This is a genomic window from Tersicoccus solisilvae (assembly GCF_014643255.1).
Classification (GTDB): Bacteria; Actinomycetota; Actinomycetes; order Actinomycetales; family Micrococcaceae; genus Tersicoccus; species Tersicoccus solisilvae.
In genome coordinates this window covers 112781-226568 of record NZ_BMJI01000001.1, presented here as the reverse complement: position 1 = coordinate 226568, position 113788 = coordinate 112781, and the positions used below count along the sequence as shown (strand labels likewise).

Genomic DNA, 113788 nt, shown 5'->3' with positions numbered 1-113788 from the left:
GTTGATGGTCGCCGAGAGGATCACGGCCGGCGCCACCGCGACCATCGCCGCGTCCCAGGGCCGCCGGTGACTCATCCGCACGGTCGCCACGACGGTGACGATCCAGGTCGCGGCGGTCAGCACGGCATTGATGTCGAAGTAGGCGGTGCTGCGCGCCACCGACGCCCCGCTGCCGGGGACGAGGAGGGCGGTGAGCCCCGCCAGGGCACCCAGCAGCACGGGGTACTCGAAGCGCTCGCCGGGGGTGATGAACGGGATCACGCCGACGTCGAGCCCGCGCTGGTGGAAGAGCTCGCCCCAGTCGGAGTAGCAGGCGGCATAGAAGTGTTCCGGGGTGTGCCAGCCGTTGACCCGGCAGTACTGCTTGACGACGACGGAGAGGACCGCGGCGACCACCGTGAGCACGATGAGCACCCGCTCGACCGTGAAGAAGCCGGGGGCGACGACGCCGGGCTCGCTGTGCCGACCGAGCGGACCACCGACCACCTCGGTGAGGCGGCGCAGGACCGGATCGGAGCGGGTCGGCGCGACGATCCGCATCACCCGCGCCCGGCCCGGGCGGAGGGGACGGCGGCGATCCGGCGGTCCGGGCGGCTCCTGCTCCGACATCGCATCCTCTCCGGCCGGTCCCGGCCCGTCACGCGAACACCGTCCGGTGGGTGGGGAGGCGTCTCCCCGCCCACCGGACGGACTGGTGCGAGCCTACGGCAGTCACCGGATCTGCATCCGATGCAGCGGGTGCAGGTGGTCCGCGACGGTCGTCGGCGACCGGCGGTCGGCCGCGGTTGCGGGCCCGGCCAGCAGCCTCAGCGCGAGCCGGAGCAGGTGCCGGGGCAGGTGGGCGAATGTGTGCATGGTGTCCTCCTCTCGGGCATGGAAGGCAGCGGGATCCGGGCAGCACGACATGGCCCGACGGCGGACGGGCACGCACGCCGGATCGGCGCAGCGAATGCGGCACGAGTGATGCCAGGAAATGGGCGGGAAAAGGCGCGGACGACGGCAGGGAACTGCCGCGGAAAAGGTCCACGGATATCGACGATGAATGCGCGGGGAAATGCGGACACCGCACGGTCGCCGTCATCGCGGGCGGACTGACCAGCGCACAGGCAGGCGCGCTCGCCAGACCGGCGCGATCAGCTCGGCGCGGTCAGACCGGCGCCTTCACCACGCCGTCGGTCCGCCCGGCACCATCAGCGCGGGCTCGGCCGTCGAGGCCGAGATCACGCGGATGCCGGGCGGTCGGCAACGCGGACATCGGCCCCTGCGAGGTGGACGGTGCGGCGGGGGTCCCGGTCAGCGCGTGCCGGGACGATCACCACGCCGGCGGTCAGCAGACCCGGTCGTTTCGCGACGGAATGGCATCATCACCTGGCTGCCTCCTTCGGACATCGACGTGGCGACAAGAGTTTCCGGACCATTGTTTCCGGAACCTCCGTGAATCCGACGGGGATTCACCGGGAACGACCTTACGGCATCGTTGCGGAAGAAAGCAATGGGTGACGCGTCATTCTTTTCCCGTTGTTTCCGGTCCGGTCGATTCGGCGCCGTTCTCGTCCCACCACGCACGCAGCAGTCGCTCCGCCTCGTCGGCGGGCAGCGGCCCCTGGTCCATCCGCACGCCCAGCAGATACTGGTAGGCGCGTCCGACCACGGGGCCCGGCGGGATGCCCAGGATCCGCATGATGTCGGTGCCGGTGAGGTCGGGACGGATCGAGGCGAGCTCCTCCTGTTCCGCCAGGACGGCGATGCGCTGTTCCAGGTCGTCGTAGGCGAAGGCGAGCCGCTCGGCCTTGCGGCGGTTGCGGGTGGTGACGTCGGAGCGCGTGAGCCGGTGCAGCCGCTCGAGGCTGTTCCCGGCGTCGGTCACGTACCGGCGCACCGCGGAGTCCGTCCAGCCGGCGTCGCCGTACCCGTAGAACCGCATGTGCAGTTCCACCAGGTGGGCGACGGCCTTGATGGTGTCGTTGTCGAAGCGCAGCGCCTTCATCCGTCGCGTGGTGAGCTTGGCGCCCACGACGTCGTGGTGCCGGAAGCTGACGGCGCCACCGGACTCGAAGCGACGGGTGGCGGGCTTGCCGACGTCGTGCATCAGCGCGGCGAACCGCAACACGAAGTCGGGTGCGGGCACGGGTCCGTCCGGCCCGGTCTCCAGCTCGATCGCCTGCTCCAGCACGGTGAGCGAGTGCTCGTACACGTCCTTGTGCCGGTGGTGCTCGTCCGTCTCGAGCCGCAGCGCGCTGACCTCGGGCAGGATCCGGTCGGCCAGCCCTGTCGAGACGAGCAGGTCGATGCCGGCCCGAGGGTCGCGACCGCAGACCAGGCGCACCAGCTCCTCCCGGACCCGCTCGGCGGAGACGATGTCGATCCGGTCCGCCATCGCCGCCATCGCGGCCTGCACGTCGTCGTCCACGGTGACCATGAGCTGGGAGGCGAACCGGGCCGCGCGCATCATCCGCAGCGGGTCATCGGTGAAGGACGACTCGGGGCTGCCGGGTGTGCGCAGGCGGCGCTCGTGCAGGTCGCGCACCCCGCCGAACGGGTCGACGAGTTCGAGGTGGGGAAGCCGCAGCGCCATGGCGTTGACGGTGAAGTCCCGGCGCGCGAGGTCCTCGGTGAGGGAGGAGCCGAAGGCGACCACGGGTTTGCGGGAGGCCGGGTCGTAGGCCTCGGCGCGGTAGGTGGTGACCTCGAGGGTGAACCCGCGGCGGCGCATCGCGATGGTGCCGAAGTCGCGACCGATCTCCCACCAGGCGTCGGCCCAGGGTTTGATCACCGCGACGATGTCGTCGGGGCGGGCGTCCGTGGTGAAGTCCAGGTCCGGGGAGGATCGGCCGAGGAACAGGTCGCGGACGGGGCCGCCCACGAGGGACAGTTCGTGCCCCGCCGCCCGGAAGAGGTCACCGAGTTCCCGGACCACCGGGTCGATCCGGTTCACGTCGATCAGCTGCGCCATAGTCCTTCTACAGTGCCAGACCGCGGCTCGGTGCGGCGCCCCCGGATCGGGTGATGCGCCCTGGCCGGGCGATTCAGGCCCGGATGCGATCAAAGTTACAGTGGAGGGCATGGCCCATCCCGTCCCCAGCGCACCGAAACGGAACTCGTTGTTCGTTTCCGCTGCGCTGCCGACGGTCGAGGAAGTGTCCGCCGGCGGCGTCGTCGTGGACCTGGAGGACGACGGCCGGCGGGTGGCCATCATCGCCCGGATCAACCGGGGCGGACGCCTCGAGTGGTGCCTGCCGAAGGGTCACCCCGAGAACGACGAGAGTGCCCAGGAGGCCGCCACGCGGGAGATCGCCGAGGAGACCGGGATCGAGGGTCAGGTGATCGCCCCGCTGGGGAGCATCGACTACTGGTTCACCGTCACCGGGCACCGCGTGCACAAGACCGTGCACCACTTCCTGCTCCGGGCGACCGGGGGGAATCTGACGATCGAGAACGATCCCGACCACGAGGCCGTCGACGTCGCCTGGGTGCCGCTGGCCGATCTTGCCGCACGGCTGTCCTTCCCCAATGAACGCCGCATCGTCGACCTGGCCCGCGGTGTCCTCGCCGACCACGCCTAGCATGTCGGTCCGGCTCGCGGCCGGTGATCTGAGACGATGACGAACGATGTCCACCGAAGAGCGCGCCTCCTCCCCGGGGGGGAACACCGCAGAGAACACGACTGAGAACCCCGCTACCCCGCCGACCGCCGCCCGCTCCAGCGCGATCATGGCGGCCGGGACCCTGGTCTCGCGCATGCTCGGGTTCCTCAAGATCATCGCGCTCGGCTATGCCCTCAGCGCCACCTCCGCGCTGTACGACACGTTCTCCGCGGCCAACAACCTCCCGAACCTCGTCTACGTGATGCTCGCGGCCGGCGTCTTCAACGCGGTGCTGGTGCCGCAGATCATCCGTGCCAGCAAGCAGCCCGACGGCGGCGCCGACTACACGAGCCGGCTGGTCACCCTGATCGTCATCATCCTGGCGGGCCTGACGCTGGTGGTCACGGTGGGAGCCGGCGTGCTGATGCACCTGACGACGCAGGGCTGGTCGACCGACCAGCTGAACCTCGGCATCGCGTTCGCCCTGTGGTGCCTGCCCCAGATCTTCTTCTACGGCCTGTACGCCACCCTCGGCCAGATCCTCAACGCGCACGGCCGGTTCGGCTGGTACATGTGGGCGCCCGCGGTGAACAACGTCGTCGCCATCGCCGGTCTCGTCGTCTTCGTGGCGACCATGGGCCGCAACGGCGAGCTCACGCCGCACACGGTGGCGACCTGGACACCGGCGCAGACGGTGCTCCTCGCGGGCAGCTCGACGCTCGGTGTCGTGTGCCAGGCACTGATGCTGCTGTGGCCGCTGCGTCGGCTGCGTCTCGGTCTGCGGCCGCGGTTCGGCTGGCGGGGCATCGGCCTGCGCGCGGCGGGGCGGGTCGCGGGCTGGACGATCCTGACCATGATCGTGAGCAACGGGGTGTTCCTGTTCGCGACCTATCCGACGGCGTCGATCGCGTCCGGCGCGAAGCGCCCCGGGGACAACATCGCCGGGCAGGGCGTGCTGGACACCGCGAGCATGATCTACACGCTGCCGCACGCCATCGTGGCGCTGTCGATCGCGACGGTGCTGTTCAACCGGATGTCCGCGGCGTCGGCATCGGGGGACGTGGTGGCCATTCGCGCCGCGTTCTCCCGGGGCATGCGGACCACCGGTGTTGCGACGGTGTTCGGTGCCGCCGCGCTCCTCGTCCTGGCCGGACCGCTCGGCATGCTGTTCGCCGGTGGCCGGCCCGCCGACGGAGCCGTGATGGGTCAGACGGTGGTGCTGCTGGCCGTCAGCGCCCCGTTCTTCAGCATCGCCTACCTGATGAACCGGGTGTTCTACGCGGAGGAGGACGCGCGCACGCCCTTCCTCATCCAGTGTGGCCTGGCGGTGTTCGGCGTGTTGGCCGCCGTGGGGATCCAGCTGGCCTACCACGCCGGGGTACTGCCGGCCGGCCGGCTCATCTTCGCGCTGGCGCTGACGTACAGCGTGCAGAACATCCTCGCCGTCGTCATCACGCGGCCCCTGGTCAAGCGGCGGCTCGGGGGGGACGATGACGGCGCGCGCATCCTGGACTCGCACCTGAGGATGGCGCTCGCGGCGCTCGGCTCGGCCGTCATCGGGGGTCTGGTACTGCGCCTGATGGGGGGATTCGCTGCCGACGGGTTCCCCTGGCACAACCTGATCAGCGCCGTCGTCACCATCGCGGTCATCGGTGTCGTCATGCTCGGGGTGTATCTGGGGCTGTCGCGGGCGCTCCGGGTCCGCGAGCTCGGCAGCTTCCTCGACCCGTTCGTGGCCCGGCTCCGTCGTCGCTGATCGCCCTCGTCCCCGGCCGGGTGGGATGGCCGGACCCATGGTCGGAGCGCCGTCCTGCCGCGCGCCGCAGCGCCTGCGGCGGGAGTGCTTCGATAGGATCGAAAGCGATCATCGACTGAAGGATCGTCGACTTGATCGGTGGGTCCGGCCGGTCCCGCCGTCCACCGAGGGGAAGCGGGTTTCTCAGTGTCGCAACCTGTCGACGTCGGCGCCATGCTCGGTGGCCGCTACAAGGTCACCGGCCAGGTCCTCGTCTCGGCCGACGCCGACTACGTGTTCGACGGTGTCGATCAGATCCTCAGCCGCAAGGTCTCGATCCTCGTGCCGGCCGCGGAGCACGCCGATGACATGGCGCACCACGCTCGCCAGGTGGCCGTCGGCGAACGCAACGACCCCCTGCAGGTGCTGGACCTCGGCCGCGCCGAGGGGCACCACTACCTCGTGACCAATCGGGCCTCCGCCGCCGAGCTGCTCGACCTGCTGCTCGTCGAGGAGGAGGTCGAGATCGACGACGCGGACGATGCGCGTCCCTTCGACGTCGAGCGCGCCGATCGCCCCGAGGGCGGAACTCCGGGCGCCCCGACGGAGAGCGGCCCGATCGCCGGCTACCGCGCCGAGGATCGCGACGAGGACGACCGTGCCCTCGAGTCCGAGATCTTCGACCGGTCGCGGGACGAACCCGAGGACGACACCGAGGACGAGTCCGACCGGGCCGGGGCCGCTCGTGGGCGGGGCCGCTGGAGCCTGGGCCGATTCGGTGCCGGCGCCGCTGCCGGTGGTGCGGCGGGTGCCCTCGCTTCCCGGGGCCGCGGTGCCGCCCCGCAGACCGAGTCCCACGACACGGCCGATGCCGTCGACACGACCTCCTTCGACACCGTCGACACGCGGGCCCGCGACGAGGACACGGATCACGACGACGACGGCGGCACCTGGGACGAGCCCGGATACGACGACGAGGGCTCCTACGGTGACGACGACACCCGGCCGCGGGAGTTCGACGACCAGGCCGACCTCGCTGATCGGGACGATCTCGACGAGGCGAGCCCGCGGGACCGGGACGACCTCGACGACCGCGGCACCGACGACCAGGACCACGACAATGGTCCGGGTCGCGACCGGCGTTCCGGCGGAGCGGGCGTGGTGACCGGCGGCGGTGTCGCGGCCGGCGCGGTGGCGGCCGACCGGCGCAACGACGACGAACTCGACGACGAGCTCGAGGAGGACGACCGGGAGAACGATCCTCGTTTCTCCCGCGCCCTGGTCGGCATTCTCGTCGTCGCCCTGATCATCGCCGGCGTCTTCTTCGTGTACACCCAGCTCGGCAATCTCGCCGGTGGCGGTGGCACTCCGGCGGCTCAGTCGTCGTCGGCGGCACCCTCGTCCGCCGCACCGAGCCCCACCGGTGCGGCGGCCGCGTCGAGCGCCCCCGCCGCACCGGCGGTGCCCCCGCGGATCGTCCAGGTGACGCGCGAGATGAAGAACAACCAGTATCCCGACATCGCGTCGCTGGATCAGCTGCTTCCCCGCCTCTTCGACGGCAACCAGGCGACCGACTGGTTCAGCTCCACCTACTCCGGTGCCAATTTCGCCGGTCTCGCCGACAATCTGGCACTCGTCATGACCCTGCAGCAGCCGACGAAGGTCTCGCGGGTCGACATCACCCAACAGGGCGGTCAGGGAGGCAGCTTCCAGATCATGGTCAACAGTGCGCCGACGATCGACGGCGCCCGACAGGTCGCGCAGGGCAGCTTCACCTCCCCCGACGTATCGGTTCCGCTGCCCGGCGGAACGCCGGCCGCCAAGTACGTGATCGTCAACTTCACGGAACTGCCTCGGATCAACAACGGCCAGTACCCGTACGGCCTGAGGATCAGCGAGATCGCTCTCAGCTGACGATCGAGAACGTGCGTGCGCGGCCACCCCGTCCGTGGCCCGGTGCTTCGACGATGCGGAATATCGCGCCGGGTCCCACGGTTGACCGGGGCAGAAGGTGATGGCACGGATCGGCTGACCGATACGGAGCGCCATCACGACGACCAGCAGCCCGAGGAGGCACCATGAGCAACGCCAGAGAAGTCACCGACAGCAGCTTCCAGACCGATGTGCTGGAGGCGGACAAGCCCGTGATCGTTGATTTCTGGGCCGAGTGGTGCGGTCCGTGTCGCATGCTCTCGCCGATCCTCGATCAGATCGCCGAGGAGCACCGGGACAAGGTCGACGTCGTCAAGGTCAACGTCGACGACAACCCCGGCGTGGCCTCGACCTACGGCATCACCTCGATCCCCGCGGTGTACGTGTTCAAGGACGGCAACGTCGCGGCCACGAGCATCGGGGCGCGACCGAAGCAGCACTTCGAGCAGGCGTTCGCCGAGTTCCTCGGCTGAACAGCTGATACGACAGCCGATTCCCGCATGACGGGGTCGCCAGGGGCGGGGCCTTCGGGCCCCGCCCCTTCTCGTCGCTCCGGATCGCGGTTGAAGCACTGTCAACCGGTTCGGCTTGATAACGAGGAGCTGCATCGAGAAACTGCATCGGCCGCGTGCTCGGTCGCCTGACCGGTGCCGGCGCATGCCCGCGTCGGCTGGGTCGGCGCGTTGACGGCCTGGTCCTTCTTGCTCGTCGGGGTGTGCGCGGATCCCGCACGGTCGTCACCATCGTCATGCTGTCGGTGTCGATGGGAGATCCGGACTATCCGCGGAATCGCTGCCGTCTCGGGTCGCGGGGGCGGCTCACCGAGCACGCGCCACACCGCCCGCAAGCGTCTTACCGCGGCGGAGCGAAACGCTTGGTCTGCGCGGCCATACCTCCAGCAGTAGTCCCGACAGCGGGAACAGCACGTTTCACGTGAAACCGCTGTTCTCCACACCGCGCCCACGCAGACACTGGATAGACCATCGCGGCTCGCTATGGGGCTACCGGTAGCGCGTGTTCACGTGTCGACCTTGCCGGGCGTCATCCGGACGGTATTCGCTCCGCGCTGCTCGCCGCAGCGGCGGACAGACCGCGCTTGCTGCGATCAGATTGAGCGTTGAGCGTTTGAGCGCACCTTGCATTCAACGGGTGGGGCGGCGATTGAAGGTACGGCGAGTCAGGTGCGCACGGAGCGATCGCGCCCCGTCGTCGATCGGTGCCTGCCGCATCGTCGATCGGTTTCACGTGAAACATCCACTCGTGGCCCATGCGTCAGCCTAAGAGCCGACGAGCACGACGGAACGCGCCCTATCGTTGCCCGGAATCCACTCGAGGCGTGGCCAGAGCATCCGTCTCCGACTTTCGCGATGTGTCGTCGGCGTTGCTCATACAGATGCGAACTCCGCGAAGAAGACCCCGCTGAACCCGAACTGCTGGCGGAGGAAGAACCCAGCAACGGTGTCGGACCTGTAGCGATGGGAACGCGGCAGTGGAGCCAATGGGTTCAGGCACTGCAGCGACTCACGTTTCACGTGAAACAACACGATTCCTCTATGGCCCCTTCACTAGCCACACACGAAGGTCCCCTTCAACGAGCCCAGTGCGTCGCTCACCGACAGCGGCCGGTGACCCGTGTCAGATGCGCTCCGGAGGCGGGGAGCTTCGTGACTTCACAACGCCGTGGCTGGACGTTTGCACCTCCGCGAGAGGGTTTCACGTGAAACGTCGGCACAGCACTCATGACGTGAAAGCCTCTGTGACGGTGTGAGCGAGGGATCGGGCATGCCAACAATCGACTGCATCCACCCGCAGTGGCACCCAACCGCTGCCTCATGGACGATGACGCGGAGAATTCGCCATCGTTCTTCCCGACGGGATCAAAGCCCGGGCTGTGTCACACGAACCATGCCGAATCCGGCGACGCCGAAGATTCGACCGTCCAGCAGACGAGGACGCGACACCATGCGACAACGTTTCACGTGAAACACCGTGCTCAGCAGCCGAATCCGACGAGCGCCACGACGGTCGTTCCGGTCCGGTCGACCGCACCTATCTGGCATCAACGGAGGAATCGATGGTCGCTCGACGAGAACGAGGCCCTGTTTCACGTGAAACAGGGCCTCGTCGTGTTCGGGAACGGCTACTGCCGGGCGTCCGGACTGATCAGATCGATGATCCGGTTCAGATCCTCAACGCTGCCGAACTCGATGCTCACCTTGCCCTTCCGCGCACCCAAACTCACCTTGACACTGGTGTCCAGGTAGTCGGAGAGCGAATTCGCCAAGTAGTCGAGACGCTCGTGACGCACGGTGTTCCGAGCAGAAGGGTTCCGCGGAGAGCGCTTCAGACCATCGGACAGCGCCACCGCCTCCTCCGTCGCGCGCACCGACATACCCTCGGACACGATCCGCTGTGCCAACTTCTCGATCTCGCCGGCGTCGGCCAGGGACAGCAGCGCACGCGCGTGCCCGGCCGAGAGCACGCCAGCGGCGACGCGGCGCTGTACGAGGGGAGGCAGCTGCAGCAGCCGGAGCGTATTCGAGATCTGAGGGCGGGATCGACCGATACTTGAGGCCAGTTCATCGTGGGTTGCGGCGAAATCATCGAGCAACTGCTGGTACGCAGCTGCCTCTTCCAGCGGATTGAGTTGACTGCGATGGAGGTTTTCGAGCAGGGCATCCCGCAGCATGTCGGTGTCGTCCGTCGACCTCACGATCGCCGGGATGGTCTCCAGACCTGCTCGTTGCGTCGCTCGCCAACGACGTTCGCCCATCACCAGTTCGTAGCCGCCACCGAGCGCACGACGCCGGACGACGATGGGCTGGAGCACACCGATGGTCCGAATGGAGTGGACCAGCTCGGCCATCTCGTCCTCATCGAACACGGACCGTGGCTGCCGGGAGTTGGGCTGGATCTCCACCACCGGGATCTCCGCGAACACGGCGCCCGGCACCTCGACCAGCGTTTCACGTGAAACCTGGTCCTCGTCGTCCCGGGTGGTTTCCCCCGACTTGTCCACAGGTGTGGACAACGGGGCATCATCGATCCGAGCATCGAGCTCCTGGGGGCCATCGCCACCGGACGCCGCGCTGTCCGACCGGGCCCCGAGCGTCCTACCGCCGCGGCTGCCGCGAGCCAGGGCATGCTCCATCGCCTCGGCCGACACCGACCGACGTCCCCCACGACCGCGACTCGTCTGCGAGCCACCTCCCGACCCTGCCGCGTTGCCACGGTCGGCGGGCCGGTCCTCGTCATCGCCGGGCGACACCGGAGCACCGTCGAAGAAGACATCCACCGGCCGCTTCGGACGAGCACCACCGCCGCGGGCAGGCCGGCCGGTCGAAGCGGCGGGGGAGGTCGTCGCCCTGGCAGCCGCGTCCCCGGAATCTGCGTCGTCCGCCGCCGGTCGTTCGCTCGTCGTGGCCGCCGGGTCCTGCGCCGGTGCGCGATCGATCGGTGCGCTGTTCACCGCACCGGTGCCGCCCGAGACGGTCTTGCTCGAGACAGCGTCGCTCGAGACGGTGATGCTAGCGACAGCGTCGGTTGGCGTGCCGTCGGTCGAGACAGCGTCGGTCGGGACCTCCGCAGCCACGGGCACCGCTGCCCTCCGCTCGGACCCGACGTCTACCCTCGAGCCCGAGCCCGTGCTCGTCCCGGACTCGCCGGACCCCGCGTGATCGGCCGCGCCCGTCTCGGCCGACGGCGGCGGGGCCGCGGGCTCCGCCGGTGTCGAGACCTCGCTCTCCTGGGGTGCCGAGGGAATGAGCGCACCCAGTCCACGTCCGAGGCCTCGTCGCCGTTCCGCCATGTGTGCCGTCCTGTCCTGCTGCCCTGAAACGTACCGACTCAGTCTAGTTCGGCGGCGTCGGTACCGGCGCGAGGCGCCGGTGCCGCGGCTCGTCGACACCGCGACGAGCGGCATCGACGCACGGCTGTCCAAGAGTCAAGCGAATCAGGTTGATTTCCCGCTGGCACGCATGGAGAACCGCGCCCCGCGCCGTCGCCGGAGCGCGTGGACCGCCGAGGTCGGGCCACTCCAGGATCGGGATTCGGCATCGCCGACCCGCGACGGTCACGCCGAGGCGCGCTCGTTGATCTCCGTGGCGGCTTCCTGGTACGAGAGGGCACCGGAGGAGGAGGGGTCGTACGTGATGACGGTCTGCTGGTAGCTCGGCGCTTCCGAGATGCGAACGGACCGCGGGATCACCGCGTCCAGCACCTGGTGCGGGAAGTGTTCCCGCACCTCCGCGGCCACCTGGGCGGCCAGGTTGGTGCGCCCGTCGTACATCGTCAGCAGGATCGTGGACACCTCGAGGCTGGAGTTGAGGTGCTTCTGGATCATGGAGATGTTGTTCAGCAGTTGGCTCAGTCCCTCGAGCGCGTAGTACTCGCACTGGATGGGGATCACCACCTCGCGCGCGGCGACGAAGGCGTTGACGGTGAGCAGCCCGAGGCTCGGCGGGCAGTCGATGATGACGTAGTCCAGGCGCTCCTGGCCGGTGTCCGCCCGGTGGGTCTCGTACTGGTCGAGCGCGCGCCGGAGCCGCTGCTCGCGGGCGACCAGGGACACCAGCTCGATCTCGGCGCCGGCCAGGTGGATGGTCGCCGGCGCGCAGAGCAGATTGTCGACGTCGGGGCACGGCACCAGCACGTCGGCAAGCGGGACGTCGTCGAGCAGGACGTCGTAGATGCTGTCGACGTCGGCGGAGTGGGGGATGCCGAGGGCGGTGGACGCGTTGCCCTGCGGGTCGATGTCGACGACGAGGACATTGAGCCCGGCCCGGGCGAGGGCCGCAGCGATGTTGACGGCGGTCGTCGTCTTCCCCACGCCACCCTTCTGGTTGCTGACCGTCAGGTATCGCGTGGCGGGGGGGCGCTTGACGTCCTTGGCCTTGAGCCGTTCCCGGCGTCGATTCTCGTTCGCCAGCTGACGCGCCAGCGGCGTGCTCTCGTCCGAGGACTGCGGGCCGGCTGCCGCGGCCACACCGGACCCCGGAACCGACCCGGCAGCGATCGCCGGCGACGACACCACGGCGGGCGGAGCCGGCGTCGGCGCCTCCGCCGGCTGCTCGTCGACAGCGGGAGCGACAGCGGAGGAAGCGGTCGCCGCGGAGCCATTCGCCGTTGCCTCGATCCCGGTCGCGACAGCGGAGCCCTCGAACCGCCCCGGCGCGGGGGCGGCTTCCGTCGCGGTGGGTTCGGGCGACGTCGTCTCCGGTGTCTGCACGCGGGTCCTCACCTCGGCTTGGCGGTCGGCTGCCGGTCGGCGGCCGGAGAGGAAGGAACTCAACGACGCGAAGGTGGGGACGCGCTGCCCCGGGTCGGTACTGCTCACGTGCTCGCTCTCCTCGTTGCGGTCGGCTCCCAGCCTAGCGGGGGCGTGACACCGGACCGGGCAGGCGGGCGGTCAGCGTCGGGTACCCGCCGGGGCGGCATCGATGGCGACCACCGTGGTGGGCACGGGCAGCAGGCCGTCGCCGGCCGTCAGCACCACCGGACGGACGCCGCCGGCCCGGCGGATCGCCTTCTCCGCCTTGACGATCTCCTCGCCGGCGCTGCGTCCCTTGATGGCGAGCATCCGGCCGGAGCCGTGCAGCAACGGCATGCTCCACGGGACGAGTGTCGTCAGCGCGGACACGGCGCGGGACGTGACGACGTCGACGTCGATCGTCGAGGCGGCGGTCTCCGCGCGGTCGCGGTGTACCCGCACGTGGTCCAGGCCGAGGTCCTCGATCACCTCGTCGAGCCACGCCACCCGGCGTTCGAGGGGTTCGATCAAGTCGATCCGCAGGTCGGGGCGGGCGATCGCCAGGGCGAGGCCGGGTAGCCCGGCGCCGCTGCCGACGTCGGCCACCCGCACGCCGGCGGGGATGAGCTCCTCGACGACGGCGCAGTTGAGGACGTGCCGGTCCCACAGCCGCGGCACCTCGCGCGGGCCGAGCAGGCCGCGCTCGATGCCGGACGTGGCCAGGTGGCCGACGTAGCGGTCCGCGAGCTCGCGTCGGTCTCCGAACACCCGGTCCGCGGCCCGTGCCTGCTCCCGCGTGGGGATCGGCGGCCGGGCCGGGCCGGCAGCGCCCGGGCCGTCGATGGAGCCCGTCACTGCCCGGGCTGGGACACCACGACGTGACGGGAGGCGCCCTCGCCCTCGGACTCGCTGATCATGCCGAGGTCGGCGATCGCGTCGTGGACGATCTTCCGCTCGTACGCGCTCATCGGCTTCAGCGCCACGGACTCGTGGGTGTCCCGCACCCGCGCGACGGCGTCGTCGGCCATCCGCTGCAGCACCGACGCGCGGTCGCCGCGGTAGCCGTTGATGTCGAGCACGAGGCGGCTGCGGGTGTCGGTGGAGGCGAGGACGGCGAGGCGGACGAGCTCCTGGAGCGCGTCGAGCACGGCGCCGTCACGTCCCACGAGCGCCTCCAGCGGAGCGTTGTCCCCGTCGCTGACGATGGACAGGTGGGTGCGACCCGCACGCACCTCGATGTCGATGTCGCCGTCGATGTCGGCGATGTCGAGCAGCTCCTCCAGGTAGTCGGCGGCGACGTCGCCCTCCTCCTCGAGGCGGCGTCGGGTCGAGGGCCCGGCCTGCTCGTCGGTGGTGTCGGTCGCCTCGGCGGCGGTCGACTCACCCTCCTCGGCGGACACGTCGGTCGTGGTGCCGGTCTCCGGCTCCGTCACGCTCTCGGCGTTCATCGCTTCCTCCTGTTCTTCCGCTGCGGCTGGCTCCGCTGGCCACGGGACTGGGTCTCCGCCTCTGCCGTCGCGACCGTCGCACCGGGGGTCTTCTTGGTGGGCTCGAGCTTGCCGCGGGCCCGCTGGCGCTCCTGCCAAGCGCGATAAGCGGGAGAACCGGGGGTCGGCATGTTCCGGATCACGATGAACTGCTGGACCATCGTCCACACGTTGGTGGCGGTCCAGTAGATCAGCACGCCGATGGGGAAGTTGATGCCGCCGACGGCGAAGACCACGGGCAGGACGTACAGCAGCATCTTCTGCTGCCGCATGAACGGGCTGGCCAGGGCCTGCTCCGACATGTTCTTCGCCATGATCTGGCGCTGGGTGATGAACTGCGATGCGGTCATGGCCAGGATCATCACGACGCTGAGAACGATGACGGTCGCGTTGCCGCCGTTGTTCAGGAACGTCGAGGAGAGCGGCGCGCCGAAGATCGAGGCGGCGTTGAACTGCTGCACCTGCTCGGGGTTGAGCGCCCCGATGTGGTTCTGGTTCGCCGCGGCGTGGCCGATGCCGTTGAGCACGGTGAAGAGGGAGAAGAAGAACGGCATCTGCACGATCAGCGGCAGGCAGGCCGAGAACGGGTTGGTGCCGTGCTTCTTGTAGAGCGCCATCTGCTCCTGGGCCATGGCCTGGCGCGAGAGCTGGTCGGTCTTGCCCTTGTACTTCTTCTGCAGCGCCAGCAGTTCCGGCTGCAGCTCCTGCATGCCACGCTGCGCCTTGATCTGCTTGACGAACAGCGGGATCAGCGCGGCGCGGATGACCATCACGAGGCCGATGATGGACAGCGTCCAGTTCCAGCCCGACGCCTCGGGGATCCCGATGAAGTTGAACGCCTCGTGGAACCCGATCAGGATGACGGACACGATCCACCGGAACGGCGACAGGATCATGTCAAAGAAGTCGAACATTCAGCTTTCTCTCCTCAAGCCGCGCGGTGGCGGTGCTCGATCGGGGACATCCCGTCCGCCCCGTCCTGATCGGCGGGGATCGGGGGATGGTTGAGCCGGATGATCCGGGGCGTGCGGCCCTCGGGCCAGACCCGGTCTCCGTGCGGGACGTGGTCCACTCCACCGGTGTGGAACGGGTTGCAGCGGACCAGCCGCCGGACGGTGAGCCAGGAACCACGCACGGCGCCGTGCACCGTCACTGCTTCCAAAGCATAGGCCGAACAACTGGGGTAGAACCGGCAGACCGGTCCGTAGAGCGGGGAGACGACGGTGCGCCAGGCGATCAGCAACCCCATCAGCGTCCATCGCGGTACGTTCACCACGGCCCGGACACCGGTTCGAAGGACGTCGCCGCAGCGTGAACGTCCGGCATCGGTGCCGCTCGGGGCGCTCATCGTCGTCCCTGGGCGGCCCGGTGCCAGGCCCGGTCCACGTCGGCGGCCAGTTCGTCCCACGTCAGCTCGGCGGACACCGGAAGAGCGCGCACAACCACGTCGGCGTCCGGATCGTCGGACCAGTGGCTGCTGATCAACGCGCGCAGCCTCCGCTTGACGCGGTTGCGGGTGACGGCGTTGCCGACGGCCCGGGAGACGATGAGCCCGGCACGGCCGGGACGGTGCTCATCGGCGCGACGCAGATGCAGCACCACGCTCCGCCGGGCAGCCTTGTGCCCACCGCGGATGACCGTGGTGAAGTCGGCCGGGGTCCGCAGCCGTCGTCCGGCCGGGAACATCAGCACACCGCCGATCGCCGGGGTCAGCGCGAGGCGCCGGGCGAGTCAGGCCGAGAGCTCCGTGCGGCCCTTGGCGCGGCGGGCGTTCAGGATCGCGCGGCCGGCACGGGTCCGCATGCGGGCACGGAAGCCGTGCTTCCGGGCCCGGCGACGGTTGTTCGGCTGGAAAGTCCGCTTGGTCACGGTGTTCACTCCAAAGCTTCATCGGCGCCGAGTCGAACGAGGGGAAAGCAGAACCGGCGCGTGTGTGCGGTGACTCCTCGTCCGTGCCCTCGTCGGTTCGACGAGGCACGATCCGGTCAGCTTCCCTCTCGGGGCGACTCGGGCCGGCTCGGGCGATCGAGAACAGCACGAACAGCGGTCACACAGGACCATCCAACGCTAGTGGACGCCCCGGCCGGCGTCAAACCGGCACGCCGCCGCGGTCCGGCCGGTGCCTGGCGGGGACGCCGCGCCGACGCGACCATCCACAGGGTGCGTGACGAACCACATCCCCGGCCCGCCGCACCCGGAGCCCGCTCGGGCCGGCGGTCGCCACAGGCTTGTCCACACGCGGTGGACAAGCCTGTGGATTACGGTGGTACCCGGACGGTGATGGACAATGGACGCCGGACCGCGGCGCTGTTCGGCAGCCCCCGCACCACCACCGGGTGGTCCCGGAACGGACCCCGCCGCCGTGTCCATCGGCACCAGCACCGCACGTCATCAGGAGGATCGGCCGCATGAGCCAGGACGAATCGGATCACCTCGGTGCATCCTGGCGACGCGTGGTCGCGGCCCTGGAGGACGACCGTCGCGTCAGCGGCCGGCACCGCGGGTACATCCCCCTCGTGCAGCCCCAGGGCCTCTTCGGCAACACCCTGATCATCGCGGTGCCCAACGAGACCACGCGGGACGTCTTCCAGAACAACCTGCACCAGCCGCTCGCCGACGCCCTGCGCGCCGAGCTCGGGCAGGAGATGCAGGCCGCCGTCGTGATCGACACCGAGATGGCCCCGCCGGAGCCACCGCCCGCCGACCCCGAACCGGCGCGCACGCCGGAACCCGCCCCCGCACCGGCGACCTCGAACCGGCCCCCGGCGCGGTCCGCCGCCCCGAGCAACGTCGACACCGGCGACATGGGCCGACTCAACCCGAAGTACATCTTCGACGCATTCGTCATCGGGCAGTCCAACCGCTTCGCCCACGCGGCGGCGGTCGCGGTCGCCGAGGCACCGGCCAAGGCCTACAACCCGCTGTTCATCTACGGGGACTCGGGCCTGGGCAAGACCCACCTGCTGCACGCCATCGGGCACTACGCGCGCCGGCTCTACAACGGGATCCGGGTGCGGTACGTGAACTCCGAGGAGTTCACCAACGACTTCATCAACTCCATCCGCGACGACGAGGGCACCAGCTTCAAACAGCTCTACCGCAGCGTGGACATCCTGCTCATCGACGACATCCAGTTCCTCGCCGGCAAGGAGCACACGCAGGAGGAGTTCTTCCACACGTTCAACGCCCTGCACAATCACGACAAGCAGGTCGTCATCACCTCGGATCTGCCGCCCAAACAGTTGACGGGGTTCGAGGAGCGGATGCGGTCCCGCTTCGAGTGGGGGCTGATCACGGACGTGACCATGCCGGAGCTGGAGACGAGGATCGCGATCCTGCGGAAGAAGGCGATCCTCGAGGGGCTGAAGGCGCCCGACGACGTGCTCGAGTACATCGCGTCCCGGATCTCCACGAACATCCGCGAATTGGAGGGGGCGCTGATCCGCGTCACCGCGTTCGCGTCGCTGAACAAGCAGCCGGTGGACCTGCAACTGGCCGAGATCGTGCTCAAGGACCTGATCACCGCCGACGGGGCCAAGGAGATCACCTCGGCGACGATCCTGGGCCAGACGGCCATGTACTTCAACCTCAGCCAGGAGGAGCTGTGCAGCAAGTCCCGCACGCGCACCCTGGTGACCGCCCGGCAGATCGCCATGTACCTGTGCCGGGAGCTGACGGACATGTCCCTGCCGAAGATCGGGCAGGAGCTCGGCGGCCGTGACCACACGACGGTCATCCACGCCGACCGGAAGATCCGCCAGCTGATGGCCGAGCGCCGGCACATCTACAACCAGGTCACCGAGCTGACCAACCTCATCAAGCAGACCCAGCGGGACGGCTGACGACGCCGCGTCGCTCACGACGGGTCGCTGCTCGCGGGCCGACATCCCTCCCGCCCCGGGTGATGCCACCCGGGGCGGCGTCGTCGCTAGAGGGATTTCCCTGTTGTCCACGCCTGTGGACAACGCTGTGCAGAACCTCGTCCGCGAGGTGGACAACCGGTCGAAGAACTCATCGGGGTGCTGTGGACGCCCGGACGGCGCCTCCGCTCCGTCCACCGCCGGTGCCGTTCCGTGCGGTGGTGGGGCCACACGTTGCCCACATCCCGATTCGCGGCGCCACCGGCTCCGACGGCGGTTCTCCACAGGATCCACAGCACTTACTCTTCCTACGAATCCTAGAAATCCATGAATCCCTTCCGAGAACATCCACCCGTGCACCGTCCTGCCGTCGACGTCGCACCCACCATCGATCGGGACCGGGTCCGTTCGTCGACCGCCCCGGTCCCGGTCGCCTCGACCCTTCGCTAAGCTGTCCCCGGATCACCGTCCCCGTCGGTCCTCTCGTCACGGGTCGGGACCGACCTGCTGCTCCGGAGCCCGACGGCTCCCGCACGACGACGCTGAAAGGCGGATGCATTCTCCGTGAAGTTCTCCGTTGACCGGGATGTCCTCGCCGAGGCCGTCTCCTGGACCGCTCGCTCGTTGTCCCCCCGCCCCCCGGTCCCGGTGCTCTCGGGACTCCTGCTCAAGGCCGAGTCCGGATCGGTGAGCCTGTCGAGCTTCGACTACGAGATCTCCGCGAACCTGCAGTTCGCCGCCGACGTCGCCGAGCCCGGCACGGTCCTGGTCTCCGGTCGCCTCCTCGCCGACATCTGCCGCAGCCTTCCCTCCGCCCCCGTGGAGATCGCGACCGACGGCGCGAAGATCACGCTCAGCTGCCGCAATTCCCGGTTCAACCTGGCGACGATGCCGGAGAACGACTACCCGGAGCTGCCGGCGCTTCCCCCGATCGGCGGCGTCGTCGACGGCAGCGCGTTCGCCCAGGCCGTTTCCCAGGTGATCATCGCCGCGAGCCGCGACGACACCCTGCCGATCCTCACCGGCGTGCGGATCGAGTTCGAGGGCGAGACCATGACGCTGCTGGCCACCGACCGGTACCGGCTGGCGATGCGGGAACTGGGCTGGCGGCCCAGCAGCGCCGGTCTCTCGACGAGCGTGCTGGTCAAGGCCCGCACGCTCAGCGAGGTCGCCAAGACGCTCGGCTCCGGCGGCGACCTGTCCATCGCCCTGTCCGACGCGAACGAGCTGATCGGTTTCGAGAGCGGAGGGCGGCGCACCACGTCGTTGCTGGTCGACGGCGACTACCCGAAGATCCGGTCGCTCTTCCCGGACGTGACCCCGATCCACGCCTCCGTCCGCACCGCCGACCTGATCGAGGCCGTCCGCCGGGTGGCGCTGGTGGCCGAGCGGAACACCCCGATCCGGATGGCGTTCTCCGAGGGCACGCTCTCGCTCGACGCCGGCACCGGCGAGGACGCCCAGGCGTCCGAGGCGATCGAGGCGAACCTCACGGGCGATCCGATCACCGTCGCGTTCAACCCGCACTACCTGAGCGAGGGCTTGAGCGCGTTCAGCACCGACTACGTGCGGTTCTCGTTCACCACCCCGCCCAAGCCGGCGGTCGTCTCCGCCCAGCAGGAGGCCGACGGGGACGAACTGGACGACTACCGGTACCTGCTGATGCCGGTGCGGCTGCCGAACCAATGACGCACCGGCCCCGCTGACCCGGCATCGCGCCGTGGGCGCAGCAGCACCAGCGGGCGCAGAGCCAGGAACGCGACGGAAGGGACGGAGACCATGCACATCGGCATGATCGGGCTCGGCAAGATGGGCTTCAACATGCGGGAGCGGCTGCGCCGCGGCGGCGTGGACGTCACCGGGTACGACCGGAACCCCGACGTCACCGACGTTCCGGACACCGACGCCCTCGTGGCGGCGCTGCCCTCCCCGCGGATCGTCTGGCTGATGCTGCCGGCCGGTGCCATCACCGCGGCCGTGGTCGAGGAACTGACCGGCAAGCTCGACGCCGGCGACATCCTCATCGACGGCGGCAACTCCCGCTTCACCGACGACCAGGCGCACGCGGACCACGCCGCCGAGCGGGGCATCGGCTTCGTCGACGTCGGGGTCTCCGGCGGGGTGTGGGGCCTGGAGAACGGCTACGGCATGATGGCCGGCGGCAGCGACGAGGACGTGGCCACCCTGATGCCCGTCTTCGACGTGCTCCGCCCGGAGGGCCCGCGCGAGGAGAGCTTCGTGCACGTGGGCGCCGTGGGTGCCGGGCACTACGCCAAGATGGTGCACAACGGCATCGAGTACGGCGTCATGCAGTCCCTGGGCGAGGGCTACGAGCTGTTGGCCAAGAAGGACATCGTCACCGACGTGGCCGGCACGTTCCACGCCTGGCAGAAGGGCACCGTGATCCGGTCCTGGCTGCTCGACCTGATGGTCCGGGCGCTGACCGACGACCCCGGGCTGGAGAAGATCTCCGGGTACGTCGAGGACTCCGGCGAGGGCCGGTGGACGGTCGAGGAGGCGATCGCCAACGAGGTCGCCGCACCCGCCATCACCGCCGCCGTCTTCGCCCGGTTCGTCTCCCGGCAGGAGGACTCCCCGGCCATGAAGGCCGTCGCCGCGCTGCGCAACCAGTTCGGCGGCCACGCCGTCCGGCCCGCCGGCCAGCGGATCGAGGGCAGCGGCACCCCGAGCCCGGGCAGCGAGAACACCGGCACCGACCCGTCGACGGCGGCCGACCCGAGCTGACGACGTGCACCTCGCCGCTCTCTCCCTCACCGACTTCCGCACCTACGCCCAGCTCGACCTCACGCTCGAACCCGGCGTCACCGTGTTCGTCGGCGCCAACGGGCTCGGCAAGACCAACATCGTCGAGGCCGTCGGCTACCTGGCGACCCTGGGCTCCCACCGGGTCAGCCAGGACGCCCCGCTGATCCGGTTCGGCGCGCAGCAGGCGCTGGTCCGCGCCCGCCTGGTGCGCCGCACGCAACAGCTGAGCCTGGAGCTGGAGATCAACGCCCGCGGCGGCAACCGGGTGCGGATCAACCGGGCCAACCCGGTGCGGGCCCGCGAGGCGCTCGGGCTCTGCCGCACCGTCCTGTTCGCCCCCGAGGACCTCGACCTGGTCAAGGGCGACCCGGGCGGCCGACGGCGCTTCCTCGACGAGTTGACCGTGACCCTCGCCCCCGCGCAGGCCGCCCTGCGCGGGGAGTACGACCGGGTGCTCAAGCAACGCAACGCCCTGCTCAAGTCCGCGCGGGCTGCCGGCCGTTACACCGACAACCACCGCGCGACCCTGCAGGTGTGGAACGAGCACCTCGCCGCGACCGGCGCCCAGCTGCTGCAGGCCCGGGTCACCCTGCTGGAGCGGCTCGCCCCGCACCTGGCCGCGGCCTATCGACGCCTGACCGACGGCAGCAAGGAGCTGACCGCGCGGTATCGCAGCACCGTGGTCGGGCACGACACCGACGACGACGACGCGCTGCCCGCCCCCGGACCGGCCGACACCGGCTCCGACCTGGCCGGCCTGGACACCGAGACGATCCGCCGCACGTTCCTCGACGCGCTGGAGGCCGGCGAGACCCGGGACCGGGACCGGGCGCTGACGCTGACCGGACCGCACCGGGACGACATCGACCTCGTGCTCGGGCAGGCACCCGCCAAGGGTTACGCCTCGCACGGGGAGTCCTGGTCGGTCGCCCTGTCGCTGCGGCTGGCCGCCTACGAACTGCTCCGGGAGGACGCCCTGACCGAGGGCGGCGAACCGATCCTGCTGCTCGACGACGTGTTCGCGGAACTGGACGCCGACCGGCGCAACCGGCTGGCGGCGATCGCCGCGGACGCGGAGCAGGTGCTCATCACCGCCGCCGTCGTCGAGGACATCCCCGCCAGTCTCATCGACCGGCAGCTGCGGGTCGGGGCCGGGGTCGTGGAGGCGGCATGAGCGCCGGCGACGACGCCCCCGCCGATCCGCCGGCCACCGCCGACGACGCGGCGAACCCGCCGGCCCACCCGGCGGCGCCCGTGGGCGCGGGGGCCGAGGAGGCGATCGACGCGCCGGCCGCGGCGTTGTTGCGGGCCCGCGCGGCCGCCGAGGCCCGGGGTGAGCGACGCGTGCGTTCCGCGGCGGCCCTGCACCGCAGTGCCGCCCGCAGCGCCCAGACCCGGACGGGCATCGCACGCCGCACCGGCCGCGACCCGCTGGAGCTGGGCTCGGTGGTGGACCGCATGGTCAAGGACCGTGGCTGGAGCACTCCCGTCTCCGTCGGGTCGGTGATCGGGCGCTGGGCGCAGATCGTCGGGCCGGACATCGCGGCGCACTGCCACCCGGACGCCTTCCGCGAGACCACGCTGCACGTCGTGTGCGACTCCACGGCCTGGGCCACCCAGGTCCGCCTGCTGGTGCCCACCCTGCTGGCCCGGTTCGACGCGGAGATCGGGCCGGGCATCCTCACCGCGATCAAGGTGTCCGGACCCACCGCGCCGAGCTGGCGGAAGGGCGTCCGGCATGTGCGCGGCCGCGGACCACGGGACACCTACGGCTGACCGGTCGACGCGGAATCCGGCGGGTCGAAATCCGGCGGGAGAGCGTCCGGGACCCCGACGGACGAGGACGGGGCCGTCCCGCGCTCCGTTGACCGGCCAGATCCGGCAAAGAATTGTGCCCACGGCATGATGAGCGCGATCCCGGCCCGGCCACCCAGTAGAATGGTGAGCGTGTGCCGGAAGGTTACCGTGCGGTAGCCCCTGTGCCCTCCTGCGGAGGCGCGCCACGGCACGTGTCATGGTGCGCGCGGCCTCCGCCGTCGTGCACGTCTCGATCACGAGGAGCCGGACGCGCCTGTGTCAGCGAACCTTCCCGACGACGGAACCACCCAGCCCCAGCACACGGATCTCCCGGCCGAGTCCCCGGTGCCGCCGTCGACGGAGGCGACCGGTGCTGACCAGTCGAGCGATGCGTCGGCCACCCGTTCCTCCGGCCGGCCGGGCGCGACGCAGGGCCAGTACGGGGCCAGCGATATCACCGTCCTCAAGGGACTCGAGGCGGTCCGCAAACGGCCCGGCATGTACATCGGGTCCACCGGTCCCCGCGGTCTGCACCACCTGGTCTACGAGGTGGTCGACAACTCCGTCGACGAGGCCCTCGCCGGGCACGCCACCCACATCGAGGTGACCCTGCTGGAGGACGGCGGGGTCCGGGTCGTCGACGACGGCCGTGGCATCCCCGTCGGCATGCATCCGACCGAGGGCAAGCCCACGGTCGAGGTGGTCATGACCATCCTGCACGCGGGCGGCAAGTTCGGTGGCTCCGGCTACGCCGTCTCGGGCGGCCTGCACGGCGTCGGCATCTCCGTCGTCAACGCCCTCTCCCGCCGGGTCGACACCGAGGTCCGGCAGCAGGGGCACGTGTGGCGCCAGTCCTTCGCCGACGGCGGCCACCCGGTCACCGAGCTGGTCAAGGGCGAGGAGACCGACGCGACGGGCACCACCCAGACGTTCTACGCGGACGACACGATCTTCGAGAGCGTGGACTACGACTTCGAGACGCTCCGCGCGCGCTTCCAGCAGATGGCGTTCCTGAACAAGGGCCTGAAGATCACGCTGACCGACGAGCGGGCCGCGGAGGAGGCCGGCGAGGAGATCGCCGCCGCCGGCGACGCCGAGGAGGAGGCCGCCGAGCCGAAGCACCGCCAGGTCGTCTACCAGTACGAGAACGGCCTGCTCGACTACGTCACGTTCCTCAACTCGTCCAAGCGCACCGAGGTCATCAACGACGAGGTGATCGCGCTGGAGGCCGAGGACAAGGACAAGCGGATCGCCCTCGAGCTGGCGATGCAGTGGACCACCGCCTACTCGGAGAGCGTGCACACGTACGCCAACACCATCAACACCCACGAGGGCGGCACCCACGAGGAGGGCTTCCGCGCCGCGCTGACCACCCTGGTCAACCGGTACGCGCGCGAGAAGAACATCCTGCGGGAGAAGGACGACAACCTCACCGGCGACGACATCCGCGAGGGGCTCACCGCCGTCATCTCCGTCAAGCTCGGCGAACCGCAGTTCGAGGGCCAGACCAAGACGAAGCTCGGCAACTCCGAGGCCAAGACGTTCGTCCAGCGCGTGGTCTCGGACCAGCTCGGCGACTGGTTCGAGCGCAATCCGGGCCCGGCCCGCGACGTGATCCGCAAGGCGGTCCAGGCGTCCCAGGCCCGCATCGCCGCGCGGAAGGCGCGCGAATCGACCCGCCGCAAGGGGTTGCTGGAGTCCGGGGGCATGCCCGGCAAGCTCAAGGACTGCGCCTCGAAGGACCCGTCGAAGAGCGAGATCTACATGGTCGAGGGTGACTCGGCCGGCGGCTCGGCGGTGCGCGGCCGGGATCCCATGACCCAGGCGGTACTGCCGCTGCGCGGCAAGATCCTCAACGTCGAGCGGGCGCGGCTGGACAAGGCGCTGAACAACGCCGAGGTCCAGTCCATGATCACCGCGTTCGGCGCCGGCATCGGCGAGGACTTCGACATCGCCAAGGCCCGGTACCACAAGATCGTGCTGATGGCCGATGCCGACGTCGACGGCCAGCACATCACCACGCTGCTGCTGACCCTGCTGTTCCGGTACATGCGGCCGCTGATCGAGCACGGCTTCGTGTACCTGGCGCAGCCGCCGCTGTACAAGATCAAGTGGTCCAACGCGGCGCACGACTACGTCTACAGCGACCGGGAGCGGGACGCCGTCGTCGCCGACGGGCTCTCCCACGGCCGCCGACTGCCCAAGGACAACGGCATCCAGCGGTACAAGGGGCTCGGCGAGATGGACTACACCGAGCTGTGGGAGACCACGATGGACCCGGATCACCGGACCCTGCTCCAGGTGACCATGGACGACGCCGCCGCGGCGGACCAGGTGTTCGCGGTGCTGATGGGCGAGGACGTCGACTCCCGGCGCGCGTTCATCCAGCAGAACGCCAAGGACGTCCGCTTCCTGGACATCTGACCGGCGTCGGATCCCCGACCCCTGCCACCGCACCCGCACGTGCCGCCCGCGTCCCCGCGTCCGGGCGATGAGAACGTGAGATGAGAGAAGGACCCCGAGCATGAGCGACGAGACCCCGGAGAACCCCGAGGGCGCCGACGAGCAGACCCCGGTCGAGGGCGAGGTGCTGACCGACCGCGTCGAGCAGGTCGACCTGCAGACCGAGATGCAGCGCTCGTACCTGGACTACGCGATGGCCGTCATCATCGGCCGCGCCCTGCCCGACGTGCGTGACGGCCTCAAGCCCGTGCACCGGCGCATCCTCTACGCCATGTACGACGGCGGGTACCGGCCGGACCGGGCGTTCAGCAAGAGCGCGCGCGTGGTCGGCGACGTGATGGGCACCTACCATCCGCACGGCGACCTCGCGATCTACGACGCCCTGGTCCGGCTGATCCAGGACTGGACGATGCGCTACCCGCTCGCGCTCGGGCAGGGCAACTTCGGCTCCCCGGGCAACGACGGCGCGGCCGCCCCCCGGTACACCGAGACGAAGATGGCCCCCCTGTCCCTGGACATGGTCCGGGACATCGAGCAGGAGACCGTCGACTTCCAGGACAACTACGACGGCCGCGACCAGGAGCCCACGGTCCTGCCGGCGCGGTTCCCGAACCTGCTGGTCAACGGGTCCTCCGGCATCGCCGTCGGCATGGCCACCAACATCCCGCCGCACAACCTGCGGGAGGTGGCCGACGGCGTCCAGTGGTACCTCGAGCACCCGGAGGCCACGAAGGACGAGCTGCTGACCGAGCTGCTCAAGCGGATCAAGGGTCCCGACTTCCCGACGCACGCCCAGATCCTCGGGCACAAGGGGATCGAGGACGCGTACCGGACCGGCCGCGGCTCCATCACCATGCGCGCCGTCGTCAACGTCGAGGAACTGCAGGGCCGCACCTGCCTCGTCGTCACCGAGCTGCCCTACCAGGCCAACCCGGACAACCTCGCGATCAAGATCGCCGAGCTGGTCAAGGACGGCCGCATCTCCGGCATCGCCGACCTGCGGGACGAGACGTCGGGCCGCACCGGCCAGCGCCTCGTCATCGTGCTCAAGCGCGACGCCGTCGCCAAGGTCGTGCTGAACAACCTGTACAAGCACACGTCGCTGCAGGAGAACTTCTCCGCCAACATGCTGGCGATCGTCGACGGGGTGCCGCGCACGCTGTCCCTCGACGCGTTCATCCGGCACTGGGTCACCCACCAGTTGGACGTCATCGTCCGCCGCACCCGGTTCCGGTTGCGCAAGGCCGAGGAGGAGGCGCACATCCTGCGCGGTCTGCTCGCCGCCCTGGACGCGCTCGACGAGGTGATCGCCCTGATCCGGCGGTCCTCCACGGTCGAGGACGCCCGCGACGGGCTGATCGAGCTGCTCTCCATCGACGAGCTGCAGGCCCGCGCCATCCTCGAGATGCAGCTGCGCCGGCTCGCGGCCCTGGAGCGGCAGAAGATCCAGGACCGGTTCGCCGAACTGGAGGCCGCGATCGCGGACTACCACGCGATCCTCGAGTCCCCGGCTCGGCAGCGGCAGATCGTCAGCGAGGAGCTCGCCGAGATCGTCGACCGGCACGGGGACGACCGGCGCACCGAGATCATGCTCGGCTACGACGGCGACATGAGCATGGAGGACCTGATCCCCGAGGAGGACATGGTCGTCACCATCACCCGCGGCGGGTACGTCAAGCGCACGCGCACCGACCAGTACCGCACGCAGCAGCGCGGCGGGAAGGGCGTGCGCGGGGCACAGCTGCGCGCGGACGACGTGGTGGACCACTTCTTCGTCACCACCACCCACAACTGGCTGCTGTTCTTCACCAACCTCGGCCGGGTGTACCGGGCCAAGGCGTACGACCTGGTGGAGGGCGGCCGAGACGCCCGCGGCCAGCACGTGGCCAACCTGCTGCCGTTCCAGCCGGACGAGACCATCGCCCAGGTGCTCGCGCTGAAGGACTACACGCAGGCGCCGTACCTCGTGCTCGCCACCCGCAGCGGGCTGGTGAAGAAGACCCGGCTCGCCGACTACGACACCAACCGGTCGGCGGGGGTCATCGCGATCAACCTGCGCGACGGCGACGAGCTGGTCTCGGCCAAGCTGGTCTCCGAGGACGACGACATCGTGCTCGTCTCCCGGAACGGGCAGTCCCTGCGGTTCGCCGCGACCGACGAGGCGCTGCGGCCGATGGGGCGCGCCACCTCCGGTGTCACCGGCATGAAGTTCCGCGACGGCGACGAGCTGCTGGCCGCGGACGTCGTCACCGAGGACTCCTTCGTCTTCGTCGTCACCGACGGCGGCTACGCCAAGCGCACCCCGGTCGACCAGTACCGGGTGCAGGGCCGCGGCGGCCTCGGCATCAAGGTGGCCAAGGTGGTCGAGGAGCGCGGTGAGCTGGTGGGCGCGGGCATCGTCCAGGAGGACGACGACGTGCTCGTCATCATGGAGAAGGGCAAGGTCGTCCGCTCGGCCGTCTCCGGGGTGCCGGCGAAGGGCCGCGACACCATGGGCGTGATCTTCGCCAAGCCCGACAAGAACGACCGGATCATCGGCGTGGCCCTGACCTCGGAGTCACGGATCGAGGAGGAGGTCGCGGCCGCCGTCGACGCTCCCGCCGGCGACGCCGGTGCGGGCACCGGCGTCGAGACGGTCGGCGCGGGAACCGATGAAGTACCGTTGGACCAGCAATCCGAGGCGGTCGCGACCGCCGATCCCGACGACGGCGACAGCGCGGACGGCTCGTCCGATGGTGCCTCGTCCGACGGAGTCGACGACGGAGGTAGGCAGTGAGCTCCAGCAAGCCCAGCGGTGACGGCCGCGGCGGGTCCGGCCAGCGGTCGGACGCTCTCGAACGGATGAAGGCCAAGGGCGCCGGCATCCGCGACGCCGCGACCGGACGGGCCCCCAGCCGGCCCGACCGCGCCCCGTCGACGTCGCCCCGTACGGGCACCGCCGCGCGGAACGCCGCGCCGTCCGCGTCCCCCCGCACCTCGGGTCCCCGTCCCGCGTCGGCCGGCCGCCCCGCCGGCCAGGGTGGCTCCGGCCAGGGTTCGGGCTCTCAGGCATCCGGTGGCCGGGAGGCCGCGACCCGGCCCGCCCCGAAGCTGGTCCGGCCGCCCCAGCGGACGAAGGTGCGTCGCGCCCGCCTGCTGGTGAGCAAGGTCGACCCGTGGTCGGTCCTGAAGATGGCGTTCCTGCTCTCCGTGGCGTTGGGCATCGTCACCGTGGTGGCGTCCATCGTGCTGTGGACGGTGCTGGACCTGACCGGCATCTTCGCCCGGATCAACCAGATGCTCGGCGAGGTGGGCGGCAGCAACAGCTTCGACCTGCGCACCTACGCCTCGCTCGGTCAGGTGGCCTCCTTCGCCACGGTCGTCGCCGTGACCAACATCTTCCTGCTGACCGCGCTGTCCGTGCTGGCGGCCGTGCTGTACAACATCACGTCGACGCTGGTCGGCGGCATCGGGGTCACCCTCACGGACGACTGACGGATCGGCCTCCCGTCGACCCCGTGACGCAATACGGAAGCCCCGTGTTGTGTAATTGACGTCCCGCGGTCTAGTCTCCTGCTCGGGTGAGGTAAGCCTCACCTGACCGAGATGAGGAGACTGCGGTGACCGGGAACTACCTGATCGGCCTGCGCGAGGGGCTCGAGGCGGCGCTGCTGCTCGTGCTGCTGCTGGCGTACCTGCGCCGGACCGGTCGGACGGCCCTCATCCCGCGCCTGTGGGCCGGTGTCGCCGTCGCCGTCCTGCTCAGCGCCGGTTTCGGGGCGCTCCTGACCTTCGGTCCCCAGGGTCTGACGTTCGAGGCCCAGGAGGCCATCGGCGGTGGCCTGTCCATCCTGGCGGTCGCGCTCGTCACCGGCATGGTGTTCTGGATGGCGCGCACCGCGCGCACCCTCGGCACCACGCTGACCAGCCGGATGGACGCCGCCACCACCGCGGGCGGCTGGGCGGTGGCCGTGGTCGCCGCCGTCACCGTCGGGCGTGAAGGCCTGGAGACCGCCCTCTTCCTGTGGGCCGCCGCCCAGGCCAGCGGCCAGACCTGGCAGCCCCTCGCCGGATCCCTGGCCGGCATCGCCACCGCCGTGCTGATCGGCTGGCTGATCGGCCGCGGCACCATCCGACTGAACCTGGCCACCTTCTTCCGCTGGACCGGCGCCCTGCTCATCGTCATCGCCGGCGGCGTGCTCGCCTACGGCATCCACGACCTGCAGGAGGCCCGGATCCTGCCGGGCCTGAACGCCCTCGCCTTCGACCTCTCCGCCGCCGTCCCCCCGGCCAGCTGGTACGGCACGCTGCTCAAGGGCGTGTTCAACTTCTCCCCGGCGAGCACCTGGCTGGAGGTCGCGGCCTGGCTGCTCTACGTCGTCCCCACCCTGGCGATCTACCTGCGGGTCGTGCGCCGGCCCGTCGCCGCCCGCACCAGCCCCTCCGCCCCGGCCGCTCGCACGAGCCTGGCCGTCACCAAGGAAGCCTGACCGATGCCGTTCGCCCACCGTCGCTCCCGCCTGCCCGGCGCCGCCGTCATCCTCGCCCTCGCCCTGGCGCTGAGCGCGTGCACGTCGAACACGCCGCAGGCCGCCTCGACCGCCGGCGGCAGCGCGTCCGGCCCCATCGGCGTCACCAGCACCGACGATGCCTGCACCCTGACCGGTACGCAGGCGCCCAGCGGCACCGTCACGTTCCGGGTCACCAACCAGGGGAACCAGGTCACCGAGTTCTACCTGTTCGCCGAGGACGGCGTCCGGATCGTCGGCGAGGTCGAGAACATCGGACCGGGCCTGAGCCGGGACCTGATCGTCCAGGCGCCCGCCGGCACGTACCGGTCCGCCTGCAAGCCGGGCATGAGCGGGGACGGGATCCGCGCGGACTTCACCGTCACCGACTCCGGCAAGCCCGTGTACGCGGACGCCTCGTCCCAGCAGCTGCTGAGCACCGCCACGACGCAGTACCAGGCGTACGTGAAGGAGCAGACCGAGCAGCTGCTCACGGGCACCACCGCGTTCGTCGCCGCCGTCAAACGTGGAGATGCCGCCGCGGCCCGCGCCGCCTACGCTCCCACGCGCACCCACTGGGAGCGGATCGAGCCCGTGGCCGAGTCGTTCGGGGATCTGGACCCGCGGATGGACGCCCGCGAGGCCGACCTGGAGAAGGGGCAGGCCTGGACCGGCTGGCACCGGCTGGAGAAGGACCTGTGGCCGCCGGCGACCGGATACACGGCGCTGACGGCCGCGCAGCGCGCCACGGTGGCGGACCGGCTGCTCGCCGACACCCAGGAGCTGGCGAAGCGGACGACGGCGGTGAAGCTGACCCCGGCCCAGCTCGGCAACGGCGCCAAGGAACTGCTCGACGAGGTGGCCACGGGCAAGATCACCGGCGAGGAGGAGGCCTTCTCGCACACCGACCTCTGGGACTTCCAGGCGAACGTCGACGGTGCCCGGATCGCCTTCACCAACCTCCGGCCGGCGCTGGAGGCGAAGAACAAGCCGCTGGCGACGACCATCAGCGCCCGGTTCGACGCCCTGCAGAAGGAACTGGACCAGTACCGCCAGGGCGACGGGTTCGTGTCCTACGAGGCCCTGACGCCGGCGCAGATCAAGACCCTCTCCACGCGCGTCGACGCCCTGAGCGAGCCACTGGCGAAGCTCACCGGCGCCGTCGTCGCGTGAGTCGCATCCCTCAGTGAGCCCGTCATGAGTCGTCTCGGCCGTCGTTCCTTCCTCACCCTCGCCGGCACCGGCGGGGTCACCGCGGCCGTCGGGGCGGCCGCCGTCGCTGCTGCGGGAGAACGGTCCCCGGTTGCCGCTCCGGTGTCGTCGGTCGTGCCCTTCCACGGAGCGCACCAGGCCGGCATCGTCACGCCCGCGCAGGACCGTCTGCACCTGGCCGCGTTCGACGTCGTCACCGACTCGCGCGACGAGCTGATCGCGCTGCTGCAGCAGTGGACCGAGGCCGCGGCCACCCTCACCGCCGGCGGCTCGCTCACCCCCGACGCCGGGTACGACTCCCCGCCCACCGACACCGGCGAGGCGCTCGGGCTGAGCGCGGCCAACCTGACCATCACCATCGGCTTCGGCGCCGGCCTGTTCCGCAAGGACGGGAAGGACCGGTTCGGGCTGGCGAAGCACCGGCCCGCCGCCCTGATCGACCTGCCGCACTTCCCCGGCGACGCGCTGGAGCCGGCCCGCACCGGGGGCGACCTCGTCGTGCAGGCGTGCGCCGACGATCCCCAGGTGGCCGTGCACGCCATCCGCAACCTCGCCCGGATCGGGTTCGGCACGGTCAGCGTGCGCTGGTCGCAGCTCGGGTTCGGCCGGACGGCGTCGACCAGCACGGCGCAGGCGACCCCGCGGAACCTGTTCGGGTTCAAGGACGGCACCGCGAACCTCAAGGCCGAGGAGAACGACGCGCTGGCCGAGCACGTGTGGGTGGGCGAGACCGGCGGCTGGATGGCCGGCGGCACGTACCTGGTGGCGCGGCGGATCCGGATGCACATCGAGACCTGGGACCGCACGTCGCTGCGGGAGCAGGAGCAGGTGGTGGGGCGGGACCGGACCGAGGGAGCGCCGCTCTCCGGCGGCAGCGAGTTCACGGAGCCGGACCTGGCGCGGGCCGGGAACGACGGCACCCCGCTGATCGCCACGACCTCGCACGTCGCCCTCGCCCATCCGTCGCGCAACGACGGGGTGCGGATGCTGCGCCGCGGCTACAACTACACGGACGGATCGGACGGGCTGGGCAGGCTCGACGCCGGGCTGATGTTCCTCGCGTTCGTCACCGACCCGCGGACCCACTACGTGCCGATGCAGACGGCGATGGCACGGAACGACGCCCTCGCGGAGTACCTGCGGCACACCGGGTCCGGGCTGTTCGCGGTGCCCGGCGGGGTGGCCCCCGGCGGGTACGTCGGACAGCGCCTGTTCGAGGCGTGAGGTGGGCCTCCTGATTTGGGCGGGGCTGGCGCGATGCGGTATCGTCGTGTCTCGGCCCAACGGGTCTGGGGGCGTATAGCTCAGGCGGTTAGAGCGCTTCGCTGATAACGAAGAGGTCCCAGGTTCAAGTCCTGGTACGCCCACTCCCACCCTCTCGTCTCGTGAGGAATCCATGAAGAAACTGCTGGCCATCGCGGCCGCGGCGGCCGCCGGAGTCGTCGCCTGGCGCCGGTACCAGGATGCCGAGGCGGAGAAGAAGAAGTGGCGCGACGCCACGGACACCATCGACTGACCCACCCACTCGGGGACTTAGCTCAGTTGGTAGAGCGGTAGCTTTGCAAGCTTCAGGTCAGGGGTTCGATTCCCCTAGTCTCCACTCGTCGAACACGAAGGCCCGGTCCTTGCGGACCGGGCCTTCGTCGCCGGTACAGAGGCTTCATAGGCTTCTTTCGGGTGGTTGCCGTGCTTACACGGACCAGGAAACGATCGGTCCGCTGAATTATCGCAACTCATTCTGAGAACAAACAGAATCAATGTCTCTGGGCATTGCGGGGCGACGAGCTTTGCGCCACAATGGTGAATATTTGAGTGAGCGACTAACGGGGGTATTCTAGTGCGACTAAAGGCGGTTCATCTCAAGAACTTCCGGCGCTTTTCCGACTTAACTATAGAAGAGGTACCGGCCTCCGCTCGACTTATCGTACTCGCGGGCCCAAATGGCGTCGGGAAATCTTCATTCTTTGACGGTCTTCAAACCTGGTACAGGTTGTCCGCCTGGAACACGGCACAGGGAACAGACGACTACCATTCTAAGTTCGGCGCTTCGGACCCTGCAGAATGGTATCGGCGCGTGACCGTCGAGTTGCACGGTGAAGAATCTGATCAAGAGTCACTGCGTCACTCTACCGTCTATTTTCGGACGGCGTACCGGCACGAAGCGGACTTCAACGTTCAGAACCTCACGCAGCAACCTTCTCCTCTCGAGGATAAGGGTTACGCGCGCCGGGCGGTCGATATCGATCAGTCGGTCTCTGAGAACTATCAACGGTTACTTTGGCAGACATTCTCGGCCGTTTATGATGAAACCACGCCGGATAACGCCACTAAAGCTGAGATTAGAGACCGGCTGACTGGGAGTCTCAGAGATTCGTTGCAAAGAGTTTTTCCAGATCTCGTTCTCACCCGAATCGGCGGCCTGTCGCGCGGCCGAGCTTTCGAATTCACTAAAGGCGAATCGCGGGGATTTCCCTACGTGAATCTGTCGGCCGGAGAGAAGGCGGTCTTTGACCTTCTCCTTGATTCAGTGATCAAGGCTGAATACTTTGAGCGGTCTATCTGGTGTATCGATGAGCCGGAAGTCCACATTGGAACGGCCGCTCAAGGCCTTGTTCTCCGGGAGTTGCTTCGGCTCATGCCGGCTGATGCTCAACTGATTCTTGCTTCACATAGTCTGGGATTCATGTCTGAGGCGGTAAAGATATCGGCTCAAGGCGGCGACGGCGTCGCTTTTCTTGACTTTGGATCCCACGACTTCGATAAGCCGGTTCGCATGACTCCCGTGCGACCAAGTAGAGAATTTTGGAAACGAAACTTGGTAGTAGCTATGGACGACATCGCGACTTTGGTAGCGCCAAGGACGGTCGTAATGTGTGAGGGGAGCGGAGACGGCTTTGACGCGCAGTGCTATCGACAGATCTTTTCGGCGGAGTACCCTGACACTGATTTCGTCTCAGTCGGAAACAGCTCAGACGCGCAGTTGGACAAGTTGGGTCTGACTTCGACACTGCAGACGATCGTCGAGGGTACAAACGTTATTCGATTGAGGGACCGCGACCTTGCTTCAGAATCGGAAGTTGCTGAATGGCGAGGCAACGGAACCCGAGTTCTGAGCCGGAGGCATATCGAAGGCTACTTATTCGATCAAGAGGTTCTCGACGCGCTGTGTGATCGCCTGGGTGTTCCCGAGGCCAAGACCGATCTGGCGTCGATTCGGTTGCGGAGGATGGACGAACTTGCTGGTCGGGGGAAGGACCCAGATGATGTTAAGTCGGCAGCAGGCCCCATGTACACCGACATCCGGAAGCGTCTTTCGCTCGGAGGCGCCGGAACTACTGCGCGAGCGTTTGCGATCCAGCACTTGGCGCCACTAATCCGTCCTCCGATGCGCGTGTATAAGGAGTTGAAGGCGGATCTCGCCATCGATTCGTAGGTGTCGGGTGGCCTGACTCCAGACTCGAGGTTGCACACGAAAGGGCCCGGTGACCGTGATGATCACCGGGCCCTCTGCGTAGAGCTACGGCGTCAGGACTGCGAGGTCCCCGTCGTGCCGGTGGTGGGGGCGATCGGCGCCTGCGCGCCCGCGGCCGGAGCCGTCGGCGCGGTGTCCGCCACGTGCTTGCCGTCGCCACCGGAGACCGTGGTGGTCACGCGCGGGGCGGTCGGCTGCGGGGTCTTCCACGGGTCCTCGACCGGCTTGGACGCGCGCCACGCGGAGACACCGGCCACGGCGGCCGCGGTGATCGCGCCGACTACCAGCCAGCCCTTGCCGGTCTTGCCGCTGGAGCGCTTGGCGTTCTTCGACGCGGTCTTCGCCGCGTCGACCAAGGCCTTCTGCGCCTTCTTGACGGCCTTCTTGTCACCGGTGATCTTGGCGACGATGAAGTCGAGCTGCTCCGGGGTCTCCACCCCGCCGAGCCGCTTCGCTACCTGGGCCGCGACGTCGCCGATCTTCAGCTGCGCCGCCGGGATGTACTGGTCGACCACCTTGTCGCGCGCGGTGTTCAGCGCCGGGGTCGCCCGGTCGAGCTGCTTCTGCAGCGCCGGGCCCGCGCTGTCCACGGCCTTCGAGATGCGCGGGCCGGCCGCGTCCAGGCTGCGCTGCAGCTTCGGCGTCAGGGTGGCGACGCCGTCGGCCAGCTCGTGACCGGCTCGGCGGGCAGCACTCTGGACGGCGGGGGACGCGGTGTCGATCCCCGCCTGCACGCGGGAGACCGCCCAGTTCAGGGCGCCCTCGGCGGACTTGTCCTTCTTGCTCACATCTACCTCCAGAAAGGGTGTGGTGGTCCGCCCCTAGCCTACGGGGTCGCGCCAGACTCGCACTATCGCCCGTCGGCGCCGTTTCACTGTGCGCTGAACCCGCCCGTCAGGGCCCGCGATCCGGCCGTCCTGTCGGTGCTGCATGGAAGAATCGGCCCCATGAGTGCACAGGCAACGCAGAAGGCGACCATCCACACCACCCTCGGCGACATCGTCGTCGACCTCTTCGGCAACCACGCCCCGAAGACCGTGGCGAACTTCGTCGAACTCGCCACCGGCAAGCGCGAGTGGACCCACCCGGCCACCGGCGAGAAGACCACCGACCCGCTGTACGACGGCGTCATCTTCCACCGCATCATCAAGGACTTCATGATCCAGGGCGGCGATCCGCTCGGGCGCGGCGTCGGGGGCCCCGGCTACGAGTTCGACGACGAGATCGCCCCCGACCTGGACTTCACCCAGCCCTACAAGCTGGCCATGGCGAACGCCGGCAAGCGCGGCGGCCGTGGCACCAACGGCTCGCAGTTCTTCATCACCACGGTGCCCACCACCTGGCTGCAGGGCAAGCACACCATCTTCGGTGAGGTCACCGACGCCGATTCGCGCGCCGTCGTCGACAAGCTCAACGGGGTGGCCACGGACCGCGGCGACAAGCCCGTCGACGACGTGAAGATCACCAGCATCGACGTCGAGGACGTCTGAGCCCAACTGAGGACCCCTCGAGCATGAGCTTCGGACAACCGGCGGTCGGCGGGACCGACACGGAGCCGCGGTGCCCCCGGCACCCGGACGCCGTGTCGTATGTGCGCTGCCAGCGCTGCGGGCGACCCGTGTGCGCCCAGTGCCAGCGACCCGCCGCCGTCGGTGTCCAGTGCGTGGATTGCGTCGCCGAACAGGCGGCCGCCACGCCCACTCCCCGCACCGCGTTCGGCGGCGTGGTGCGCGGCGGCCGGCCGATCGTCACCTGGACCCTGATCGGCCTCTGCGTCGTCGTCTTCGTCGCCCAGTACCTCGTGCCCGGCGTCACCTACGCCCTCGGCTACGCCCCCGTGCTCACGGCCACCGAGCCGTGGCGCATGATCACCAGCGGATTCCTGCACTCCCCGGGGTTCCTGCTGCACATCATGTTCAACATGTACGCCCTGTGGGCGCTCGGCCAGGCCCTCGAGCCGATGCTCGGTCGCGCCCGCTTCCTGGCTGTTTACCTGCTCGCCCTGATCGGCGGTGCGGTCGGCGTGCTGTGGCTCGGCGATCCGCTGACCCTCGTCGTCGGCGCGTCCGGGGCGATCTTCGGCCTGTTCGGCGCGCTCTTCGTGATCCAGCGCCGGCTCGGCGCGGACACGCGCGCCCTGCTGATCGTGCTCGCCATCAACGCCGCGCTCGGCTTCTTCTATACCTCCATCTCGTGGCAGGCCCACCTGGGCGGGCTTCTCACCGGCGCCCTGGCCGCCGTGCCCCTGGTGTGGGCGCCCCGCGGGCCGAAGCGGGCCCGGGTCCAGTGGCTCGGCCTGGCCGGGGTGCTCGTGGTGCTGGCCGCGCTGACCGTGCTGCGCCTGGTGACCGCCTCCGGCCTCACCTGACCCGCACAGCGGTCGACGCGCTCGGGAACGAGCGCGAACAGAACTCTTCAGTACGGCCCCGGTGCTGCGGCACCGGGGCTGCGGTGCATCCGGCGGCGACCCGGGTTGTCCACATCGATACCCACAGTGTGGACAAAGCACAGTCGTGTAACTCCGGGCCGATCGCCGTCATCGCGGCGGTGTGCGGCTGTCCACCGCTGTGCGCGACACGCCCACAGGGTTGTCCACAGGTGTGGACGACGGCGACGACGGGCTCAGGCGGGCTCGGCGGCGGGGTGGATCTGTTCGGCGGGCCGGACCTGATCCAGCTGCGCCGTGTCCGTGGGCAGGGCCGCGGTGATGACCGAGCCGTCCTCCCGGGTCCCGCCGAGCACCGGCGTGCGCGGCGCCCGCCCGTGCCGCGGTCCCTGGCCCACCAGCGGGACGACCAGCGGCTCCAGCGTCGTCACCTGCAGGTCGCGGCCTCGCACCGACAGCGACACCGGGCCCTCGCCGTCCTCGATCGTCGCGGTCAGGCGTTCCTGCTCGACCTCGATTCGCATCCGCACTCCGTGCCGGCGGATCCGGAACGTCAGCTTCGACCAGGACTCGGGCAGCCGGGGATCGAAGCCGAGCCCCACGCGCAGATCCATCATGCCGCCGAACCCGTACACCAGGGAGTTCCACACCCCGCCGGCGGAGGCGATGTGCACCCCGTCCACGGTGTTCCGGTGCAGGTCGGCGAGGTCCACGTAGAGGCCGTGCAGGAAGTAGTCGAGCGCGGACTGCTCGTAGCCGACCTCGGCGGCGATGATCGACTGCACCACCGCCGAGAGGGTGGAGTCGCCCGTGGTGATCGGGTCGTAGTAGTCGAAGTTCGCCTTCTTCTGCGCCTGCGTGAACCGGTGGCCCTGCAGGAACATGGCGAGCACGACGTCGGCCTGCTTGAGCACCTGGAACCGGTAGATCACCAGCGGGTGGTAGTGCAGCATCAGGGGCCGCCGGTCCTCCGGTGTGGCCGGCAGGTCCCACATCTCCCGGTCCAGGAAGTGCTCGTCCTGGGGATGGATGCCCAGCTCCTCGTCGTACGGGATGGTCATGTGGGCCGCACAGTCCCGCCACTTGCCCGGCTCGGCCGGGTCCAGGTCCAGGCGGTGCACCATCCGCTCGTAGGCGGCCCGGTCGGTTCGCCGCAGGGCCCGCACCGAGTCCGCCGCCCGCTCCAGGTTGTACCGGGCCATCACGTTGGTGAACAGGTTGTTGTTCACGACGGTGGTGTACTCGTCCGGCCCGGTGACGCCGTGGATGTTGAACACGCGGCGGTCGTTCTCCCGCCAGAAGCCGAGGTCCTCCCACATCCGCGCCGTCTCGACCAGGATGTCGATGCCGTTGCCGCGCATGAACTCGAGATCCCCGGTGGTGTCCACGTAGCGGCTGACCGCGAAGGCGATGTCCGCGTCGATGTGGTACTGCGCGGTCCCGGCGGCGTAGTAGGCGGAGGCCTCCTCGCCGTTGATGGTCCGCCAGGGGTAGAGGGCGCCGCGCTGGGCCAGCTCCCGGGCTCGTTCCCGGGCCTTGTCCAACTGGTTCACGCGGAACCGCAGGGCGTTCCGGGCCAGCCCGGGACACGTGTAGGAGAGGAACGGGATGACGTAGACCTCGGTGTCCCAGAAGTAGTGCCCCTCGTACCCGGAGCCGGTGACCCCCTTCGCGGGCACCCCGAGCTGATCCGCCCGGGCGGTGGCCTGCGCGATCTGGAACAGGTTCCAGCGGATGGCCTGCTGGGTGGCGGCGTTCTCGTCGCCGCTCTCGACCTCGACGTCGGCGTCGGCCCAGAACCGGTCCAGCCAGGCGCGCTGGGCGTCGCGGCTGACCTGCGGGCCGTCGGCACGGAACCGGTCCAGCGTGCGCCGGCACCGGTCGAACAGCTCGCGCACCGGCACGCCCCGCGAGGAGTGGTACGCCACCGTCTTCGTGATGGTGATCGGCCGGCCCGCGGTCGCCTGCACGCGGTAGACCTTCTTGCCCAGGTCCGCCTCGGTGCTGATCAGCTCCTCGTACTCGTTCTCCGTCTCGATCGTGTGGTCGGCGCCGACGGCGAGCGTCATCCGCGACGAGGCGCACTGGTACCCGAGGATCATCCGGCGCCCGCTGCACCAGTCCCCCCGCGGCTCGAGCACCCGGGCGGACAGCCGGGCGGACTTGCGCGGATCCACGCCCTCACCCATCGCGGCGGCGCTCACGTGATACTCGTCGACCCCGTCCTGCCGGTTGAGTATCTGGGAGGAGACGGCCACCGGGGCGTCGCCGTCGAGCATCGTCACCTTCAGCGTCATCACCGCCAGGTGCCGCTGGTCCAGCGAGATCATCCGCGAGGACTCCACCATCACGCGCTTGCCCGCCGGCGTGCGCCAGATCAGGTTCCGCCGCAGGATGCCGTCCCGGAAGTCCACGGACCGCTCGTAGTGCTCGAGGTCCGCCACGGACAGCAGCAGCGGCTCGTCATCCACGTAGAGCTTCATCAGCTTCGCGTCGGGGACGTTGACCATCGTCTGGCCGGTCTTGGCGAAGCCGAACGCCGACTCGGCGTGGCGGATCACCCACGTCTCGTGGAACCCGTTGATGTACGTGCCGTGGGTGTGCGCATCCCGGCCCTCCGGCGGGTTGTCCCGCATCCCCAGGTACCCGTTGCCGACGGCGAACAGGGTCTCGGTCAGGTGCAGGTCCGCGGTGGTCGGCCACGTCTCCGTCAGGCGCCACGGGTCGGCGGGGAACCGGTCCCGGTTCAGGGGGTCGGTGAACGACTCCGGCTCGTTCTCCACCCCGGCCGTGTGTCCGGCGATCATGGCAGCACCTCGTCCAGGTCGGTGACGACGACGTCGGCTCCCGCGTCGGTCAGGGTGTCGGCTCCGGCGCCGCGGTCCACGCCGAGGACCAGGCCGAAGCGCCCGGCCCGGCCGGCGGCGACCCCGGAGGTCGCGTCCTCGACGACCACGGCGCGGGCCGGGTCCACGCCGAGCAGGTGCGCGGCGCGCAGGAAGGTGTCGGGCGCCGGCTTGCCCGCGAGGTCCTCATCGGCGGCGGTCAGCCCGTCGACGACGCAGTCGATGTCCGCGCGGATCCCGGCGGCCTCCAGCACGGGCCGCGCGTTGCGGGACGACGAGACGACGGCCAGCGCGGTGCCTCGCTCCCGCAGCGCGTCGAGCAACCGCCGGGACCCGGGGTAGGGGGCGATGCCGTCGCGGGCGAGGACGGCGTTGAAGGCCGCGTTCTTGCGGTTGCCCAGGCCGTGCACCGTCTCGGCGTCCTCGGGGTCGTCCGGGCCGCCCTCGGGCAGTTCGATCCCGCGGGAGGCGAGGAACGCCCGGACCCCGTCGGCGCGGGGCCGCCCGTCCACGTGCGCGAAGTAGTCCGCGTCGGTGAACGGCGGCTGATCGCGCCCGGCGAGGAAGGCGTCGAACATCTCCGCCCACGCGGTCCGGTGGATCTGCGCGGTCGGGGTCAGGACGCCGTCGAGGTCGAACAGGACGGCGTCGAAGTCGCTCCAGTCCACGGCACCATGCTAAGGGCGCGCTGACACGGGAGAAAGCGTTTACGACCGGTACTGCCGCCGCCGCTCGTCCGGGGCGAGGATGAGGGCATGGAGCACACCGAGTCACCCACGCCGCACGGCAGGATCGTCAGCGTGAACGTCGGGGCGGGCACCCCGCGTCCGCGCGCCGCGTCCGGGCGCGTCACCGGGATCCACAAGCGGCCGGTGACCGGGCCGGTCGCCGTCGCCGACCCGGGGCCGCGCTCCTCGACCGCGGGCAGTGGGTTGGCCGGTGACGTCATCGGCGACACCCGGCACCACGGGGGCACGGACCAGGCCGTGTACGCGGTGGCCCTCGAGGAGCTGAAGCACTGGGGTGGGCGGCTGGGCCGGGCGCTGCCGCCGGGCGCCTTCGGCGAGAACCTGACGACCGCCGGCTACGACGTCGACGGGGCGATCCTGGGGGAGCGGTGGCGGGTCGGTGACGTGGAACTGCAGGTCACGGGCCCGCGTGTGCCCTGCGGCACGTTTCGCACGGCGATGGGCGTGACCGGCTGGTTGCGGTTGTTCACCGAGCGCGGGCGCACCGGCGCCTACTTGCGCGTGCTCAGCCCGGGCCTGTTGCGGGCGGAGCTGCCCCTGACCGTGATCCACCGGCCCGCGCACGGGGTGACCGTGCCCGTCCTGTTCCGCGCGCTGATGGGGGACGCGCAGGCCCGCGCGCGGGTGGACGCGGCCGGGGAGGACCTCTCCGACACGGCACGGCGGAGCCTGGCCCGACGTTCACGCACCGCCGACCGGTGATCGTGAGCCCGTTCTCCACAGGGGTTGTCCACAGTGTGGAGAACTTACACGGCTGTCATTCGCCCCGGAACGCGAGCGACGCCGATCGTCCCCCGAGCCGGGCAGGCGGGCGCCCTCGGGCCGTGCGGCCCGCGTCGCCGCCGTCGTCGTGCGCGCCTGACCGCCCGGGTTGTCCACATCGTGCACAACCTGTGGACGAGACGGCCTGTGGAGGCTGTGGACGGGCTCAGCCCCGGTTGGTGTGATCGGGGACCTCCAGGAACAGACAGAACGGGTGTCCGGCCGGATCGAGCAGCACACGCACGTCCTCCTGCGGCTGGAACGTCGCGAGCCGGGCACCGACGGCCACGGCATGGGCGACGGCGGGCGCGAGTTCGCGCACCGCGAGGTCGAGGTGAACCATCATCGCCGGATCGCCCGCGCCGGCCGGCCACACCGGGGGCCGGTACCGGGCCTCGTACTGGAAGGACAGGCCCGCCCCGGCCGGTGCCCGCAGCGTGACCCACTCCGGTTCCCGGGTCCCGTACGGCCACCCGAGGAGCCGGTGGTAGAAGTCCGCGAGGGCGGACGGGTCGTCGCTGTCGAGCACGACGCCGGCGAGGTCGAGGACCGGCTGGGCGGCGTCGGCGGCAGGGGGCTCCGGAGGCGTGCTCATGCGGCGAGGGTAGACGAGGCGGTGGCCGTGCGGACCGCCCCAGGGCTGGACTGCGGACGATTGCTGTCCGCGGGCCAACTGGCAGTCCGGTCCACCTCCGGCTACCCTTGACGGGTTTTGTCACCGACCCGAGAGGCAGCATGCCGCCCGAAGCCAGCAGTCCGAAGCGCGCCACCCCCACGGTCGCGACCGGTGCCGACGAGCACCGTCCGCGCCGCGAGCACCGCGGCGACGGCCGTGCCGGTCGTCGCGTCCGCCGCCGTGAGCTGACCGTCGAGGACGTCAACGTCGTCGACCGGCCCCAGCTGCGCAAGGCCGTCACCGGCACCGTCGTCGGCAACGCCATGGAGTGGTACGACTTCGGCATCTACGGCTACCTCGCGGTCACCATGGGCCAGGTGTTCTTCCCCGCCGACGACCCCGGCGCCCAGTTGTTGGCCTCCCTCGCCGCCTTCGCCGTCAGCTTCCTGATGCGCCCGCTCGGCGGCCTCGTGTTCGGGCCCCTGGGCGACAAGATCGGCCGGCAGCGCACCCTCGCGGTGACCATGCTGATGATGGCCGCGGGCACGTTCGCCATCGGCCTGCTCCCGACCTTCGAGCAGGTGGGCGTCCTCGCCCCCGTGCTGCTGGTGCTCCTGCGCATGGTCCAGGGCTTCTCCACCGGCGGTGAGTACGCCGGGGCGACGACCTTCGTCACCGAGTACGCGCCGGACCGGCGCCGTGGCTTCCTGGCGTCCCTGCTGGACGTCGGCAGCTACCTCGGCTTCGCCATCGGCGCGGCCACCGTGTCGATCTTCCAGCTCACCCTCGGCGAGGCGGCGATGCTCGACGGCGGCTGGCGCTGGCCGTTCCTCATCGCCGGTCCGATCGGCCTGATCGGGCTCTACTTCCGGTTGCGCATCGAGGAGTCCCCGCAGTTCGAGGCCAACCAGGCGCTGCGGGAGGACGCCGCGGCCGCCGGTGCCGGTGCGCCCACCGAGCCGCGGCTCGGCCTCGCCGGCATCGTGCGGGCCCACTGGCGCGAGCTGCTCATCGCGCTGTTCCTCGTCGCCGCCGCCAACACCGTCGGCTACGCGCTGACCTCCTACATGCCGACCTACCTGACGGACACGCTGGGGTACGACGCCCTGCACGGCACCGTGCTGACCATCCCCGTGCTGGTCGCCATGTCCGCGGGCATCCCCCTCACCGGTCGCCTGTCGGACCGCTTCGGCCGCCGCCCGGTGCTCGCCGTCGCGGCCATCGCCACCATCGTGCTGATGATCCCGGCGTTCAGCCTGCTGGCCGTCGGCGCCCTGTGGTCGACGATCCTCGGCCTGTGCCTGGTGGCGCTGTGCGTGATGCCGTACGTCGCCAACCTCGCCTCGTCGCTGCCGGCGCTGTTCCCCACGGCCAGCCGATACGGCGCGATGGGCGTGGCGTACAACTTCGCCGTCGCGATCTTCGGCGGCACCACCCCGCTGCTGGTGCAGGGCCTGATCGAGCTGACCGGGCAGGACATGGTGCCGGCCTGGTACCTCATGTTCTTCTCCGTCCTCGGTCTGATCGCCATCTGGCGGATGCCCGAGACGGCGGGCCGGCCGATGCTCGGGTCGATGCCGAACGTGCAGTCCGACGAGGAGGCCGCCGCGCTCGTGGCCGGACAGCACGAGAACGACCGGCTGGACCTGGACGCCCTGCCGTTCGCCACGGCGCCGGTCGATCCGACGCCGCATCCCGAGGCGGGCACGGTCGAGGCGGGCACGCTCGAGACCAGCCGCTGACACGCGGGACGGCGGCCGGACCGGCCGCCGCACAGCACGCGGGCCGGGAATCGAATGATCCCGGCCCGTGTTGCCGCCTCCGGACACCCCACATCGACTGAGACGGAGGAGAAGCATGTCCCGCATCGCCATCCTCGGCGGCCACGGCAAGGTCGCCCTCCTGCTTGCCCGTGACCTGACCGACGCCGGTCACCGGGTCACCTCGCTCTTCCGGAACCCGGATCACACCGACGAGGTGGCCGCCACGGGCGCCGATCCCGTCGTCTTCGACCTGGAGGCCGCGGGCACCGACGAGATCGCCGCGCGCCTGGCCGGGCACGACGCCGTCGTCTTCTCCGCCGGCGCCGGCGGCGGCAGCCCCGAGCGCACCTACGCCGTCGACCGGGACGCGGCCATCCGCTCGATCGACGCCGCCGCGTCCGCCGGTGTCCGCCGCTACGTCATGGTGTCGTACCTCGGCGCCGGACCGGACCACGGCATCGACCCGTCCGACGGCTTCCACGCCTACGCCGAGTCCAAGGCCGCCGCCGACGCCTACCTGCGTCGCAGCTCCCTGGACTGGACGATCGTCGCGCCCGGGTCCCTGACCCTGGACGAGCCGACCGGGTCCATCGAGGTGGACCCGTCGGCCGCGCAGGGCGAGCGTGCCGGGTCCTCCCGGGCCAACGTCGCCCTCGTCATCGCCGCCGCGCTGGCGACGCCCGCGTCGGTCGGACGTACCATCGGCTTCACCGACGGCCCCACGCCGATCGAGTCGGCCGTGGCCACGCCGGCCCCCTGAGCCGGTCGTGACGGTGACGGCTCTCGCCGGACGGGAGGAGGGGTGATGGTCGAGGGCATCTGGATCCTGCTCATGGTGGGCACGGTCCTCGTCGTCGCCCCCCTGGCGAGCCGCCTCGGGGTGGCGGCGCCGCTCGCCCTCGTCGTCGTCGGCATCGGGGCCTCCTTCCTGCCGTTCGTCCCTCACGAGCCGATCGACCCCGAGATCATCCTCACCGGGCTGCTCCCGCCCCTGCTCTACGCCTCCGCGATCGGGGTCTCGCTGCTCGACGTCCGCTCCGAGGCACGGCCGATCCTGCTGCTCTCCGTGGGCCTGGTGGCCTTCACCGCACTCGGGGTCGGCGCCACGGTGTGGTGGCTGCTGCCCGTCGTCGGGTTCGCTGCGGCGTTCGCCCTCGGCGCGGTCGTGGCGCCGCCGGACGCCGTCTCGGCCACGGCCATCGGGCGCACCATCGGCCTGCCGCGTCGGGTGCTGACCATGCTCGAGGGCGAGTCCCTGCTCAACGACGCCACCGCACTGGTCCTGCTCTCGACGGCGATCGCGGCGATGAGCGGCGCGGCGACGGTCGGCTCGATCACCGGCGGCTTCCTGCTCAGCGCCGTCGGCGGCGCCGGCGTCGGTTTCGTCGTCGCCTGGGTGGTCGGCCAGGTTCACCAGCGGGTCACCAGCCCGTCGGTCAACACCGGCCTGTCCCTGATCACGCCGTGGCTCGCGTTCATGCCGGCCGAGGCCATCCATGCCTCGGGTGTGCTCGCCGTGGTCGTCGCCGGGCTGATCATCGCCCACAAGTCGCCGATGCAGCAGAACGCCCTGAGCCGGATCAGCCAGACCACCAACTGGCGCACCGTGCAGTTCCTGCTCGAGAATCTCGTGTTCCTCATCATCGGCCTGCAGCTGTCGACCATCATCGGTGCCGTGGCGGACACGGAGATCGGGGTGATCGAGGTGGTGCTCGTGTGCCTCGCCGTGTTCGTCGCCGTCGTCGTGCTGCGCTTCGTGTGGGTCTTCGTGACCCGTTTCGCCGTGGTCCTGGGTCGCGGGGCGGAGGGCCGGCCGCTGTCCGTGCCCGAGGCGTCGGTGCTGGCTTTCGCCGGAATGCGTGGTGTGGTCACGCTGGCCGCGGCGTTCGCCCTGCCGCCCGAGACACCGCAGCGCGAGGTGCTCGTCCTGGTCGCCATGGTCGTGGCGGTCGGGTCCCTGCTGATCGAGGGCTCGCTGCTGCCGTGGTTCGCGCGGCTGATGGGGGTGCGGGGGCCCGGCAGCTCCGAGGACGCGCTCCAGGAGGCCCACGCCGTCCAGCGCGTCATGGAGGCGGGGGTGAAGCGCCTCGACGAGATCGACGAGGCGCACGCGCTCGATCCCGACACCGTCGACGAGCTGCGGCGGATGGCGGAGCGGCGGATCAACCGCTCGTGGGAAGCGCTCGGCTCCCAGACCACGCACAAGACGCCGGCCCAGACCTTCCGGGCGCTGCGGATCAAGATGCTGCGCGCCGAGCGGGAGGAGGCGCTCCGCATCCGCGCGGACCGCGGCGTGGACCACGAGGTGCTGCAGCGCGTGATGATCTCGCTCGACATGGAAGAGGCCGTGGTGCTCGCCGCCGGGGAGGGCGTGGACGCGGACGCGGACGACGACGTCGTCACCCCGGACAGCATCGCGGGCGAGTGCGAGCACCTCGAGGCGGCGCGGGACGGCGACCAGCCGGAGGCGGACGCCGACCACTGCCTCGACTGCGACCGCGAGGGTACGGCGACCGTCCACCTGCGCATGTGTCTGACCTGCGGCAAGGTCGGGTGCTGCGACTCCTCGCCCGCGACGCACGCCCGCCGGCACCACGACGAGACCGGCCACCCCGTGATGCGCAGCATCGAGCCGAACGAGGCGTGGCTCTGGTGCTACCCGGACGAACTGCTCGGTTGAACGGCGCACACGGGCGTCCGTCGCCGGCGCGAGAGGCGTTCCGCGGCGTCCCTAGACTGAAGCCATGACGGACGGTGCTGTGCCCCTCTCGGGCGACGTGGACGCGTACATCGAGGACCTGGCCGCGTATGTGACCGCCGCTCCGTCGTCCTTCCACGCGGCCGCGGAGGGCGCCCGGCGCCTGATCGAGCACGGGTTCACCGCTCTCGACGAGCGGGACGACTGGTCCGGGCGCGGCCCCGGCCGCTATCTCGTGATCCGGGACGGCGCCCTGGTGGCCTGGGTGGTGCCCTCGACCGCCGGCCCGAGCACCGGCTTCCGGGTGATCGGCGCCCACACCGATTCGCCGGGTTTCATGCTCAAGCCGCACCCCGACGTCGGCGTCCTCGGCTGGCAGCAGGCCGCCGTCGAGATCTACGGCGGGCCGCTGCTGAACTCCTGGCTGGACCGGGAGCTGTGCGTCGCCGGCCGCGTCACCACGCGGCGCGGGAGCGAGCACCTGATCGCCACCGGACCCGTCGCCCGCATCCCCCAGCTGGCCATCCACCTGGACCGCTCCGCCAACGACGGGCTGGCACTGGACCGGCAGACCGGGGTGCAGCCGATCTGGGGCGCCGGTGACCCCGGCGGGCTGATGGACCGGGTGCTGCGCGGCAGCGGCGTCGACCCCGATCACGTCGTCGGCTGGGATCTCGTCGTCGCCGACACCCAGCCGCCGCGCCGCTTCGGTGGGGCGGAGGAGTTCCTCGCCTCCGGCCGGCTCGACAATCTCTCCTCCGTGCATGCGGGGCTGCGCGCGATCATCGCCGCGCCCGGTGACGGGTCGACGATCCCCGTCCTCGCCGCTTTCGACCACGAGGAGCTCGGCTCGCAGTCCCGGTCCGGGGCCTCCGGGCCGCTGCTCGCGGACGTGCTGGAGCGGATCACCGCGGGCCTGGGGGGCGACGCGGTCACCTTCCGCCGGGCGCTCGCGGCGTCGATCTGCCTGTCCGCGGACGCCGGGCACCTGGTGCACCCCAACCAGCCCGGCCGGCACGACCCGGTCAACCGGCCCCGTCCGGGCGGCGGTCCGCTGCTCAAGCTCAACGCGAATCAGCGCTACGCCACCGACGCCGTCGGCACCGCCGTGTGGGCCCGCGCCTGCGCCGCCGCCGGCGTGCCGTACCAGGAGTTCGTCTCCCACAACGGCGTCCCGTGCGGCTCGACCATCGGCCCGCTGACGGCCACCCGGCTCGGCATCCGCACCATCGACGTCGGCCTCGGCCTGCTCTCCATGCACTCCGCGCGGGAGCTGTGCCACGTCGACGACGCCGCGGCGCTCGGCGCCGCGGTCGCCGCCTTCCTCGTGCTGCCGGACTGAGGGCCGCATCCTCCCCTCTTGACCTTGACGGTGCGTCAACTCCTACCGTGGTCGTCATGGAATGGTCCATCCACCAGATCGCGCGGCTGGCCGGCACCACCAGCCGCACGCTGCGTCACTACGGGGACGTCGGCCTGCTCGAGCCGAGCCGGGTCGGCGCCAACGGCTACCGCTACTACGACCGGACCGGTCTGCTGGCCCTGCAGCGCATCCTGCTGCTGCGCCAGCTGGGTCTGGGTCTGCCCCGCATCCGCGAGGTGATGGCACGGCAGACCGATCCCGGTGAGGCCCTCACGGTCCACCTGCGGTGGCTCCGCCTCGAGCAGCAGCGACTGGACGACCAGATCACGGCGGTGCAGAACACCCTGCGCCGCCTCGAACGAGGAGATGACCTGATGGCCGAGGAAGCACTGCACGGGTTCGACCACACGCGATACCGGGACGAGGTGGAGCAGCGGTGGGGGCAGGAGGCCTACCGGAGCTCCGACGCCTGGTGGCGCGGCATGACCGACGACGAGCGGGCCGGGTGGCAGCGGGCACAGGAACGCCTGCAGCAGGACTGGGCCGCCGCGGCCGACGCCGGCGAGGACCCGGCCGGGGAGACCGCCCAGGCGCTCGCCGCCCGGCACGCCGACGGGCTGGCCTCCATCCCGGGCACGCCCGGGCACGGCACCGGCGCTCCGGACGCGGACTACCTGCGCGGCCTGGGTGAGCTGTACGTCGCCGACGACCGGTTCGCGGCGCACTACGGCGGCGCCGCGAACGCGGCGTTCGTCCGGGACGCCCTGCGCCGGTACGCGGACGGGGTGGAGGGCGACCGCGCCTGATCGAGGCGGCCCGCGATCCCGTGCGGGCCGGCACGACGGACCGGGCTCGGGTCGGCGACGACGGCCTCGGGCAACGACGTCCGCCGCGGGTGTCAGGTGCCGGGACGACGCCGGTCCCGGCCCTCCGCCGCGCGCGCGGCAGCGCGGGCCGCCGCACCGCCGAGGGCGTCGGCCGAACGAGCGACCGCGCGCTGGGCGTTCTGCACGAGCTCCTGGGCGAGGTCGTTCCACGGCCCGGCGATCTGCGGCCCCGTCGAGCGGCGCAAGGCGTGCTGCTCGGCGGCGTCGAACGCGCGGGCGAGGCGGCGGACGGCCTCCCGGTACGCCGCGAAGTCCGCCGGCGTCATCGGCGTCTCGGCCGAGGCGGGACGCAGCGCGTGCGCCCGCGCCTGTTCGCGCAGGAAGGCCGCCGTCAACGGTGCTTGCGGGTCGCTCATCTCCGGATGGGCGACCGCCGCGGCGGGGTCGGTCTCGTACGCCATCCAGCGCGCGATCACGGCGTCGTGCGCGGACCGCAGCCGGGCGACCGGCAGGGCGTCACGGCTCGCGCGCGCCGCGGGCAGGGCCGCCCGAGCCGCGCGTACATCGGCCCGGTGCGCCGTGACCCGCGCGGCGGCGGCCCGGCGGTGCGACTGCGAGGCCTGCAGCGCCCCACGGGCGGCGGCGACGTCGGACGCCGATGCGCGCGTGCTCAGCTGCTCGGCCTCCATCCGCGCCACCTCGGCACGCGCGGCCTGCACGTCCGCTCGGCGGCGGGCCACGTCGGCGCGGGCGGTGCGCAACTCGTACCGTGCGGCGTCCAGTTCCAGACGCCGGGTCCGGGAGGTCCTCCGCGTCCGCAGGCCCGCCCAGCCGGCGACGCCCGCACCGGCCGCCACCGGCACGGCCCACCACGTCGCCACCAGCGTCACCCAGATCGGATCCACCCCGCCATGCTACGTCGGCGACGCCCCCGGGAGGAGGCCCGGTCCGGCGTCGCCGGCGGTCGCGGCCGGGCCCGCCGCCTTGGGAGCGTTCGGACGGATGTGGAAGGCTTCACCCATGACCGCCCACTCGTCCGTGGTGACCCGGGTCGCCACCACGTCCCTGCCGTGCCGCCACGGCGTGTTCGACATGCTCGGCTTCATCGACGACGCCGGCATCGAACACGTGGTGCTCTCGCAGGGTGACCTGACCAGCGACGTCGCCGGGCCGCCCATGGTCCGGGTGCACTCGGAATGCCTCACCGGTGACGGCTTCGGGTCCTGGCGCTGCGACTGCGGGGACCAGCTGGACGCGGCCCTGGCGACGATCGCCGCCGTCGGCCGCGGCGCCGTCGTCTACCTGCGGGGACACGAGGGCCGCGGCATCGGCCTGGCGGAGAAGCTGCGCGCCTACGAACTGCAGGACGCCGGGATGGACACGGTGGATGCGAACCTCGCCCTCGGGCACGAGGAGGACGCGCGCACCTATCACGCGGCGGCCGCCATCCTCGCCTCGCTCGGCGCCACCCGGATCAGCCTGCTCTCGGGCAACCCGGCCAAGCAGCTCGCGCTCGAGGCCCTCGGCATCGAGGTGGTCGGCCGGCACAACCTCGTCGTGCCCGCGCGCGCGGAGAACGAGCGCTACCTGGCCACCAAGCGAGCCCGGATGCAGCACGACCCCGCCGCCGACACCGATCCCGAGCTCCTCGGCCGGTATCACGACATCGCCGGGACGGCGCCGGTCGTCATCGCCCAGATGGGCCAGAGCGCGGACGGGTTCATCGCGGCACGCAGCGGTGACGGCGCGGAGCTGACGTCGGTGGAGGACCGGGAGCACCTGCACCGGCTGCGGGCCCTCGTCGACGCCGTCGTCGTCGGGGCCGGCACGGTCGCCGCCGACGACCCGCAGCTGACCGTCCGTTCCGTGCCGGGCACCGACCCGGTACGGGTGGTCATCGACCCGACCGCCCGGACGAGCCCCGCAGCCCGCGTGCTGTCCGATCCCGCCGCCCCGACCATCTGGCTGGTCGGTACGGACGCCGCGGTTCCCGCCGTGCCGCCCCACGTGGACGTCGTCCGGCTGCCGGTCGGCCCCGACGGCCTCGCGCCGGCCGCCATCGTCAACCGGCTGGCCGAGCGCGGCCTGACCCGGCTGCTGATCGAGGGCGGCGGCCGCACCGTCTCCCGCTTCCTCGCCGCGGGCGCGATCGACCACCTGTTCCTCACCCTCGCGCCGGTCCTGATCGGGGACGGGGTGCCCGGCGTGCGGTTCCCCGGCGCCGACCGGCTCGACGGCGCCCTCCGGCCCCCGTCGGTGTCCTTCCCGCTCGGGCCGGACACCTGCGTGCACTTCGACCTGCGCCCCGACGGTCGTGGCGCGCCGGGCGAGCGGCTCCTCGGTGGGTGAACCGGCGGTCGCCCCCGGTGCACCGCAGTGGGTGCGCATCGGCGTCGTCGCCGACGAGGGCTTCCCGGCACGGATCGCCGCATCGCTCACCGCGACGGCGCACGAGGCGGCCCAGACCGCGCTCGGGCCCGAGGTGGACATCGAGGTGCAGACCGTCATCGAGTCCCTGCCGCTGAACGACCGCGGGGAGATCCCGCTGGAACTGGCGGGGAAGACGCTGCGCGACCGGCACGGGTGGTACGCCGTGGTCTACCTGACGGACCTGCCGCGACTGACCCCGGCCGGGTCCGGTCTGGTCGGCGACTTCGACCACGGCAACCGGATCGTCCTGGTGTCCGTGCCCGCCCTCGGGGTGGCCGGGGTGCGGCGCCGAGCCCGCCGCGTGGTGCGCGAGGGCCTGCGGGTGGTGCTCGCCGACGATGTCGGCGACGTCGACCCCGTGCTGATCAACAACCCGGTCGAGGCGCGGCTGGCGCCGATCCGCCGCACCACCGAGCCGGATGCGGAGAACTCCCTCTTCGAGATGGGCGGGGTGCGCGGCTACACGCAGCTGCTCGCCGGCATGGTCCGCAGCAACCGGCCGTGGCGGCTGCTGCCCTCCCTCTCCGGTGCGCTCGCCGGCGCCGCTGCGGTGGGCGCCTTCGGCGTGTTCTACACGAGCATCTACGAGATGTCGGACGCGCTCAGCAGTGCGCGGCTCACCGGCATCAGCCTCTTCTCCGTCGCGGTCTTCGTCAGCTGGCTGATCGCGCACAACTCCCTGTGGGAACGCCCGAGCGGGCCGGCTCCCCGGCGCCGCGCGGTGCTCTACAACTCCTTCACCGTCGTGACCCTCACGCTCGGCGCCATGATCATGTACGCGACGCTGTTCCTGATCCTGCTGGTGGGTGCCCTCGCCGTGATCGACGGCGGCTACTTCACCAGCCAGCTCGGCCACCCGGTCAACGTCACGGACTATCTGGACCTGGCCTGGCTGTCCAGCTCCCTGGGCACCGTGGCGGGCGCGCTGGGCTCCAGCTTCGACGACGAGCAGGCCATCCGCAGCGCGACGTACTCGCGGAGGGAGAATGAACGTCATCGGTTGATCGAGCAACTGGACCAGGCGCAGAAGGAGGACGCGACGGACGTGGCGACCCCCGAGGACGGCCGGTAGTCGCCGATGGTGGCGCCCGCCGAGGCACTGTGGAAGGCTGACCAGATCTCTCGAATCTCGAATCGATCCGGACGTGAGGACCGCGACCGGTGAGGAGGGCATCATGAGCAGGAGAAACCCGCAGCATCCCGAGAGCACCGAGGGACCCGATCCGGCGGCCGACGAGGAGGCCACGGGATGGCCGCCCCGCACCAGTCCCGGCATCGACCCGGGGCGCGCGGCCGACGAGGGCGAGACCCGCGTTCGCGGTGACGACGAGCTGGCGCGCGGCGAGGACGGCGAGGAGTTCGTCACCGGCGCACCCACCACGGGGTCGAAGGGTCTCGGCGCCATCTGGGGCGATCCCGAGTGGTCGCCGGTCGACGAGCCGATGAGCGAGCGGGCGCGGCAGGAGCGGGACGATGCGACCGCGACCGCGTCGACGGCCTACGAGCTGCACGAGACCGAGTCGGGTGAGCGCTACCTGACCGACCACGGCGCCGACGAGGACGACGACCCGAGCCGCTGAGCCCGGGCTGCGAGCCCGGTCCCCGAGGAGGCGCGATGCGGGCTCAGCGCGCCGGGGTGACCAGCAGGTCCTGGTGCCCGACCCGAACCCGCAGCGCACCGGCGCGGACGGCCGCGAGCCGGCCCGACAGCCAGGCATCGACGTCGGCCCCGCTCAGGTCCACCCCGGTCCGTTCGGCCCCGGTGCCCGGTCGTTCGGCCGCGGTGCGGGCCACCTGATCCCGCACCGCGTCCGCGCGGTCCCGCAGCAGTCGTTCGATCAGGGCCCGATCCTCGGACTCGGCGGCGTCGAGCCGCCAGTCCGTCTGCTGCACGGTGACGGTGCTGCCGGCGCCGGCGCCGTCGCCGTCGTCCAGGGCGTCGCGCAGCGTCCGGATGCCGTCGGGGCCGAGGTGCCCGTGCCGCTGCTGATGGGCGTTGAACGCGGCCTGGATCGCGTCGTCGAGCGGATCCGCCGGGCTCAGGTCGACGCTGCCGTCCACGCTCAGGCTGAACAGCCCGTGCGCCCGCGCCTCCCGCAGGATTCCGGCGAGGTCGTGCACCGTCGCGGCGTCGAGCAGGTCCAGCAGGGCCGCACACGTCACCAGCACCCCCTGGTCCGGGCGCCGGTGCGCGGCGAGGACGCCACGCAGGTGCGCGACGTCGGAGTCCACCGGCTCCCACGGCACCGCCGTCCCGGCCAGCCGCTCGCCGAGTTCGGCGAGCAGCCCGGCGTCGTGGTCGACGAGCAGCCACGTCTGATCGACCGGAAGCCGGGGCATCAGCCAGCGCGGGTTGGCTCCCGTGCCGGTCCCGAGGTCGACGCACAGCACGGGCGGCCGGGCGGTCGTGGCGTCCCGGTCGGGATCGTGACCGTCCCCGGCCGCCGACGACCCGGTCAGGGATCGGGCGAGTGCCGGCAGCAACGTGGCCACCGTCGCCCCGCGGGCCCGGTCGTCGGCGTGCTCGCGCAGGGCGAGCCAGTCGGCGCTGATGGGATCCAGTTGCGTCATCGTGTCCTCGTCATCCTTCGAAAGGGTCGTCGGCCCGGGTGGGGACGGTGCGCGACGCCGGTCGCATCGCGTCCAGGACGGCCCGCGTCGCCGGGTCCCAACCGGGGAGCGGCGTGTCGGTGGCCGCGTCCCGCCACCGCGTGCGCAGCTGGGGGTCGGTGAGCCAGGGGCGCAGGGCGGCGGCGATCGCGTCGGCCTCGGGGTCGACCACCGCCCCGGGGAGCGCGTCGGCGCGAACCCGCCGGTCGGCCCGTTGGGCGTGCCGCCACGCGCCGCTGCCGCGCGGACCGGCCAGCGCCTCGGCGGCGCCGGTGCCGCGGCCCACGAGCGCGGGCACGCCGTGCCGCAGCGCCTCGGTGACGACCATTCCCCAGCTCTCCCAGGTGGAGGGCAGCACGAGGAGGTCGATGTGCGGCCAACGCCGGTCCAGGGCGCCGGCGTCGAGCTCCCCGGTCAGTCGGACCCGATCGCCCAGCGGCGCCGCGGCGTCCCGGACGCGGGCGGCGTGCCGCGGGTCGGCCGTTCGGCTGCCGATGAACTCGGCGGACCAGGCGGCATCGGTCGTCTCGGCCAGCGCTCGCACGAGGGCGAGCTGATTCTTGTTCGGGGTCAGCGCGGCCACGCAGGCGATGCGCGGTGACCCGGCTCGGGCCGACGGGGCGAGAGGGGGCGTGGCGGGACGGGCCGCCGCTCCGGGGTGCGCGCTGCCCGGGCGGGCGACGACGAGTCGCGCGATCAGGTCCGCGGCGGGGCGGCGGGTGAGCGGCCAGGCGTGGGCCAGCAGCCAGCGCCCGGTCCAGGCGCTGGTGACGACGACCACGTCGGCCGCGGCCAGGGCGCGGGCCTGAGCCGTCCCCCCGTGTCGCTCGGGCAGGTGGACGAGCAGGCCGGTGTGCACGCCGCGCCGGGCGAGGGCGGTGAGCGCCGCCGGATTGCGGGTCGCGATCAGGCCGTCGACCAGGACCCGCCGATAGCCGGCCGCGGCGGCGAGCACCCGCCCGGGCGCCTGCCGGTCCGGGCGCGGCCAGAGCCCGCGCACCGGGACGACGTCGACCCGGTGCCCCAGGGCGGCGGCGTGGGCCGCGACGGCGCGGTTGAACAGCGTGCCCCCGCTGCGGTGCCGGACGTTGGCCGGCGTCAGCAGGGCCACTCGGTCCACCGCGCTCATGCCGGGCCTCGTGCGACCGGGGTCATGCGTGGGGGCTCAGTCCAGGCTCCGGGTGTAGCCGGCCCACGCGTCCGGGTGTTCCCGCAGCACGACGTCCAGCTCGGTCACTCCGTGCCCGGGCAGCTCGGCCGCCAGGTGCCCCGCGAGCCGGTCCGCGACGAACCGGGCGAGCCGCTCGGTCGTCGTCAACTCGCCCGCGAGGTCCGGGTGGTCGTCCAGGTTGCGGTACGCCAGGTCGGCGAGCACGGCGGACAGGGCCGCCGTGGCGACCCCGATGTCGAGCACGATGGCGTGTTCGTTCAGCTCGGCGCGGTGGAACGTCGCCTCGACGACGAACGTCGCGCCGTGCAGGCCCTGGGCCGGCCCGAAGGCCGGGTCGGGCAGCGAGTGGGCGATCATGACGTGGTCGCGGACGGTCAGGCGGTACACGGGTCAGCTCCTCGATTCGGGATCGACGGCAGGGTAGTCGATGACGTGACACAGGGTGGACGACTGCGGGTCGGTCACCCGGGCCATCGTGGCCGGCAGGTCGGCGAACGGGCTGCTGCCGGAGAGGAAGACGTCGAACCGGTCGTCGGCGAGCGTGCGCAGGGCCAGGTCGAGCCGGTCGGCGCGGCTGCGGCGCGCGCGCCGGGCCTGCGCGACCTCGCCGACCTGGCTGGCCCGCAACTGCAGGCGACGGGCGTGGAACGCGGCGCCGAGCGGCACCCGGGGGGAGCGGACGCCGAACCACGACATCTCGACCACCGTCGCGTCCGCCCCGGCCAGCTCGAGGGCGGTGGCGAGCCCCGCCTCGGTCCCGGAGGCGTGCAGGACGACGTCGCAGTCCCCGGCCGCGTCGTCCGGGGCGACGAGCTCGAGGCCGAAGGCGTCGGCCAGCGCGCGGCGGCGGGGATCGGTGTCCACCAGTTGCAGCCGGTCCAGCGGGAAGCCGGCCAGCAGCGCCGCGACCGTCCCGCCGACCATGCCGCCGCCGACGACGGCCACGCGGTCGCCCAGGCGCGGGCCGGCCTCCCAGACGCCGTTGACCGCGGTCTCGACCGTGCCGGCGAGCACCGCGCGCCGCGCCGGCACGTCGTCGGGCACCACGTGCACGTCGGCGGCGGGCAGCACCAGCAGATCCTGGTGGGGGGCGAGGCTGAACACGGTACGGCCGGTCAGCTCCGCCGGTCCGCGCTCGACGACGCCGACGTTCAGATAGCCGTACTTGACCGGGCCACCGAACTCGCCCTCCTGATGGGGCGCCCGCATCTGGTCGGCGACCTCGGGCGGCACCCGGTCCTGGAACACGGTGGTCTCGGTGCCCCGGCTGATCCCCGTGTGCCGGGTGCGCACGAGCACCTCCCCGGAGCCCGGGGCCGGCAGGTCCTCGCGGCGCAACTCACCACGTCCGCAGCCCGTCACCCAGAACGCCGTCGCTACCGCACTCACCCCCGCAGTCTTGCATGGACGGATCGACAGGGTGCTTGCTGCGGCTGCGTAGACTCGTCAGCACGCCCACGACCAGCAGGAACGCTGCCGGACGAGACCAGGAGGACGGATTCGATGAGCTCAGCGACGGCCGAACAGGACCTGCCTTCCCTGGACTGGACGCGGCGGCTGATCGCCGTCGACACCACCAGCCGCAACTCGAACCTCGAGCTGATCGACCTGGTGGCGGAGGAGGTGCGGCGGCTCGGCGTCGAACCCCTGCTGGTGCCGAACGAGGAGGGCACCAAGGCCAACCTGTTCGCGACCTTCCCCGCCGCGGACGGCGGCACGGACGGCGGCATCGTCATCTCCGGTCACACCGACGTCGTGCCGGTGGACGGGCAGGCCTGGTCCTCCGACCCCTTCACGGCCGAGGTCCGGGACGGCCGGCTCTACGGCCGCGGCGCGGCGGACATGAAGAGCTACATCGGCGCCGCGTTGACGCTGCTGCCGCGCATCGCCGAGGCGGAGCTGACCACACCCGTGCACCTGGCGCTGAGCTACGACGAGGAGATCGGCTGCGTGGGCGCCGGCCGGCTGGTGGAGGAACTGGACCGCCGCGGCATCCACCCCGAGTTCTGCATCGTCGGCGAGCCGACCAGCATGCGCGTGATCGCCGAGCACAAGTCGGTCAACGTGTTCCGGGCGACGTTCACCGGGGTGGCCGCCCACTCCTCCCTCACCCCGGACGGCGTCAACGCCATCCACCACGCCTCCCGGTTCGCGGTCGCGTTCGCGGACCTGGTCGACGGGTGGCGCCAGGACGGGCCGTTCGACGAGGGCTACGTCGTGCCGTTCAGCACCGGCGGGGTCAACCTCGTCCACGGGGGCATCGCGTCCAACACGGTGCCGGACCGGTGCGTGCTCGAGTTCGAGTTCCGCACCGTGGCCGCGCTCGACGCCGGCGAGGTGACCGACCGTGTGCGGGCGGCCCTGGACGAGACCGACGCCCGGATGCGGGCGGAGCACCCGGACGCCGGCGTCACCGTCGAGGTGGTCGGTCAGGTGCCCGGTCTGCACACGCCCGCCGGCAGCCCGGTCCTGGGTCTCGGCGCCGAGCTCGGCGGCCTGCCGAGCGAGGAGAAGGTCACCTACGGCACGGAGGCCGGTCAGTTCACCGGCATCGGCATCGGCACCATCGTGTGCGGGCCGGGCGACATCGCCCAGGCGCACACCGCGAACGAGTGGATCGAGCTCGACCAGATCGCCGCCTGCGAGGCGTTCTTCGACGCCCTGCTCGCCCACGTCACCGCCTGACCCCGTCGCGTCGCCCGCCGGACCTGCGCGGGTGACCCCGAGCGGCAAGGAGCCGCCATGCAGCACCGATCCACCCCCGCCGCGCACCCGGCCACCGCCCCGCCGGTGTCCGCGGCGCAACGCGCGACCGCGCGCCGCGCCGTCATCGCCTCCTCCATCGGCAACGCCCTCGAGTGGTTCGACATCATCGTCTACGCCTCCCTGGCCGTCGTCATCTCCGCCCTGTTCTTCCCGTCGGCGGGTGAGCAGGGCGCCGTCCTGGGCCTGCTGCTGACGTTCGGGACGTTCGCCGTCTCGTACCTGATCCGCCCGGTCGGCGCCATGGTGCTGGGCAGCTACGCCGATCGGCGCGGGCGGAAGAAGGCGCTCACCCTCACCATCGGGCTGATGATGCTCGGCACCGCGCTGATGGCGTTCGCCCCGACCGCGCAGCTGATCGGACCGGCCGCGGCGCTCGTCATCCTGCTCTCCCGGTTGCTGCAGGGGTTCTCCGCCGGCGGGGAGTTCGGCACGGCGACGGCGTTCCTGATCGAGAACGCACCGGACCGGAAGGCGTTCTACGGGTCCTGGCAGGTGGCCACCCAGGGGGCGGCGATGCTGCTGGCCTCGCTGTTCGGCTTGGCCCTGAACACCATGATCAGTCACGACGCGCTGTACAGCTGGGGCTGGCGAGTGCCGTTCCTGTTCGGGCTGCTGATCGGTCCGGTCGGCCTGTACATCCGGCTGCGGCTGGACGAGACCCCCGAGTTCACCGCGGTCGCGGACCGGGTGGAGTCCTCGCCGCTGGGCCAGACGCTCGTCCATCACGCGCCGCGCTGGCTGACGGCCACCGCCACCGTGGGGCTGGCGTCGATCTCCGTGTACCTGATCCTGTTCATGCCCACCTTCGCGGTGTCCAACCTGCACCTGCCGGCGTGGGCGGGATACCTCGGGGGCATCATCTCCGGGATCGTCACGCTGGTCGGCTGCCCGTTCGTCGGCACCCTCGCCGACCGGGTCGGCCCGGCGCGGGTGATGACGGTCGCGTCCGTGGCGGCGGTCGTGCTGGCCGTGCCGCTGTTCGCGCTCATCGTCGCCGTGCCCACGGTCGCCGTGCTCACGCTCGTGCAGGTGGTGCTGGGCCTGCTGATGGCGTTCTACTTCGGGCCGCTGCCTGCCCTGCTGGCGGCGATGTTCCCTACCCGGATCCGCACGACGGGCATGTCCATCGCCTACAACTTCGGCGTGACGTTGTTCGGCGGCCTCGCACCGCTGATCCTGACCGCGCTGATCAGCGCGCTCGGCACGCTGATGGCCCCGGGCTACTACTACGCGGTGGTCGGCGTCATCTCGCTCGTCGGCATCGTCCTCTGCCGCCGGCGGTTCGGGCAGCGCTGAGCCGGCGACGACGAAGCGCCGCACTCCGGCAGGAGTGCGGCGCTTCTGTGCCGAACACGGGTCCCGTCGGCGACGGGAGGCACCGCGTGATCAGGCAGGCAGGTTCAGGGTCTGGCCCACGAAGATCAGGTTCGGGTTGCTGACGGTGTCCAGGTTGGCGTCGGCGAGAGCCTTCCAGCCACCCTTGACGCCGAGCTTCTGAGCGATCTGGCTCAGGGTGTCGCCGGCCTGGACGGTGTAGGTCTGACCGCTGACGGCCGGGGCCTGCTGCACGGGGGCAGCCTGGACCGGAGCCTGCTGGACGGGCGCGGCCTGGACCGGCGCCTGCTGCACGGGGGCAGCCTGGACCGGAGCGGCCTGGACCGGCGCCTGCTGGACGGGCGCGGCCTGGACCTGGACCTGCGGCGCCTGCTGCACCGGGGTCGGGTTGGCGGCCGCACCGGTGGCACCGGCCTGAGCGGAGCAGACCGGCCAGGCGCCCCAGCCCTGGGTGGCGAGGACGCGCTCGGCGACGGCGATCTGCTGCGACTTCGAGGCGTTGGCCGGGCTACCGGTACCGCCGTTGGCCTCCCAGGTGGACTGCACGAACTGCAGGCCGCCGGTGTAGCCGTTGCCGGTGTTGGTGGACCAGTTGCCGCCGGACTCGCACTGCGCGACGCGATCCCAGGTGGCCTCGTCCGCGGCGTTCGCCTGCGTGCCGGTCACGGCCACGCCGGCGCCGGTGAGGGCGAGAACGGCGGCACCGCGACGAAGGTTACGGGTGAGAGTGGTGGAGTTCTTCACAACTATGCTCCAGGAGGTCACCTGCGCTCCAGCCGTCCCCGGCTGTCCTTGCGCCATCGCCAACCGCGACTGATCGAGGTCATGGAAACTGCCCCGCCTCATGGCGATGTCCGGTGAAGAAGGGGGCTGTGCATGGTGGGCTGCAAGAGAACGGCTGCAGCCTCGGGATTCCCCGCCTTGCGGGGCTACCAGCGAGCGTAGACGATCGTTTCGTTACCGAGCAAGACCCCTCGTTATCTTTCTGTGATCGAGCGACGGCGAGGGCACCGGCCGCGCCCCCCTGGATCCGCGTCCTGACGCCGATCCAGGCCGACGAGGGACTGCGACTGTGAAGTGCCGCACAACCGGCGCGTCGCGGTGGCGAAACCTGCCCCGGAGGACTATCACCCCCGCGCCCGAGCGTGCGCTCGTCGTGACCTGAACGCCACCTCGCGTCACCGAACGGCCACGTCCGCTGTGGGTGCGCTGCTCGGCCTACCATGAGCGCATGACTCCGACGCACGCGGTGACGTGGCCGGCGGGCCGCCTGATCATCCTCGCCGGCGATGCTCGTGAGACCGAAGCGGCCTGGCTGCCGACGCTGCTCGCCGCGGTGGGGACGCCCGGATCGCCTCCGGACGTCGAGCGCCTGGCCCCCGAGCTCCGTGACGACGTGCTCGGACGACGTCGGCGGTTGCGCGAACTGCTGCTGAGGATGGACGAGTCCACCTTCGTGGTCGCCTTCAACAGCGGGTGCACCACGGTGCTGGAGCACCTCGTGTCCCGGTCGGACGACTGGCGGCTCGGCGGACTGCTGTTGTACTTCGACCAGGCCTTCGCCGCCAACCGGGCCACCATCGGCTCGCCGCCGGTGCTCACGCCCGCCCTGGCGTCGCTGCGTGCGCGCGTGACCCGGCGGATCGTGGCCAGCGCCCCGGGCCGCACGCCGGTCCCCGCTGTGGCCGCCGCCGAGCTCGCCCGGCTGCTCGCGGCCGAGTACCACGCCTTGACCGTCTCGCCGGCGGACGCCGACTCGCGAGCGGCGGCCGCCGCCGCGCTCGCGCCGCTCCTCGCCCGGCTCACCGCGCCGGAGGACGACACTCCCGCCCCGGTCGCCCACGGAGGGGCGGGTGCCTGAGCCGAGCCCCGACGACGTCGTCGTCGGCCTCGACGGCCTCGCCCGCCCGCGATGGGCGGCGGTCGACCCGTTGCTGCGGGACTACTACGACCGCGAGTGGGGCATGCCGGTGCGGGACGAGCGCGGCCTGTTCGAGCGGCTCAGCCTCGAGGCGTTCCAGTCCGGCCTGTCCTGGGCCACGATCCTGCGCAAGCGCCCGGCCTTCCGGGCGGCCTTCGCGGGCTTCGACCCCGACGCGGTCGCGGCCTTCGACGACGACGACGACGTCGAGCGGCTGCTGGCCGACGCCGGCATCGTGCGCAACCGGGCGAAGATCCTGGCGACCATCGGCAACGCCCGCGCCACGGTGTCGCTGCGCGCCGACGGCGGCCTGCCGGCGCTGATCTGGTCCTTCCGGCCCCCGGTGACGCCCGAGCCCCGGACCCACGCGGAGATCCCCACCACCTCGGCCGAGTCACGGGCCCTCTCCGCCGCGCTGCGGGCGCGAGGCTTCCGCTTCGTGGGACCGACCACGATGTTCGCGCTGATGGAAGCGGTCGGGATCATCGACACGCACCTGCTGGGCAGCCACCGGCGCGGCACGTCGGGAATCTGGGCCTGACCGCCGCGGCGGTCAGGCGCGGGTCACTGGACCCGTTCGGTGCGGGACAGGCGGGCGCGCGCCCCGCTGCTGATCCGGACCAGGACGGGCACCCGGGTGCCGGTCAACCGGTCCAGGCCGGTCACGAGGTCGCGCGCGGTCGCGAGCGTGTCGCTCAGCCAGACTCCCTTGCGGACCTGCAGCCGGATGTTCAGTCCGTCGGCGTTCCCGGCCTTCCAGCTGCTGACCTGGGAGGACAGCACCTGTTCGTCGCGGTCCAGAGACTGGTCGACGGCGTCGGCGACCAGCGACGTGCGGATCCGCGTCCGGCCGGGCAGGTCGCCGTCGTGGAATCCGATCGCCACCTGGTTGGTACGCCCGCCGCCCTGGGAGAAGATCCACACGAGCATGAGGACGACGAGCGCCACCAGCACCACGAGCAGGCCGAGGGAGATCCAGCTGACCTCGCCGCCCGGCATCGGCGTCGACCGGACGAGGCCGACCAGGTCGTCCCAGCGTCGCTGCGCGACCACGAGCCAGCCCTGCGAGACGTCGGCGCTGAACCCGGCGGCGGCGACGAGCGCGCCGGCAGCCAGCAGCACGAGTCCGACGAGGGCCAGCAGCACGCGGTTGAGACCGCGGGGGGTGTTCCTCACACGCCCACCGCCCCACGGGTGGAGACCTCGACGGTGACCGCCGGCATCGGATCCAGTTCGTAGGAGGCGAGCTCGCGTTCGACCGCGCGGCGGACCGCCTCCTCGTCGACGGGCAGCCCGGACGTGGGATGCACCTGCACCTCGATCCGGCGGCGCGAGGCCCAGGTGTGCACCTGGTCCGTCGACACCGCAGCGGCGGTGCGGGCGACCCGCGACGCGGCCGACGCGACCACCTCGTAGTCGACGATGATCGCGCTGCGCTCGTCCGTGACGACGTAGCGGGGCCGGTTCCCCGGGAGCAGGGCCAGGGCGAGCAACAGCAGTCCCACGAGCGCCAGCGCCAGTCCGGCGGCGGCCAGCACGGCACCGGGGGCGTGCCGCGGCAGGTCCGCCAGCCACTGCGCCGCGGTGACCGGGGAGAGCAGGATCGGCGGGGCGCCCGTCACGGAGAGCGCCGTCTCCAGGAACAGCCAGAGCAGCAGGATCAGCACGACGACGGCCGTGAGCACGGAGGGCACGCTGCGGGAGGAGTGGGTCTCGCGGCGCAACAACCGGCGGGTGCGGCGGTCCTCGGTCACGCCAGCCGTCCCGGGGCCGGCCGGTGGATGCCCGTCAGGTCCACGTCGACGCGGCCGACGACGGCGCCGGTGAGCTGTCCGGATCGGCGGGCGATGACCGCGCGGGCCCGCTCCGAACGCTGGATCAGCGTGTCGGCGGACCCGGGTCCGCGTCCCTGGTCCCGGGCGAGGTCCAGCAGGGACGGAGCCCGCACGGGCAGCGCGATCTGCAGGTGCAGCCGACCGGCGTCGTCGAGCAGCCGGGTGCGCACGGCGGCCACCGGCACGTCGAACTCCTCGGCGGCGACGATGGCCACCACGCGGGCGATGGCCTGCTGGGTGATGCGGGTGTGACCGGGCAGGGCGCCGGTGGCGGTCCGGTCGTCGGCCACCGTCACGAGGACGAGCGCTTGCCGCGCAGCGAGTCCGCGACGGCGCGCAGGTCGAGGCGACCCTCGGCGACCCGGCCCGCGATCGCGCCGATGAGCATGAACACCACGGCGAGCAGGAAGCCCCAAAAACCCCAGGCAAGAGCGACGACGGCCAGGACGGCGCCGACGGCGAGGCCGGTCACGGTCGGACTCATGGGATGCGTCGCTCCTTCGTTTCGGCGGCGGGCCGCCCGGCCGGAGCCCGGTCGAGCTCGGGGACGTCGATGTCCGTGATCGTCACGTTCACCTCGGCGACGTCCTTGCCGATCAGCCCTTCGACAGCATCGTAGACCGCGGCACGGACGTTGCGGGCGACGTCCTGCAGGGGCCACGGGTATCCGGCCACGAGGGTGACGTCGACGGCGACCCGGCGCTCGCCGACCTCCACGGAGACGCCCTGCGCGTGGTCGGACTGGCCGACGGCGTCCCGGATCTGACCGAGCGCGCGGGCGGCGTTGCTGCCGAGTGCGTGCACGCCGGGCACCTGGCGGACGGCGACGCCGACGACCTTCGTGATCGCCGTCTCGGAGACCGTGGTGGCGCCCCGTTCCAGCCCGGTGGGCGCCGGCGGCGTCGTGACGACCGGCACGGCCGTGGATCCGGGCGCGTCGACGGCGGTCGCACCGGGTGCCGGGACGGTCGGGGCCGTGGCGCCGGGCAGCGTCTGCGCGGTGGTGGGCGTCGTCGCGACGGACGGGATCGTGGCCGCCCCGGTGGGCGTCGTCGCGACGGTCGGGGCGGTCTCCGGCGCGGCCACCGGCTCCGGTGGGCGCGGGATCTGCGGGGCGAGCGTGGGTTCGGGGATCACGGCCCCCGGCCGATGATCGGCGACGTCCTCGTGTTCGGGATGACTCACATCCCCTCCTCCCGTCCGGCCGCGCGGGGCGGCGGCGATGGGACCACGCTAACCGCCGGTACCGACAGAATCGAGGCGCGTCCGCCCGGGACGACCGGCGGCGTGGGCCGCGGTGCCGACGCCGGCGGCATGGGTGGGCTCGGGCGGGTTCCGGTGCGCTCCCCGTGGGCACGCCGGGAGCCGGCGACGCGGCGCCGGTGCGGCGGCATTGTCAGCCCTGACCAGCGCCGATACGATCGGGGCAGCGACCTGCCGCTGGAGCCGGACGCGTCCGTGGAGGGGGATCCATGTCACCGTCAGCCCGTGCTCTGAGCCGCGCCACCACCCAGACCACCACCCGCGCCGCCGTCGGCGTCGCCACCGGTGTCGTCGCCGTCCTGCTGCTGAGCGGATGCGGGGGCAGTGGGGCCGTGACGGGGGGGTCGAGCAGCGCGTCGGGCGCCGCGTCGAGCGCGTCCGCGAGCCCGAGCGAGAGTGCCGGCTCGAGTGAGAGCCCGAGCACCGGCGCCGATGCCGGCGAGAGCGCGAGCCCGAGCGGGAGTGCCGGCACCGGCGAGAGCGCCAGTCCCGAGGCGACCGCCGGGGCGGGCGCGGAGGCCGGCGCCGCGAACGACGAGATGGTCGCCTCCGTGCTGAGCAAGGTGCGGACGCCGACCGGGGGCAAGCTGACGCCGATGTCCGCGAAGCAGGTCCGGCAGGCGACCAGCGCGGCCAACGCCGCGGCGAGGTCCGCCGTCGTCACCCCCGCCGCGTGCAAGGAGCTGTCGCTCAAGGCCAGTTCCGTGCCGGAGACGGCGGGGGTCGGCATGGCCACGGCCACGGGCGGCAAGGTGGTCGTCGCCCTCGTCATCGGCAAGGATCCGGACGAGCTCAAGTCCCGGGTGACGGGTGCACGCGAGCTGCTGCAGACGTGCGCGAAGGTCACCCTGAAGTCGGCGAAGCAGACGGTCAGCCAGACCCTGACGCCCCTGACGATGGACCGGGTCGGCGACGACTCCGTGGCGGTGCTGAACACCCAGTCCACCTCGGGGGTCACGGTCGTCATGACGCAGCTCTCCGCCTGGAAGGGCAACCGGATGGTCACGGTCTCAGGCGTCGGCAAGCCGTCGGACGCGTCCGACCTGGCCGAACTCGGTCAGCTCGCGACGAAGGCGCTGACCACGGCGGCCGCCGGGGGCGGCGCGACGGCCTGACCCGCCACGGCGACCGGGCGCCGGCGCCCGGACCGGGACGAGCCGGCGTCAGCCGCGCCAGCGGGTGGTCATGATGAACCCGATCATGGCGATGCCGAAGCCGATGACGATGTTCCAGGCGCCGATCGTCGGCACGGGCCACTGGCCGAGCGTCGCGTAGAAGACGATCACCCAGAGCAGGCCGAGGATCATCAGGGTGACCATGAGCACCTTGTACCAGGTGGGGTTGGGGCCGGTGCGGCGCGCCTGGGCCCGCGCCTCGCGCTCACGCTTGCGCTCGCGGACCTTCTCCGCCGCCGCGCGGCGAGCCGGGTCCCCGCTCCGGGTTGCTTCGGACTCGGCCACGTCTCCTCCTCGGGCGGTCTGGCCGCCCTGTCGTCCCGGTGCGCGCCCACCGGACGTCACACGGGTTCAGCTGCACTCGTTCAACTGGTCAGTGTAGCCAACGGGGGCGTGCGCCCGCCGTGAACCGCGCACGTCCCGGCTGGCGCTGCACGGGCGCGGCGTGCTTGTCTGGAGGGGCGGCCGGGCGGCCGTGACCCTCTCGCGAAGGAACCACCTCGATGAGCACCCGCATCCTCGTCATCGACAACTACGACAGCTTCGTCTACACGCTGGTCGGCTACCTGCAGCAGCTGGGCGCGGAGACCCTGGTCGTACGCAACGACGACGTCGACCTCGCCGAGGCCGCCCGCCTGGCGCAGGAGCGCGACGGCGTGCTCGTCTCCCCGGGTCCGGGGGCGCCGGCGGACGCGGGCGTCTGCGTCGACCTGATCCGCTGGTGCGGGGACCACGCCAAGCCGATGCTGGGCGTCTGCCTGGGCCACCAGGCGCTCGCCGAGGCCTATGGCGGGACCGTGGGGCACGCCGCGGAGCTGATGCACGGCAAGACGTCCGAGGTGGTGCACGACGGGGCGACGGTGTTCGCGGGGCTGCCGAGCCCGCTGACGGCCACCCGCTACCACTCGCTCGCGGCCGACGCGACGACCGTGCCCGAGGCGCTGGAGGTCACGGCGACCACCCCGAGCGGCATCATCATGGGGCTGGCGCACCGCACGGCGCCGCTGTGGGGCGTGCAGTTCCACCCGGAGTCGGTGCTCACCGAGGGCGGCTACCAGATGCTCGGCACCTGGCTGGAGTCGCTCGGACTGACCGGTGCGGCCGAGCGCGCCGCCGGGATGAGCCCGCTGATCAGCCAGTGAGCCGATCAGCCGCGGCCGGCCGTCTTCTTCTGCTGGCCGGGGGCTTCGCTCCGACCGGTGCCGCGGCCGCCATCGTTCGAGGTCGAGCTCGCACGCGAGGGGGAGCTCGACGTCGGTTCGGGGCTCGGACTGCCGGGCGCGCCGGGACCGGGGCCGGCCGAATCGCTCGGTGACGGGGACGGCGAGGCCGTCTCCTTCGGGGCCTTCGCGATCGTGATGGTCACGGTGGACCCCTGATCGACGTTCCCGTTCGCCGGCGCGGACTGCGCCGTGACCGTGCCCGGCTTCACCACACTGTTCTCGGCGGCCCGCACGGTCACCGGGAGGGCGACGTCCGCGGCGGCCAGCTTCGCCCGGGCCTGGGCCTCGGTCAGCCCGACCAGCTGGGGCATCGTCACCTTGCCCGTCGAGACCACCAGGTCGACCCGGCTGCCGGCGGGGACCTTGGTGCCGAGGGCGGGCACGGTGCCGATCAGGGCGCCCTCGCCCACCGTGGCGCTGTTCGTCGTGTTGGTCCGGGACGGGTCGAGGCCCAGCTGGCGGAGCTCGTCCCGGACCTCGTCCGCGGGGCGGCCCGCGAGGCCGGCCGGCAGCGTCACGGTCGCGGGACCGCGGGAGATGAGCAGGGTGACCACCGTGCGGGGGCTCACCTGGGCGCCGGTCCTGGGGTCGGTGCTGATCGCGTCGCCGTTCTTCACCGTCGTGCTGGTGGCGTGGTCGACCCGGATCTGCAGGTTGGCGTTGAACAGGGCGCTGGATGCGTCGGCCTGGCTCATGTTGGCCACGGCCGGGACGGTGACCGTCTCCGGGGGCGCCGAGCGGGCGATGAGGACGTTGGTGAAGTAGACGGCGACGGCGCCGAGGACGAGGACGAGCGCGATGATGCCGGTGATCAGCCACGCGCGCCGGCGCGCCCGGGTGTCGGGGTGCAGGTCGTCGTCGGTGCCGACGGGCAGCACGAGCGGTTCCCCCGTCGTGTCCTCCGCCTCGTCGTTCCCGGCCGCGTCGACCGGGTCCGCGCGGGGCAGGGCGACCGTCGCCGGCGACGGCGACCGCGTCCGGGCGCGCGAGGCGCCCGCCGTCCGGGCCCGGCCCGGTTCCTCGATCGCCGGCGGATCGGAGGCCTCTGCCGCGGCGAACGCGGCCGCACCGCCGATGAGCCCGGCGCCCCTCGCCGTCCGGCCCGCCTCCCCGCCGGACCGCCGGGGCGAGCCGGTGACGCTCGAGGGCGGCATCTGGGCGGTGTCCTCGTCGACGCCGGAGACGAGCGGCTCGTAGACGATCCCGCGCGCGGCGTCCCGCAGGGCCTCCCGGAACTCGGCCGCGTCCTGGAACCGGTCCTGCCGGTCCTTCTCCAGGCCGTGCATCAGCACGGAGTCGAGGGCGGGGGACACCTCGGGGTTGACGGAACTCGGCGCGGGCGGCAGCTCGCGCACGTGCTGGTAGGCGACGGAGACGGCGGACTCGCCGCGGAACGGGGGCCGACCGGTGAGCATCTCGTAGACGAGGCACGCCGCCGAGTAGAGGTCGCTGCGGGCATCCACCTTCTCGCCGCGCGCCTGCTCGGGGGAGAGGTAGGCGGCGGTGCCGAGCACGGCCTGGGTCTGGGTCAGCGTCGCGGCGGAGTCCTCCATCGCCCGGGCGATGCCGAAATCCATCACCTTGACGGTGCCCTCGTCCGTGACCATGACGTTGGCCGGTTTGATGTCCCGGTGGACGATGCCCGCATCGTGGCTGTACTGCAGCGCGGCGAGCACGCCGTCGGCGTGGACCAGGGCGTCGTCGGTGCGCAGCCGCCGGTCGGTGATCAGCTGGCGGAGCGTGTGCCCGGTGATGTACTCCATCACGATGAACGGGGCCTCGACGGAGCGCCCGGCGGCGTCGACGATGAGCTCCTCGCCGGTGTCGAAGACCCCGACGATGTTCGGGTGGTTCAGCGCGGCAACCGCCTGCGCCTCACGCCGGAACCGGGACTGGAAGCTCGGATCGCGGGCCAGGTCGGAGCGGAGCAGCTTGATCGCGACGGGCCGGCCGAGGCGCGTGTCGTGCCCGGCGTGCACGTCGGCCATGCCGCCGCGCCCGATCAGCCCGTCGACCCGGTAACGGTCGTTGAGCAGCCGCGCTTCGCTCACGGATCCGGTGTTCCCTTCGATCGTGTCCCCTGGTGCCTCCGTCGTCGTCCGCGATCCTCCCCGCGTCAGCCCCGGGTACCGCGGCTCGGCGTCGCGCCCGCCGCGGGCTCGGCCGCCGCGTTCGTGCGTGCCGGGCTCGGTTCCGCGGCGGCCCCGGTGGCGGCCCCGTTGCCGTTGCTGGCCTGGCCGCGGCCGGTGGCCCCGTTGGAGGAGCCGTTGCCGTTGCCGTTCTGGGCGCTCGGGGAGGATGCGCTGGGCGACGGCGATGCGGTGGGCGTCGTCGGCGTCGGTGTCGGTCCGCGGGACACGCGCACGGTGACCGTCGACCCCGGGTCGACCTCCTGGCCGGCGTCCGGGACCTCCACGACGGTACCAGCCGGCCGGTCGCTCGCGACGACCTGCTCGGCGTACCGCAGTCCCAGCTCCTGCAGGGCGGACTGGGCCTGGGCCCGGGTGCTGCCGACCAGGTCACGCGGCACGGTGACCTGCTCGGGACCGGTGGAGTAGGTGACGGTGACGGCCGAGCCCTTCTCGAGCGTGCCGGTCGGGGCGAGCCCGGTCACGAGGTTCGCGGCCACGTCGTCGGAGGGCTGCGGATCGGGTCGCACCTGCAGCCCGAGCTGCTCGAGCTCGGCGCGGACCTCGCCGATCGGGCGTCCCTCGTAGGCCGCGGCCCGCACGTCCACCGTGGTCGAGGTCGTGGTGGTCGTCGTCGGGCTCGGGGTCGTCGACGTCACCGTCGGCGAGCTCGGCGCGGTGCTGGACGGGGCGGTGACCGTCGTGGTGGTGCCGGGGCTCGACGCGCGCCCGTTGAAGAGGCCGTTGGTGGCGAGCGTGGCGACCAGGATCAACAGCAGCAGGACGATCAGGGCGACCAGGGGCCACGTCCACGGGCTGCGGGACCGGCGCCGGTCCCGGCCGGCGTCCTGCCGATCGTCCCAGCGCTGCTCCTCCCGCCCGGGTGCGGCGGCCCGCGAGGCGGACACCCCTCCCGCCGCGGCGGCGCCCGCGACGGGCAGCGACGCGGTGCTGGGGGCACGGTCCCGGGCGGTGGTCACGGCCCTGGTGCGAGCGGTGGCCGGTCGCCGCAGCGCCTCGGTGCGCCCGGTCGCCGGGCCCGCGCCGAGGCCGAAGGCGGCCAGGGTGGGGACGGCCCGGAGGGCGTCGTCGTGCTTGCCGGCCCGGATCGCGTCGACCGCGGCCGCCAGCGCGCTGGCACTGGCGGGACGCTGCTTGGGGTCCTTCGACAGCATGGACATCAGCAGGGCACGCACCGGCGCCGGGATCGATGCGTCCAGCGGCGGCGGGTCGTCGTTGACCTGGGCCAGCGCGATCGCGATCTGCGACTCCCCGGTGAAGGGCCGGTGCCCCGACACCAGCTCGTACCCGATGACGCCGAGCGAGTAGATGTCGGAGGAGCCGGTGGCGGTCTGCCCGGTCGCCTGCTCCGGCGAGAGGTACTGGGCCGTGCCCATCACCTGCCCGGTCGCCGTCAACGGCACCTGGTCCGCGAGCCGGGCGATGCCGAAGTCGGTGACCTTGACCCGGTTGTCCGGCGTGATCATCAGGTTCCCGGGCTTCACGTCCCGGTGCACGAGGCCCTTGGCGTGCGCCGCGGACAGCGCCCGTGCGGTCTGCCCGATGATGGTCAGCGCCCGGTCGGGGGAGAGCACGCGCTCGCGTTCGATGATGGTGGAGAGGGGCTGGCCGGGCACGTACTCCATCACCAGGTAGGCCGAGCCCTCCTCCTCGCCGTAGTCGAAGACGTTGGCGATGCCGGGGTGATTCAGCAGCGCGGTGTGCCGGGCCTCGGCGCGGAACCGCTCGAGGAAACCGGGGTCGCCGGTGTACTCCTCCTTGAGGATCTTGATCGCGACGATGCGTCCGAGCACCTTGTCGCGGGCCTTCCACACCTCGCCCATGCCGCCGATGGCGATCCGATCGGTCAGCTCGTACCGGTCGCCCAGGGTGATGCCTCCGGTGGGCCTCACTTGTTCAACACCGCCTCAAAGAGCTTCTTCGCCGTCGGACTGGTCAGGGATACCCCCGTGAGCACATCAACATTCTCCACGACGATCGCCACCGCGATCTGCGGGTCGTCGGCCGGCGCGAACCCGGTGAACCAGGCGTTGTTCCCGCCTCCGACGGTCAGCTCCGCGGTGCCGGTCTTGCCCGCCACCTTCACGCCCGGCACGGCCGCGGCGTTGGCGATGCCCTGGTCCACCACGTTGACCATCCAGTCCTTGATCTGCGTCGCGGTCTGCTGGCTGGTCGCGGTGCGCAGCTGCTCCGGCTTGAACGTACTGACCGGCGTCAGGTCGGGGGCCCGCACGGTCTTGATCAGGTTGGGCTTCATCTGCACCCCGTTGTTGGCGATGGCGGCCGACATCATGGCGACCTGCAGCGGCGTGACGCGCACGTCGAACTGGCCGATGGAGCTCTGGGCCAGCTGCGCGTCGTTGAGGTTCTCGGGGAAGGTCGACGGCGTGACCGTCAGGGGGACCTTCAGCGGCTCCCCGAAACCGAACTTCTTCGCCTCGTTCGCGATCGCGTCCTGGCCGAGGTTCATGGCGATCGAGGCGAACGGCGTGTTGCAGGACTGCTCGAGCGCGAAGGAGAAGTCGACCTTGGTGCGGGCGGCGCAGCCGCCGTACCGGTAGTTGGGCAGCGTCGCGGACGTGCCCGGCAGGTCCAGCTCGGCCGGGTTGTCCAGCACGCTGTCGGCGTCGTACTTGCCGGACTCCAGGGCCGCGGCGGTGTCGATGATCTTGAACACCGAGCCGGGGGAGTACAGGTTGCCGCCGATTGCGCGGTTGAACAGCGGGTTGGCCTCGTTCTGCGCGAGGGCCTCGTACGCCTGTCGCGCCTGGTTCGTGTTGTGGGTGGCGATCGCGTTGGGGTCGTAGCTGGGCTTGGAGACCATGGCGAGGATCTCGCCGGTCTTCGGGTTAAGGGCCACGATCGCGCCCTTCTGGTCGCCGAGCGCGTCGTAGGCGAGCTTCTGCAGCGCAGGATCGATGGTCAGTTCCACCGACGCGCCGCGCGGCTGGTTCCCCGAGAGGATCTGCGTGATCCGGTCGTAGAAGAGCTGGTCCGAGCTGCCCGTCAGCAGGGGGTTGAGCTCCTGCTCGAGGCCGGTCATGTTCAGCAGCGAGTAGAACCCGGTCAGCGGCGCGTACAGCTGCGGGTCCCGGTAGACGCGCTGGTAGTCGTACTGGTCGTTGCTGCGCTGCGAGTAGGCGATCTGCTGGCCGTCGACAAGGATCGGGCCCCGGTTGCTGGAGAACTGCTGCAGCAGGTTCCGGCTGTTCCACGGGTTCGCCTGCAGGCGGCCGGCCTCGAAGAACTGGACGTAGGTGAGGGAGCCGAGGACGAGCACGAGCAGCGCGGCGGCCACGACCCAGGTGTGGCGGATGGCCTGATTCACGGGGTGCCCCCTCCTTGACGAGTGCGGTTCAGCCCGGAACCGGGGGTGGCGGTCGCGGCGGTGCGCGGTTCGACGACGTCGATGCCCGACGACGGCAGGTCGCTCTCCCGGATGGGGCCCGTGGGCGCCGGCCGGCGGGCGGCGTTGGAGATCAGCAGCAGCAGCGCCACGATGATCCAGTTCGCGAGCAGGGACGAGCCTCCGGCGGACATGAACGGGGTGGTGAGCCCCGTCAGGGGGATCAGCCGGGTGACGCCGCCCATGATCACGAAGCACTGCACGGCCAGGACGAAGGCCAGTCCGCAGGCCAGCAGCTTGCCGAAGGCGTCGCGGGTGCCCAGGGCGGCCCGCATGCCGCGGGAGACGAGGATGACGTAGAGCAGCACGAGGCCGACGACGCCGATCAGCCCGATCTCCTCACCGAGTGCGGCGACGATCATGTCCGAGTTGGCGAACGTCACCAGGTCCGGCCGGCCCAGCCCGAGGCCGGTGCCGAACAAGCCGCCGTTGGCCAGCCCGAACAGGCCCTGGACGATCTGCCAGCTGCCGCCGGGGGCGTTGAACACGTCGGGGTCGAACGCGTTGCGCCAGCCGTCCACGCGGGCCTGCACGTGCCCCATCGTCTGATAGGCGAACAGGCCGCCGGCCACCACCAGGGCCAGGCCGATGAGGATCCAGCTGGCCCGGCTGGTGGCCACGTAGACCATCACCATGAACAGGGTGAAGAACATGACGGACATGCCGATGTCCCGCTGCAGCACGAGGATGCCCAGGCCGATCACCCACGCCACCAGCATGGGGGCCAGGTCCCGGGCCCGCGGGAGCTGCAGGGGACCGATCTTCTTCCCGGCCAACAGGATGAGATCCCGGTTCGTCGAGAGGTAACCGGCGAAGAACACGGCGAGGGTGATCTTGGCGATCTCGCCGGGCTGGAACGAGCCGATGCCGACGGTGATCCACACCCGTGCGCCGTTGATCTCCTGGCCGATGCCCGGCAGCAGGGGCAGCAGCAGCAGAACGGCGCTGACGACGAGGGAGATGTACGTGTACCGGCGCAGCACCCGGTGGTCGCGCACCAGCCACAGCACCACCCCGGCCGCGACGACGGCGACGGCCATCCAGACCAGCTGCCGGCTGGCGGCGTCGTCGCCCTTGGCGATGTCGAGCCGGTGGATCATGGTCAGCCCGACGCCGTTGAGCGCCGTCACGACCGGAAGGATGACCGGGTCGGCATACTTCGCGCGCAGCCGCAGCACGACGTGCAGCGCCAACGGGAGCGCCGCGAACACGATCGTCCGGGTGAGCCACGCGGACCCAAAGGGTTGCTCGAGGTTGAGGGTGACGAGCACGTCCGCGCCGATCGCGATGGCCAGGGCCAGCACGAGCAGCACGAGTTCGGTGTTCCGGCGCGACCGCGGCGCGGTGTACAGCTGGGACATCAGCGCTGCCCTCCACAAGGGGTCACGGACGGGGTCGGGGTGGCGGAGGGTGTGCCGGTGGTGGCCCGCGGCCGGCCGCTCGCGGAGGCCGACCCGTTCGGGCTGCTCGCGGTGGCGCTGGGCGACGGGCTCGGGCTGCGGGTGGGCTGCCCGCGCGACTCGGTGGACGAGCGCGGCGACGAGGAGGCGCCGGCCGACGGGCGGGCCGATCCGGAGGCGCCGGGCGACGGGCTCGGACTGCAGCTCGGGGTGGGCAGCGGGTTGTCCGGTCCGGGCAGACGCAGATCCGCGATGATCTGTTGCGCCCGGTCGGTGCTGTCGGCGGGCACCGTCATCCGCACCCGCTCCTGCGAGTACTCGGGCAGGGAGGAGACGGTGATGCCGGTACGGGTCTCCACGTGCGCGAGCCGGATCGGACCGAGGGTCTGCGAGACGCCGTTGTAGATGGCGACCTCGCCGTCGGACTCGCCGACGTAGTAGCGGGTCTGCGTCCACGCGTAGCCCCAGCCGGCGGCCGCGACCAGCGCCAGCAGGCAGATGACGGCGACGACGGCGTACAGGGGACGGCGGGAGCGCCGGCGGTGCGGTGTCCCGGTGCCGTCCCCCCCGTCGTCGCCGTCGTCGCGGTGACGCAGCAGGGCGGCGGCCTGCCGGTCGACGCTGCGCTTGGCGACGGTGGGGAGCCGGCCGGTCTCCGTCGCCAGTGCCGCCGCTCCGACGAGGACGTGCGGATGGCCGGCCAGCTCCTCACGCAGGGCACCGGCGCTGACGGCCTCGGCCGCGCGTTCCCCGGCGGGGCCGGTCTCGCTGGTGACGACCGGCGTGCTGCTCCGGTCCGCCTCGGTCTCGGCGCCACCGGCGGGACGCGTGACGGGGTGGGCGCCGGTGGCCTCGCCCTCGTCGCGCCGGCCCCGGCGGGCGCCGCGCGGGGTGACCCGCAGGGCGGAGGGCGGCAGCGCCGCCAGCCGGGAGGTGCGGGTGTCCCCGGGGTCGCCCTCCGCGACCTCGATCATGACGACGGTGACGTTGTCGGGGGCGCCCCCCTCGAGCGTGAGGTCGACGAGGGTGTCGACGATGTCCTGCAGCCGGCCGCCGCCGCGGACGATGTCGCTCAGGACGCCGCTGGGCACCACGGCCGTCAGTCCGTCCGAGCAGAGCAGCCACCGGTCGCCGACCCGGGTGTCGTACTCGTGCAGGTCCAGTTCGGGGCTGGCGTCCACATCCCCGAGCACGCGCATCAGCACGTTCTTGTGCGGGTGGTACTCGGCGTCCTCCGGCCGCAGCCGGCCCTCGTCGATGAGGCGCTGCACGAACGTGTGGTCGATGCTCATCTGTTCGAACACACCGTCGCGCAGGCGGTAGGCCCGGGAGTCGCCGATGTGGGCGAACCGGAGGGTCTGCCCGGTCAGCAGCAGCGCCGTGACGGTGGTGCCCATGCCGGCCAGTCGCGGATTCGCGTCGACCAACTCGTTGAGCAGGGAGTTCGCCGTCTGGATCTCGTCGGCGAGCACCGTGCCGGCGTCGTCGTCGTGTTTGTGGTGGTCCAGATGGACGAGGTCGAGCACCGTGGACGCGGAGGCGACGTCCCCGCCGACGTGGCCGCCCATGCCGTCGGCGACCACCGCGAGGTACTGACCCGCATAGGCGGAGTCGTCGTTCTTCGCGCGGACCTTGCCGACGTCGGATCGCGCCGCGTAGCGCAGGACCAGGGCCATCACGGCCTCAATTCGATGACCGTCTTACCGATCCGAATGGGGGTACCGGGCTCGATCGGCACGGCGCGCGTGAGCTGCTGGTCGTTCACGAAGGTGCCGTTCGTGGAGCCGAGGTCCTCGAGGAACCAGCGGCTGCCCTGCGGGAACAGGCGGGCATGGCGGCCCGAGGCGTAGTCGTCCTCGAGCACGAGGGTGGACTCCTGGGCGCGTCCCATCATGACCGGGCCGCTCAGGTCGATCACGGTGCCCTCCTGCGGCCCCTCGACGACGACGAGGCGGCGGACCTGCGGGCGGGGCGGAGCGGCGGGCGCCTCGGAGCCGGCCGCCGCACCGCGGGAGCTCGCGGTGGTCCGCGCCTTCCGGCCGACCGCCAGGTCGCGGCGCATCGCGACGAGCACGGAGAAGATCAGCACCCACAGCAGCGCCAGGAACGCGAAGCGGAGCACGGTGGCGGTCAGTTCGCCCATGTCAGTGGCCCCCGTCCCGCGGCGGCAGCAGCCGGAACGTGATCTTCGTGCGGCCCATCGAGATCACCGAGCCGTCCGCGAGGGGGGCGCTGCCGACGATCTTCTGCCCGTTGACGTAGCTGCCGTTGGTGGAGCCGAGATCGACGGCCTCGCTCTGACCGTCCTGGGTGTGGATCTGCAGGTGCTTGCGGGAGACGCCGGTGTCGTCGACGAGGATGTCCGCCTCCGACGAGCGGCCGAGCACGATGGTGGGCGCGTTGAGCGAGTAACGCTGCCCGTGGATCTCGAGCACAGGTCGCTTCTGCTCGACCTCGGCGCGCCAGGGGCCGCCGGTGACGGAGCCGCCGCGCGACCCGGCCCGTCCCGTTCCGGTGCCCCGCTGGCCCCGCTGCCGGTTCTGCTGCTTCTCGGTCTTCGAGTCGATCTCGAACACCCCCGTGCGCAGCACCGGGTCGTGCCGGAACGAGAAGCGGACGGGTCCGAGCAGCGCGTACCCCTGGCTCTGCGCGTGCTTGATCACGACCTCGCACAGCTCCTCGGCCAGGGGCGTGCCCCACTCCTGCGCCTTCTCGAAGTCGGCGTCGGAGAGGCGGGCGTCGAAGACGTTCGGGGTGATGGTGCGGCCCTCCGTCAGCGCGATCGCCTTGTGGTCCATCTCGCGGCGCAGCGCGCTGGCGATCTCGACCGGCTCCACCTGGCGGCCGCCACCACGGGAGAACACGCCGCGGACGATTTTCTCGAGGCGTCGTTCGACGTCGTCGAGCCGTCCCATGGGCGGTCCTCCTGTCGGCGGGTGCGGGCGTCGTCGAACCCGGTCCCGGGCACGACTCGCAGCAGTGTACAGAGCGTCGCTCCCGATACTACTGGCGTGGGCTGAGCGGACCGGGGGTCGGGCTCGGCGCGTCCCGCCCCGCGGTAGGGACGCCGTTTAGGCGATCGGTGCGGGTCTGGGCTATGCTGGTTTCTGCTGTTCTCCGGTCGCAACGTCCCGTACGGGCTCGAAGCGGAAGGGGAGCCACTGGCGCGAGTGGCGGAATTGGCAGACGCGCTGGCTTCAGGTGCCAGTGCTCGAAAGGGCGTGGGGGTTCAAGTCCCCCCTCGCGCACCAGCGACGAAGGCCCCTCCCGGGTTCGGGAGGGGCCTTCGTCGTGTCCGGGCACGCCGACGTCGGGTTCGCCCCGGAGCCGTGGGCGGCGGGCGACGGACCCCTTGTCCATCAGGGACCGTGTTCTTACTCACCAGGACGTGGAACTGCGGCGGCTCACGTGACGGGCCGGTGCCGGGCGGTGGCGACCGCGTCGGCCACGCGACCGCGGAACGGGTCACCGTGTCCGGGCAGGGCGATGTCGGCGTCCAGCGCGGCGATCGCGTCCAGGGAGGCGAGGGCCTGCCGGGTGTCCGCGGTCGCCGCGGCGGAGACGATCTGCGGACCCGAGGCCCCGGTGTAGGGGTCGAGCGTGACCAGGGCATCCCCCGTGATCACCACGCCGCGATCGGGCAGGTGCAGCGCGAGGTGTCCCGCCGTGTGTCCGGGCGTCGCCACCGGCACCGGTGCGCCCGGCAGGGTGGCGGCCGCCTCGACGTCGAGCGGGCGCATGCTCGTCACGCCCCGGACCGCCAGGGCGCCGGCCAGGGTCATCCGGCCGAGCACGGGGATGCTGGCCGGGTACCGGATCGGGTAGAAGGGACGGGCGCGCTCGTGCCGGTACCGGTAGGGGTGGGCGGCGATCCAGGCGTCGGCCGGATCGATCAACACGGGGACGTCGAGGTCCTGCTGCAACCGCAGCGCGAACCCGAGGTGGTCGAAGTGCCCGTGCGTGATCGCCAGCGCCTCGATGTCACGCGGGGAACGGCCCAGGCTCCGCAACGCCGCCCGGACCATGGGCCACATCGCCGGCAGGCCCGCGTCGACCAGCAGCACCCGGGGACCGTCCTCGATCAGATAGCAGTTGACCCGGGCGTGCTCCACGCGGTGCACGCCCTCGGCCTCGTGGGGATGGAACATGTCGCGCTCCCTTCATCAGCATGCTGTCTTTTGATCGACTGTACCCGGCGGATCCGTGGGCCCGGAAGGCTCGGAGGAGTCTCTTGTCGACGTCGCGCCGATCCTCTACTGTGAGGGACATCACCAAGTGGACAGCGTTCACATTGGCGGCCGCACCGGCCGCGGCGGTGTCCACCCCTCCCTGGACCCGATCGCGCAGAAAGGCCTGATTCCCCATGAGCGCACATCCCGAGAAGTGGCCCGCCGGCACCCCCTGCTGGGTCGACATCATGGTGCCCGACCTGGGCCGCAGCCAGACCTTCTACCGCGCCGTCCTCGGCTGGGAGTACACGGAGTCGGTCGCCGAGTTCGGCGGCTACTGCAACGCCATGGCCGACGGCCGGGTGGTCGCCGGGCTGAGCCCGATGATGGAGGGCATGGGAGGCGCCCCCACCGTCTGGACCACCTACCTCGCCACCGACGACATCGACGCCACCGCGGCCGCGGTGACGGCGAACGGCGGCCAGGTCACCGCCGCGCCGATGCAGATCCCCGAGATGGGGTCGATGGCCGTGTTCGTCGACCCGACGGGCGCCTCCTTCGGCGTCTGGCAGTCGGGCTCGCACACCGGGTTCGACGCCGTCGACGAGCCGGGGACGATCGCCTGGAACGATGTGATGAGCACCGACGACGGCGCCGCACGCCGCTTCTACCAGGCCGTCTTCGGCTTCACGTACGAGGACCTGGACATGGGCGGCATGCGGTACGCCATGTTCTCCGTGGACGGCGGCGAGCGGCCCGCCGGCGGCATCGGGGAGGGCGCGGGAGCCGGCGGTTCGGCGTGGAACGTCGCCTTCATGGTGGCCGACGTCGACGACGCCGTCGGGACCATCGCCGAGGCGGGCGGCACGGTGACGGATCAGCCCTCGGACTTCGAGTTCGGCCGGATCCTCAGTGCGGCCGGTCCCGACGGTGAGCGGTTCCAGCTGGTCTCCCCGCAGCAGAAGGGCGACCAGTCCACCGCCGAGCAGGCGGGTCAGCAGACCGCTGCCCGGTAGCGGGCCGAGGCCCGCGCCCCGACGGGCGGCACAATGGGGGCATGTGCGGACGCTTCGCGATGGACAAGGACGTCGACGACCTGATCCAGGCCTTCGTCGCCGACGGGGGACGGGCCCAGGACTGGCGGCCCACCTTCAGCCTGGCCCCGACCATGGTGGCCCCGATCGTGCGGGAGCACCGGGGCCGAGACGGCGAGTTCAAGCGCGAGCTCGAGCCCGCCAGCTGGGGCTTCAGCCCGTCCTGGGGCAAGCCCGGCGGCCGGGCCCCGATCAATGCCCGGCTCGAGACCGTCGCCACGAACGGCCTCTTCAAGCGCGCCTTCGCCGGCGCGCGCGCGATCGTGCCGATGAGCGGCTACTTCGAGTGGGAGCAGCGGGACGACGGCAAGCAGCCCCACTACCTGTACGGCCCGGACGGTCCCTCGGGCCTGCTCGCCGCGGCCGCCGTCGGTGCGGCCCGCAAGGAGGGAGACCGGTGGGCGGTCAGCTTCGCCATCATCACCCGCGAGGCGACGGACGCCTCGGGTGAGGTGCACGACCGGATGCCCGTCTTCCTCCCGCCGGACACCTGGCAGCGGTGGCTGGACCCCGAGCCCGTCGAGGGGAGAGCGGCCACGGAGCTGGTGGGGATGCTCGAGGACACGTCGGCCCGGGTGGCCTCGACCGTGACGCACTACCCGGTGGACCGGAAGGTCAACAACAGCCGCACCGTCGACCCCGTGGACGCCACCCTGATCCAACCGCTGGAGGACCACGCATGAGCGACCGCGACCAGCCCGGCGCCCGGCCCGACCCGGCGCCGGCGGATGCCGGCACCCGCGCCGACCGGGAGAGCGAGCCGGTGCACGGCGCGACACCGGCGGACCGGCCGGCGACCGGATCCGGGCCGACCCCCGACTCGGCGGCGTCCGCCGTCCCCGCTGCCGTGGGCCCCGCCGCCGTGCCGGGGGCGGCCCCGCGGGCCGATCCGCACACCGGGGGAGCGGGTGATCGAACCGGCGACCCTGCCGGCGACCCTGCCGGCGACCGCGCCGTCGCACCGCACCGGCGCACCCCGCGGTTCCTCACCGTGGTCCTCGGCCTGGCCGGCCTGATGGTCGTCCTGTTCTTCGTGCAGGCGGCGAAGGACGTCGTCGCGCCCGTCTTTCTCGGCCTGAACCTGCTGATCGTGGTCTACCCGCTGCAGCGTTGGCTCGAGCAGCACGTGCACCGGTTCGTGGCCGCGACCGTCTCCCTCGTCATCGTCGTCGGCATCATCCTCGGCTTCTTCCTGCTCGCCGGCTGGGCGGTCAGCGAACTCGTCGTCGAACTGCCGAGCCACAACGCCGAGTTCGTCGCGCTCTGGCGCGACGCGCTGGCCTGGCTGGACGGGCTCGGCATCAGCACCTCCGTGATCCAGCAGGGACTGAGCGGCTTCAACGCCGGCAGCGTGATGAGCCTGCTGACGCCGGTGCTCTCCAATGTCACCGCCGTCAGCGGCGCGGTGGCCACGCTGATCCTCGCCGTGTTCTTCCTCGCGCTGGACTCGATGTCCCTGCCGGGCCGGCTCGGGCTGGTCGCGCGGAACCGGCCGCACATCACCGCGGCGCTGGGGGCCTTCGCCGTCGGCGTGCGCCGCTACTGGCTCGTCACCACGGTGTTCGGCCTCATCGTGGCCGTGCTCGACGTCGTCGCCCTGTCGGTGATCGGCGTGCCGCTGGTCTGGGCGTGGGGCGTGCTCGCCTTCCTCACCAACTACATCCCCAACATCGGGTTCGTGATCGGCCTGGTCCCGCCCGCGCTGCTCGCCCTGCTCGACGGCGGCTGGTGGGCCGCGCTCGCCGTGGTGATCGCGTACAGCCTGCTCAACTTCGTCATCCAGTCGATCATCCAGCCCAAGTTCACCGGGCAGTCCGTCGGCGTGACGCCGGCGATGTCGTTCCTCTCGTTGATGTTCTGGTACTGGGTACTGGGTTGGATCGGCGCCCTCGTCGCCCTTCCGGCGACCCTGCTGGTCAAGGCCCTGCTGGTGGACGCGGACCCCCGGGCCCGGTGGGTGAACGCGTTCATCTCGAGCAGCCCGTCCCCGTCCGACGCCACCCGCCCGGCCGACTGACCGTGCCGGACCTCCCCGGCCGCGCCGCCTCGGGCCCGGTCGCCGCGACGCCGCACACCGCTGTGGACCGGATCGCCCGGGCGGCGTCGGAGGTGCTCGCCCCGCCGTTCCTCGCGTCGCTGCTGATGGCGATCGCCGCACTCGCCTCCGGGGTGAGCGGGCGCACCGTGCTCGCCGCGGCGGTCGCGATCGGGTTCACCATCGTGGCGCCGATGGCGGTGATCGTCGTGCTCGCCCGCCGCGGCCGGCTGAGCGGGCACTACGTGCCCGAACGGACCGAACGGACGCCGGTGTACGTGGGCACCCTGGTCTCCGGCGGCGTCGGCATGGTGCTGCTCGTGCTGCTGCGGGCGCCGCACGCGCTGTTCGTCGTCATGGGCGGCATCGCCACCGGACTCGTGGCCGTGCTCCTGGTCAACCTCTGGTGGAAGATCTCGGCCCACACCGCGGTCGCCGCCTCGGTCGCCGTCACGTTGGCCGGGTGGCTCGGCGGGCCGTGGTGGATGATGCTCACCGTGCCCGTGGTGGTGGGGTGGTCCCGCGTGCGGATGCGGGTGCACACCCGCGGGCAGGTGATCGTCGGCGGTCTTCTCGGCGTCGCCGTTGCGCTCGTCTGGCTGCCGCTGCTGCGCTGACGCGGTCGAAACCGACGCCGTCCCGGGGCATCAGGGCTTCTCCCAGCCGACGTCGGCCGGGTCCTTGTCCGGCCGCCAGCCCCGCCACACCGGGTGACGCAGCCGGTGGTCGCGGGTCAGTTCGCCGTAGCTCACCTCGGCGACCCGGTCCGCGCGCACCCACGTCGCGTCCCTCGCATCGGCGGCGGGGACCCCCTCCGCGGCCGGGGTCGTCCGGGTCGCCGAGGCGAAGTCGCGGGCCATCCGGGTCAGGGTCTCGTCGTTCAGGCCGCTGCCGACCCGGCCCGCGTACCGCAGCACCCCGTCCTCGTCCGGCACCGCGACCAGCACCGAGCCGATGCCGCCGGTCCGGCCCCCCCTGCCGGCGCGCCACCCGATCACGACGACCTCCTGGTGCGTCTGGTTCTTCAGCTTGATCCACGTGCGGGCCCGCTGTCCCGGCTGGTAGACGCTGCTGATCTTCTTGGCGACGACGCCCTCCAGTTTCAGCTCCTGGCTCGCCTCGACCGCCTCCTCGACGTCGCCGTCGAACGCGTCCGGCACGTGCACGTGACCGCCCTCGCGCACCGCCTCGGCGAGCAGCGTCCGACGCTTCCGGTACGGGGTGCGCAGCAGGCTCTGCCCGCCCAGGTGCAGCACGTCGAAGAGCATGACGTGCACGGGGGTGCGGCGCATCGCGGCGGTGACGTCCCGCGGCCGGGTCAGGCCCATCCGGTTCTGCAGCCGCCCGAAGTCCGGCCGGTTGCCGGCGCCGAGGGCGACCACCTCGCCGTCGAGGACCACCGGGCCGGCGGCGAGCACGTCCGGGTCGAGCCGGTCGGCGAGCTCGGCCAGCTCCGGGTAGGTGGCGGTGATGTCGGTCCCGTGGCGGGCGGCCAGGGTCACGCCGTCGGTCGTCACCGTGGCGATCACCCGGACGCCGTCCCACTTCATCTCGAACGCCCAGTCGGCCCCGCGCAGGTCCTCGACCGTCCCGGCGCTCGCGAGCATCGGGGCGACGGCGTCCACGGTGGCGGGCGGCTCGGTGTCCCCGTCCGTCGCGGCGTCGTCGGCGTGTCCCTCTCCGCCGGGCTGCTCCTTCATCAGGTGCAGCAGCCAGTTCTTCGCGTCGCCGCCCATGCCGGTCGCGTGGATGAAGGCGAACCGCCGGGGCACCCCGCCGAGGCCGCCGTCGGGCTGCCCGTGCACGACGGCGATGACCTCCTTGCCGTCGCGCCACTTCTCGAGCTCATAGGTGCCGTGGTCCCAGATGGTGACCTCGCCGCCGCCGTACTCGCCCTGCGGAATGGTGCCCGCGAAGGTGCCGTACTCGAGCGGGTGGTCCTCGGTCTGGACCGCCAGCCGGTTCTCGCTGGTGCTCAGCGGCGGGCCCTTCGGCACCGCCCAGGAGACGAGGACCCCGGCGTGCTCGAGCCGGAAGTCCCAGTGCAGCCGCCGGGCGTGATGCTCCTGGATGACGAAGGTGGGCGGGTTGTCCGCGTCGGAGGCGGCGGACGGCCGCCCGTGGGTGCCGCGGGCCGGTCTCTGCGGCACCGGCTCGGGGGTCTTCCCCGCGTCCCGCTTGGCCCGGTAGGTGGCGAGCAGGTCCGCGCCCGCGTCCTCGTCGCCGGGCTCATCGGCGCCGACGTTCTCCGTGGTGAGCGAGCCGACCCAGCCCTGCGCGGCGATCGGGTCCAGCCCGTCGGCTACCCGTTCCAGCACCGCCTCCAGGTCCAGGTGGTCCAGGTCGGGGTCGTCCAGCTCGTCCCAGGTCCGGGGTGCGGCGACCGTCGGGTGCTCGCGCCCGCGCAGCGAGTAGGGGCACACCGTGGTCTTGTTGGCGTTGTTCTGGCTCCAGTCCACGAGCACCTTGCCGGCGCGCAGCGTCTTCTTCATGTCGCTGACGACGAGGTCGGGGTGATCCGCCTCCAGGGCCCGGGCCAGTTCGTGCGCCACCTGGCTGACCTGCTCGGAGCTGACCGAGCCGTCCAGCTCGGCGTAGAGGTGGATGCCCTTGGAACCGGAGGTCACGGGCACCGCGTCGAGCGCCATCGCGTCCAGGATCTGCCGGCAGAGCCGCGCCACCTCGGCGCACTCGGCCAGGCCGGCGCCGGGCCCGGGGTCCAGATCCAGCACCATCCGGTCCGGGTTCCGGGCCCGGAACGTCGGGTCGAAGCGCCACTGCGGGGTGTGGATCTCCAGGGCAGCGAGCTGGCCGAACCACGCCAGGACCGCCGGTTCGTTGGCCAGGGGATAGACGTTGGCGCTGGTGCGGTGCTCGATCCGCCCGCGCGGGATCCACTCCGGCGCGGCGTCCTCCAGGTCCTTGCGGAAGAACACCTGGCCGGGCTCGGCCGCGGTGCCGACGCCGTTGACCCAGCGTTTACGGGTCACCGGGCGCCACGCGGCCTGCGGGATGAGCACACGGGCGACCTGGGCGTAGTAGTGCAGCACCTCGGCCTTCGTGGTCCCGGTCGCGGGGTAGAGCACCTTCTCCAGGTTGCTCACCCGCAGCCGCCGTCCGCCGATCTCGACCGTCTGCTGGGCCGCCGCCATCCTGCCTCCCTCCGGTGCCGCGCCGACCGCCGCTGCCGCCGTCCGGTCGTCCGTTCCTGTACGGCGTGAACGCCGTGGTGTTTCAATGATGCCCATGAGACCCATCTGGACCGGTGCCATCACGTTCGGACTGGTGAACGTGCCGGTGAAGCTGTACGGCGCCACCGAGGACCACGACGTGAAGTTCCACCAGGTTCACGACGCCGACGGCGGCCGCATCCGGTACGAGCGGCGCTGCGAGGTGTGCGGGGAGAAGGTCGAGTACCAGCACATCGACAAGGCCTACGACGACGGCGACCGCACCGTGATCGTCACGGACGAGGACTTCAAGTCCCTGCCCGCCGCGGAGCACAACGAGATCGACGTCGTGCAGTTCGTGCCGAACGACCAGGTCGACCCCATCATGTTCGAGAAGCCGTACTTCCTCGAGCCGGTGGGCAAGTCGCCCAAGTCCTACCTGCTGCTGCGCGAGACGCTGGAGAAGGCGGACCAGACCGCCATCGTGAAGTTCTCGCTGCGGCAGAAGACCCGGCTCGGCGCGCTGCGGACCCGGGGCAAGGTGATGGTGCTGCAGGGCATGCTGTGGGCCGACGAGGTGCGCGAGGTCGACTTCCCCGCCGTCTCCAGCCGCGCGAAGATCTCCCCGCAGGAGCTGAAGATGTCCGCCGCGCTGGTCGAGCAGTTCAGCGGGGACTTCCACCCGGAGGAGTTCGAGGACGACTACCAGGCCGAGTTGCAGCACCTCATCGACGAGAAGCTCGAGCAGGGCGACGCGTTCGACACCGCCACCACGTTCGGCAAGGCCGACGAGGAGGAGTCCGACGAGGGCGGCGACGTCGTCGACCTGATGGAGGCGCTGAAGAAGAGCATCGACCGCAAACGCGGTGGGGGCGGAGCGGAGAAGAAGGCGGCCGCGTCGTCGGGATCGCGGTCCCGTGCGACGTCGTCGAAGAAGAAGGGCGCCTGACCGGCCGGGCCGTCACCGGTCCCGTTCGATGACGAACCGCAGCGAGGTGTCCCCGACCTCGGTGCAGGTGATCCGGCTGTCGCCCACCTCGACCCGCTGACCGCGTTCGCACGTCAGGGTCTCGCCGTCCGTGCCGCCGGCCGAGAAACGCGCGGTACCGGACCCCGCCTGTTCCAGCCGGAAGCGGTCGGCGACGGCGCCCTGCACCGGGCCGGAGACGGGAAACGGGAGGTCGTGGAACGCGGTACCCGACACGGAGATCGTGCAGCGGCGCAGCTCGCCGTCGGTGGCGCAGTCCTCGGTCCACGAACTCGTCCGGCAGCCGGTGAGCGTGACGGCAAGGATGCCGAGCGCGGCCAGGGAGCCGCCGATGCGAGTGCGCATGGGTCCACTCAACCAGACATCGCGCGCCGCGGACCGCGGCTGTCCGCAGCCCTGCGCCGGTGGCGATGTGAACGCTGTACACCGGGGCGTGGTCGTCCCTAGGATGAGACGATCCCTGCCACAATCGTGAGGACGTCATGGCCACGATCCAGACCCGCGGCATCACCAAGACCTACGCCTCCCGCTCCGGACCCGTGCACGCCTTGACCGGGGTGGACCTCACCGTCGAGGCGGGCACGGTGCGCGGCCTGCTCGGTCCCAACGGCGCCGGCAAGACCACCGTCGTGAAGGTCCTGACCACCCTGATCCAGGCCGACGCGGGATCGGCGAGCATCAACGACATCGACGTCCGCCGGCATCCGCAACGGATCCGCAGCATCATCGGCGTCTCCGGCCAGTACTCCGCCGTCGACGAGAACCTCACCGGCCTGGAGAACCTCGAGATGGTCGGCCGGCTCTACCACCTCGGCCGGAAGCGGGCGCGCGCCCGGGCGAAGGAGCTCATCGACGTGTTCGGGCTGGCCGAGGCCGGGGATCGGCCGGTCAAGGGCTTCTCCGGCGGCATGCGGCGGCGCATCGACCTCGCCGGCGCGCTCGTCATCAACCCGCAGGTGCTGTTCCTCGACGAGCCGACCACGGGGCTGGACCCCCGCAGCCGGCTCGGGCTGTGGGACGTGATCCGGGACCTGGTCGGCGGCGGCACCACCGTCCTGCTGACGACGCAGTACCTCGAGGAGGCGGACCAGCTGGCCGATGAGATCTCGGTGATCGACGCCGGCCGGGTGATCGCCGAGGGCACCGCCGACGAACTGAAGGCGCAGGTCGGCGGCCACCGGGTGGCGGCGACGCTGGTCGACCCCGCCGACATGGCCGCGGTACGGGACATCATGCTCCGCCACGGCGAGGGGGAGCCGCGGGTGGACGGCTCCGGCCGGCAGGTCGACGTCGCCGTCGAGCACGGCCCCGTCGCCCTGCAGCGGGTGCTCGCCGACCTCGACGCGGCGGGGGTGCGGGTGCACGACGCCGGGATCCGCCGCCCCACCCTGGACGACGTGTTCCTCCAGCTGACCGGCCACATGGCCGAGGAGTCCGACGCCGACGACGAGCAGGCCGGCGCGCGGCGGAAGCGGGGGCGACGAGACGACCACGAGGACGGTGGCGCGCCCGACGGCGACACGGCGGACACCGGGTCACCCGGAGGGGCGATCGCCGGGGCGACCACCGGCATCGCCGGCCCCGCGCCGGACGGCGCCGACGCGCACCCCGAGACCGGGGGCGTCATGACGGACGATCCCCCCGACGGGGAACGTCCTCGGGAACGGGCCCGGCATCGGGCCGGAGCGGAGCGATGATGAGCGCAGTGACGGGAACGGCGCCGACCACGGCGACGGCGCCGCTGACCCCGACGGTCACCGGCGGCCTGCAGACCCTGGCCGCCGACGGGTGGACGGTCACCTGGCGCAACCTGCTGAAGATCAAGCGCACCCCGGACATGCTGATCTTCGCGGTGCTGCAGCCGATCATGTTCGTGCTGCTGTTCAGCCAGGTGTACGGCGGCTCGATCCGCGTACAGGGCACCGACTACACGCAGTTCCTGATGGCCGGCATCTTCGGGCAGACCATCGTGTTCGGCGCGACGTTCTCCGGGTCCGCCATGGCGCAGGACCTCAAGGAGGGCATCATCGACCGGTTCCGCACGCTGCCGATGAGCCCCGCGGCCGTGCTGATCGGACGGACCAACGGCGACCTCGTGCTCAACGCCATCTCGATGGTGATCATGATCGGCACCGGCTTCCTCGTCGGCTGGCGGTTCACGACGTCGGTGTGGTCGTTCCTCGGCGGCGTGGCGCTGTTGCTGTTGTTCGGCTACGCGTTCAGCTGGGTGATGGCACTGATCGGCATGTCCGTCCGGTCCCCGGAGGCGATCAACAACGCCTCGTTCATGATCCTGTTCCCGCTGACGTTCATCTCCAACGCGTTCGTCCAGTCCCAGACGCTGCCCGGCCCGCTCGAGTTCATCGCGAACTGGAACCCGGTGTCGGCGCTCGTGCAGGCGGCCCGGGAGCTGTTCGGCAATCTCGGCTCGGCGCCGGTGCCGGACGCGTGGCCGATGCAGCACCCGGTGCCGACCGTGCTGATCGGCGCCGTCGTGCTGCTCGCCGTGTTCGTCCCGCTCTGCGTGCGGAAGTTCCAGCGGATCAGCTCCCGCTGACCTCCCCGCTCGCGCCACCCCGCTGACTGGTCACTCGATGACGGTTCCGCGACGGAGTGCGGCGGGAAACCGTCAGGTAGTGACCAGTCGGCGAGGGAGGGAGCCTGCGGGTCAGTAGACGCGGGACGGGCTGACCCGCTGGTACTGCGGCACCCAGGTCAGGTCGTGGCCGAGCCGGTGGGCGGCGCGCAGCCACCAACGGGGGTCGGCCAGCGCCGCCCGCGCGATCGTGACGACGTCCGCCTGCCCGGAGAGCAGGATGTGCTCGGCCTGCACGGGGTCGGTGATCATGCCGACGGTCGAGGTGGGCACCTTGGTGTCCCGCCGGATCCGCTCGGCGAAGCCGGTCTGGTACCCCGCGCCGCCGCGCACCTTCGGGGCGGCCAGATTCCCGGCGGAGCTGACGTCCACGAGGTCGACACCGTGCTCGTGAGCCAGGGAGACGAACCGGGACGAGAACGTCAGGTCGGCCTCGATGTCCTCCCAGTCGCTCGCCGAGATGCGCATCAGCAGCGGCATCCCGTCGGGCAGCGTGGCACGGACGGCGTCGATCACCGCCAGCGGCAGCCGCATCCGGCCCTCGTCGTTGCCGCCCCACCCGTCGGCGCGGTCGTTGACCAGGGGGCTGAGGAACTCGTGCAGCAGGTACCCGTGGGCCGCGTGCAACTCGACGGTGTCGAAGCCGGCGTCGACCGCCCGGGCCGCGGCGGCGGCGAAGTCGTCGACGACCGCGAGAATCTGGTCCTCGGTCATCGCGCTCGGCGCGGCGTAGCCGTCGAACGCGGCGTCGGTCGGGGCCAGGGTCGCCCAGCCGTGCTCGGACACCGGCACGGAACCGTGCCGGTCGGCGAACGGCGGATAGGTCGAGGCCTTCCGGCCCGCGTGGGCGAGCTGGACGCCGATCTTCGCGTCGATGCCGTGGCTGTGGACGAACTCGACGATACGGCGCCACGCGGCGGCCTGCTCGTCGTTCCAGATGCCCGTGTCCTGCGGGGAGATCCGGCCCTCGGGGTTGACCGCGGTGGCCTCGGTGATGATCATCGCGGCGCCGCCGACGGCGAATCCGCCCAGGTGCACCAGATGCCAGTCGGTGGGCACACCGGGAGCCTCGACGGGGTCGCACGAGTACTGGCACATCGGGGCGACCCACCCGCGGTGGGCCACGGTCAGATCGCGCAGGGTCAGGGGTTCGAAGAGGGCGGGGACGGTCACGGTACCTCCGGTTCGGGACGACAGGGCTGCTGGTGATGCCAACGACGTCGCCACCGGTGCGCATTCCGCACGTGACGGCGTTCACGCCTCGGCCGTCGCCCGGCCGGCGGCCGGGTGAGGGCGACCGGGGTCAGCCCGCCAGGTGGTACGGCGACCAGCCGCCGCCGATGACGACCCGGCCACCGGTCGACGGGTAGTAGTGCAGCGTCCCGTCCGCCCACCGCCCGGTGATGCCGCGGGAGCCCGTGCCGCCGAACGCGTACAAGGGCGTCACCGCCGTGACGGACCGCCACCCGGCGCCGAGGACCGGTCGCGCCTCGGCGCGGAAGGTCCCGGTCGCCGCGCCCCGGTACAGCGCGAGCTCCCCGTTGGGGCGTGTGGCGAGGACGTCGCCATACCCGTCGCCGTCCCAGTCCACCAGCGTCAGCCGCAGCCCCTGCCAGCCGCCACCGATCCGGCGTCCGGCCGCGAGCCCGTCGCCGGCCGCCCGACGGTACTCGGTGAGCACGCCGGAGGCGTCGTCGCGCGCCAGCACGGCGCGTCCGCTGCCCCACCAGCCGGCGACGACGGTCCGGCCGGCCCAGTTCCGGGCCAGCACCCGGGCCGGGCCGAGGGAGCCCCCCGCGGTGCCCGGGTAGACGGTGAGCACGCCGCTGCGGAAGAGGGCGACGACGTCGAACCGCCCGTCGCCGTCCCAGTCCACGACGTGCAGGGACCGGGCCGTTCCCCACCCCGCGCCCAGGGACCGCCGCACGGCGAGGGTGGTGTTGCCGTGCGCCGGGTAGTTCCACAGCACGCCGCCGGCGTCGACGGCGAGCACGTCACCGGCGCTGCGGATGGCGTCCGTCGTCGTCGGCACCAGATACCGCGCCGCCCCGTCTCCCGCCGTCGCGGTGGTGAACAGGTCCGAGGCGGCGCCCATGACGATGCGGTCGCCCGGCGTCGCCCCCTGCAGCAGGCGGGTGACGGCCCAGAGGTGCGTCGAGATGCAGCCGGCCGACTTCGTCCAGCCGGCGTGGAAGAAGATGGCGAACGAGGCGCCCTGCCGGGTGTCCATGTCGGGCCGGCGGTTCCAGTTGATCACCGCCGCCTGCTCGTAGTAACCCTCGTTCATGAGGGTGTGAAGGTTCTCGTCGGACTCGCCGCCGGCGCCCTCGAAGTACTGGTTGTAGGTGGCGCCGCGCTCGCCGCCCCACCGGCTGGCCGGCTTGACCGTGTGGTACGCCAGCCGGGTGCCGGGATTCGCCCGGCCGAGCGCCTCCGTCATGGTGAAGGAGCCGGTCGGGGAGCGGAAGGTGTTCTCCCAGGCGGCGTTGGGGGCGGAGAAGCCGTTGGCGCCGGCCCACCCGTCCGTGCCCCACTGCCTGACGTAGCCCGATGCCGTGCGGGCGCAGTGGGTGATGGTGACGTACGAGCTGTTCCGGCCGGCGGCCACCGCGAACGTGACCCGCGGGGCGCCGTGCACGTTGAACCGGACGGCGTTGGCGTTCAACGCCACGCAGGGATCCGCGGGCCCGGTGGCGGACGCGTGGGGCGCCGTGACGACGTCGGCCGCCAGGCCGACGGTCAGCAGGCACCCGGCGACGAGCGCGGCGACGGCGGTCCGGAGGGCGGAGGTGGCGGCGCGCGCCGCGAGCGTGTGCTTCACGAGTGACTTCCCCAGGGCAGTGGTGCGCGGCACCGATCGAGACCTGCGCCTCATCCTAGCCGCGCCCGGCCCGGGCAGAATGGCGTCCATGGAGGTGACCGGAGCAGGGCCGCGCCGGCCCGGGTGGACCCCGGCGCTGGTGCCGGCGGTGCTGGTCTGCCTTTCCGGACTGTTCCTGTTCGCGTTCGACTGGCGGCCCGTGGGCTACCTGACGATGGCGGCCGGCCTCGCGGTCTGCGTCGGGCTGGACCGGGTGCTGCTGCGGGACCTGCTGCTGATCGCCGTCGGACTGGTGATCGTCTCGACGGTCTCCGTGCGGGCCGACGTCGGCTGGGTCAACATCGTGCTGCTGGGCACGGTGCTCACCCTGGCCGTCGCGATCCCCTACCTGCTCTCCCGGTTCGGGTACGGCGATCACGCCATCCGGTTCCGGTGGCTCTCGGGCGAGCGGTGGACGCGGGGGATGATCGCCTACCTCGTCGCCGTCCCCGCGATCGGGTGGGTGGTGCTGCCGCTGTACTTCGTGCGCAGCGGCGCCTACCTGAACTGGCCGCCGCTGGCCGACGGCACCGAGGTCGCCCGGTTCCTCGTCGGCGTGACCTACATGGGCTCGTGGGACGAGTTCTTCTTCATCTGCACCGTGTTCGCGCTGCTGGCCCGGCACTTCTCGTTCTGGCCCGCCAACGTGCTGACGACGGTCGTCTTCGTCAGCTTCCTCTGGGAGCTCGGCTACCAGGCGTGGGGCCCGGCCCTGACCATCCCGTTCGCGCTGCTGCAGGGGTACCTGTTCATGCGCACCAGGTCGCTGCTCTACGTGCTGTGCGTGCACCTGCTGTTCGACGTCGTCGTGTTCCTCGCGATCGTGCATGCGCGCCACCCCGAGGCGTTGCCGATCTTCTGGTCCTGACCGTGCGCAGCCGGGGCGCGATTGGGCGATCCGTGCGGTATCGGTCACAGTAGTCGGGTGACTGATCTCCCGCGCGTCGCCCACGGTTCCGAGGCGAGCGAGCACTCCGAGGCCGCCTTCGCCCCCCTGTCCACCAGCGAGCAGGCGCCCGGCAGCGACCTGCCGCCGGGCCACGCGCGCACCTTCGCCTCCGACAACTACGCCGGCGTGCACCCCGAGGTGCTCGACGCCGTCGTCGGCGCCAACGCCGGCCACCAGATCTCCTACGGCGAGGACGAGTACACCGAGCGGCTGCAGGAGGTGCTCGGCAGGCACTTCGGCACCCCGACGTTCGCCTTCCCCGTGTTCAACGGCACGGGCGCCAATGTGGTCTCCCTGCAGTCCCTCCTGCCGCGTTGGGGCGCCGTCGTCTGCGCCGAGACGGCCCACATCAACGTGGACGAGAACGCCGCGCCCGAGCGGGTCGGCGGGCTGAAGCTGCTGACCGTGCCGACGCCGGACGGCAAGCTCACCCCCGAGCTGATCGACCGCCAGGCGTGGGGCTGGGGCGACGAGCACCGGGCGCAGCCGCTGGCCGTGTCCATCACGCAGACCACCGAGATGGGCACCTGCTACACGGGGGACGAGATCCGCGCGATCGCGGACCACGTGCACGAGCGTGGTATGAAGCTGCACCTGGACGGGGCACGACTGGCCAACGCGGCCGCCACCCTCGGCGAGGGACTGGGGGCCTTCACCCGGGACGCCGGGGTGGACGCCATCTCGTTCGGCGGCACGAAGAACGGCCTGATGTTCGGCGAGGCCGTCGTCGTGTTCGACCCGGAGCTGGCCACCGCCCTGCCGTACCTGCGCAAGATGGACATGCAGCTGGCGTCCAAGATGCGGTACATCTCCGCCCAGCTCGTCGCCCTCTACGAGGGCGACCTCTGGCTGACCTCCGCCCGGCACGCCAACGCCATGGCGAGGCGGCTCCGGGCCGGGGTCGAGCCGCTGGACGGCGTACGGCTCACCCAGCCGACGCAGGCCAACGCCGTGTTCGCCGTGCTGGACCGCGACGTCGCCGAGCGGTTGCGCGCCCGGTTCCGGTTCTACGACTGGGACGAGCACACCGGCGAGGTGCGCTGGATGTGCTCCTGGGACACCACCGAGGCCGACGTCGACGCGTTCGTCGCCGCGCTCGCCGAGGAACTGGCCCGGTAGGACGCCGGCGACGGGCGCGGTCGTGAGACGATGCGGCCATGACGCCCGTTCTGCTGCCCGCGGACCTCGCCGCCGCGGCTCCGCCGATGACCTCGGGACAGGTGGTCGTGACGGTGATCGCGGCGCTCGCCCTGCTCGTGGGTCTGCTCGGCATCGTCGTCCCCGTCCTGCCGGGCAGCGTGCTGATCGTCGTCGGCCTGCTGGTCTGGGCGATCGGCATGGGCTCGACGACGGGCTGGGTGGTCTTCGCCGTCGGCACCGTGCTCGCCGCGGCGGGCATGTCGGCCGGCTGGGTGCTCACCGGCAGACGCTTGAAGGCGCGGCAGATCCCCAACCGGTCGATCGTCATCGGGCTCGTCGCCGCCGTCGTCGGCGCGTTCCTCATCCCGGTGGTCGGCCTGCTGGTCGGCTTCGTCGCCGGCCTGCTGCTGAGCGAGCTGGCCCGGCAACGCGATCTGCGGGCCGCGCTGAGCACGAGCTGGACCGCGGTCAAGGCCACGGGCCTGGGCATCCTCGTCGAGTTCGGCTGCGGGTGCCTCGCCGTCAGCACGTTCGCGATCGGTGTCTGGGTGCAGATCGCCTCCCGCTGAGCCCGGCGGCGCCGTCACCGGACGGAGCCGCCGCCGGGTGACGTCGTCGGGCCTCCGCGGATGGCCGTACGGATGAGACGCTGGGGCATGGCCGTCCCCGAGATCCACTTCTGCCGCCGCTGCGGCCACGCCGTCGAGCAGCGCATCCCGCCGCTGGAGGACCGGTCCCGCGCCGTGTGTCCCCACTGCGGGTACGTCGACTACGTCAATCCCCTCAACGTCGTCGGCACGGTGCCCGTGTGGACGGGCGAGGACGGGCAGCCCCGGATCCTGCTCTGCCGGCGGGCGATCGAGCCGCGCCGGGGCTACTGGACGCTGCCGGCGGGGTTCATGGAGGTGGGGGAGACGGCGGCCGAGGGCGCGGCACGGGAGACCCGGGAGGAGGCCGGCGCGCGGATCGAGCTCGAGGGGCTGTTCGCCGTCCTCGACGCGGTGCGGGTGCGCCAGGTCCACCTGTTCTACCGGGCGCGACTGCTCGACCTCGATCTCGCGCCCGGTCCGGAGACCATCGAGAACGCGCTGGTCGGGTTGGACGAGATCCCCTGGGACCGGCTCGCCTTCCACAGCGTGCGCCGCGTCCTGCAGGACTGGATCGACGATCACCGGCGCGGCCGGTTCGACGTCCACACCGGCAGCGTGGAGCGGACCCGATGACGCGCCTGCGGGTCCTCGTCCTCTCCGACACCCACGCCCCGCGGTTCTGGATGGGCATCCCCGCGGGGTTGCGTGCGCCGCTGGCCGGTGCCGACCTGATCCTGCACGCCGGCGACGTGTGCGCGCCGACGGTGCTGGACGAGCTCGCCACCCACGCCCCGCTGCACGTCGTGCGCGGCAACAACGACGGCGACGACGTGGCGGCCTGGGGGACCGGCGTGCCGGAGACCCTCGACCTCGATCTCGCCGGGCTGCGGGTGGCGATGATCCACGACGCCGGCCCGAAGCAGGGCCGGGACCGGCGGATGCGCCGCCGGTTCGCCGACGCCGACCTAGTCGTCTTCGGGCACTCCCACATCCCGCTGGACGAGCCCGACGGCGCGGTCCCCCTGTTCAACCCGGGCTCCCCGACGGACAAGCGCCGGCAGCCGCGGGCGACGTTCGGGCAGCTGGACATCGAGGACGGCCGCCTGGTGCGGCACGAGATCATTCCCCTGCCGCCGCGCTGACACGGGTGCCTGTGCCGACGGCGTGGCGGTGGGCGCGTTCGTGCTCCGGTACGCCGCTACGGCTCAGAGCTGCGGTCTGTCGGCGCTCTCTCAGGATGCTCGACGGTCCGATGGCTACACCGAGTGTGACTCCTGGGACGGGTGTGGCGACAGCGACGCCTCAGCGGCCCCATGCGTCACACTCGGTGTAGCCGTTGCTCCGGTGCGCCGCCGGCCGGTCTCAGATCCGCGGACCCTCGATCCGCTCGACCGCCGCCGCCGTGCCGTCGCTGCCCCACGTCTCCGGGGCGGCACCCGGCAATTCGCCGTCGACGTGCCGCCGCTGCCACGGCAGCGCGACGGCCTCCGCCTCCCGCCACGCGATCAGCCCGCGGGCAGGGACGACGAGGACGACGTCCGCCTCCGCGAGTCCCCGCAGCATCCCGGCGCCGGTGTGGCCGCACGGGACGACGCCGTCGGTGCCGGCTTCCCGGCGGGCCGGGACCAGTCGCGTGGTGCGCCCCGGCGGCAGGTCGACGGTACTGCGCGCGAGCACCGATCCGGGCCGCGGCCGGCCGAGCAGCCCGGCGAGCACCGGTTCGGCGAGCGTGAGCAGCGTGAGCATGGCGGCAAGGGGGTTGCCCGGCAGGGCGACGACGAGCGGTCCGTCCGGGAGCCGGGCGAGGACGGCAGGGTGGCCCGGCCGGACGTCGATGCCGTCGATGATCAGCTCGGCGCCGAGGTCGAGCAGGCCGGCGCGGACGTGGTCGGCGGTCGAGCGGCCGGTGCCACCGGTGGTGACGACGACGTCGGCCGCGGCCCCGGCCAGCGCCGTCGTCACGGCGGCACGGTCGTCGGGCAGCCGGTGCACGGCGGTGGCACGACCACCGAGCAGCTCGAGGACGCCGGGCAGGACGGGCCCGAAGGCGTCGCGGACCTGTCCGGGCGCCGGGATGCCGGCGGTGATCACCTCGTCCCCCGTCAGCAGGGCGGTGACGGCCGGGGTGGGTCGGACGGTGAGGGTGTCGGCACCGGCGACGGCGGCGAGGGCCAGGTGCGCCGGCGTCAGCATCTCACCGGCGCGGATCAGCACGTCGCCGGCCAGGGCCTCCTCGCCGGACAGCCGGATGTGGGCGTCCGGGGGCACGGGTACCGGGCCGACGTCGATGAGCGTCGCGCCGGGCGTCTCGGGGGGATCCGCGTCGTCGCGTGCCGCCACCGGCTCGACGCGGCCGTGCTCGCTGCGCAGCACCGCGGTGGCGCCCTCGGGCACCGCCCCGCCGGTGAGGATCGGCACGGCGTCCCCCGCGATCAGGGGCGCGGTGACGCCGTGGGAGGGCGCCGTCGTCGTCTGCAGCCGCCACGGTCCGGCGCCGGCGACGGCCCAGCCGTCCATCGCCGAGGAGGCGTAGTGGGGCAGGTCGACCGGTGCGGTGAGGTCGGTGACGAGCGGGCGGCCCAGCGCCGCGGCGAGCGGCACCGTCCGGGCGGGCAGCAGCGGGGCGGCGGCGTACGCGAGCGCCCGGGCGGCCTGCCAGGAGGGAGCGGGCGGGGCCGACGGGCGCGGAGAGGCGCGGGTCGGCGATTCGGGTGGCCGGGAGGTGCCGCTCACGGAGCGGGCTCGCCCGTGACCCCGCCGTCCGTGCCCCGCTGGACCGGAGCATCGGACGTCCCAGTCGAGCCTCCGTCCGCCCCCGCGCGCTCCGTGGATCCCCCCGCGGCGTCCCGCTCGCTCGCGACCTTCTCCGCCAGCCGGCGCGCGGCGTCGTCGTACACGCCCATCACCGGTCCCGGCCGGTCCGTCCGGCCACCCGCCGCGGCCAGACCGGCGGCGAAGCCCACGATGTACGTGGTCAGCGGGGCGGCGGGGCGGATCACCCGGTGCGCGGCGACGCCGGCGAGGGCGAGGATGTCGTCGACGGGCACCTGGTCCAGCGGGACGCCCAGCTGCTCGGCCAGGCGCGTGACCCAGTCCTGCAGGATCTCGTCCTTCTCGCGCTCGCTCATGCGTCCTCCTCGGGTCGGGGCGGCCGGGTCGGGTCGTCCGGCAGGCGCACTCCGGTCCGGAGCGCATCCTCCACGGTATCCACGTCCGCGCTCTCCGCCCGGGTCAGCAGCACATCGACGCACGTCAAGGGCGCGATCAGTGCCCGCATCGACGCGCCCGTGGATCCGCCGCCCGAGTCCACCAGCTCGGCCACGGCGGCCACCAGCGCGCGACGGCGATACACCGCGGTCAGCGGCTGGCGGCGACCGTCCGGGTCGACGCCGACGACGGCGTCCACGGCGGTGCCGGCTTCCCGGGCCGCGGTCCGGACGGCGGGCACCAGCGCGGCGACGGCCGCGGCCGGGTGCACGAGGTCGCAGGAGAGCAGCAGCACCCAGGCGTCCCCGTCCCGGTCCGGGTCGAGCGCCGCCAGGCCCGCGGCGGTGGCGGCCGCCGGGCCCCCGTACGGCGGATCCTCCCGGGCGGTTCTCAACCGCGCTGCCCCGGCCGGGTCTGTTCCGCTGCGCGACGCCGTGATCCGCGCGGCGTCCTCCCCGGAGGCCAGCACCCGTTCCGGACCCACGACCACCACGGTGCCCGCCACCCCGTCGACGGCGTCCAGCGCCCGGTCCAGCAGCGGTTTCCCGTCCAGGGTCAGAGCGGCCTTGTCGATGCCGCCGAGCCGGGAGCCGCGACCACCGGCGAGGACGATCGCGTCCAACTCGATGCCGTCGGGCGGGCCGTACGGCCCGGGGCCGGGGACGGTGTCCATCTCGATCCGCCGCCTATCCCCCGGCGAAGGGCGGCAGCACGTCGAGGGCGCTCACCCCGTCGAGCGTTCGCGCGTCGTCGCGGCCCGCCATCCCGTCGAGCAGGAACGAGGAGCGCGCGAGCACGTCCTCGAGCCGTGGCTGACCCGGCAGCGGCGGATGCGCCGCCGTGAGTTGCGCCTTGAGGGCACCCAGCGTCAGGCCGTCGGCGTCGACGGTCTCCGCCGTCGTCCCGGCCGCGGCCGCCGCCGCCGCGTAGTAGTTGACCTTCACGCTCAGCCGCCGATCGCGCTCATCGAACGGTCCGGCTGCACGTAGCCGGAGGCGTCCAGGCCTTCCGTGCCGGGGGACTCGGTGCCGTGGGCGAGGGGTTTGACCCACATCGCCTGCCGCCAGCGCTGGGCAAGCTGCTCGTCGTCGGCCCCGCCGCGCAGCAGGTGCAGCAGGTCCACCTCCTCGTGGGAGAAGAGGCAGCTGCGGACCTTGCCGTCGGCCGTCAATCGGGTGCGCTTGCAGTCGGCGCAGAACGGCTCGGTGACCGAAGCGATGATGCCGAGGGTGCCGTGCACGGCGGGGTCGCGCCGGGCGACGGCCGTGTAGCGCTCGGCGGGTGCCCCGTCGCGCTTGGCCGGGTGCGGGGTCAGGGCGAAGTCGCGCTCCAGGTGGGCCCGGATCTGCGCGGCCGTGACCATGGTGTCCCGCCGCCAGCCGTGGTCCGCGTCCAGCGGCATCTGCTCGATGAACCGCAGTTCGTAGCCGCGCGCCAGGCACCACGCGGCCAGCTCGCCGGCCTCGTCCTCGTTGACCCCGCGCATCAGCACGGCGTTGATCTTCACCGGGGACAGCCCGGCGGCGTCCGCGGCGGCGATCCCCGCCAGGGTCCGCTCGAGCAGGTTCCGGCGGGACAGTGCGGCGAAGGTCTCGGGGCACAGGGTATCCAGCGAGATGTTGATCCGGCTCAGGCCGGCGTCACGCAGGGACGCTGCGCGGCGGTCCAGGCCGACGCCGTTGGTGGTCAGGGAGATCGGCAGATCCGGGTGGCGGCCCCGGACGCCGGCGACGACGTCCTCCAGGTCGGGGCGGATCAGCGGTTCGCCGCCGGTCAGGCGGAGTTCGACGACGCCGAGGGTGTCGACGGCGATGCCGACGAGCCGGGTGATCTCGCCGGCGGTGAGCAGCTGCGCGCGGGGCAGCCAGTCCATCCCGTCGGCCGGCATGCAGTACGTGCAGCGCAGGTTGCACTTGTCCGTCAGGGACAGCCGCAGGTCGGTGGCCACCCGGCCGTACCGGTCGGTCAGGCCGCCGCGTTCCGGCACGCCGGCGGTCGGGAGGACGCGCGGGATGCCGAGGGACACTGCCATTCGCCCATGCTACGGCGTCGCCTGGGCAGTCTGCTGCCGGTTGCCCTGCGCCGGCCGGCCGGTCACCAGACGTGCGGCGCGGGCTTGCGGGAGCCGGGCAGGGCGGTCCGCTCGCGCCATTCGTGCAGCCACGTCGGCACCACGCGGTCGGCCGGGAGCCGCTCGCCGATCGCGGCCAGGATGTCCTCGTTGGACACCGGCCCGGACCGGGAGAGCAGCCGGGTCGCGATGTACGCCCGCACGTAGATCTCCCCGTCGACGACGATCCGCTGCTCCACGTAGATGCACTTCTCGTCCATCCCGAGAATCTTCGTCTCCTGCGTGAATCGCTGGCCGAGCACCACGGACCTCCGGAAGGTGATGGTCTCGGCCTGCACCACGGGGGACCAGCCGCGCTTGCGCATCACGTCCCACATGCCGGCGCGCACCAGCAGGTCGAAGCGACCCAGGTCGAACAGGGAGAAGTACATGCCGTTGTTGATGTGCCGGGCGATGTCGATGTCGGTCAGCCGGGCGCGCATCGGCACGGTGGAGGTGTCCCAGATGGACAGCGGCGGACGTCGCCGGGAGGTGATCAGCCAGTAGAGCGTGCGCAGCAGCAGGTGCATGACGACAACACTACTCGCCAGTAACTTACAGCGGCAGCGGGCGGCGCACCGCGCTGACGGTGCGGGGGAGCAGCAGGAGAGCGAGGACGGCGGCAACGGCGTACGCACCGGCCTGGAGCTCCAGGAGCGGCAGGGTGCCGACGCGCTCCTGGAGGACTCCCGCGACGATCAGGCCCACCGCCTGCCCGGCGGCTTGTCCGAGCCCCAGGGCGGCGAACGCGCTTCCCCGTCGCGAGGCGTCCGACCTCTGCTGCACGAGACTCGTCGAGCCGGCGCTCATCAGCACCGCCGGAGCGCCGATGGCGCCGAACAGGACGGCATACACGGGCACCGCGTGGGTGGCGAACGACAGGTTCCAGACGATCGCGGTCAGGACCGTGAACGCGACGATGCCGGTGAGCATGAGGCGGAGCGCGTTCAGTCGGGCGCCGAGAATGCCCAGCACGCTGCCCGCCGCGATGGCTCCGACGGCCTGGACACCCCGGAGGAGCCCGACATCGGCGTCCGTTCCCTCGATGACGTCGGTGACGAAGAAGACGAAGAGCACGACGAAGAGGCCCTGGGCGACCGACGCGGCGGTCTCGACCACCACCACGCTGCGCGTCGCCGGGTCGCGGAACGCCCCCAGGATGCCGCCGTCCCGTCGGCCCGGCACGCCGGATCGGCGCCGCCGGGTGCGGGACGGGCCCCCTTCTCGCTGGCGAGGCAGACTCAGGACGAGGGCGGCGGCCACCAGATAGGTGCCGAGATCGACGAGTGCGACGGCGCTGAGACTTGCGGCTGCGAGCAGCACGCCGCCGAGCGGGCCGCCGATGATCCGGCCCAGGTCGTTGTTGAGGCCGGTCAACGCGTTCGCGGACGTCACGCGGTCGGAACCGACGAGCGTCGGCAGGAGGGAGCTCTTGGCCGGTTCGAAGAACGCCGCGAGAGCGGCCTGAACGACGATGACGCCGTAGACGACGGGCAGGTCGGCGTGATCGTGCACCGTCAGCAGCGGCAGGAGGCCCGCCGCCTGAGCGAGCGTGGCGACGGCCATCACGCGCCGGTGCGGAAGGCGATCGACGGTGCGAGCGACGACGGGCGCCAGCAGTACCGGCGGCAGGAGCCCGAGCAGGAACGCCAGCGACGTCCCGACCGCGGATCCGGTCAGGTGGAGCACGACCAGGGGCAGAGCGATCAGCATCAGCCAGTCGCCGGCGTCGGAGATCAGTCCGGCGAGCCAGAGTCGACGGAAGGCCGGGACGGCCATCGCGGTGCCGGCGCCCCGGGTCGCCGGCACCGCCGTGCCGAGGTCGGGAGATGTCATCGCGCGCGTCGGAAGGCGATCCGGGGGAAGGCATTGATGGTCAGGTGCACGTGCTCGGCGTCGTCGGGAGGATCCTGGCGCGTCGCCTGGATGTAGGGGCGGACGACGTCGTCGATCCGTCGGACGATGTCGGTCAGTTCGCTCGGCGACAGGGCCAGGCCGTAGGCGGCGTGCGCGTCGACCTCCCGCCACGGCTCGGGGACCTGGTCCCGTCCGCGCAGGTACTCGCGGGTCAGATGGTGGTCGAGCTCGACGGACGCGGCCACGAGTTCCTGGGCGCCGGCGGCATCGGCCGGGTCGACGGCGTCCGTCGTGAATCCGGTGATGGTGGCGCGCCACGGGCGCGACCGGCCGTCCCCGGAAGCGTCCGGCTCCACCAGTCCGTGCGAGGCGAGCACGCGCAGGTGATAGCTGCAGTTCGACGGAGTGTCCCCGACGGCGCGGGCGCACTGCGAGGCGGTGGCGGGGCCCTCCGAGCCGAGGAAGGTGAGGACGTCGAGGCGGAGCGGGTGCGCCAGAGCATCGAGGACCGCCGGGTCGGTGAGATTCGGGCGACGTTCCTGCATGACGACTGCTCCCATGATCTGAAATGGTCTTTCAGATCGTAGCGGTCGATCAGTCGACCTGCAAGAGCCTTTCAGTTCTGTCGCGATCCGGGTCCGGCGGCTCGGCGCCCGCCTAGCATGGGGATATGACGCCCCGCCCCGCCCGTGCCGTGGTCCTGCCGGTACGCGCCCTCTCCGTGGCGGCCGCCCTGCTGCTGACCGCGTGCGCGGCGACGACGGGTGGCACCGGGCCGGCGGGTTCAGGGACCGGCCAGTCGACCGGGCAGCAGACCATCACCGTCTTCGCCGCCGCGTCGCTGACCGACGTCGGGCCGCAGCTGGCCGACGCCTACCGGGCCTCCCATCCCGGCGTCGAGGTCCGGTTCAACCTCGCCGGCAGCCAGGCGCTGGTGAGCCAGCTGATCGCCGGAGCCGACGCCGACGTCCTGCTGACCGCCGACCAGGAGTCGCTGCAACCCCTGACCGGCACGGACATCCTCGCCGGGGACCCGACCGTCGTCGCCGTCAACCACCTCGTGCTCGCCGTCGACCCGTCGGCCGGCATCACGTCCCTGGCCGACCTCGAGCGCGACGGTGTGCGGACCGCGATCTGCGCGGCCGACGTCCCCTGCGGCCGGGTCAGCCGGGAGGTCCTGTCGAAGGAGAAGGTGACGCCGTCGGCGACGACCGAGGAGGAGAACGTGCGCGGCGCGCTCACCAAGCTCACCTCGGGCCAGGTGCAGGCGGCGCTGGTCTATCGCACCGATGCCACCAGCGCCGGGGACAAGGTCCGCGTCATCGATCTGCCCGACGCCGGCGGCAACCCGTATCCGGTCGCGCTGACGAAGGACGGCGCCGCGCGGCCGGCCGCCGCCGAGTTCGAGGCGTGGCTGACCGGGCCCGAGGCGCGCGCGGTGTTCGCCCGCGCCGGGTTCGACGCCTCGTCGTGAGGCCGGCAGACTCCCGCTCCGCACGCGACCTCGCCCGCGGGGACGCGTGAGCGGTCGCCTCCACGGTCGCCGTCTGCAGCGTGCGACGACGCCGACGTGGCTGTGGGTGCCGTTCGCGGTCGCGCTTGCCCTGACGCTCGGGCCGATCGCCGGGCTGCTGCTCAACGTGCCGTGGGCGCAGCTGCCCGGCCTGCTCGCCGAGCCCGAGGTGCAGCGCTCCCTCGCCCTGTCGCTCGCGACCGCCGCCCTGTCCACCGGGGTCTGCGTGCTGCTCGGCGTGCCCGTCGCGGTGCTGATGACCCGGTTGCGCGGTACCGCCGTCGACCTGGCCCGCGGCGCCCTGCTCGTCCCGCTCGTGCTCTCCCCGGTCGTCTCCGGCCTCGTGCTGCTGTTCTTCTGGGGCCGGTTCGGCCTGTTCGGCTCCCTGCTCGACGCCGTCGGCATCCGCGTCGGGTTCAGTCCGGCCGCCGTCGTCATCGTGCAGGTGTTCGTCTCGCTGCCGTTCTTCGTCGTCTCCGTGATGACGGCGCTCGCGGGGATCGACGAGGAGCTCGAGCTCTCCGCCGCGACCTGCGGCGCGTCCGCCGGGCAGATCCTCCGGCACATCACCGTCCCCCTGGCAGCTCCCGGCATCCTGGTCGGCACCCTGCTGGCGTTCGCGCGCTCGCTGGGGGAGTACGGCGCGACCATCACCTTCGCCGGCAGCATCGACGGGCAGACCCGGACCCTCCCACTGCAGATCTCCCTCGCGCTGAACTCGGCGCGACCGGACCAGGCGCTCGGCGTGTGCCTCATGCTCGTGGCGATCTACCTCGTCGTGCTCGTGGCCGCACGGTTCGCCGGCCGGCTCGCCGTGCGGTGGCGGTGACGGGTCATCCGGTGGTGAGACTGGCCACCACGCGTTGCCGCGGTGATCGGGGCGTGCGAGCCTGAGGAGAAGCCCGAGACCGGGCCACCGGACGAGGGGTGCCGTACCCGGCGAGCGACAAGACGGCCCGCAGGAGGTGCGTGATGTCGTGGATCGTCCTGGTGATCTCGGGAGTGCTGGAGGCCGTGTGGGCCACCGCCCTCGGCCGGTCGGAAGGTTTCAGCAAGCTGGGTCCGACCGTCGTCTTCGGTGTCGGCCTGATCGGCAGCATGGCCGGCCTGGCGTGGGCGATGCGCGAGCTGCCGACCGGTACCGCGTATGCCGTCTGGGTGGGGATCGGCGCGTCGCTGACGGTGGTCTGGGGCATGGCGACCGGCGCCGAACCCGCCTCGATCGTCCGGCTGCTGCTCGTCGCCGGCATCGTCGGCTGCGTGATCGGGCTCAAGCTGACCACCTGACCCGTTCCGTCACCCCAGCTCGTCAAGAGATGTCGCATCGAGGCCTGAATCGGGGTCAGATCGAACGTCTATTGGCGAGCTGGCGGGACGGCGGGCGGCGAGCGACGTCGGTACGCTCGGAGGCGATGACTCCCGCACCCACCGGCCAGGATCCCTGGCCCCACGCCGCCCGAACCGTCGAGCAGCACGCCGCCGCGGTGCTCGGGCTGCTCGACGGGATCACCCTCGACGCCCGGTTCGTCCCGCTCGAGCAGGCCGGCGGTCGGGTACTGGCTGAGGACGTCGTCGCCGGCGTCCAGCTGCCCCCCTTCGCCAACGCCCAGATGGACGGATACGCCGTGCGGGCGGACGAGCTCCGGGACGCACACGACGACGGCGAACCGACGCTGCCGCTGACCGGGGCCGTCCCGGCCGGGGCGGCCCCGCCACCGCTGCCGGCGGGCACCGCCGCGCCCATCATGACCGGCGCGATGATCCCCGCCGGTGCCGACGCCGTCGTCCCCGTCGAGGAGACCGACCCGGCGCGGTTCCCCGACTGGCTCACCGACGCGGACCCACAGCCGCCGGCCGGCGCCCGTGTCCGGTTCACCGCCGGTGCCGCAGCCACCGAGCCCGGCCGGTTCGTCCGGCCTGCCGGGTCGGACCTGGCGCGCGGCGCCGTCGCGCTCACCGCCGGCACGCGCGTGACCCCGGCAGCCGCCGGTGTCCTCGCCGCCCTCGGCCGAGCCGACGTCGCCGTCCGCCGTCCCCTGCGCGTGCTGCTCTACAGCACCGGCAGCGAGGTGGTGGAACCCGGTCTGCCGCTGCGGCCGGGCCAGATCCACGACGCCAACAGCGCCATCCTGCGCGCGGCACTGAACGCCTGCGGGACCGAGGTGGTCACCGCCCGGCTGGTCGCCGACGCGCCCGCCGCGCTGCTGAGCGCCCTGGACGCGGACGTCCGGGACGCGGCGCCTGACCTGGTGCTCAGCAGCGGAGGCATCAGCCGGGGCGCCTTCGAGGTGGTCAAGCAGTCGCTCGGTGGCCGCGGCGTGGCCTTCTGGTCGGTCGCGATGCAGCCGGGCGGTCCGCAGGGCGCCGGTCTGCTCGACGTCGGCGGCTCCCGCGTGCCGTTCCTCGGCTTCCCGGGCAACCCCGTGAGCACGCTGGTCTCGGTCGAGATGTTCCTCCGGCCGGCGCTCGCCGCCCGCTTCGGTGCACCCGCGCGGCCGCGCTTCCGAGCTGCCCTCGCCGAACCGGTGACGCCGCTTGCGGGCAAGCAGCAGATCCGCCGTGGAACGCTGACCGCGACGGCCGGGGGCCCGGTGGTCCGCCTGGTCGGCGGTCCGAGCTCGCACCTGCTGCACGCCGCCGCGACGGCCGACGTGCTCGTCCACCTGCCGGTGACGGCGGAACCGTTGGGCGTCGGAACCCCGGTGACGGTCACCCCGCTCGACTGAGCCGACCCGCCGGCTCGTCGACAGGAGTTCCATCGGGGCACGAACCGCCGGGGCGTTCCGCGCATCTCTCGACGAGCCGGCGCAGAATGAGCGGGCACGCACGCCGATCGAGGGAGCCGTCATGGGCCAGTTGATCTACTCGTCGATCGCCTCCCTCGACGGGTACACCGCCGACCGTGACGGCCGGTTCGACTGGGCGGCGCCGAGCGAGGCCGTGCACGCCTACGTCAACGAGCTCGAACGCCCGATCGGCACCTACCTCTACGGGCGACGCATGTACGAGACGATGCGGGTCTGGGAGACCGACGCGGACTTCGCCGCCGGCTCCCCGATCACGGCCGACTATGCGCGCATCTGGCAGGCCGCCGAGAAGGTCGTCTACTCGACCACGCTCGCCACCGTCGAGACCGAGCGCACGCGGATCGAGCGGACCTTCGATCCCGACGCCGTCCGCGCCATCGTCACCGCCGCCGCCGCCGACGTCTCCATCGGCGGTCCCCACCTCGCCGCGGCGGCCCTGACGGCCGGTCTCGTCGACGAGGTGCAGCTGCTGCTCGTGCCGGTCGTCGTCGGCGGCGGCACCCCGTTCTCCCCGCCGGGGCTGCGCCGCGACTTCACCCTCGTCGGCACCGAGCGGGTCGACGACGTCGTCCATCTGCGCTACCGGCTCGTCCATTGAACCCCTTCCGCCGGCTCGCCAATAGATGCTCGAAGACACCGGACATCGGCCCGGATGGAACGTCTCTTGGCGAGCTGGCGCGAGAGGACGGGCCCCGGCGACGCGTGAGACGATGACGCCATGCCCCCCGCCGAGAGCCCCCGGACCGCCGCGCCCACCCTGACGCACCTGCGTGCGGACGGTTCGGCGCACATGGTGGACGTCTCCGGCAAGGCCGAGACCACCCGCACCGCGGTCGCCGAGAGCGTGTTGCGCACCACCACCGCCGTGCGCGACGCGATCATGACCGGGGACCTGCCGAAGGGCGACGCGCTGGCCGTCGCCCGCGTCGCGGGGATCATGGCCGCCAAGCAGACCCCGGCCCTGATCCCGCTCTGCCACCCGCTGCCGCTGGCCAAGGTCACCGTTGACTTCGCCCCCCTGGACGACGACGCCGTCGCCATCGAGGCCCGCGTGACCACCCGCGGGGTCACCGGCGTCGAGATGGAGGCGCTCACCGCCGCCTCGATCGCCGCCCTGACCCTTTACGACATGATCAAGGCCGCGGACAAGGGCGCCACCATCGAGACCACCCGGGTGCTCGCCAAGTCCGGCGGCAAGAGCGGGGACTGGACCCGATGAGCGAGCACGGCACGCCCGGAACGGCGCGGCCCCACGCCACCGACGCCGGCACCGCGCACCGGCGCGCCGTCGTCATCGTCGCCTCCACCCGGGCCGCCGCCGGGCAGGCCGAGGACACCACCGGGCCCGCCCTGGTCGGCTGGCTGCGCGACCGCGGTTTCGCCGTGCCCCAGCCCGTGGTCGTCGCCGACGGCGAGCCCGTCCGCGACGCGCTGCTCGCCGCCCTCATAGGCCATCCGCGCGTCGTCGTCACCACCGGCGGTACCGGGCTCAGCCCCACCGACCACACGCCGGAGCTCACCGAGCCGTTGCTCGAGCGCCGGCTGCCCGGGGTGGTGCACGCGCTCGCGGCCCGCGGGGCCTCGTCGACGCCGACGGCGGTGCTCAGCCGGGGGGTCGCCGGCACCGTCGGGCGCACGTTCGTCGTCAACCTGCCCGGCTCGGTCGGCGGCGTGCGGGACGGGATCGCGGTCCTCGACCCGATCCTCGAGCACCTCTGCGGTCAGCTGGAGGGCCGGCATGAGCACTGAGTCCCCTCGCGCGGGCGACACCGTGGAGAGCACGGTGGTCCACGCCGAGGTCACCGATCGTCCGCTGGACCTGTCCTCCCTCGTCGCTGCCGCCGGGTCGGACCGCAGCGGTGCCGTCGTCAGCTTCAGCGGGGTCATCCGCAACCATGACGGCGGCCGGGCGGTGCGCCGGCTGAGCTACTCCGCTCATCCGGCCGCCGGAGCCGTCATCGCGGAGGTCGCCGCCGAGGTGGCCGCCGCGCACCCGGGGGTGCGGATCGCCGCCGCCCACCGCGTCGGTGAGCTGGAGGTCGGCGACGTCGCGCTCGTCGCCGCCGTCGCCGCCCCCCACCGTGCCGAGGCCTTCGCCGCGTGCGAGGCCCTGATCGAGACGGTCAAGGCACGGGTGCCCATCTGGAAGCAGCAGTGGTTCCCGGACGGCACCAGTGAATGGGTCGGACTGTAGCGACTCACTGGCGGGGGGAGGCGGCAGCGCCGTAGGCTGGCGATTCATCAGGGTGCTGATCACCCGGGGGTGTGCCCTCCGGCCCGGCACCCGGAGAAATGGTCGCCACCAAGCCGAAGGAGCACCATGCCCGAGAAGAATCTGCCCGGAGCCCCGACGACGGAGCCCGTCTCCTACGACGAGCCGACGACGCCGGTCGACCCGCCGGCGCCCAAGCCCGACCAGGCCGGCCCGGCGAACGTCTCGCCCACCGGTGCCGACTACGGCGCCGACCCGACCACGAACGCCCAGCAGGGACAGCGGCTCACGTCCGCCGTCGGCATCCCGCTGCGCAACACCGACCACTCGCTCACGGCCGGCCCCCGCGGGCCGATCCTGCTGCAGGATCAGCACTTCCGGGAGAAGATCTCTCACTTCGACCACGAGCGCATCCCCGAGCGCGTCGTGCACGCGCGCGGCGCCGCCGCCCACGGCGTGTTCGAGGCCAACGGTGCGGCCGAGAAGATCACGCGCGCCGCCTTCCTGAAGAAGGGCGTGAAGACGGACACCTTCGTCCGCTTCTCCACCGTCCTGGGCTCCCGCGGGTCCATGGACACCGCCCGCGACACCCGCGGCTTCGCGACGAAGTTCTACACGACCGAGGGCAACTACGACCTGGTCGGCAACAACATCCCGGTGTTCTTCATCCAGGACGCGATCAAGTTCCCGGACGTCATCCATGCCGGCAAGCCGCACCCGGACCGGGAGATCCCCCAGGCCCAGAGCGCGCACGACACGTTCTGGGACTTCGTCTCCCTGCACACCGAGGCGCAGCACCACACCATCTGGAACATGTCCGACCGGGGCATTCCGCGCTCCTACCGCACCATGGAGGGCTTCGGCGTCCACACGTGGCGCCTGGTCAACGACGCCGGCGAGACGACGCTGGTGAAGTTCCACTGGAAGCCACGGCTCGGCGTGCACTCGACGACGTGGGAGGAGGCGCAGATCGCCGGTGGCACCGATCCCGACTTCCACCGCCGCGACCTCGCGGTCGCCATCGAGGCCGGGGCCCACCCCCAGTGGGACTTCGGGGTGCAGGTCTTCCCCGACACCGAGGACCAGATGTTCGAGGGCATCGACCTGCTGGACCCCACGAAGATCGTGCCCGAGGAGCTCGCCCCCGTGCAGATCATCGGCACCATGACGCTTAACCGGAACCCGATCAACTTCTTCGCCGAGACCGAGCAGGTCATGTTCAACCCGGCGAACCTGGTGCCCGGCATCGACGTCACCTACGACCCGCTGCTGCAGGGCAGGCTGTTCTCCTACCAGGACACCCAGCTGACCCGACTCGGTGGACCCAACTTCCAGCAGATCCCGATCAACCGGCCGCACGTGCCGGTCAACGACATGCTGCGGGACGGGTTCCACCAGCACGCCGTGCACGGCGGCGTCGCCCCGTATCACCCGAACTCGCTGGACGCGAACAACCCGCTGCCGACCCCGCCGGAGGAGGGCTCCTACATCGAGGTGCCGCAGCGCTTCGAGGCGGTGACCGACCGGAAGAAGGCCGCGACCTTCGACGATCACTACAGCCAGGTCGGGCTGTTCTTCCGCTCCCTGACTCCGGTGGAGCAGGAGCACGTGGTCAACGCCTACACGTTCGAGCTCTCCAAGTGCTGGGACGAGACCATCCGGAAGCGGCAGCTGCAGGCGCTGGCGAACGTGGACGCCACCCTGTGCAGCCGGGTCGCCACCGGCCTGGGCCTCGAGGCGCCGTCACCGACGGGCCCCGCGGCGGGCACCGCCTCCAGTGCCGCACTGTCGCAGCTCGGCAAGGAGTGGCCGGTCGACGGGCGGCAGGTCGGCATCATCGTCGACGCCGCCAGCGACCTGGCGGCCGTCGGCGACCTGCGCTCGGCGTTCCTCGCCGCCGGCGTCGTCCCCCTCGTCGTCGCCCCGACGGGCGGCCCGCTGGGTGACGGGGTGGTGGCCAACCGGACCTGGGCCAACGCGTCGTCGGTCGAGTTCGATGCGCTCGTGCTGACGACGACGGCGGCTCCCGCGCCGGACGCCCTGGTCGCCCGGGACGCCAAGGCCGGCCAGGACACCGAGCCGGGCGTCGACCCGCGCGTGGACAAGCTGCTGGGCGAGGCCTGGCGTCACGCGAAGGCGATCGCCGCCGTGCCCGACGCGCAGGCCTCTCTGCTCGCTGCGGGCGTGGTCGACGGCGCCCCGGGCGTGACCGTGGGCGGTGCCGCCGAGCTCGGCCCGGCGGTGCTCGCGGCCCTGGCGAAGCACCGGGCCTGGGAGCGCTTCCCCACCGCGGTGTGACGAGCGGATGACCGCATGAAGAAGGGGCCGGATCCGTCAAGGATCCGGCCCCTTCTCGTTCCCTCCACCGAGGCCAGGGAGTTCCCCGGCGGGGATTCTGTTCCGCGCTCAGACGCCGCGCGGCTGTGTTGGTGCGCTCAGACGCCGCGGGGCTTGAGCACGACCTTGATGCAGTGGTCGTCCTTCTTCTGGAACGTGCGGTACAGGTCCGCCGCGTCGTCCAGGCTGCCGGTGTGCGTGGTCATGTCCTGCACGGCCAGCGGGTCCGACGGGTCGGAGACCAGCGGCATCAGCGTGTCCGTCCAGCGGCGCACGTTGGCCTGGCCCATGCGCAGGTTCACCTGCTTGTCGAACAGCTTCATCATGTTGATCGGATCCTTCGCGCCGCCGTAGACGCCCGAGATGGAGACGGTGCCGCCGCGGCGGACGGCGTCGAACGCGGAATTCAACGCGGTCAGCGCATCGACGCCGATCGTCTCGGTGGCCTTCTGCGCGAGCTTGTCCGGCAACAGGCCGGCCACGTTCTGCATCGTGCGGCCGAGCGGCGCGCTGTGCGCCTCCATGCCGACGGCGTCCACGACGCCGTCCGCGCCGCGGCCGTAGGTCTCCTCGCGGATCTGGTCGACGACGTCATCGCCCCAGGGGATGGTCTTCACGCCGTGGCGCTCCGCCATCGCCCGTCGGTCGGCCTCGGGCTCGACGGCGAGCACCTGGTAGCCGCGATGCACGCCGATCCGGGCCGCGAACTGGCCCACGGGGCCCAGACCGTAGACCACCAGGGTGCCGCCCTCCGGCACGTTGGCGTACTCGACGCCCTGCCAGGCGGTCGGGAGGATGTCGGAGAGGAACAGATACTGCTCGTCCGGTCCGTCAGCGGGAACCTTCATGGCCCCGTAGTCGGCGTGCGGCACGCGCAGGTACTCCGCCTGTCCGCCCGGGACGGCGCCGTACAGCTCGGAGAAGCCGAGCAGCGAGGCGCCCGTGCCCTTCTCGCGCACCTGGGTGGTCTCGCACTGCGACTGGAGGCCGTTGGTGCACATCCAGCAGTGGCCGCAGGAGATGTTGAACGGAATGACGACGCGGTCGCCGGGGGCGAGATTGGTGATGCCCGAGCCGACCTCGCGCACGATGCCCATCGGCTCGTGGCCGAGGATGTCGCCCGGGTTCATGTAGGGACCGAGCACCTCGTACAGGTGCAGGTCGGAGCCGCAGATCGCCGTCGACGTCACCTCGATGATCGCGTCGGTGGGCTGCTGGATGGTGGGGTCCGGCACCGTCTCGGTGGAGACCTTGCGCTTGCCCTGCCAGGTGACTGCCTTCACGTCGTCCTCCTCGTTCGTCGGATCGGTCCTTGTGGGGACCGCGTGCGGGTCGATCCTCAGCATACTGAGTAAGGGCCGGGGTGCGCGAGCCGGACGAGCGGGTTCCTGCTGACGGCGACTCCGGCGGCGGCGTCGCGAACCAACGGCTACACCGAGTGGGACGGGAGTGACGCATGTCGCCTCGACACCGTCACAGCAGCCCCACGGGTCACACTCGCTGTCGCAGTTGCACCGCGGACGCGCGCAACCCGGCCTCGGACACGCGAGAGGCCGGCCGGAACGTGATGGTCCGGCCGGCCCCTCGTGCCGGGATGGCTGCCTCAGGCCGCCAGCGTCTCCACCCGCGCGGGGGTCACGGTCAACGCGCCGTCCGCGACGCCCACCACGGCGGTGCCGCCCTTGTGCAGCGACCCGGCGACCAGCAGGTCGGCGACGGCGTCGTCGACGTGGCGCTGGATCGTCCGGCGCAGCGGGCGAGCGCCGTACTCGGGCTCGTATCCGGCGTCGGCCAGCCAGTCGACCGCGTCCGGCTCGACCGTCAGGGTGATGCCCTGGGCGCTCAGCCGGGCCCGGGTCCGGCCCAGCTGCAGGCCCACGATGGAGCGCAGCTGGTCCTTCTCGAGCTTGCGGAACAGCACGATGTCGTCGATCCGGTTGATGAACTCGGGCCGCATGGTCTCCCGCAGCCGGCCCATCACCCGGGCGCGCAGCTCCTCCTCGGAGCCGAACCCGTCGGCGTTGCCGGTGTGGAAGCCGAGCGCGCCGCCCTTGCTCGCGAGGAACTCGGAACCGACGTTGGACGTCATCACCACGACCGTGTTGCGGAAGTCCACGGTGCGGCCCTGACCGTCGGTCAGGCGGCCGTCGTCGAGCACCTGCAGCAGCAGGTTGAACACGTCCGGGTGCGCCTTCTCGACCTCGTCGAGCAGGATCACCGAGTACGGGTTCCGGCGGACCTTCTCCGTCAGTTGCCCCGCCTCGTCGTACCCGACGTACCCCGGAGGGGCGCCGACCAGCCGGCTGACGGTGTGCCGCTCGCCGAACTCGCTCATGTCGAGGCGGATCATCGCGGACTCGTCGCCGAACAGGGAGGCGGCCAGCGCCTTGGTCAGCTCGGTCTTGCCCACGCCGGTCGGGCCGAGGAACAGGAAGCTGCCCACCGGCCGGTCGGCGTCGCCCATCCCGGTGCGGTTGCGGCGCACGGCGCGGGCGATCGCGGTCACCGCGTCCTCCTGGCCGATGACCCGCTGGTGCAGGTCGGTCTCGAGGTGGGAGAGCCGGGACTTGTCGTCCTCGGTCAGCCGGGCGGCGGGGATGCCGGTGGCGCGGGAGATGATCTGCGCGATCAGGTCCTCGTCCACGGTGCGATCCGCATCACCGGTGCCGGCCGCGTGCGTCGCGGACAGCTCGGCGTCGGCCACCTTGCCCTTGGCGATCTCGACCGCGTCGCGCAGCGTCGAGGCCTCCTCGTAGCGCTCGTCCGCGACGGCGTCCTCCTTCGCGGCCTCCAGCCGGGCGACCTCGGCACGGAGGGCGTCGACGTCGACGGCGGGGCCGTGGCGCAGGCTCAGCCGAGCGCCGGCCTGGTCGATCAGATCGATCGCCTTGTCCGGCAGGTACCGGTCGGTGACGTAGCGGTGGGACATCTCGACGGCGGCGCGCAGGGCGTCGTCCGTGTAGGTGACCCCGTGGTGCTCCTCGTAGCGGTCCTTCAGCCCGGTCAGGATGAGCACGGCGTCCTCGACGCTCGGCTCCCCGACCGTGACGGGCTGGAAGCGGCGCTCCAGGGCCGGGTCCTTCTCGATCTTGCGGTACTCGCCCAGGGTGGTGGCGCCGATCAGGTGCAGCTCGCCACGGGCCAGCTTCGGCTTGAGGATGTTGCCCGCGTCCATGCCGCCCTCGGAGCCGCCTCCGGCGCCGACGACGGTGTGCAGCTCGTCGAGGAACACGATGACGTCGTCCTTCTGCTCCGCGATCTCGTCGAGCGTCTTCGTCAGACGCTCCTCGAAGTCACCCCGGTAGCGGGTGCCGGCGACCATGCCGGGCAGGTCGAGCGAGATGACGCGCTTGCCGCTCAGCTGGGCGGGCACCTCGTCCGCGACGATCGCCTGGGCCAGACCCTCGACGACGGCGGTCTTGCCGACGCCGGCCTCGCCGATGAGCACCGGGTTGTTCTTGGTGCGGCGGGCGAGGATCTCGATGGCCTGTTCGATCTCGTCGGCACGGCCGATCACCGGGTCCAGCTCGTGGTCGCGGGCGCGCTCGGTCAGGTCGGTGCCGTACTTCGCGAGCATGGATTCACCGTTCTGCCCTGCGGGACCGGAGCCCTGCTGGGCGCCCTGCTGACGGGCGGCCTCCTCGGCGCCGGCCTGCTGCAGGGTCTGCGGGGTGATGCCGGCACCCGTGAGGATCTGGCCCGCCGGTGCGTCCTGGTTGAGGACGAGCGCGAAGAACAGGTGCTCCGGGTCGATGTACGTGGAACCGAACGAGCGGGCCACCTGGTACGCGTCCAACAGGACGCGCTGGGCAGAGTGGGTCAGCGACGGGGCGGCCCCCGCGGGCTGGTCGGCCTTCTCCGGCAGCCGGGCATCGATCGCGCGCACGACGTCGTCGGGATCCGTTCCGAGGTGGCGAAGCCCCTCGCTGATGTCGTCCCGCTGGACCATGACGCGCAGCAGGTGCAGCGCGTCGACGTCGTGGTGACCGTGCTCGGCGGCGAACCGGACGGCGCCGGCGACGACGTCGTGGGTGCGGCGGGAGAGCAGACGGGTGAGGTCGACCGGGCGTCCGGAACGGGACGTCCGCTGGCCCTGCAGATACTGGGCCAGGAAGTCCTCGAACGATCCACTACCGGCGGCGGCGGGTCCGAAGAACATGGGCATGGGGTTTCCTCCTGAGAACCTGAGTGAAGTTCACTCATCTCAACGCCGTGCCGCAGAGGTTATTCCTGCCCGGACCGCACCTTGAGTCGACGCGACTCACCTCACAGCGGGCAGGATGGGGGCATGCTCGTGGACCTGACCCAGCCGATCCGCCCGGGCATGACCGTCGTGCCCGGCGACCCGCTCGTGGACTGTCGCCCGGCGCTCACCCTGGCGGACGACGGCGTCGCGGTCACCGGCCTTCGGCTCGGCTCGCACACGGGCACCCACGTCGACGCGCCGGCGCACGTCGTCCCGGGCGGCCGCACCGTCGATCGCGTCGACCTCGGGGAGCTGACCGGCGAGGCCCTCGTGCTGCGGGTGGACGGGCTCGCGCCCGGGGAGGTGATCACGCTCGCCCGTCTCGGGGACCTGCCGGCCGCCGTGCCCGCCCGCGTGCTCATGGCCACCGGGTGGGACCGTCATCTCGCCGCCGGGCCCACCGCCCTCCGTCACCCCGTCCTGGCCCCCGATGTCGCGGTGGAGCTGCTGGACTGGGGCATGCGGGTGCTGGGCGTGGACACGCTCAGTCCGGACGCGACGCTGCAACACGGACCGCCCGCTCTGCCGGTGCACGCGAGGGTGCTCGGCGCCGACGGACTGATCGTGGAGAACCTCACCGGGCTCACGGCGCTGCCCCGACGCGTCCGCGTCGGCGTCTTCCCGCTGCCCCTGGCCGACGGTGACGCCGCCCCGGTGCGCGCGGTCGCGTGGGTGTGAGCGGCGGGCACGGGTGATTCCGGCGGCCGGGCTCAGCCGCGCGGGGCGGGCAGCGCTCCGAGGTAACGGGTGGACGTGGTCGTGACGCCCAGGGCCCGCGCGACGTCGGCCGGTAGGGCGCCGGCCAGCCTCACGCCGGGGGCTCCGGTCGCGAGGGTGTAGTCGCCACGGGCCGCCCGAGGCATCACACTGTCGAGCGCGCCGATCCGCCACGTCGACCGTGACTCGTAGCCGCGGAACGACGCGGAGAACCGCGCCCGGTCGGCGGCCCGGAAGTACGCGACCGGTGCGGCCAGGTCGCTGCGCCACGCCATGAACAGCGGGTTGGCGTCGGCGCGGGAGACCACGAGGTTGTCGTCGAACGCGGAGAAGTACGCAGCCGGCAGGGTGTTGGCCGCGGCCCGGTAGGTGCCGTCCGGGTTCACGGCGTAGGCCATGTGGTCCGACTCGGCGATCACGTTGTACTTCAGCTCGACGTTGCGCACGTCCGGG

Annotated in this window: 106 protein-coding genes, 3 tRNA genes and 1 riboswitch (2 of these 110 cut by a window edge); of the genes, 59 read left to right on the top strand and 50 right to left on the bottom strand. The window is 71.9% G+C overall.

The genetic code is table 11. The annotated features are described in order from the left end of the window. The 3 genes from IEX22_RS01080 to IEX22_RS01070 form a co-directional block, all read right to left on the bottom strand. On the bottom strand, positions 1-609 hold the beginning of the coding sequence (locus IEX22_RS01080; RefSeq protein ID WP_188665019.1) for a glycosyltransferase family 87 protein. It extends 909 nt beyond the left edge of the window; 609 of the gene's 1518 nt are visible here — the first part of the coding sequence; the start codon lies at positions 607-609; the stop codon falls past the left edge of the window. Between the two features lie 102 nt (positions 610-711). Next, complete coding sequence (locus IEX22_RS01075) at positions 712-855, bottom strand: hypothetical protein (RefSeq protein ID WP_188665016.1); 144 nt, start codon at positions 853-855, stop codon at positions 712-714. A gap of 649 nt (positions 856-1504) precedes the next feature. Further along, positions 1505-2953: a CCA tRNA nucleotidyltransferase gene (locus IEX22_RS01070; RefSeq protein WP_188665013.1), complete on the bottom strand. Its 1449-nt coding sequence runs from the start codon at positions 2951-2953 to the stop codon at positions 1505-1507. 109 nt (positions 2954-3062) lie between these two features. On the opposite strand from IEX22_RS01070, the gene IEX22_RS01065 reads away from it, so the two are divergent. The 4 genes from IEX22_RS01065 (at position 3063) to trxA (ending at position 7724) form a co-directional block, all read left to right on the top strand. Continuing rightward, on the top strand, positions 3063-3563 hold the full coding sequence (locus IEX22_RS01065) for an NUDIX hydrolase (protein WP_188665010.1): 501 nt from the start codon (positions 3063-3065) through the stop codon (positions 3561-3563). Positions 3564-3609: 46 nt separating this feature from the next. Further along, positions 3610-5340 (top strand): murein biosynthesis integral membrane protein MurJ, encoded by a 1731-nt coding sequence (gene murJ / locus IEX22_RS01060; protein ID WP_229659672.1) that lies wholly within the window; start codon positions 3610-3612, stop codon positions 5338-5340. A gap of 186 nt (positions 5341-5526) precedes the next feature. After that, entirely contained in the window at positions 5527-7233 is a 1707-nt protein-coding gene (locus tag IEX22_RS01055) for a hypothetical protein (RefSeq protein WP_188665008.1), read from the top strand. Between the two features lie 164 nt (positions 7234-7397). Further along, a complete protein-coding gene (trxA, locus tag IEX22_RS01050) occupies positions 7398-7724 on the top strand; it encodes a thioredoxin (RefSeq protein WP_188665006.1) in 327 nt (108 codons plus the stop codon). A gap of 1667 nt (positions 7725-9391) precedes the next feature. Here trxA and IEX22_RS01045 read toward each other — a convergent pair. From IEX22_RS01045 to rpmH, 8 genes are all read right to left on the bottom strand, one after another. Beyond that, entirely contained in the window at positions 9392-10843 is a 1452-nt protein-coding gene (locus tag IEX22_RS01045) for a ParB/RepB/Spo0J family partition protein (protein ID WP_229659671.1), read from the bottom strand. Between the two features lie 480 nt (positions 10844-11323). Further along, positions 11324-12235: a ParA family protein gene (locus IEX22_RS01040; protein ID WP_188666052.1), complete on the bottom strand. Its 912-nt coding sequence runs from the start codon at positions 12233-12235 to the stop codon at positions 11324-11326. A 423-nt stretch (positions 12236-12658) separates the two neighbouring features. Next, positions 12659-13354 (bottom strand): 16S rRNA (guanine(527)-N(7))-methyltransferase RsmG, encoded by a 696-nt coding sequence (rsmG, locus tag IEX22_RS01035; protein WP_438816572.1) that lies wholly within the window; start codon positions 13352-13354, stop codon positions 12659-12661. Continuing rightward, positions 13351-13947, bottom strand: a complete 597-nt coding sequence (locus IEX22_RS01030; protein ID WP_188665000.1) for a Jag family protein — start codon at positions 13945-13947, stop codon at positions 13351-13353. Before IEX22_RS01030 ends, rsmG begins: the two co-directional genes overlap by 4 nt. Continuing rightward, on the bottom strand, positions 13944-14900 hold the full coding sequence (gene yidC, locus IEX22_RS01025) for a membrane protein insertase YidC (RefSeq protein WP_188664997.1): 957 nt from the start codon (positions 14898-14900) through the stop codon (positions 13944-13946). The genes IEX22_RS01030 and yidC overlap by 4 nt, the downstream gene beginning before the upstream one ends. 14 nt (positions 14901-14914) lie before the next feature. After that, a complete protein-coding gene (gene yidD / locus IEX22_RS01020; RefSeq protein ID WP_188664994.1) occupies positions 14915-15334 on the bottom strand; it encodes a membrane protein insertion efficiency factor YidD in 420 nt (139 codons plus the stop codon). Further along, complete coding sequence (gene rnpA, locus IEX22_RS01015; protein ID WP_188664991.1) at positions 15331-15672, bottom strand: ribonuclease P protein component; 342 nt, start codon at positions 15670-15672, stop codon at positions 15331-15333. The genes yidD and rnpA overlap by 4 nt, the downstream gene beginning before the upstream one ends. Before the next feature lie 45 nt (positions 15673-15717). After that, positions 15718-15855: a 50S ribosomal protein L34 gene (gene rpmH / locus IEX22_RS01010; RefSeq protein ID WP_076694722.1), complete on the bottom strand. Its 138-nt coding sequence runs from the start codon at positions 15853-15855 to the stop codon at positions 15718-15720. Positions 15856-16394: 539 nt separating this feature from the next. On the opposite strand from rpmH, the gene dnaA reads away from it, so the two are divergent. The 15 genes from dnaA (at position 16395) to IEX22_RS00940 (ending at position 34004) form a co-directional block, all read left to right on the top strand. Then, on the top strand, positions 16395-17828 hold the full coding sequence (gene dnaA, locus IEX22_RS01005; protein WP_188664988.1) for a chromosomal replication initiator protein DnaA: 1434 nt from the start codon (positions 16395-16397) through the stop codon (positions 17826-17828). 582 nt (positions 17829-18410) lie between these two features. Then, positions 18411-19535 (top strand): DNA polymerase III subunit beta, encoded by a 1125-nt coding sequence (gene dnaN, locus IEX22_RS01000; RefSeq protein WP_188664985.1) that lies wholly within the window; start codon positions 18411-18413, stop codon positions 19533-19535. A gap of 90 nt (positions 19536-19625) precedes the next feature. After that, entirely contained in the window at positions 19626-20591 is a 966-nt protein-coding gene (gene gnd / locus IEX22_RS00995; protein ID WP_188664983.1) for a phosphogluconate dehydrogenase (NAD(+)-dependent, decarboxylating), read from the top strand. A 4-nt stretch (positions 20592-20595) separates the two neighbouring features. Further along, positions 20596-21786: a DNA replication/repair protein RecF gene (recF, locus tag IEX22_RS00990; RefSeq protein WP_188664981.1), complete on the top strand. Its 1191-nt coding sequence runs from the start codon at positions 20596-20598 to the stop codon at positions 21784-21786. After that, a complete protein-coding gene (locus IEX22_RS00985; protein ID WP_188664978.1) occupies positions 21783-22388 on the top strand; it encodes a DciA family protein in 606 nt (201 codons plus the stop codon). The genes recF and IEX22_RS00985 overlap by 4 nt, the downstream gene beginning before the upstream one ends. A gap of 366 nt (positions 22389-22754) precedes the next feature. Further along, entirely contained in the window at positions 22755-24833 is a 2079-nt protein-coding gene (gene gyrB, locus IEX22_RS00980; RefSeq protein WP_188666047.1) for a DNA topoisomerase (ATP-hydrolyzing) subunit B, read from the top strand. Positions 24834-24933: 100 nt separating this feature from the next. Continuing rightward, on the top strand, positions 24934-27648 hold the full coding sequence (gyrA, locus tag IEX22_RS00975; RefSeq protein ID WP_188664975.1) for a DNA gyrase subunit A: 2715 nt from the start codon (positions 24934-24936) through the stop codon (positions 27646-27648). Continuing rightward, a complete protein-coding gene (locus IEX22_RS00970) occupies positions 27645-28346 on the top strand; it encodes a DUF3566 domain-containing protein (protein ID WP_229659670.1) in 702 nt (233 codons plus the stop codon). The genes gyrA and IEX22_RS00970 overlap by 4 nt, the downstream gene beginning before the upstream one ends. A 125-nt stretch (positions 28347-28471) precedes the next feature. Beyond that, on the top strand, positions 28472-29341 hold the full coding sequence (gene efeU, locus IEX22_RS00965) for an iron uptake transporter permease EfeU (protein WP_188664972.1): 870 nt from the start codon (positions 28472-28474) through the stop codon (positions 29339-29341). A 3-nt stretch (positions 29342-29344) separates the two neighbouring features. Beyond that, positions 29345-30532, top strand: coding sequence for an iron uptake system protein EfeO (gene efeO / locus IEX22_RS00960; protein ID WP_188664970.1), 1188 nt, complete (start codon positions 29345-29347; stop codon positions 30530-30532). A 24-nt stretch (positions 30533-30556) separates the two neighbouring features. Then, a complete protein-coding gene (gene efeB, locus IEX22_RS00955) occupies positions 30557-31795 on the top strand; it encodes an iron uptake transporter deferrochelatase/peroxidase subunit (RefSeq protein WP_188664967.1) in 1239 nt (412 codons plus the stop codon). Between the two features lie 69 nt (positions 31796-31864). Next, positions 31865-31938, top strand: a tRNA-Ile gene (locus tag IEX22_RS00950). Between the two features lie 29 nt (positions 31939-31967). Continuing rightward, positions 31968-32087 carry a DLW-39 family protein gene (locus IEX22_RS15700; RefSeq protein WP_229659669.1) on the top strand — a complete coding sequence of 40 codons (120 nt, stop codon included), beginning with the start codon at positions 31968-31970 and terminating at the stop codon, positions 32085-32087. Positions 32088-32098: 11 nt separating this feature from the next. Then, positions 32099-32171: transfer RNA gene (locus IEX22_RS00945), tRNA-Ala, on the top strand. Between the two features lie 237 nt (positions 32172-32408). Then, complete coding sequence (locus IEX22_RS00940) at positions 32409-34004, top strand: AAA family ATPase (protein WP_188664964.1); 1596 nt, start codon at positions 32409-32411, stop codon at positions 34002-34004. Between the two features lie 92 nt (positions 34005-34096). Here the strand turns inward: IEX22_RS00940 and IEX22_RS00935 are convergent, their stop codons facing one another. Further along, positions 34097-34831 carry a hypothetical protein gene (locus tag IEX22_RS00935; RefSeq protein ID WP_188664961.1) on the bottom strand — a complete coding sequence of 245 codons (735 nt, stop codon included), beginning with the start codon at positions 34829-34831 and terminating at the stop codon, positions 34097-34099. Positions 34832-34990: 159 nt separating this feature from the next. On the opposite strand from IEX22_RS00935, the gene IEX22_RS00930 reads away from it, so the two are divergent. Together IEX22_RS00930 and IEX22_RS00925 are read left to right on the top strand one after the other, a co-directional pair. After that, positions 34991-35533: a peptidylprolyl isomerase gene (locus tag IEX22_RS00930; protein WP_188664959.1), complete on the top strand. Its 543-nt coding sequence runs from the start codon at positions 34991-34993 to the stop codon at positions 35531-35533. 173 nt (positions 35534-35706) lie between these two features. Beyond that, positions 35707-36411: a rhomboid family intramembrane serine protease gene (locus tag IEX22_RS00925; protein WP_306464415.1), complete on the top strand. Its 705-nt coding sequence runs from the start codon at positions 35707-35709 to the stop codon at positions 36409-36411. A gap of 254 nt (positions 36412-36665) precedes the next feature. Here IEX22_RS00925 and IEX22_RS00920 read toward each other — a convergent pair whose 3' ends face one another. After that, positions 36666-39236 (bottom strand): glycoside hydrolase family 65 protein, encoded by a 2571-nt coding sequence (locus IEX22_RS00920; RefSeq protein ID WP_188664952.1) that lies wholly within the window; start codon positions 39234-39236, stop codon positions 36666-36668. After that, a complete protein-coding gene (locus IEX22_RS00915; protein ID WP_188664949.1) occupies positions 39233-39943 on the bottom strand; it encodes an HAD family hydrolase in 711 nt (236 codons plus the stop codon). The genes IEX22_RS00920 and IEX22_RS00915 overlap by 4 nt, the downstream gene beginning before the upstream one ends. A gap of 87 nt (positions 39944-40030) precedes the next feature. Between IEX22_RS00915 and IEX22_RS00910 the strand changes: the two genes are divergently transcribed. After that, positions 40031-40726, top strand: coding sequence for an MOSC domain-containing protein (locus IEX22_RS00910; protein WP_188664945.1), 696 nt, complete (start codon positions 40031-40033; stop codon positions 40724-40726). Positions 40727-40952: 226 nt separating this feature from the next. Here the strand turns inward: IEX22_RS00910 and IEX22_RS00905 are convergent, their stop codons facing one another. Further along, on the bottom strand, positions 40953-41381 hold the full coding sequence (locus IEX22_RS00905) for a VOC family protein (RefSeq protein WP_188664942.1): 429 nt from the start codon (positions 41379-41381) through the stop codon (positions 40953-40955). 140 nt (positions 41382-41521) lie between these two features. Between IEX22_RS00905 and IEX22_RS00900 the strand changes: the two genes are divergently transcribed. From IEX22_RS00900 to IEX22_RS00880, 5 genes are all read left to right on the top strand, one after another. After that, a complete protein-coding gene (locus IEX22_RS00900) occupies positions 41522-43144 on the top strand; it encodes an MFS transporter (protein WP_188664939.1) in 1623 nt (540 codons plus the stop codon). Between the two features lie 115 nt (positions 43145-43259). Continuing rightward, on the top strand, positions 43260-43925 hold the full coding sequence (locus IEX22_RS00895; protein WP_188664935.1) for an SDR family oxidoreductase: 666 nt from the start codon (positions 43260-43262) through the stop codon (positions 43923-43925). A gap of 45 nt (positions 43926-43970) precedes the next feature. After that, positions 43971-45845: a Na+/H+ antiporter gene (locus tag IEX22_RS00890; protein WP_188664932.1), complete on the top strand. Its 1875-nt coding sequence runs from the start codon at positions 43971-43973 to the stop codon at positions 45843-45845. A 64-nt stretch (positions 45846-45909) separates the two neighbouring features. Beyond that, positions 45910-47205: a M18 family aminopeptidase gene (locus IEX22_RS00885; protein ID WP_188664929.1), complete on the top strand. Its 1296-nt coding sequence runs from the start codon at positions 45910-45912 to the stop codon at positions 47203-47205. A gap of 56 nt (positions 47206-47261) precedes the next feature. Then, on the top strand, positions 47262-48032 hold the full coding sequence (locus tag IEX22_RS00880) for a MerR family transcriptional regulator (protein WP_188664926.1): 771 nt from the start codon (positions 47262-47264) through the stop codon (positions 48030-48032). A gap of 92 nt (positions 48033-48124) precedes the next feature. Here IEX22_RS00880 and IEX22_RS00875 read toward each other — a convergent pair whose 3' ends face one another. Continuing rightward, entirely contained in the window at positions 48125-48958 is an 834-nt protein-coding gene (locus IEX22_RS00875) for a hypothetical protein (protein ID WP_188664923.1), read from the bottom strand. A gap of 115 nt (positions 48959-49073) precedes the next feature. Here IEX22_RS00875 and ribA point away from each other — a divergent pair, with 115 nt between their 5' ends. The 3 genes from ribA (at position 49074) to IEX22_RS00860 (ending at position 52063) form a co-directional block, all read left to right on the top strand. Continuing rightward, positions 49074-50402 (top strand): GTP cyclohydrolase II RibA, encoded by a 1329-nt coding sequence (gene ribA, locus IEX22_RS00870; RefSeq protein WP_188664919.1) that lies wholly within the window; start codon positions 49074-49076, stop codon positions 50400-50402. Beyond that, positions 50395-51555 (top strand): hypothetical protein, encoded by a 1161-nt coding sequence (locus IEX22_RS00865; protein ID WP_188664917.1) that lies wholly within the window; start codon positions 50395-50397, stop codon positions 51553-51555. The genes ribA and IEX22_RS00865 overlap by 8 nt, the downstream gene beginning before the upstream one ends. A gap of 103 nt (positions 51556-51658) precedes the next feature. Further along, positions 51659-52063, top strand: coding sequence for a hypothetical protein (locus IEX22_RS00860; protein ID WP_188664914.1), 405 nt, complete (start codon positions 51659-51661; stop codon positions 52061-52063). A gap of 43 nt (positions 52064-52106) precedes the next feature. Here the strand turns inward: IEX22_RS00860 and IEX22_RS00855 are convergent, their stop codons facing one another. The 4 genes from IEX22_RS00855 to IEX22_RS00840 are packed head-to-tail and all read right to left on the bottom strand — an operon-like array spanning position 52107 to position 55653. Continuing rightward, positions 52107-53054, bottom strand: a complete 948-nt coding sequence (locus IEX22_RS00855) for a hypothetical protein (protein ID WP_188664911.1) — start codon at positions 53052-53054, stop codon at positions 52107-52109. Between the two features lie 10 nt (positions 53055-53064). Next, positions 53065-54222, bottom strand: coding sequence for a glycosyltransferase family 4 protein (locus IEX22_RS00850; protein WP_188664908.1), 1158 nt, complete (start codon positions 54220-54222; stop codon positions 53065-53067). Between the two features lie 36 nt (positions 54223-54258). Then, positions 54259-54651 carry a 6-pyruvoyl trahydropterin synthase family protein gene (locus IEX22_RS00845; protein ID WP_188664905.1) on the bottom strand — a complete coding sequence of 131 codons (393 nt, stop codon included), beginning with the start codon at positions 54649-54651 and terminating at the stop codon, positions 54259-54261. Between the two features lie 3 nt (positions 54652-54654). Continuing rightward, positions 54655-55653, bottom strand: a complete 999-nt coding sequence (locus tag IEX22_RS00840) for a zinc-dependent alcohol dehydrogenase (RefSeq protein WP_188664902.1) — start codon at positions 55651-55653, stop codon at positions 54655-54657. 114 nt (positions 55654-55767) lie between these two features. On the opposite strand from IEX22_RS00840, the gene argE reads away from it, so the two are divergent. Both argE and IEX22_RS00830 read left to right on the top strand, forming a co-directional pair. Then, complete coding sequence (argE, locus tag IEX22_RS00835; protein ID WP_188664898.1) at positions 55768-56949, top strand: acetylornithine deacetylase; 1182 nt, start codon at positions 55768-55770, stop codon at positions 56947-56949. A 57-nt stretch (positions 56950-57006) separates the two neighbouring features. Further along, positions 57007-58326: an MFS transporter gene (locus tag IEX22_RS00830; RefSeq protein ID WP_188664895.1), complete on the top strand. Its 1320-nt coding sequence runs from the start codon at positions 57007-57009 to the stop codon at positions 58324-58326. A 90-nt stretch (positions 58327-58416) separates the two neighbouring features. Here IEX22_RS00830 and IEX22_RS00825 read toward each other — a convergent pair whose 3' ends face one another. Beyond that, entirely contained in the window at positions 58417-59130 is a 714-nt protein-coding gene (locus IEX22_RS00825; RefSeq protein WP_229659668.1) for a LysM peptidoglycan-binding domain-containing protein, read from the bottom strand. 466 nt (positions 59131-59596) lie between these two features. On the opposite strand from IEX22_RS00825, the gene IEX22_RS00820 reads away from it, so the two are divergent. Both IEX22_RS00820 and IEX22_RS00815 read left to right on the top strand, forming a co-directional pair. After that, positions 59597-60226 (top strand): hypothetical protein, encoded by a 630-nt coding sequence (locus IEX22_RS00820; protein WP_188664888.1) that lies wholly within the window; start codon positions 59597-59599, stop codon positions 60224-60226. Continuing rightward, positions 60219-60827, top strand: coding sequence for a DNA-3-methyladenine glycosylase I (locus IEX22_RS00815; RefSeq protein WP_188664885.1), 609 nt, complete (start codon positions 60219-60221; stop codon positions 60825-60827). Before IEX22_RS00820 ends, IEX22_RS00815 begins: the two co-directional genes overlap by 8 nt. A 23-nt stretch (positions 60828-60850) precedes the next feature. Here IEX22_RS00815 and IEX22_RS00810 read toward each other — a convergent pair whose 3' ends face one another. From IEX22_RS00810 to IEX22_RS16055, 5 genes are read right to left on the bottom strand one after another with little or no spacing between them, the layout of a single operon-like run. Continuing rightward, positions 60851-61462 (bottom strand): hypothetical protein, encoded by a 612-nt coding sequence (locus tag IEX22_RS00810; protein ID WP_188664882.1) that lies wholly within the window; start codon positions 61460-61462, stop codon positions 60851-60853. Beyond that, positions 61459-62040, bottom strand: a complete 582-nt coding sequence (locus IEX22_RS00805; protein ID WP_188664880.1) for a DUF6286 domain-containing protein — start codon at positions 62038-62040, stop codon at positions 61459-61461. The genes IEX22_RS00810 and IEX22_RS00805 overlap by 4 nt, the downstream gene beginning before the upstream one ends. Next, a complete protein-coding gene (locus tag IEX22_RS00800; protein WP_188664877.1) occupies positions 62037-62417 on the bottom strand; it encodes a hypothetical protein in 381 nt (126 codons plus the stop codon). Before IEX22_RS00800 ends, IEX22_RS00805 begins: the two co-directional genes overlap by 4 nt. Then, on the bottom strand, positions 62414-62605 hold the full coding sequence (locus IEX22_RS00795; protein WP_188664874.1) for a DUF2273 domain-containing protein: 192 nt from the start codon (positions 62603-62605) through the stop codon (positions 62414-62416). Before IEX22_RS00795 ends, IEX22_RS00800 begins: the two co-directional genes overlap by 4 nt. Further along, entirely contained in the window at positions 62602-63306 is a 705-nt protein-coding gene (locus IEX22_RS16055; RefSeq protein ID WP_306464414.1) for an Asp23/Gls24 family envelope stress response protein, read from the bottom strand. Before IEX22_RS16055 ends, IEX22_RS00795 begins: the two co-directional genes overlap by 4 nt. A 287-nt stretch (positions 63307-63593) precedes the next feature. Between IEX22_RS16055 and IEX22_RS00785 the strand changes: the two genes are divergently transcribed. Further along, a complete protein-coding gene (locus IEX22_RS00785; RefSeq protein ID WP_188664871.1) occupies positions 63594-64499 on the top strand; it encodes a hypothetical protein in 906 nt (301 codons plus the stop codon). A 48-nt stretch (positions 64500-64547) separates the two neighbouring features. Here IEX22_RS00785 and IEX22_RS00780 read toward each other — a convergent pair whose 3' ends face one another. Then, positions 64548-64844: a cell division protein CrgA gene (locus tag IEX22_RS00780; protein ID WP_188664868.1), complete on the bottom strand. Its 297-nt coding sequence runs from the start codon at positions 64842-64844 to the stop codon at positions 64548-64550. Between the two features lie 218 nt (positions 64845-65062). Between IEX22_RS00780 and IEX22_RS00775 the strand changes: the two genes are divergently transcribed. Beyond that, complete coding sequence (locus IEX22_RS00775) at positions 65063-65701, top strand: anthranilate synthase component II (protein ID WP_188664865.1); 639 nt, start codon at positions 65063-65065, stop codon at positions 65699-65701. 5 nt (positions 65702-65706) lie between these two features. Here IEX22_RS00775 and pknB read toward each other — a convergent pair whose 3' ends face one another. From pknB to IEX22_RS00740, 7 genes are all read right to left on the bottom strand, one after another. Continuing rightward, positions 65707-67833: a Stk1 family PASTA domain-containing Ser/Thr kinase gene (gene pknB, locus IEX22_RS00770; protein WP_188664863.1), complete on the bottom strand. Its 2127-nt coding sequence runs from the start codon at positions 67831-67833 to the stop codon at positions 65707-65709. A gap of 65 nt (positions 67834-67898) precedes the next feature. Continuing rightward, positions 67899-69824, bottom strand: a complete 1926-nt coding sequence (locus IEX22_RS00765) for a protein kinase domain-containing protein (protein WP_188664860.1) — start codon at positions 69822-69824, stop codon at positions 67899-67901. Then, positions 69821-71260, bottom strand: a complete 1440-nt coding sequence (locus IEX22_RS00760; RefSeq protein ID WP_188664857.1) for a peptidoglycan D,D-transpeptidase FtsI family protein — start codon at positions 71258-71260, stop codon at positions 69821-69823. The genes IEX22_RS00765 and IEX22_RS00760 overlap by 4 nt, the downstream gene beginning before the upstream one ends. After that, complete coding sequence (locus tag IEX22_RS00755; protein WP_188664854.1) at positions 71257-72699, bottom strand: FtsW/RodA/SpoVE family cell cycle protein; 1443 nt, start codon at positions 72697-72699, stop codon at positions 71257-71259. Before IEX22_RS00755 ends, IEX22_RS00760 begins: the two co-directional genes overlap by 4 nt. Continuing rightward, positions 72699-74414, bottom strand: coding sequence for a PP2C family protein-serine/threonine phosphatase (locus tag IEX22_RS00750; RefSeq protein ID WP_188666041.1), 1716 nt, complete (start codon positions 74412-74414; stop codon positions 72699-72701). Before IEX22_RS00750 ends, IEX22_RS00755 begins: the two co-directional genes overlap by 1 nt. Beyond that, a complete protein-coding gene (locus IEX22_RS00745) occupies positions 74414-74881 on the bottom strand; it encodes an FHA domain-containing protein FhaB/FipA (RefSeq protein ID WP_188664851.1) in 468 nt (155 codons plus the stop codon). Before IEX22_RS00745 ends, IEX22_RS00750 begins: the two co-directional genes overlap by 1 nt. A 1-nt stretch (position 74882) precedes the next feature. Further along, on the bottom strand, positions 74883-75653 hold the full coding sequence (locus IEX22_RS00740) for an FHA domain-containing protein (protein ID WP_188664847.1): 771 nt from the start codon (positions 75651-75653) through the stop codon (positions 74883-74885). Positions 75654-75902: 249 nt separating this feature from the next. Here IEX22_RS00740 and IEX22_RS00735 point away from each other — a divergent pair. After that, positions 75903-75989 (top strand) — tRNA-Leu (locus IEX22_RS00735). A 153-nt stretch (positions 75990-76142) separates the two neighbouring features. Here IEX22_RS00735 and IEX22_RS00730 read toward each other — a convergent pair. Continuing rightward, complete coding sequence (locus tag IEX22_RS00730; RefSeq protein ID WP_188664844.1) at positions 76143-76886, bottom strand: MBL fold metallo-hydrolase; 744 nt, start codon at positions 76884-76886, stop codon at positions 76143-76145. 215 nt (positions 76887-77101) lie between these two features. Between IEX22_RS00730 and IEX22_RS00725 the strand changes: the two genes are divergently transcribed. The 4 genes from IEX22_RS00725 to IEX22_RS00710 are packed head-to-tail and all read left to right on the top strand — an operon-like array spanning position 77102 to position 80653. After that, complete coding sequence (locus IEX22_RS00725; RefSeq protein ID WP_188664841.1) at positions 77102-77923, top strand: VOC family protein; 822 nt, start codon at positions 77102-77104, stop codon at positions 77921-77923. A 41-nt stretch (positions 77924-77964) separates the two neighbouring features. Next, on the top strand, positions 77965-78684 hold the full coding sequence (locus IEX22_RS00720; protein ID WP_188664838.1) for an SOS response-associated peptidase: 720 nt from the start codon (positions 77965-77967) through the stop codon (positions 78682-78684). Then, entirely contained in the window at positions 78681-80018 is a 1338-nt protein-coding gene (locus IEX22_RS00715) for an AI-2E family transporter (RefSeq protein ID WP_229659667.1), read from the top strand. Before IEX22_RS00720 ends, IEX22_RS00715 begins: the two co-directional genes overlap by 4 nt. Before the next feature lie 2 nt (positions 80019-80020). After that, entirely contained in the window at positions 80021-80653 is a 633-nt protein-coding gene (locus IEX22_RS00710) for a phosphatase PAP2 family protein (protein WP_188664835.1), read from the top strand. A gap of 30 nt (positions 80654-80683) precedes the next feature. On the opposite strand, the gene IEX22_RS00705 is transcribed toward IEX22_RS00710, so the two are convergent. Then, positions 80684-83188 carry an ATP-dependent DNA ligase gene (locus IEX22_RS00705; RefSeq protein ID WP_188664820.1) on the bottom strand — a complete coding sequence of 835 codons (2505 nt, stop codon included), beginning with the start codon at positions 83186-83188 and terminating at the stop codon, positions 80684-80686. 94 nt (positions 83189-83282) lie between these two features. On the opposite strand from IEX22_RS00705, the gene ku reads away from it, so the two are divergent. Further along, entirely contained in the window at positions 83283-84155 is an 873-nt protein-coding gene (ku, locus tag IEX22_RS00700; RefSeq protein ID WP_188664803.1) for a non-homologous end joining protein Ku, read from the top strand. Positions 84156-84167: 12 nt separating this feature from the next. Here the strand turns inward: ku and IEX22_RS00695 are convergent, their stop codons facing one another. Continuing rightward, on the bottom strand, positions 84168-84539 hold the full coding sequence (locus IEX22_RS00695; RefSeq protein WP_188664792.1) for a hypothetical protein: 372 nt from the start codon (positions 84537-84539) through the stop codon (positions 84168-84170). 137 nt (positions 84540-84676) lie between these two features. Between IEX22_RS00695 and IEX22_RS00690 the strand changes: the two genes are divergently transcribed. Together IEX22_RS00690 and IEX22_RS00685 are read left to right on the top strand one after the other, a co-directional pair. Beyond that, complete coding sequence (locus tag IEX22_RS00690) at positions 84677-85891, top strand: ATP-binding cassette domain-containing protein (RefSeq protein WP_188664789.1); 1215 nt, start codon at positions 84677-84679, stop codon at positions 85889-85891. Further along, positions 85891-86751, top strand: a complete 861-nt coding sequence (locus tag IEX22_RS00685; protein ID WP_188664776.1) for an ABC transporter permease — start codon at positions 85891-85893, stop codon at positions 86749-86751. The genes IEX22_RS00690 and IEX22_RS00685 overlap by 1 nt, the downstream gene beginning before the upstream one ends. Positions 86752-86862: 111 nt before the next feature. On the opposite strand, the gene IEX22_RS00680 is transcribed toward IEX22_RS00685, so the two are convergent. After that, a complete protein-coding gene (locus tag IEX22_RS00680) occupies positions 86863-87963 on the bottom strand; it encodes an NADH:flavin oxidoreductase/NADH oxidase (RefSeq protein ID WP_188664773.1) in 1101 nt (366 codons plus the stop codon). A 130-nt stretch (positions 87964-88093) separates the two neighbouring features. After that, positions 88094-89611 (bottom strand): hypothetical protein, encoded by a 1518-nt coding sequence (locus IEX22_RS00675; RefSeq protein ID WP_188664770.1) that lies wholly within the window; start codon positions 89609-89611, stop codon positions 88094-88096. An 88-nt stretch (positions 89612-89699) separates the two neighbouring features. On the opposite strand from IEX22_RS00675, the gene IEX22_RS00670 reads away from it, so the two are divergent. From IEX22_RS00670 to IEX22_RS00650, 5 genes are all read left to right on the top strand, one after another. Then, positions 89700-90518, top strand: a complete 819-nt coding sequence (locus IEX22_RS00670; RefSeq protein WP_188664768.1) for a CPBP family intramembrane glutamic endopeptidase — start codon at positions 89700-89702, stop codon at positions 90516-90518. Positions 90519-90644: 126 nt separating this feature from the next. Then, positions 90645-91718, top strand: a complete 1074-nt coding sequence (locus IEX22_RS00665; RefSeq protein WP_188666038.1) for a threonine aldolase family protein — start codon at positions 90645-90647, stop codon at positions 91716-91718. Between the two features lie 38 nt (positions 91719-91756). Continuing rightward, on the top strand, positions 91757-92308 hold the full coding sequence (locus tag IEX22_RS00660; RefSeq protein ID WP_229659666.1) for a DUF456 domain-containing protein: 552 nt from the start codon (positions 91757-91759) through the stop codon (positions 92306-92308). Between the two features lie 87 nt (positions 92309-92395). Next, positions 92396-92962, top strand: coding sequence for an NUDIX hydrolase (locus IEX22_RS00655; protein WP_229659665.1), 567 nt, complete (start codon positions 92396-92398; stop codon positions 92960-92962). Next, positions 92959-93471 (top strand): metallophosphoesterase family protein, encoded by a 513-nt coding sequence (locus IEX22_RS00650; RefSeq protein WP_229659664.1) that lies wholly within the window; start codon positions 92959-92961, stop codon positions 93469-93471. Before IEX22_RS00655 ends, IEX22_RS00650 begins: the two co-directional genes overlap by 4 nt. A 220-nt stretch (positions 93472-93691) precedes the next feature. On the opposite strand, the gene IEX22_RS00645 is transcribed toward IEX22_RS00650, so the two are convergent. The 8 genes from IEX22_RS00645 to IEX22_RS00610 all read right to left on the bottom strand — a co-directional run bounded on the left by IEX22_RS00645 (position 93692) and on the right by IEX22_RS00610 (position 100063). Continuing rightward, a complete protein-coding gene (locus IEX22_RS00645; protein ID WP_188664766.1) occupies positions 93692-95062 on the bottom strand; it encodes a molybdopterin molybdotransferase MoeA in 1371 nt (456 codons plus the stop codon). Further along, on the bottom strand, positions 95059-95457 hold the full coding sequence (locus IEX22_RS00640) for a DUF6457 domain-containing protein (protein WP_188664765.1): 399 nt from the start codon (positions 95455-95457) through the stop codon (positions 95059-95061). Before IEX22_RS00640 ends, IEX22_RS00645 begins: the two co-directional genes overlap by 4 nt. Next, the gene (gene mobA, locus IEX22_RS00635) at positions 95454-96209 is read right to left on the bottom strand and encodes a molybdenum cofactor guanylyltransferase (RefSeq protein ID WP_188664763.1); all 756 of its coding nucleotides are present in this window, start codon (positions 96207-96209) and stop codon (positions 95454-95456) included. The genes IEX22_RS00640 and mobA overlap by 4 nt, the downstream gene beginning before the upstream one ends. Before the next feature lie 13 nt (positions 96210-96222). Beyond that, on the bottom strand, positions 96223-96480 hold the full coding sequence (locus IEX22_RS00630; protein ID WP_188664761.1) for a MoaD/ThiS family protein: 258 nt from the start codon (positions 96478-96480) through the stop codon (positions 96223-96225). A gap of 2 nt (positions 96481-96482) precedes the next feature. Then, positions 96483-97568 carry a GTP 3',8-cyclase MoaA gene (gene moaA, locus IEX22_RS00625; RefSeq protein WP_188664759.1) on the bottom strand — a complete coding sequence of 362 codons (1086 nt, stop codon included), beginning with the start codon at positions 97566-97568 and terminating at the stop codon, positions 96483-96485. Between the two features lie 62 nt (positions 97569-97630). Continuing rightward, positions 97631-98176 (bottom strand): acyl-CoA thioesterase, encoded by a 546-nt coding sequence (locus IEX22_RS00620; RefSeq protein ID WP_188664756.1) that lies wholly within the window; start codon positions 98174-98176, stop codon positions 97631-97633. Between the two features lie 25 nt (positions 98177-98201). Further along, the gene (locus tag IEX22_RS00615) at positions 98202-99482 is read right to left on the bottom strand and encodes an MFS transporter (RefSeq protein WP_188664754.1); all 1281 of its coding nucleotides are present in this window, start codon (positions 99480-99482) and stop codon (positions 98202-98204) included. Then, positions 99479-100063 carry a winged helix-turn-helix domain-containing protein gene (locus IEX22_RS00610; RefSeq protein WP_188664753.1) on the bottom strand — a complete coding sequence of 195 codons (585 nt, stop codon included), beginning with the start codon at positions 100061-100063 and terminating at the stop codon, positions 99479-99481. The genes IEX22_RS00615 and IEX22_RS00610 overlap by 4 nt, the downstream gene beginning before the upstream one ends. A gap of 110 nt (positions 100064-100173) precedes the next feature. Between IEX22_RS00610 and modA the strand changes: the two genes are divergently transcribed. From modA to IEX22_RS00565, 9 genes are all read left to right on the top strand, one after another. After that, positions 100174-100977 carry a molybdate ABC transporter substrate-binding protein gene (modA, locus tag IEX22_RS00605; RefSeq protein ID WP_188664751.1) on the top strand — a complete coding sequence of 268 codons (804 nt, stop codon included), beginning with the start codon at positions 100174-100176 and terminating at the stop codon, positions 100975-100977. 46 nt (positions 100978-101023) lie between these two features. Further along, positions 101024-101845, top strand: a complete 822-nt coding sequence (locus IEX22_RS00600) for a molybdate ABC transporter permease subunit (protein ID WP_229659663.1) — start codon at positions 101024-101026, stop codon at positions 101843-101845. Between the two features lie 66 nt (positions 101846-101911). Further along, positions 101912-101977: riboswitch (guanidine-III (ykkC-III) riboswitch) on the top strand. Between the two features lie 11 nt (positions 101978-101988). Further along, positions 101989-102303 (top strand): DMT family transporter, encoded by a 315-nt coding sequence (locus tag IEX22_RS00595; protein ID WP_188664749.1) that lies wholly within the window; start codon positions 101989-101991, stop codon positions 102301-102303. 125 nt (positions 102304-102428) lie between these two features. Beyond that, positions 102429-103742 (top strand): molybdopterin molybdotransferase MoeA, encoded by a 1314-nt coding sequence (locus IEX22_RS00590; RefSeq protein WP_188664747.1) that lies wholly within the window; start codon positions 102429-102431, stop codon positions 103740-103742. Positions 103743-103863: 121 nt separating this feature from the next. After that, positions 103864-104421 (top strand): dihydrofolate reductase family protein, encoded by a 558-nt coding sequence (locus IEX22_RS00585; RefSeq protein WP_188664745.1) that lies wholly within the window; start codon positions 103864-103866, stop codon positions 104419-104421. 120 nt (positions 104422-104541) lie between these two features. Further along, on the top strand, positions 104542-105042 hold the full coding sequence (gene moaC, locus IEX22_RS00580) for a cyclic pyranopterin monophosphate synthase MoaC (RefSeq protein ID WP_188664744.1): 501 nt from the start codon (positions 104542-104544) through the stop codon (positions 105040-105042). After that, complete coding sequence (locus IEX22_RS00575; RefSeq protein ID WP_188664741.1) at positions 105039-105572, top strand: MogA/MoaB family molybdenum cofactor biosynthesis protein; 534 nt, start codon at positions 105039-105041, stop codon at positions 105570-105572. Before moaC ends, IEX22_RS00575 begins: the two co-directional genes overlap by 4 nt. After that, the gene (locus tag IEX22_RS00570) at positions 105562-106017 is read left to right on the top strand and encodes a molybdenum cofactor biosynthesis protein MoaE (RefSeq protein WP_188664738.1); all 456 of its coding nucleotides are present in this window, start codon (positions 105562-105564) and stop codon (positions 106015-106017) included. The genes IEX22_RS00575 and IEX22_RS00570 overlap by 11 nt, the downstream gene beginning before the upstream one ends. Before the next feature lie 126 nt (positions 106018-106143). Then, positions 106144-108333, top strand: a complete 2190-nt coding sequence (locus IEX22_RS00565; protein ID WP_188664735.1) for a catalase — start codon at positions 106144-106146, stop codon at positions 108331-108333. A gap of 137 nt (positions 108334-108470) precedes the next feature. On the opposite strand, the gene IEX22_RS00560 is transcribed toward IEX22_RS00565, so the two are convergent. Beyond that, positions 108471-109655, bottom strand: coding sequence for an alcohol dehydrogenase catalytic domain-containing protein (locus IEX22_RS00560; protein WP_188664733.1), 1185 nt, complete (start codon positions 109653-109655; stop codon positions 108471-108473). 320 nt (positions 109656-109975) lie between these two features. Next, positions 109976-112537, bottom strand: a complete 2562-nt coding sequence (locus IEX22_RS00555) for an ATP-dependent Clp protease ATP-binding subunit (protein WP_188664730.1) — start codon at positions 112535-112537, stop codon at positions 109976-109978. A 123-nt stretch (positions 112538-112660) separates the two neighbouring features. Here IEX22_RS00555 and IEX22_RS00550 point away from each other — a divergent pair, with 123 nt between their 5' ends. Next, positions 112661-113296 carry a cyclase family protein gene (locus IEX22_RS00550; RefSeq protein WP_188664726.1) on the top strand — a complete coding sequence of 212 codons (636 nt, stop codon included), beginning with the start codon at positions 112661-112663 and terminating at the stop codon, positions 113294-113296. Positions 113297-113328: 32 nt separating this feature from the next. Here the strand turns inward: IEX22_RS00550 and IEX22_RS00545 are convergent, their stop codons facing one another. Next, positions 113329-113788, bottom strand: the 3' end of a protein-coding gene (locus tag IEX22_RS00545; RefSeq protein ID WP_188664723.1) for a right-handed parallel beta-helix repeat-containing protein. 2057 nt of this gene lie beyond the right edge of the window; 460 of the gene's 2517 nt are visible here — the last part of the coding sequence; the start codon falls outside the window, past its right edge; it ends in the stop codon at positions 113329-113331.

What these genes read in the sequence shown, in the direction of transcription:
- IEX22_RS00820 (WP_188664888.1), top strand. Translation starts at nt 59,597, where the DNA reads ATGACTCCGACGCACGCGGTGACGTGGCCGGCGGGCCGCCTGATCATC.
- yidC (WP_188664997.1), bottom strand. Translation starts at nt 14,900, where the DNA reads ATGTTCGACTTCTTTGACATGATCCTGTCGCCGTTCCGGTGGATCGTG.
- yidD (WP_188664994.1), bottom strand. Translation starts at nt 15,334, where the DNA reads ATGAGCGCCCCGAGCGGCACCGATGCCGGACGTTCACGCTGCGGCGAC.
- IEX22_RS00745 (WP_188664851.1), bottom strand. Translation starts at nt 74,881, where the DNA reads ATGGGCGAACTGACCGCCACCGTGCTCCGCTTCGCGTTCCTGGCGCTG.
- IEX22_RS00910 (WP_188664945.1), top strand. Translation starts at nt 40,031, where the DNA reads ATGGAGCACACCGAGTCACCCACGCCGCACGGCAGGATCGTCAGCGTG.
- modA (WP_188664751.1), top strand. Translation starts at nt 100,174, where the DNA reads ATGACGCCCCGCCCCGCCCGTGCCGTGGTCCTGCCGGTACGCGCCCTC.
- IEX22_RS00570 (WP_188664738.1), top strand. Translation starts at nt 105,562, where the DNA reads ATGAGCACTGAGTCCCCTCGCGCGGGCGACACCGTGGAGAGCACGGTG.
- IEX22_RS00830 (WP_188664895.1), top strand. Translation starts at nt 57,007, where the DNA reads ATGCAGCACCGATCCACCCCCGCCGCGCACCCGGCCACCGCCCCGCCG.
- IEX22_RS00585 (WP_188664745.1), top strand. Translation starts at nt 103,864, where the DNA reads ATGGGCCAGTTGATCTACTCGTCGATCGCCTCCCTCGACGGGTACACC.
- IEX22_RS00655 (WP_229659665.1), top strand. Translation starts at nt 92,396, where the DNA reads ATGGCCGTCCCCGAGATCCACTTCTGCCGCCGCTGCGGCCACGCCGTC.
- IEX22_RS00755 (WP_188664854.1), bottom strand. Translation starts at nt 72,699, where the DNA reads ATGTCCCAGCTGTACACCGCGCCGCGGTCGCGCCGGAACACCGAACTC.
- IEX22_RS00615 (WP_188664754.1), bottom strand. Translation starts at nt 99,482, where the DNA reads ATGACATCTCCCGACCTCGGCACGGCGGTGCCGGCGACCCGGGGCGCC.
- efeO (WP_188664970.1), top strand. Translation starts at nt 29,345, where the DNA reads ATGCCGTTCGCCCACCGTCGCTCCCGCCTGCCCGGCGCCGCCGTCATC.
- IEX22_RS00860 (WP_188664914.1), top strand. Translation starts at nt 51,659, where the DNA reads ATGAGCAGGAGAAACCCGCAGCATCCCGAGAGCACCGAGGGACCCGAT.
- IEX22_RS00565 (WP_188664735.1), top strand. Translation starts at nt 106,144, where the DNA reads ATGCCCGAGAAGAATCTGCCCGGAGCCCCGACGACGGAGCCCGTCTCC.
- dnaA (WP_188664988.1), top strand. Translation starts at nt 16,395, where the DNA reads ATGAGCCAGGACGAATCGGATCACCTCGGTGCATCCTGGCGACGCGTG.
- IEX22_RS00590 (WP_188664747.1), top strand. Translation starts at nt 102,429, where the DNA reads ATGACTCCCGCACCCACCGGCCAGGATCCCTGGCCCCACGCCGCCCGA.
- ku (WP_188664803.1), top strand. Translation starts at nt 83,283, where the DNA reads ATGAGACCCATCTGGACCGGTGCCATCACGTTCGGACTGGTGAACGTG.
- IEX22_RS00750 (WP_188666041.1), bottom strand. Translation starts at nt 74,414, where the DNA reads ATGGCCCTGGTCCTGCGCTACGCGGCGCGATCCGACGTCGGCAAGGTC.
- murJ (WP_229659672.1), top strand. Translation starts at nt 3,610, where the DNA reads ATGTCCACCGAAGAGCGCGCCTCCTCCCCGGGGGGGAACACCGCAGAG.
- IEX22_RS00905 (WP_188664942.1), bottom strand. Translation starts at nt 41,381, where the DNA reads ATGAGCACGCCTCCGGAGCCCCCTGCCGCCGACGCCGCCCAGCCGGTC.
- IEX22_RS00620 (WP_188664756.1), bottom strand. Translation starts at nt 98,176, where the DNA reads ATGCACCTGCTGCTGCGCACGCTCTACTGGCTGATCACCTCCCGGCGA.
- IEX22_RS00740 (WP_188664847.1), bottom strand. Translation starts at nt 75,653, where the DNA reads ATGGGACGGCTCGACGACGTCGAACGACGCCTCGAGAAAATCGTCCGC.
- ribA (WP_188664919.1), top strand. Translation starts at nt 49,074, where the DNA reads ATGACCGCCCACTCGTCCGTGGTGACCCGGGTCGCCACCACGTCCCTG.
- IEX22_RS00930 (WP_188664959.1), top strand. Translation starts at nt 34,991, where the DNA reads ATGAGTGCACAGGCAACGCAGAAGGCGACCATCCACACCACCCTCGGC.
- IEX22_RS00640 (WP_188664765.1), bottom strand. Translation starts at nt 95,457, where the DNA reads ATGAGCGAGCGCGAGAAGGACGAGATCCTGCAGGACTGGGTCACGCGC.
- IEX22_RS00705 (WP_188664820.1), bottom strand. Translation starts at nt 83,188, where the DNA reads ATGGCGGCGGCCCAGCAGACGGTCGAGATCGGCGGACGGCGGCTGCGG.
- argE (WP_188664898.1), top strand. Translation starts at nt 55,768, where the DNA reads ATGAGCTCAGCGACGGCCGAACAGGACCTGCCTTCCCTGGACTGGACG.
- moaA (WP_188664759.1), bottom strand. Translation starts at nt 97,568, where the DNA reads ATGGCAGTGTCCCTCGGCATCCCGCGCGTCCTCCCGACCGCCGGCGTG.
- IEX22_RS01065 (WP_188665010.1), top strand. Translation starts at nt 3,063, where the DNA reads ATGGCCCATCCCGTCCCCAGCGCACCGAAACGGAACTCGTTGTTCGTT.
- efeB (WP_188664967.1), top strand. Translation starts at nt 30,557, where the DNA reads ATGAGTCGTCTCGGCCGTCGTTCCTTCCTCACCCTCGCCGGCACCGGC.
- moaC (WP_188664744.1), top strand. Translation starts at nt 104,542, where the DNA reads ATGCCCCCCGCCGAGAGCCCCCGGACCGCCGCGCCCACCCTGACGCAC.
- IEX22_RS00900 (WP_188664939.1), top strand. Translation starts at nt 41,522, where the DNA reads ATGCCGCCCGAAGCCAGCAGTCCGAAGCGCGCCACCCCCACGGTCGCG.
- IEX22_RS00695 (WP_188664792.1), bottom strand. Translation starts at nt 84,539, where the DNA reads ATGCGCACTCGCATCGGCGGCTCCCTGGCCGCGCTCGGCATCCTTGCC.
- IEX22_RS01070 (WP_188665013.1), bottom strand. Translation starts at nt 2,953, where the DNA reads ATGGCGCAGCTGATCGACGTGAACCGGATCGACCCGGTGGTCCGGGAA.
- IEX22_RS00855 (WP_188664911.1), bottom strand. Translation starts at nt 53,054, where the DNA reads ATGACGCAACTGGATCCCATCAGCGCCGACTGGCTCGCCCTGCGCGAG.
- IEX22_RS00785 (WP_188664871.1), top strand. Translation starts at nt 63,594, where the DNA reads ATGTCACCGTCAGCCCGTGCTCTGAGCCGCGCCACCACCCAGACCACC.
- IEX22_RS00850 (WP_188664908.1), bottom strand. Translation starts at nt 54,222, where the DNA reads ATGAGCGCGGTGGACCGAGTGGCCCTGCTGACGCCGGCCAACGTCCGG.
- mobA (WP_188664763.1), bottom strand. Translation starts at nt 96,209, where the DNA reads ATGGACACCGTCCCCGGCCCCGGGCCGTACGGCCCGCCCGACGGCATC.
- IEX22_RS00610 (WP_188664753.1), bottom strand. Translation starts at nt 100,063, where the DNA reads ATGGGAGCAGTCGTCATGCAGGAACGTCGCCCGAATCTCACCGACCCG.
- IEX22_RS00920 (WP_188664952.1), bottom strand. Translation starts at nt 39,236, where the DNA reads ATGATCGCCGGACACACGGCCGGGGTGGAGAACGAGCCGGAGTCGTTC.
- gnd (WP_188664983.1), top strand. Translation starts at nt 19,626, where the DNA reads ATGCACATCGGCATGATCGGGCTCGGCAAGATGGGCTTCAACATGCGG.
- IEX22_RS00885 (WP_188664929.1), top strand. Translation starts at nt 45,910, where the DNA reads ATGACGGACGGTGCTGTGCCCCTCTCGGGCGACGTGGACGCGTACATC.
- IEX22_RS00895 (WP_188664935.1), top strand. Translation starts at nt 43,260, where the DNA reads ATGTCCCGCATCGCCATCCTCGGCGGCCACGGCAAGGTCGCCCTCCTG.
- gyrA (WP_188664975.1), top strand. Translation starts at nt 24,934, where the DNA reads ATGAGCGACGAGACCCCGGAGAACCCCGAGGGCGCCGACGAGCAGACC.
- IEX22_RS00715 (WP_229659667.1), top strand. Translation starts at nt 78,681, where the DNA reads ATGAGCGACCGCGACCAGCCCGGCGCCCGGCCCGACCCGGCGCCGGCG.
- IEX22_RS00880 (WP_188664926.1), top strand. Translation starts at nt 47,262, where the DNA reads ATGGAATGGTCCATCCACCAGATCGCGCGGCTGGCCGGCACCACCAGC.
- IEX22_RS00690 (WP_188664789.1), top strand. Translation starts at nt 84,677, where the DNA reads ATGGCCACGATCCAGACCCGCGGCATCACCAAGACCTACGCCTCCCGC.
- IEX22_RS00555 (WP_188664730.1), bottom strand. Translation starts at nt 112,537, where the DNA reads ATGCCCATGTTCTTCGGACCCGCCGCCGCCGGTAGTGGATCGTTCGAG.
- IEX22_RS00650 (WP_229659664.1), top strand. Translation starts at nt 92,959, where the DNA reads ATGACGCGCCTGCGGGTCCTCGTCCTCTCCGACACCCACGCCCCGCGG.
- IEX22_RS00575 (WP_188664741.1), top strand. Translation starts at nt 105,039, where the DNA reads ATGAGCGAGCACGGCACGCCCGGAACGGCGCGGCCCCACGCCACCGAC.
- rnpA (WP_188664991.1), bottom strand. Translation starts at nt 15,672, where the DNA reads ATGTTCCCGGCCGGACGACGGCTGCGGACCCCGGCCGACTTCACCACG.
- IEX22_RS00670 (WP_188664768.1), top strand. Translation starts at nt 89,700, where the DNA reads ATGGAGGTGACCGGAGCAGGGCCGCGCCGGCCCGGGTGGACCCCGGCG.
- IEX22_RS00550 (WP_188664726.1), top strand. Translation starts at nt 112,661, where the DNA reads ATGCTCGTGGACCTGACCCAGCCGATCCGCCCGGGCATGACCGTCGTG.
- IEX22_RS00890 (WP_188664932.1), top strand. Translation starts at nt 43,971, where the DNA reads ATGGTCGAGGGCATCTGGATCCTGCTCATGGTGGGCACGGTCCTCGTC.
- IEX22_RS01075 (WP_188665016.1), bottom strand. Translation starts at nt 855, where the DNA reads ATGCACACATTCGCCCACCTGCCCCGGCACCTGCTCCGGCTCGCGCTG.
- IEX22_RS00985 (WP_188664978.1), top strand. Translation starts at nt 21,783, where the DNA reads ATGAGCGCCGGCGACGACGCCCCCGCCGATCCGCCGGCCACCGCCGAC.
- IEX22_RS00595 (WP_188664749.1), top strand. Translation starts at nt 101,989, where the DNA reads ATGTCGTGGATCGTCCTGGTGATCTCGGGAGTGCTGGAGGCCGTGTGG.
- IEX22_RS15700 (WP_229659669.1), top strand. Translation starts at nt 31,968, where the DNA reads ATGAAGAAACTGCTGGCCATCGCGGCCGCGGCGGCCGCCGGAGTCGTC.
- trxA (WP_188665006.1), top strand. Translation starts at nt 7,398, where the DNA reads ATGAGCAACGCCAGAGAAGTCACCGACAGCAGCTTCCAGACCGATGTG.
- IEX22_RS00660 (WP_229659666.1), top strand. Translation starts at nt 91,757, where the DNA reads ATGACGCCCGTTCTGCTGCCCGCGGACCTCGCCGCCGCGGCTCCGCCG.
- IEX22_RS00720 (WP_188664838.1), top strand. Translation starts at nt 77,965, where the DNA reads ATGTGCGGACGCTTCGCGATGGACAAGGACGTCGACGACCTGATCCAG.
- IEX22_RS01030 (WP_188665000.1), bottom strand. Translation starts at nt 13,947, where the DNA reads ATGAACGCCGAGAGCGTGACGGAGCCGGAGACCGGCACCACGACCGAC.
- IEX22_RS00730 (WP_188664844.1), bottom strand. Translation starts at nt 76,886, where the DNA reads ATGTTCCATCCCCACGAGGCCGAGGGCGTGCACCGCGTGGAGCACGCC.
- IEX22_RS00795 (WP_188664874.1), bottom strand. Translation starts at nt 62,605, where the DNA reads ATGAGTCCGACCGTGACCGGCCTCGCCGTCGGCGCCGTCCTGGCCGTC.
- IEX22_RS00775 (WP_188664865.1), top strand. Translation starts at nt 65,063, where the DNA reads ATGAGCACCCGCATCCTCGTCATCGACAACTACGACAGCTTCGTCTAC.
- IEX22_RS00725 (WP_188664841.1), top strand. Translation starts at nt 77,102, where the DNA reads ATGAGCGCACATCCCGAGAAGTGGCCCGCCGGCACCCCCTGCTGGGTC.
- IEX22_RS00685 (WP_188664776.1), top strand. Translation starts at nt 85,891, where the DNA reads ATGAGCGCAGTGACGGGAACGGCGCCGACCACGGCGACGGCGCCGCTG.